Below are 115,343 nucleotides of genomic sequence, written 5' to 3' on the forward strand. Positions count from 1 at the left end.
GGTCGGGCTACGCCCTCCCTACGCCGCGCGCAGCGCAAGGAAGCCCGTCACATCAACGCTCCGCCATCCTGACAGGGGGTCCCTTTTGCGCGCCGATAAGGGGTCCCGTTTGCACGCCGATTGACAATTATGGCCGTGGGCGCACTGCTGCTTGCTCTGGCAATGATCTATATCGATAGCCATTTCGGCAGCGAATGGATGGACGGGCTGCTTTGGCTCTACGCCGCCCGGCCCGATGGCGCGCGTAGCCTGCTCTCGTCGATCGGCGGTTCGATGATCGGTGTTGCTGGCACCACTTTCTCGGTGACGATCGCGGCGGTCGTCTACGCCTCGGGGCAATATGGACCGCGCCTGCTCAGCAACTTTATGTCCGATCGCGGTAACCAAGTGACGCTCGGCACCTTCATCGCGACGTTCGTCTATTCCATGATCGTCCTGCGCACGATCCGATCGCCAGGCGAAAGCGGCGTCGACACCTTGGCGTTCGTGCCGCAACTGGCGGTGCTGGTTGCTATGGTCCTGGTGCTCTGCTCGATCGCTGTGCTGATTTTCTTCATCCACCATGTCCCCATGCGCATTCACATCAACAGCGTGATCGAACAGGTCGGGGAACGCCTGATCGTCGAGATCGACAATCGCTTTCCTGTCTTCGTCGGCGAACCTCGGGAGGAGGCACATGACGATCCGCGCATCCCGCCCGCCTTCCGCCTCGATGCGCCTATCGAAGCCTATGAGCGACGGGCGGTCGTGCGGTCCAAAGACACCGGCTACATTCAGCTGATCGACGAGGACCGTTTGATCCAGACGGCGGCAAAGCATGATCTGGTCGTGCGGCTGCAATATCAGTCCGGCGACTTCGCTCATCATGGCAGTGTGCTGGCCGAGGCGTGGCCCGCCGATCAGGTGGACGAGGATGTGGTAAAGGCGTTGCGCGGTGCATTCGCCCTGGGGTCTCGCCGCACGGCTCTGCAGGATATGCGCTTCCTCATAGACGAATTGGTCGAGATCGCCGCGCGAGCGCTATCGCCGGGGGTCAATGACCCCTTCACCGCGAACAGCTGTCTCGACTGGCTGGGTGCTGCCCTTTCCGATCTTGCGCGCCGGGATTTGCCTTCGCGCCTTCGCGCGGACGAAGACGATGCTCTTCGCGTGATCGCCTATCCGATAAGCTTTGCGGGCTTTGTCGATCGGGCATTCGGCGCGCTCGCCCAATATGCCAGTGCCGACATGATCGCGGGCAAGCGCTTCCTCGATGCCATTGGCGATGTGGCACTGAGCTGCGACGACCCGGACCGGATTGCTACGTTGCGCCTCCAGGTCGAGGCGTTCAAGGAACTGGCCGGTGGTTCGTTGGCGGGCGCCAATCTTCTGGCTGTCCAGGATCGCGCCGACCAGCTGCTGCTGGCGCTCGCCGAACCCGATTATCAACGACGGCTACGTGATAGTCCGGCCTGGCTTGGTGGGACGGCCTGACGGCTGCCAACGCATCTGGCGGGGGTCGATCAATGCCCAGATCGCTGCGGCGAACAGCATGCTTGGCGTACACTAAGGCACCAGGAACAACGACGATATTTCCGGTCAGTGAAGGCTATCCGGTCGTTGCACGCTAGGCCCTCATGGATCGACTGATGCCTGGAACACGGTCAATCCCTACATCCTGACTTGGTTGTCGGTCCGTTGCACGTTGTAGATCCGAACCCGCAGGGCGCTGGAACAACCGCAGTCCGAATTCTGGCATGATGGCAACGAGGTGATCGAAGATATCGGCCTGAATATCTTCATATTGCGCCCATATGACTGTGGAAGCGAAGGCGTAGATTTCCAGCGGCAATCCATCTTCCGTCGGCGCAAGTTGGCGCACCAGCAAGGTCTTGTCCGCCGCAATATCCGGCCGCGCCTTGAGATAGGCAAGAATATAGGCCCGAAAGCTGCCAATGTTGGTAAGGCGGCGGCTATCCAGTATCTGATCATGGGCGTGTTCCCGGTTCCATCGATCGACCTCGTCCCGTTTTGCGTCAAGATGGTCACGCAACAGGCCGAACCGGGACAGGTCCGCCAGTTTCTGGCCGTCCAGAAACCGAATGCTGTTCTGGTCGATCGCCAGGGATCGCATGATCCGCCGACCGCCAGATTCCTGCATCCCGCGCCAGTTGCGAAAACTTTCCGTGATCAGGCGGTAGGTCGGAATGGTCGTGATGGTCTTGTCGAAATTCTGGATCTTGACCGTGTGCAGGGCGATATCGATCACGTCGCCATTGGCGTCGAGTTGCGGCATTTCGATCCAGTCGCCCACACGGACCATGTCGTTGGAACCAATCTGCACCGATGCCACCAGAGACAATATGGTGTCCTTGAAGACCAGCATCAGGACGGCCGCCATCGCGCCAAGCCCCGATAACAACAGCAATGGAGACTGATTCATCAGCGCCGCGATTCCCAATATGGTCGCCGCGGCGTAGATGATCAGCTTGCCGACCTGGACATAGCCTTTGATCGGTCGGTTGGCCGCATCCGGGCGCCGCTGATACAGATCGTTCATCAGACCAAGCCCGCCGCTGAGCGCGATCGCGATGGTCAGGATGATGAAGGCTGCGCACAGGCTCCGGATGAAAAGAGCGATCCAGCCGGGAAGGTGCGGAACGCTCTCGACCCCCAGCTGGATGATCAGCGCCGGCACGATGTTCGAAAGCCGGGCGATAATCGACCCCAGATGCTGGGCCTCCAAAGCGAAAGGCCGATGCTCCAGCAGCTTGACGACCAATGTGAGGACAAGGCGTTTGGCAACCCAGTTCGCTATCCAGGCGATCGATATCAGCAGCATGATCGCCAACATCGCCTGCAACCAGGGTTGATCGAAATGGCCGCCGTTCACGACAGCCACGATATTGTCAGTCATCCATGTCATGTGCCCATCCGATCGGCGAAGACATTTTCATGCAGCGAACGCCCAGCCGTCTCGGGCATGAAGCGAAGCGAGACGAGGCCGACGACGCAGGCTATCATCATGTAGAAAGCGGGCATCAGGTCGTTGCCGGTGGCGCTGATCAGACCGCTGCCGATCGCTGGCGCGGTGCCACCGAACAGCGACGTGGACATATTATAGGCAATCGCGAAGCCTGCGAACCGGACAGGCGTCGGGAACAGCGCGGGGAAGGTCGCGGAAATCGTGGCCAGTTGCGGCACATAAAGCAGGCCGAGCAACGCGAAGCCTATGATCGCGCCGACGAACCCCGTCGCCATGACCATGTAGAGCGGCACTATGCCCAGCAGAAGCCCGATCAACGACAGGCGCCACATCGGTTTGCGCCCAATCCGATCCGACAGATGGCCCGCGAACGGCAGGAAGACCATCATGAAGACCATGCCGATGATCGGCACCATAAGTGCTTCGTCCGGCGACAGGCCGATGCGCCGCTGTAAATAGGTCGGCATGTAGCTGAGCAGCGTATAATTGACGACGTTGAGCGCCACGACCAACCCACTCACGACAAGCATGGGCCGCCAATGGTCGCGCATCAAGATTCTAAGCGGAGGCGATCCGCTGCCTTCGATGGCCTGTTCGCGAAAGACTGGCGTGTCCTCCATCCTTGATCGCAGATACATGCCGACAAGGCCCATGGGCGCTGCGACCAGGAACGGGATGCGCCAGCCCCAATCATGCATCGCCGCGTCTCCCAGCAACAGCGAGAAGCCAAGCATCAGCACCGCACCGAAGGAGAAGCCCGCCAACGTGCCGAACTCCAGGAAACTGCCATAGAAACCGCGCCGGTCGTCGGGCGCATATTCGGCCATGAAGGTCGCCGCACCGCCATATTCGCCGCCGGTAGAAAAGCCCTGCACCATGCGCAGCGCGATCAGCAGCGCAGGAGCGCCCCAACCGATTTGCGCGTAGGACGGGATGAGGCCGACCGCCAGCGTCGCGCCGGACATCAGCAATATGGTGAGCGCCAGCACCGATTTGCGCCCCAGCCGATCGCCCAGCGGTCCCCAGAACAGACCGCCCAATGGCCGCACGAGGAAGGAAATGGCGAAGGTCGCCAGCGCGAACAGCACAGCGTCATCGACGTCGCCCGGGAACAGCGCGGCCGAAATATAGGTGACGCCATAGGCATAGATGCCATAGTCGAACCATTCGGTCGCATTGCCCAGCGCGGAGGCGGCGATGGCCCGGCGTAGTGTGGCGTCATCGACCCTGTCCTGGGTTGGCGACGGGATAGGTGTGGAGGTGGTCATGACATATGTCCATCTGCGGTATTGGGATCGAGCAGGGACGCCATCGGCGTCGTGCGCGGAACGATCTGAAAATCCTGCTGGTCTGGCACGGGCACCGACGGCCTGGCGGTCTGGCGCCACAGGCCGAACGCAAGCGTCGCGCCCGAGCACAGGGCGATGAAAAGAAACAGGCCACCGCCCGGCGCGACGCTCATCAGCATGGCCGCGCCCAGCGGGCCGATAGCGGCGCCAACCGAATAGAGCAGCACCAGCCGCCCGCTCGCCGCTACCCGTTCCGTCGCCAGCAGGCGGTCGTTGCAATGCGCGACGCACAGCGGATAGAGCGCGAAGCTGAGACCACCGAACAAGGCCCCCAAGGCTAAAAGCGATGGCCCGGCGGACACCAGCATCGTCAGCATCAGGCAAACGGCCATGGTGGCCGCAAAGCAGCCCACGATCACGCGCCGCCGATCGAGCCGGTCGGACAGGCGACCGAGCGGCCATTGCAGCGCCACGCCGCCCAGTATCACGATCATCATGAAACTGGCAGTCGCGCCCAGATCCAGCCCCAGCCGCCGCACATGGACAGCCGCCATGCCGTAGAAAGCGCCGAGCATCAGTCCGGTCGTGACAGCACCAAAGGTGCCGAGCGGCGACGCGGCATAGAGGGCGCGGATCGAAAAGGCCTGCGCCTCGACCGGTGCTGGTGCGGCGCTGCGGGTCAGGCAAAGGGGAATGATCGCCAGGGAGATGAGGATGGAGGCCAGTTGGAACGGCACGGCGGGTAGCGCCCCGCTCGCCGCCAGCAACAATTGCCCGACCGCTTGCCCAGAATAGAGCGCGACCATATAAGCGGCGAGTACACTGCCGCGCGTTTCCGCCTCGGCCCGGTCATTGAGCCAGCTTTCCAGGCAGATGAACACGCCAGCGACGCAGATACCGTCGATCAGCCGCAGCGTCGTCCAGAAGAGTGGATAATGCAGCAGGGCGTAAGCGAGCGTGCTGGCTGACAACAGCGAAACGAAGGCGGCGAAGGCGCGGACATGGCCGACCTGCCGCACGATGCGGCCCGCACGCAAAGCGCCCAACACCAGCCCGCCGAAATAGGCGGTGGCGACTGCGCCGATCGCCATGGTGCCAGCCCCCGCCCGCTCCAGCCGAAGACCGATGAGCGTGGACAGGAAGCCGCTGCCCGCCATCAACATGAAGATGGCGAGCAGCAGGCTGCGGACGGGATGAATTGCGGCGAACATGATATCGGACGGGACGCGGGTCAGGCCGCGCGCCGATCGTCCGCCTCGCTTGTTCCATCTTCCACCAGAACATGGTGCAGGGCGCCTACCGCATCATCATAATGATCGACGTCCACCATGAACTGGACATCGACATTGCGGATTTGGTGCTGCATCGCGATGATCGGCACATGCGCGGCGGCCAAGGCCTGCAACGCATCGGTCATCAACCCCGGTCGCGATATGTCGCTGCCGATCACCGACACGATCGCCACCGGCTGGGCCGAGATAGCCGCATCGGGATAACGCGCCTGAAGATCGGCGATCACCCGTTTCACCGTCGCCGCATCCGCCGACAGATAATGGGTGATGGTATTGGCGTTGGACGCCTTGCTGACGATCCAGGCGCCATGTTGGGTTAGCGCTTCGAGGATGGCGGCGTCATACCCCTTCACCCCGACCATATCCTGTTCGAAAAATTGCAGTGCCTGCGCATGGCGCACCCCGGTCACGATCTCGACGCGGGGCATGTCGGAGACATAAGCGCTACAAATGAGCGTCCCGCCATCTTCCCGGTCGAAGGTGTTGCGAACGCGCAGCGGAATATCCGTCTGGCGCAATCCCCGGCCAGCACCGGGATGAATCGCCTCCATGCCCAGATTCGCCAACTGATCCGCCACGTCATAATTCGTGCGACCGATCTTGCGCGCCTTGTGCTTGCCCACCAGCCGTGGGTCCGCGCTGGACAGGTGAAATTCCTTATGGATGATCGCCTCCCGCGCGCCGGTGAGGACAGCAATGCGCGAAAAGGTCATTTCGGAATAGCCGCGGGCATAAAGGCGCACCATGCCTTCGCTGCATCCGGCATAGCCGGTGACGATGGGGAGGGTGGAAGCCAGGTCGATCGGGGCGAAGGCTTCGCTTATCCGCTCATCCAGTTCCCGCATGTCCTGCTGGTCCCACAGAGTCAGGTCAACGAACTGCGCGTTGACGCCGCGATCGCGCAACAACAGCGCCGTCGAATGGGCGCTGTGCGCTTCGCCAAGGCCAGCGAGCAATTCGCGCACCGTCATCAACTGTTCCTTGACGCAGAAACGGCCATGGCTGCGCAGTCGGGACAGATCGTCCAGGCACGCGGCGACAGCGTCGATCCGTATATCGACAAAGGCGTTCGCCTCCGCCAGACGGTCGGCGCGCACGAATAGGGCCGCGTTGCGATCCTGCATGGCGCGGCGCACTCTTTCCATTGCCTGGCGCCAGCCTTGGATATTTTCATCCGCAACGAAGCGCGCATAAACGCCCGGCTCGCCGCTTTTCTTATGCTCCAGCAGCAGGTCGGTCATGCCGGCATAGGCCGACACCACGAAGATGCGGTTATAGAGGTCCGCATCCTTGCGCCCGCCGATCAGTACATTGTCGAACAGGGTGGCGGTGGCGGCCATGGACGTGCCGCCGATTTTCTCGACGCTATGGATATTGCTCATGCCGGCACCTGCGCCATCAATGGCCCGGTGACAGGCGTGATTGCTTTCGGCTCGCCGCGCGCGGCGATGAAGGCGGGACGTGGCGTGTCGACGCCGAAGGGCGCAGTCAGGCGGTTCGACACGGCGTTATAGACCAGGAAGGCATTGGCGCGTGGGAATGGCGTGATGTTGCCGTTGGACCCATGCATGATGTTGCAATCGAAGATCACCACCGATCCGGGCTTGCCGGTTGGTGCGACGATCCCGAATTTATGTGCCAGTTCAGCAAGGCTGTCTTCGTCCGGGACGCCATATTCCTGCTTCTTGAGCGACTGGCGATAGTGATCGTGCGGCGTTTCGCCGACGCAGGTCAAGAACTGGCGGTGCGATCCTGGGATCAGCATCAGCGGGCCGTTATGCGGGGTATTTTCAGCCAGCAGCACCGACATGGACAAGGCCCGCATGCGCGGCATCCCGTCTTCGACATGCCAGGTTTCGAAATCGCTGTGCCAGTAGAATTCCTTGCCCTGGAACCCTGGCTTATAGTTGAGCCGCGACTGGTGCATGTACACATCGTCGCCCAGCAGGAAGCGGGCGACCCCCGACAGGCGCACGTCGGCCGCCAACCGTTCTATCGCCAGACTTTGGGCATGAATGCAGAAAATGGAGCGGACTTCCTTGCTCCCCGGTTCGGTCACCACCGTTTCCGCTTCCAGCGCATCGGGATTGGCCAATAACGCCCCGCCTTCCCGCTGGAGGAAAGCGACTTCGGCGTCGGAGAACATATCCTCCAGCACCAGATAGCCGTCGCGGTCGAACTGTTCGGCCTGGCTGCGGGTAATGGGGGCATCTTCGCTCCAGTCGCTATGGACGACGGGGTCGAGGCGCGGCGAAAACTCCGCCACCTGTGTGTGGCGGGATGGGTAGAGATCTTTCAAGGGACGTGCCCCTTTGCTTGTTCGGGGAATTTAGTCGGTCAGCGCGGGTTCGCGCGTGGCACCATTGTCGGCGCTGGACGTATCGGCGGGATAGGCGCCATTTTCGTCATGCACTTCGCGCCCGCTGACCGGCGGATTGAAGGCGCAGGCGCACAATATCTCCGTTTCCGGGCGCACGATATGCTGGTCGTGGGCATTGAGCGCATACATGACGCCGGGCACCAGTTGATGGGTCACGCCAGTGCCCAGATCCTCGATCGTACCTGTGCCCTTGAGCACCAGCACCGCCTCCAGATGGTTTTGATAGTGCATGTGCAATTCCTCGCCAGCGTACATTTTGGTGACGTGGAAGGAAAAGCCCATATCGTCGTCCTTCAGCAGAAGGCGGGCGCTTTCCCAGCCCTTGGATTTTACATTGCGGTCGGACGTGCGGATATCCTGCAATTTGCGAACGATCATCGGTCGTATCTCCTTATTCTGCGGCGACGCCATAGGTGACGGTCAGGGCGGAACGGACGCTGTCTTCAAGAATGTCGAGACCGGCCGAAAGTACGGCATCCTCGATTGTGAGAGGCGCCAGTATCTTGACGATTTCGTCATGCGCGCCGCTGGTTTCTATGATCAGCCCCTGCGCGAAGCAGGCAGCGGTGATGCTTTGCGCGATGTCGCCAGAGCCGACGTCCAGGCCGCGCATCATGCCGCGACCACGGGTCGACAGCCCATGTTCGGCCGCCATCACGTCCAGCCTGCGTTCCAGCAAGGCGCTCCTGCGGGCAACGTCCCGCTGGAAACTGTCGTTGCTCCAGAAATGGCGCAACGCGGCCGTAGCGGTCACGAAAGCGTGGTTGTTGCCGCGGAAGGTACCATTATGTTCGCCCGGCGACCATTGGTCGAGTTCCGGCCGGAACAGGGTCAGCGCGAACGGCAGACCCATGCCCGACAACGACTTTGCCATGGTGACGATGTCGGGGGTGAACCCCATGCCTTCGAAGCTGAAGAAATTACCGGTCCGGCCACAACCGGCCTGAATATCATCCACGATCATCAGTGCACCGTGGCGCTTGGCAACATCGGAAATCTTGCGGAGCCATGCGGGCGATGCGACATTGAGGCCGCCTTCGCCCTGCACCGTTTCGACGAGAATGGCGGCCGGTGCATCAAGGCCGCTCGACGGATCGGACAAGCGACGTTCCAGCAGTTCGGCGGTGTCGACGTCGGGACCGTGATAGCCGTCATAGGGTTCGTGCGACACATGGCTGAGCGGTACGCCGGCGCCACCGCGCTTGGCAGCATTGCCGGTGCAGGCGAGTGCGCCCAGCGTCATACCATGGAAACCATTGGTGAAGGCGATCACCATTTCGCGACCGGTAATCTTGCGCGCCAGTTTGATCGCGGCTTCGACGGCATTGGTGCCGGTCGGCCCCGTGAACATGGCACGATAGTCGAGACCGCGGGGCTTGAGGATCACATCCTCCAGCGCGGTGAGAAAATCGGCCTTGGCATCGGTGTGGAGATCCAGGCCATGGGTGATGCCGTCGCCTGCGATATAGTCGACGAGCGCGCTTTTGAGCACCGGATGATTATGCCCGTAGTTTAATGTTGAGCAGCCCGACAGGAAGTCGAGATAACGGCCGCCCTGATTGTCGTGCATCCACACGCCCTGCGCGCGGTTAAACTGGCGCGGCATGGCGCGGGCATAGCTGCGCACGATGGATTCGCGTCGTTCGTAGATCGCAGTGTCGGGAATGGCGGCTGTCGGTTTGGGGTGAGTGGTAATAGTCATATATATCTCCTCAAGGGCGTGCCGACTGGGGCAACGGGCCGATCCGCGCCTGCCATTCGGTGGCGTGGGCACCGGCGAAATGGGCATCGCGCTCGAACCGGGCGGCTTTCTCGAAAGGGGCGTTCCAACGCTGTGCCAACCCTTCGAACAAAGCCCAGGATGCGCGATTGTCGTGGGTGATGGTGGTGGTCAGATGCGTGACGCCTGCCTGTTGCGGGCGTGCCAGCAGCGCTTGGATCATCCGTCCAGCGAGGCGCTGGCCTCGTGCGGCGGGCGATACAGCAACCTGCCAGACGAAGAAATCCTCCGGCGCGGCGGGCGGACGATAGCCCGACACCCAGCCGACCAGTGCACCACCGCATTCCGCAACGATGCAGCTGTCGGCAAAGTCGGTGCATTGCAGCAGGTTGCAATAGGCCGAATTGGGATCAAGCGGCGGGCAGGCCGCAATCAATCCGCTGATAGCTGGCCCATCTGTTGCAACAGGCCTGCGAAACATGATGTGCTGCCCCTCGCTCTCTTTGGAGCGCGCAGAAGCCCGTGGCGGCGCGGCGGCCGCTGTAGCTTGGGAATCAAAGATTGTTCATCTCCCGAATTATATTTTAAACGGAACGCAGAGGCGTCCCGGCGAGATGGAGGGTGTATGACGCATTGCAGCATGTATTTCAACCCACATCGGAAAATTATGCTTCAATAGGTGAAGCAATATATCCATCATGAGAAGGAAATTGGCAGCGCGCCGCCTTCCGGCTATGTCGCAAATCTATGGACGCTGAACTTTCAACGCTTACCCTGCGCGCTTTGCGGCGCGTACTGCGCGCCACCGAAATTGGCAGTCGTCAGCTAGCCACGACCACCGGTCTGACACCCTCTCAACTGCTGGTATTGCGCGAGATCGACTTGCGCGGACGAACCACGCCTTCGGCCATCGCGCAGACGCTCCAGTTCAGCCAGGCCACGATTACCGCGATCGTGGATCGCCTCGTGTCCCTTGGCTTTGCACAGCGACAGCGCAGTGAAGCCGACAGACGCCAGTTTCACCTCAGCCTGTTGCCAGAGGGGATGAAGGCGTTGGCCGACGCGCCAGACCCGCTGCAAATGCGTTTTACCAACCGTTTTGAAGCCCTGCCCGTTTGGGAGCAGGCCATGATATTAGCTGCGACCGAACGGCTGGCCATGTTGATGGATGCGCAAAATATTGATGCGGCCCCTTTGCTCGATGGTGGGCAGATCGATCGCGCAGAGCCGCAATGATATCGATTGACGTGCCAAGTTCTGTTTAAGACGCAGAAACCAGTGGACAGATTCTATGACAGGTTGTGAGCTTGATCAAGCGAGCGATGCACGGCCCGAATGAACATCTGACTGCACCGCCACTGACTAACTCGCAAATGTTTATTTGCGATGCCACCCGACGTTCTTATCCTAGCCGCTAAACTGCGTATGTTGATTGACAGAAAGCCGTTTAGACATCTCACTTGTCATTGGGCGGCAACGAGTAGTTAGGAATGGACTGGATGCACGGACAAAGCGCATCCAATTCGATGATGTGGGTTGGCACATGACAGAATGAGGGGAGCGGAGCAGCTCACGCCCTCTCGCCTTCTGGGAGGGAAGTGGGTAGGGAAGGGGAGCGATTAAAGCATTGCTAGGTTGCGATGTTTGGCCGCTGCCTCGGGGTAAAAACTGGGGTAAAATCAAAATGGCGGGATGAAATATCTTTTCTTCTCATTGGATTAACACTTACTGATCGGTTGCTGCCGGGCCCACCAACTTTTCCAATCATGATATCCATTTGTTCTCATGACGTGTTTCGCTGTAGGCATTTCCGTGGTCGCGAGATACGCATTGTCTCATTGATCTGCCCCCACCGCATGGGCTGGCCTTTCATCCGATCAACAGGCGGCATCCGATGGCGCCGATCGTTGCCGGAATCATGACCGCACTCCCTACCTTCAAAAACCGCCAGAAGCCGACATCTTCGCCTTCGCGCCGGATCGCCGATAGCCACAGGATCGTCGCGAGCGAACCCGTGATCGACAGGTTGGGGCCGATGTCCACTCCGATCAGCACGGCATCCACGACTATGCGCGGGGGCTGTGCCGCGCTCAATGTCTGGGCGGCTACCAACCCGGCAGGCAGGTTGTTGACAACATTAGATAGCAGCGCGATCGCCCCGCCTGCGCTGGCCGCCGTGGCGAGCGGAGCGGTCTGTGTCGATATCGCGATCCACTGCGCGATCGCGGCTATCATCCCTGTCGAAGCCAGCGCCTCGACCAGCACGAAAAGTCCCGCGACCAGCGGCAGCACCGACCAGGATATATGTTTGAGCAGCGGCAATGGCGTCTGCCGGGCGCTCGCCTGCACGACGATGGCGGTGGCTATTCCGGCGATGCAGGTGGGCCAGCCAAGCTGCCAGTCACGCGCAGATGCGGTAAGCAGCAGGATCGCCGTGACCACGATCCCGCCCAATGCGAATCTGGCAGCGGATGTCAGTTCCGGCAGTGCGATGTCGGTGGCGCATGCGCCTTTTAACTGGGTGCGCTGGACAAAACGCAACATGGTATAGGTCAATCCGATCGCTACCGCCGATGGCGCTGCAAAGCTACGCAGCCATTCGCCCAGCGGCGGCATATGCCCGCCATAGAGCACCAGGTTCGCTGGGTTGGAAATGGGCAGTACGAAGCTGGCGGCATTGGCGACAAAGGCGCAGGCGAACAACAGGGGCAACGGATCGACCCGCCCACGGCGCGCCGCGGCATAGACCGCAGGTGTCAGCACCACGGCGGTCGCGTCGTTCGACAGGAAGGTTGTCACCACGACCCCTACCGCGAACACCAAAGCGAAGAGCCGGGTAGGAGAGCCATGTGCATGACGGACTGCCCAGGCGGCGGTCCAATCGAACAGGCCGTGGACGCGGGCGGCTTCCGATAACAGCATCATTCCTATCAGGAAGAGATAGACGTCGCCGCCTTCCCCCACCGCATGGATTGCAGCCGTTGGTGGCAGGAGGCCAAGAAGGACGACCAGCAACGCGCCTGTTGTCGCCCATACGGCTTCAGGCAGGCGAAAGGGGCGGATCAGGATGCCAGTCGTCGTCGCAGCGCAGATCGCACCGATCGCCAACGTCGCGGAGGGCTGGATCACGAAGCTTGCTTGGTTTCGGGCATGGCGACCCAATAGGTCACAAATCCGATCGCCGCTATAGCCGCCAGCGTCAGGAACATGACGCTGTAGCCCGCCCACACGATCAGCACGCCCGCAAGGTTGGCGCTGATCGCCGCGCCCAACCCCTGGGTTGTCGCGACCGCGCCCTGGCTGATGTTGAAGCGGCCCGTACTCCTAGTGATGTCGGCGATCACGATCGGGAAGAGTGCGCCGAAAATGCCCGCACCCACGCCGTCGAGCGCCTGCACGCCAAGCAGCCACCATGGGTCGTTCGAAAGCGTATAGAGGACGAAAGGTTCAGCCTTTTGTTTGGACTGACACACCACGAGATGAAGGCATGGCGCGGCGCAGCGTCACTTTTACGGATTTATAGGATGGTGTGCCGCTGTTAACATCGTGATCGTTAAGGGGGATCAGGCAGTTTGCTTCTGGATAATAGGCGGCGAGTGATCCGCGTGCGATGGCATGGGCGATGACGGTATAGCCCGGTAAAGTTCGGCCCGCCCCAGCGTCGACATCAACCTTATCCCCATGCTCCAGACCCAGATCGGCGAGGTCATCGGCATTGGCAAATATGACGTCGCGCCGACCAGTTACACCGCGATAGCGATCGTTCAGGCCATAGATGGTGGTGTTATACTGGTCATGACTACGGATGGTTGTGAGCAGCAGCACGCCATCCTGCCCCGCTTCGCCGGTCAGGGGATGAACAATGAAATGCGCTTTCTTGTCCATAGTATTCCAGACTCGCTGCGACGCGCCGACCGTCAGGCGGAAGCCGCCCTTCTTGCGCACTCGGTGGTTGAAATCGCGAAAGTCGGGGAAGGTCGCTTCGATGCCGTCGCGAATATGGTCATAGTCGGCGATCATCCAGTCCCAATCGATGGCCGTATCGGACAGGGTCGCCTTGGCGATGCCGGCGATGATCGCGGGTTCGGAGCGCAGGTCGGGCGCGGCGGGTTTCAGCCGCCCGCGCGACGCGTGGACCATGGACATGGAATCTTCCACCGTCACCCATTGCGGGCCATCGACCTGAACATCGAGTTCCGTGCGGCCCAGGCAAGGTATGACGATGGTCTCTTTCGCCAGCAGCAGGCAGGTGCGGTTGAATTTTGTCACGATGCTGACCGAAAGGTCGAGATTGCGGAATGCAGCGAAGCTGGCCTGCGGGTCGGGCATTGCGACCGCAAGGTTGCCGCCGAGCGAAATTAGAGCCTTGGAACGTCCCTCCAGCATGGCAGACAGGGCTTCCACTGCGGCATGGCCATGGGCGCGGGGGCTTTTGATGCCATAATGGGCATCGAGCCGCGCGAGCATGTCCTCGCCCGGTATTTCGGTGATTCCCACGGTGCGGTCGCCCTGCACGTTGGAATGGCCGCGCAGGGGGCAGATGCCTGCGCCCGGCTTGCCGATATTGCCGCGCAGCAACATCAGGTTGGCGAGTTGCTGGACATTGTCCGTACCGTTGGCATGCTGGGTGATGCCCATGCCGTAGCAAAGGATCACATGTTCCGCCTGCCAGTATGTGCGCGCCATGCTGGTGATCGCTTCGCGTGACAGGCCTGATCCCTGTATAATGTCGCCCCATCGGGTCGCGGCGATGTCGTCGCGCAGGGCGTCGATGCCGGTCGTATGCTCAGCGATGAAGGCGCGGTCGAGCAGGCCGATGCCGCCGCTGGCCAGATCGTCCGCATCCGCTTCGAACAGCGCCTTCATCATGCCCTTGATCATGGCCCCGTCCCCGCCAACGCGGACCTGATGATAGGCCGAAGCGAGTTGTGTGGCGTGGGGCGAGAGCATTTCGGTGGGATGCTGGGGCGACTTGAACCGTTCGAGGCCGCGCTCTTTCATCGGATTGGCCACGACGATTGGCGCACCGCGTCGCGCTGCGGCGCTCAACGTCGAGAGCATACGCGGATGATTGGTGCCGGGATTATGGCCAACGCAGAAAATGGCATCGGCCAGGTCGAAATCTTCGAGCGTCACCGTGCCTTTGCCGACCCCGATCGATTTGGGCAGGCCAACGCTGGTCGCCTCATGACACATGTTCGAACAGTCGGGGAAATTGTTGGTGCCAAAGGCGCGGGCGAATAGCTGATAGAGGAAGGCGGCTTCGTTGGAAGCGCGTCCCGAGCAATAAAATTCGGCCTGATTGGGATCGGTCAGCGCGCGCAGGCCCGCGCCGGTGCGGGCGAAGGCTTCATCCCATGCGATCGGCACGAAATGATCGGTTTCTGCATCGTAGCGCAACGGCTGCGTCAGGCGGCCCGCATCCTCCAGCGCATGGTCGGACCAGTCGAACAACTCGGTCGCGCTGTGCCGGGCAAAGAAATCGACATCCACGCGCTTGGCTGTCGCTTCCCAAGTAACGGCCTTCGCGCCATTTTCACAAAATTCGAAGGAGGATGTCTTTTGGGGGTCGGGCCACGCGCAGCCGGGGCAATCGAACCCGTCTGGCTGGTTCATCTGAAGCAAGGCGCGAGTGTCGGTCGATGCGCCCATCTGATCGCGCACTGCCATCGCAACAGCCCGCAACGCCCCCCAACCGCCCGCCGGGCCATCATAAGGTTCTATACCGGGGACCGGACGGCGGTCGGTTTCTGGCATCGTCGTGCTATCGTCGCTCATGCTGGTTCCCGCTGTCCGGTCATTATCCATTATCCACGTATATCATGGATGAGGTCCCACCCGTTTTCAAACCCGCATAGCAAAAAGGCGCCGGAACTTGCGTTCCAGCGCCTTCCAATGCGTTCATCCGGCGCGGATCAGACCGCTGCCTTGAGCTTGTCGACCAGATCGGTTTTCTCCCATGGGAAGAAATCGCCGTCGGGCTTGCGGCCGAAATGGCCATAGGCGGCAGTCGGTTGATAGATGGGCTTGTTGAGGCCCAGATGCGTGCGGATGCCGCGCGGGGTCAGGCCGCCAAGATCGGGGATCGCCAGAATCGCCTCTTCGATCTTGTCGTCGCCCACCGTGCCGGTGCCGTGGGTATCGACATAGAGCGAGAGTGGCTGGCTGACACCGATCGCATAGGCGATCTGGATCGTGCAGCGAGTCGCAAGACCGGCGGCGACGACATTCTTGGCCAGATAGCGGGTGATATAGGCGGCCGAACGATCGACCTTGGTCGGATCCTTGCCGCTGAATGCGCCGCCGCCATGGGGGGACGCGCCGCCATAGGTGTCGACGATGATCTTGCGACCCGTCAGGCCCGCGTCGCCGTCCGGGCCACCGATTTCAAAGCTGCCGGTCGGGTTGATGTGATAGACGGTCTCGTCGCTCAGCAGATCGGCGGGCAGGATGTCGGCGATGACCGCCTTTACATAGGCCTTGAGCTGGGCTTCCTTGTCGCCCGCGTCATAGCCCTTGCCATGCTGGGTGGAGACGACGATCGCAGTGGCTGCGACAGGCTTGCCATTATCGAAGCGCAGCGTCACCTGGCTCTTGGCGTCCGGCTCCAGGAAAGGGGCCGCACCGCTGTGGCGATCGGTCGCCATACGGGCCAGGATCTTGTGGCTGTAATAGAGGGTCGCGGGCATGAGATCGGGGGTTTCGTCACAGGCGAAGCCGAACATGATGCCCTGATCGCCAGCGCCTTCATCCTTGTTGCCACTGGCATCGACGCCCTGCGCGATATGCGCGGATTGGGCGTGAAGGTTGTTTTCGAAGCGGAAGCTTTCCCAGTGGAAGCCCTCCTGCTCGTAACCGATACGCTTGACCGTTTCGCGCACGGTGCGCTCGATCTCTGCCTCGACCCCGGCGGCCCAGTTGCCATGTGCGTCCATGATGCCCTTGCCGCGTATCTCACCAGCCAGGACGACCAACTGAGTCGTCGTCAGCGTTTCGCAGGCGATGCGGGCTTCAGGGTCCTTGGTCAGGAACAGATCGACGATAGCGTCGGAAATCTGGTCTGCGACCTTGTCGGGGTGGCCTTCGGATACGGACTCCGAGGTGAAGAGATAAGTGTTACGCATGGAACTCCCGTAAAACGCTGGAGAGGTTTTCGATATAAAGAAATGTTTATGTGGCTATTAGCTTTTGCAGCGGCGCATGGCAATGGCCCCGCCGATCAGCAGCAGCATGAACGCAAAAGCGGCCCAATTGCCAAGCCGTGCGAAGAGCGTGGGGGAGAGCGGGAGGGGTAGGCCGCTGTCGAGAAAACCGGCACGATTGTGGCCGATGGAGCGCAGGATCTGGCCGCGTGCGTCGATGATTGCGGACACGCCGGTTGGCGTGGAACGAATGATCGGCAGCCCTTCCTCCAGCGCGCGCAGGCGGGCTTGTGCCAGATGCTGGACCGGTCCCCAACTACCGAACCAGGCGTCGTTGGATGGGTTGAAGAGAAAGGCGGGGCGGTTGGCCCGATCGACGATCTTGCCGGAAAAGATGATTTCATAGCAGATCTGCACACCCATGCCGATCACAGGGCGACCGATGGTTGCCGGCAGCGGCAAGGTTTTGGGGCCGGAACCGGGCCAGAAATCGGCATCGCCCGGAACGAGGCGCGACAGGCCGATCGGTTCGAGGATCGATCGCAGTGGCAGATATTCGCCATAGGGCACCAGATGTGCCTTATCATAGCGGCCCAGCAGCGTGGCTTGCGGGGTGACGATCCAGACGCTGTTGTTCGCGCCCGCCAGCTTGTCCGTCACGACGCCATTATGTTCGACCGGCTTGAAATAGACCTTGTCGGCGCCTGTCATCAGCAGGTCGCCAGGTCCGAGCAGGCTGGCGAGGCGCGCGCGCCAGGCCGGTTCCATGTCGAGATAGGCTGGGATGGCGGCTTCAGGCCAGAAGATGAGGCGCGGGGCTGGGCGGGGCTGGCCCGAGAGGGTCGCCAGTTTTCGAAAATTGGCGACCTCGTTTTCGGGCGAATATTTCTGGTCCTGGCCGATATTGGGCTGGACGACGCGCACGCGGGGGGCGCCGAGCGGGGTGACGGGTGCGGTGGAGAGGAAGCCCCAGATAGCGAGCATGCAAAGCGGTGCGATGATCGACGCGGTGGGGCGCCAGCGCCGGTCGAGGGCGAGGCGGAGCGACCCGGCGGCGAGGATCGCGAGCGCGCCGAGGCCGTAAGTGCCGATCAGCGTCGCCGCGATGGCTACGCCGGTCGGTAGCCAGATGACGCCGAGCGGGTTCCAGGCAAAGCCGGTGAACAAGGTCGCACGGAGATATTCGGTGGCCAGCCATAGGGTGGCGAAGAGGAGGATGGAGGCGGGGGAGGTGGCAGGGGTGTCACCCTCTCGATGGGGGGACACCCCTCCACCACTGGCTTCGCCAGCGGTCCCCCTCCCCCTGAAAGGGGAGGATCTTACAGTGAGCCACCATGTGCCCAGCGTTGCCAGCCCAGGAAACATCGCGAGATAGAGCGACAGCAGCGCGACTGCGCCATAGCCGAACCAGTGCGGCATGCTGTCCTGAAATGTGAAGGCGTGGGCGATCCAGTTGAGGCCGAGGGTGAAGTGGCCAAGACCGAACAGCCAGCCGCGCAGGAACGCGGCGCGGCGGTCTGGTGCCTGTTCGATCAGCAGGATCAGCGCCGCCAGACTGACGAGCGTTACAGGCCACAGATCGAGCGGCGCGAAGCCAGTGGATGACAGGAGGCCTGCCAGCAGCGCGGCCAGTTGCGGGTGACGGGCGAGGGCGTGCCGCATCGCGGGTGTCAGCGGATGGTTGCCATGGTGGCGTGGCTACACTTGTCGTCCTTACCGCTACCCCCGGTCAGCATCGAAGCCGCGATGAAACCGCCGACGATGAGGACGAGGAAGCCAGCAGACAGCCAGGCAAGATATTTTTCGATGAACGCCTTGATCGGGCGACCGAATTTCCAGAACAAGAAACCGACCAGCATGAACTGGAACGCGCGGCTGACGATCGACGCCCACAGGAAGGTGAAGAGCGAGAGGCCGACGAAGCCTGCGGTGATCGTAATCAGCTTGAACGGGATCGGGGTCGCGCCCTTGATCAGGATGATTTCCGCGCCATAGTCGCGCAGATAGCAAGCAGCGACCGGGAATTTGGCGGACAGGCCGAGTATGGTGAGAATCTGCTGACCGAGCGCTTCATAGAGGAAGTGGCCGATGCCGTAGCCCAGAAGGCCGCCCATTACCGATGCCAGCGTACAGATGAAACCATAGCGCAGGGCGCGTTCCGGGCGAGCCAGGCACATGAGGCCCAGCAGCGGATGCGGCGGGATGGGAAAGAAGCTCGATTCCATGAAAGAGATGGCGAATAGCCAGCGCGTGGCATGGGCATGGGCGGCTTTCGCCAGCGTCCATTGATAGAGCCTGTTGAGCATGGCCGCGACCTAGCCGAGAACGTTTCGCGTCGCCAGCGATTTTGCCGATACGATCAGCGGAAGATGCACGGCGTTGACTGTTCCGCGCCGTCTGGGCATGACCCACTCCTTGCAAAGTCCTGTTGGTCGCCCCGTTTGACATTTTCCCCTATTCCCTGGGCCAAGTTGCGGCAGCGCGCGGGCGGCTTGGCGTTTGCCTTGGTGCTGAACGCCATCCTGCTGCTTGCGCTGTTGACCCTGTCGTATCAGCAGCCCGAGCCGCGCAAGCAGGACGACCGGCTACCGGTGACGTTCGACGTCGAGGCTGGCCCGCAAAAACAGGAAAAGCAGGCGACGGCGGAGAAGGCCGAGCGGCGGGAGCAGGACAAGGCGGCTCCGCAGAAGCAGGCCGATCCGGTCGTGCGGCCGCCCGTCCCGGTGGAGAAGCCTGCGGAACAATTGCCATCGCCCTTCCCGTTCCTGACGCTGAACCGGGAGCAGATGGCTTCGGCGGATATAGGGAATTTGCCCAAGGCGGCGCAGGGGGCGGGATCTTCGGGCAAGGGGGACAGCGCGGCGGTGTCCGGTCCCGGCGAAGGGCCGGGCGGGGTGCAGTTGTTCAATGCCGAATGGTATCGGCGGCCGACCAATGCGGAACTCTCGCCCTTCCTGCCCAACAATGCGCCCGCCGAAGGGTGGGGGCTGGTCGCGTGCAAGACGGTCGATCATTATCATGTCGATAATTGCCAGACGCTGGGCGAATCGCCGCTTGGGTCTGGATTTGCGCGTGCGGTCAGGCTGGCCGCTTGGCAGTTTATGGTGCTGCCGCCGCGCGTAAATGGCAAGCCGCAGGTCGGTAGCTGGGTGCGGATTCGGATCGATTATACGCGGACTAAGGTGGATGCCGGGGGGCAGTAGGGCGTTTTTGGGGTGGGTGATTTCCAGAGTGAGGACCACAGGTTTTGCGTGTTGTGGTCGATAGGATAATGCGAGGCATTAGCGTATTTGGGGGCCAGGGGGTTTAATGCGTCGTGTTCCGGCGAAGGCGGGAAGCCAGCTACTGCGTTGTGATAGAGTGAGGGTGGGAGATGGGGGCCCGCCTTCGCGGAGATGACGGGCGTTGGGGGATGACGAAGGTTGGAGGCGCGTCGTGCGCGCGGCGCTATGGGCTTCTCGACTTCGCTCGAAGCGAGCGGGGGAGGGGTACAAGTCAGGGCAATGGTGGCCTTTCATCACTCCCCACCGCCAGCCCACCCCTTGATAGCCGATCCCTGCCCGCCTACACCTGCGCCCATGACCCATGCAGCTTATCCCGCACTCCGCCTGCGCCGCACGCGTGCTTCGGCCTGGAGCCGGGCGATGTACGCGGAGACCCGCCTGTCGCCCGCCGACTTCCTTTGGCCCCTGTTCGTGACTGAAGGGGAGGGTGTCGCAGAGCCGATCGCCGCTTTGCCCGGCGTGTCGCGATGGTCGGTGGATTTGATGGTCGAGCGGGCGAAGGAAGCGCGCGACGCGGGCATACCCTGTCTGGCCCTGTTCCCCAATACGCAGGCCGACCGGCGCAGCGACGACGGGGTCGAGGCGCTCAATCCCGATAACCTCATGTGCCGGGCGATCCGGGCAATCAAGGACGCGGTGCCGGATATCGGCGTGCTGACCGACGTGGCGCTGGATCCTTATACCGCCCATGGGCAGGACGGGGTGCTGGACGAAAGCGGCTATGTGCTCAATGATGCGACGATCGACATATTGATCGGCCAGTCGCTCAATCAGGCGGCGGCGGGGGCGGACATCATCGCGCCCAGCGACATGATGGACGGGCGGGTCGGCGCGATCCGGTCCGTGCTGGAACAGGGCGGCTTCGCCAATGTGCAGATCATGGCCTATGCCGCCAAATATGCGAGCGCCTTTTACGGTCCGTTCCGCGATGCGGTGGGTTCGCGCGGATTGCTGAAAGGCGACAAGAAAAATTACCAGATGGACCCGGCCAATGGCGAGGAAGCGCTGCGCGAAGTGGCGCTCGATCTGGCCGAAGGGGCCGACAGCGTGATGGTGAAGCCGGGCCTGCCCTATCTGGACATCGTGCGCCGGGTGAAGGAGCGGTTCGAAGTGCCGGTGTTCGCCTATCAGGTGTCGGGCGAATATGCGATGATCGAACATGCCGCCGCGGCGGGCGCGGGGGACCGTGATGCGCTGATTTTGGAGACGTTGATGGCGTTCAAGCGGGCGGGTTGCTGCGGCATATTGACCTATCATGCGCTGGATGCGGCGCGGTTGCTGGCGCGCTGAGATGGCGCACGACCTCTATCCCGATGTGAGCATCATCCCCTTTGGCGGCAAGACGCCGGTCATCCACCCCAGCGCCTTCATCGCGCCGGGATGCCGGATCATCGGCGATGTGGAGATCGGCGCGGATGCGAGCATCTGGTATAATTGCGTGATCCGGGCCGACGTGAACCGCGTGCGGATCGGCGCGCGGACCAATGTGCAGGACGGCACGATCATCCATTGCGACAGCGCAGGCGACCGGGCCGATGGCCGCCCGGCGGACGGATGGCCCACGATCATCGGCGAAGACGTGCTGATCGGCCATATGGCGATGATCCATGGCTGCGTGCTGGAGGACCGGGCGTTCGTTGGACTGGGCGCGATCGTGATGAGCGGATGCACCGTGGAAAGCGATGCGATGCTGGCGGCGGGGGCTTTGCTGTCGCCGGGGAAGCGGGTGGTGCATCGGCAATTATGGGCGGGCCGTCCGGCCAAACATATGCGCGATTTAAGCGACGAAGCGCTGATCGACATGCGTGAGGGCGTGGAACATTATGTGCATAACGCCAAGGCGCATAAGGGGGCTGTGCGGGGGTTGGGGGAGTAGGGCGGGGATTGGCGCGCCGTTGCTGTGCCGCCATCCACGCAAAGGCGGGGATCTATCTGCGGCTTTTCACCTTGCCGAGAGGGTGGGAGATGGGTTCCCGCCTTCGCGGGAATGACGGGTTTGGGTGGGAAGGAGGACGTCCGGTATTGAGCGAAAAATCGGGGTTAACTGCCGTTTGGCCAAATCCAATTTCGGATCGATGCCGACCGCTCCGACACCTTGTCACGGTGGGTGTTCGCTTGCCGCTCTTGAAAACTCGTCTGACCGTAGCCTTTGGCCCAACGATACATTGAGACGAGCATGACGACGAACATGCCGACCCCCCCTAGGACCAAAATGATCGTGGAAGTTGGTCCATTACTAGGCAAGCCGATGATCTCAAGTATCCCAATCAGCGCGATGCTCAACATGACCGGAACGCCCCAAACGAACCGTTGAGCAAACGCAAAGACGGGGTTGTAGCGCCGGACGGCCCAATCTCGATCCATCCATCTGATGATCGACTTCATCATGGCAATCCTTCCAGCCAGCGGCTTAAGGCAAACTTTGGATTTCCGCTAGCGAGCATATGCTATAATTATTAGAATGCCGAAAATTGGTCGTCTCGCGTCATCCTTCCCTGCAAGGGGAGGTGGATGGCCGGAGGCCAGACGGAGGGGTGTAGTCCTCTCGATAGGGCGACACCCCTCCACCACCAGCTCCGCTGGTGGTCCCCTTTGGCAGAGTCACGTGCCTCTGCCGAACCTTAAAGCGGAGGATTTTTCAGGGTTGGCGTAGTTTTGCCTTCATGGCGTCTATGCGGTCGTTTTGTTGGTCTACGCTGGTGAGGGTGGCCGAGCGGGCGGTTTCTATTTCCGTCAGGCCGCCGCGCGCCTTGCCGTCGGCTAAGGCGTTGGTGCGCTGGACGTAGAGGGTGTCGAGGCTGGCCAGCGCCGATACGCTGTCGTTGCGGGCGGCTTCCAGGCTGCTGATCGCGACCTGCGCGGCGACCCAGCTATCGCTCGATACTGCTGCGCCGGATGCTGCGCCCACGGCCTTTTGCGCTTTGGCATAAGCGGCGTCGAAGGCGGTGCGGCCCTTGTCTGCCTGCGCGACATATTTGGCCAGTTCCGCGTTCAGCGCTGCGTCCGCCTCGACGGGGAGAGGCGGCGGGGCGGGTTGGGCTATGGGCGCGCTTTCGACCGGACGCTTGGCCAGCGAGGGATAGGTTTGCGGCTCGCCGGCGCAGCCGGACAGCATCAGGGCGAAAGCGGTGAGATAGCGGCTGGGATTCATGGCGCTGATCTAGGATGGCGGGGCTTGTGGTGCAATGGCGTCATCGGGGCAACGATGCAGCTTCGCGGGCCAACGCTTCGATCTTTTCCGCGTCCACTGGTCCCTTTGGCACGACCCAGCTGCCGCCGACGCATTTGATGAAGGGTTGGGCCAGCCATTCGGGCGCGCTTTTGGCGGTGATGCCGCCGGTGGGGCAGAAGCGGGCGGTGTGCAGCGGCGCGGCGAGGGCTTTCAATGCAGGCAGGCCGCCCGATGTTTCGGCGGGGAAGAATTTGAAATGGGTCAGGCCCATGTCCATGCCGCGCATGATGTCGGCGGCGGTGGCGGTGCCGGGGAGGAAGGGGATTTTGGCGGCGATGGCGGCCTTGCCCAGCGGTTTGGTCAGGCCGGGGCTGACGATGAAGCGCGCGCCTGCCTCCATCGCGGCGTCGAGGTCGGCCGGGTTCAGGACGGTGCCTGCGCCCACGACTGCGCCCTCGACCTTGGCCATTTCGCGGATCACGTCCAGCGCGGCGGGAGTGCGCAGAGTCACTTCCAGCGCGGGCAGGCCACCGGCGACGAGCGCGCGGGCGATGGTCAGCGCGTCCTCGACCCGGTCGATAACCAGCACGGGAATGACGGGCGCGAGTTCCATCACCTGTTCGACGGTCAGTTTGCTCATGGCTTATTTCTCCCTAAAGGCAGCGGCGGCCCCGAACAGGCCGATTTCATCATGGATGGCCATGCGGATCGGTACGCCGGCCATCAGGCTTTCGAACCGGCCCTTGGCCTTGAAACGGGTGTGGAAACCGCTGTGCGGCAGGAAGTCGCGCATCCGCTGCGTCAGGCCGCCCGCCAGCACGACGCCATGGGGACCGTGCGCGAGCGCGAGGTCGCCAGCGACCGATCCGTAGCACAGGCAGAAGCGTTCGAGCGCGGCGCGGGCGAAGGGGTCTGTCCCTTCGAGGGCGGCCTGCCATAATTCGGGGTCTTCCATCAGCATGACGCGGTCATGGCCGATGGTGGCCATCGCCTTGTAGATATAATTGAGGCCGGGGCCGGACACGATCCGCTCTGTCGAGACACGCAGGAATTTGTCGCGCAGATAGGCGAGGATTTTCTCCTCCAACTGGTCGAGCGGGGCGAAGTCGAGATGGCCGCCTTCGGTCGCGATGACGTGGGGATGCCCCTGATCATAGGCGATCATCGCCACGCCAAGCCCGGTGCCGGGGCCAAGGATGGTGACGCCGCCGTCGGTGGGAAAGGGGCGATCTTCGCCAAACAGGAGTGGCAGGTTTTCAGGCGGCAAACGCGAGACGGCATGGGCGACCGCTTCGAAATCATTGACCAGCCGGACGGTGCGTACGCCAAGGTCGGCGGCGAGCGTCTTAGTGTGGATGACCCAGCTACTGTTCGTCAGCTTGATGACGTCGCGTCCGATCGCGGTGGCGAAGGCGATGGAGGCGGCGTCGGGCAAGTCACCAGCGCTGTCTTTGGCCTCGTCCTGCGCGAAAGCGTGCCAGCAGGATTGCAGGCTGGCATAATCGGCGACCTTATATTTGCGCACGGTGCCGAGGGTGGGCACGCCATGGTCGTCGAGCGACGCGCGGGCGAAGCGGGCGTTGGTGCCGCCAATGTCGGCGGCGATGATATTGGTCATCAGGGCATCCCGTTATTCTGTGTGTCATGCCAGCGTAGGCTGGCATCTCTCTTCTTTCCGCGCGAGGTAAGAAGAAGGGAGATCCCAGCCTTCGCTGGGATGACGGAGTGGTTATATTTCTGTTTCCATCGCAGCGAGTAGGGCAGAGGCGCCGCTTTCGGCCAAGTCGCTGTGATGGCGGAACAGGGCGAAGAGTTCGCGGCCTGTGTCGTAGGGGGCCGGGGGCGGGGTGGTCATGGTGCGGGCGTCCCACTCGGTCGCGTCGACCAACGCTTCGACCATGCCGTCCTGCGCGCAGACCCGCACCATGTCGCCATCGCGCAGCTTGCCGATGGGGCCGCCGCCCAGTGCTTCGGGCGAGAGGTGGATGGCGGCAGGCACTTTGCCACTCGCGCCGGACATGCGCCCGTCAGTGAGCAGCGCGACGCGGAAGCCGCGATCCTGCAATACGCCCAGCGCCGGGGTCAGCTTGTGCAGTTCGGGCATGCCGTTGGCCTTTGGCCCCTGGAAGCGGACGACGACCACTACGTCGCGCTCCAGCTCGCCTGCCTTGAACGCGCGCAGCACATCGTCCTGATTGTCGAAGACGGCGGCGGGGGCTTCGATGGTCCAGCGGTCCTGATCGACGGCGCTGACCTTCATCACGCAGCGACCGAGGTTGCCGGTCAGCAGCTTCATGCCGCCATCCGCGCTGAAGGGATTGGAGACCGGGCGCAGCATGTTTTCGTCGCGCGATTCCGGCACGTCGCGCCACGTCAGCGCGTCATTTTCCAGCACCGGTTCCTTGCCATAATCGGTCATGTCGGCGCGCGCGACGGTCATGATGTCGCGGTGGAGCAAGCCGTTGTCGAGCAGTTCGCGGATGATCCACGACATGCCGCCCGCCGCATGGAAATGGTTCACGTCGCCCGATCCGTTGGGATAAACGCGGGCGAGCAGGGGCACGACGTCCGATATTTCGGCAAAGTCGGTCCAGTCGATATGGATGCCCGCCGCGCGGGCGATGGCGGGCAGGTGGATGGCGTGATTGGTCGATCCGCCGGTTGCCATCAGGCCGATGATCGCGTTGACGATCGCCTTTTCATCGACGCAGTGGCCGATGGGCCTATAATCATCGCCGTCCCATCCGATGCTGGCCAGCCGATGCGTGGCGGCGCGGGTCAGTTCGGCGCGCAACTTCGTGCCGGGGTTGACGAAGGAGGCGCAGGGCATGTGCAGGCCCATGACTTCCATCATCATCTGGTTGCTGTTGGCGGTGCCATAGAAAGTGCAGGTGCCAGCGCCATGATAGCTGGCGCTTTCCGATTCCAGCAGTTCGTCGCGGCCCACTTTTCCCTCGGCATAGAGCTGCCGGATGCGAACCTTTTCCTTGTTGGCGAGGCCGGACGGCATGGGGCCAGCGGGGATCAGGATCGTAGGCAGATGGCCAAAGCGCAGCGCGCCCATCAGCAGGCCCGGCACGATCTTGTCGCAGATGCCGAGCATAGCGACGCCCTCGAACATCGCATGGCTGAGCGCCACGGCGGTCGACAGGGCGATGGTGTCGCGGCTGAACAGCGAGAGTTCCATGCCCGACTGCCCCTGCGTCACGCCGTCGCACATGGCGGGGACGCCGCCTGCGACCTGCGCCGTCGCGCCGACTTCGCGGGCGGCGATCTTGATCTGTTCGGGGTAGCGGCCATAGGGCTGATGCGCCGACAGCATGTCGTTATAGGCTGTGACGATGCCGATGTTCATGGCAGCACCGGTTCGGATGACGCCCTTATCCTCGCCACTGGCGGCGAAGGCATGGGCCAGATTGCCGCACGAGAGCTGATCGCGGTTGGTGCCCGCATCGCGGCCCCGTTCGATGAGGTCGAGATATTTCAGACGCGACTTGGCGCTGCGTTGCACGATGCGGTCCGTGACCTTGGCGATTACCGGGTTCAGTTCAGTCATGCCAGCTTGCTCCATCACGTTCGATAAGGGCAATGGCCGACGACGGACCCCAGTTCCCCGAAGAATAGGCGGCAGGCTTCATATTTGCGTCCTTCCACCCGTCGATGATCGAATCGATCCATGTCCATTGCGCCTCCACCTCGTCACGGCGCACGAACAGGGTCTGGTCGCCTGCCAGCAGGTCGAGGATCAGCCGTTCATAGGCGATGCGGCGGCGCTGCCCGGCAAAGGCGGCTGTCAGCGACACGTCGAGCGTCACTTCTTCCAGATGCACCTGTCGCTCCAGCCCCGGCCGCTTGCTCATGATGGTCAGGCGGATATGTTCGTCGGGTTGCAGCCGGATGATGAGCGTATTGGCGTCGAGGCCAGAACCGTGGCCGTCACGACCGAAGATCGAATGGCGCACGGGTTTGAACTGGATCATGATTTCGGACTGGCGCGCGGGCATCCGCTTGCCGGTGCGCAGGTAGAATGGCACGCCCTGCCACCGCCAGTTGTCGATATAGGCTTTGAGCGCGACGAAGGTTTCCGTGCCGGACGGCTGGCCCAGTTCGTCGGCATAGCCAGTGACGATTTCGCCGCCCACGGCACCGGGCGTATATTGACCGCGCACGCTATGCGTCTTGACGGTTTCGGCAGTCATGGGGCGCAGCGAGCGCAGCGCCTTGACCTTTTCATCCCGCACGGCGGTGGGATCCATGCGGGCGGGCGGCTCCATCGCGATGATCGACAGGATCTGGAGCATGTGGTTCTGCACCATGTCGCGCAGCGCGCCGACGCCATCATAATAGGAGACGCGCCCTTCCAGCCCGACAGTTTCGCCCACGGTGATCTGGACATGGTCGATACCCGTCGCGTTCCACAGCGGTTCGAACATCAGATTGCCGAAGCGTAGCGCCAGCAGGTTCTGGACCGTTTCCTTGCCCAGATAATGATCGACGCGGAAAATCTGTTCTTCCGCGAACAGCGCGCCGATGCCGTCGTTGACCTGCTTGGAGGAGGCGAGATCCTTGCCGATCGGCTTTTCCATCGCGATCCGCGTCCTGGGCGTGATGAGACCAGCGGCGGCCAGTCCCTGCGCGGTAGGGGCAAAGAGGGAGGGTGGCGTGGAGAGATAGACCGACAGGCCGCGTTCCAGCCGCCCGTCGATCCGTTCGGCCAGTTTGGCGAACTGGTCGGCATTGCCTGCTTCGACAGGCTGATACTGGATCATCATGCCAAATGTCTTCGCGGTGTCGGCATCATAGAGGTCCGCCGCCAGGAATTTTTGTAGCGCGGCGTCCACATCGGCGCGAAAGGCATCGTCGTCCATTTCGGAACGGCCAGAAGCGACAATGCAGAAGTCGTCAGGCAGCAGGCCGTCGGACAGCAGATTGTAGAGCGAGGGAAATATCATGCGGCGGGCAAGATCGCCGGTAGCACCAAAGAGCAGGAACGTGGCAGACGGTTCGGTCAAAGGATGGTCCTTTTCCGTTAAATGTATCTATATCTGCACGATGACGCCTTATAACGCGCGCGGAACAGAGCGCAAGTGAGGCTATAGGGGCATGCGCACGGACGCAACGCCCCAGACGTGAATAGCGTTCTAAATCAGCGGTCCCCGTGCGTTTTGCCAATGCGATTGCGCCGCCAGTTGAGGATATGGGCGCCGGCCAGAAGGAGGCTGCCCGATACGGTCCATAATGTTTCGGTCAGGGCGGTAGCAGCGAGGAATGCACCGAACGTCATGGCAAGCAGGCCGACCGACCCAAGGCATAGAGGGCGGACGTCGCCATGCCTGCGCCCGCTCTGGATAAGGGCGAACAGGCTGGTTGGGATGGCGAGAGCGAGCATGATGATGTGAAAAGATTCGCCCGGATCAATTTGGTCCGCAAACGCCGGTAATAGGGCGAACAACAGCGGCAGGCCCAGGCAGTGGAGCGTACATAGCGATGAGGCGCATAGGGCAAAGCCGTCGAGCCAGCGGGATTCGCGTTTGTTGCAGGGCGCGACTGCTGCATCGCCACTTAAACCGGCGGCACAGCGCGTTTCATAAGTCATGGATCGTCCAACGAAATTCAATGATATAACATATCCTATTTAGGTGGGGCTGTTGGTTTGTTCAATGGCAGTTCGATGCTTTTCCGCACTCTGTTTCTTTTTCGGCTGGACGGCGGCGACGGATTTTGTCATCTGGCCACTCCCAGCCGTGCGGGCGTGGTGAAACTGGTAGACGCGCCGGACTCAAAATCCGGTTCCGCAAGGAGTGTCGGTTCGATTCCGACCGCCCGCACCATTATTGCTTGGCCTCAAAACGCTGGGCCGTCGTATCCCGGACCCCGGACATTTTCGCATGAACCGGGGCGGCCCATTGGCTTTTTGGCCCCGTGCGGCCCATGGTTACTTACATCTTTGGCTGCGCCTGAAACCAGGGGATCATGCGGGCAATGGCGTCCTCCACCCTGTCGGTGGATACCGCGAAGCTGAAGCGCATGAAGCGGTGGCCGTCGACTGGATCGAAATCTATGCCGGGTGCGGTGGCGACGCCTGTGTCGCGCAATAGCTTTTGGCAGAAGACGAGGCTGTCGTTGGTCAGGTGGCCGATGTCGGCATAGATGTAGAAAGCGCCGTCCGGGGGCGCGATGGTGCCAAGGCCGAGCGCGGGCAGGGCGTCGAGCAGCAACTGGCGATTGCGGCGATAGGTTTCGACATGGCAGTCCAGTTCCGTCGTGCAATCGAACGCGGTCAGGCCCGCCTTTTGCGCAAGGACAGGCGGCGTCAGGAACAGATTGCCCATCCGCGCGCGGGCCGCGTCGATCAGCGCTTCTGGCACGACGATCCAGCCCAGCCGCCATCCGGCCATGCTGAAATATTTGGAGAAGCTGTTCACGATCACTGCGTCGGGCGCAAATTCCAGCATCGAGTGGGCAGGTTCGCCGAACGAGAGGCCGTGATAGATTTCATCCGAGATGATGCGGATGTTTCGCGCGGCGCAGACCTTTGCAATCCTTGCCAGTTCGTCGGCGGGGATGATCGTGCCGGTCGGGTTCGCTGGGCTGGCGAGGATCAGGCCGTCGGGCGCAGGGTCTATAGCGGACAGCGCGTCTGCGCCGATCTGATAACGCTGCGCAGCGCCGCACTCGATTTCCAGCGGTTGGAGATAGAGCGCCTTTAGCGTGTTGCGATAGGCGACATAGCCGGGCCGCGCCGTCGCAACGCGCGCGCCGGGGGCGAACAGGCTGGTCAGGGCCAGGACCAGTGCTGGCGATGCGCCGCAGGTCAGGAAAATCCGCTCCGCGTCTACGGCGACGCGATGACGTTGTTGATAGTGAAGGGCGATCCGGTCCTTGAGCGCCGGGCTTTCCCAATAGCCCATCGGATCGGTGTCGAGGACATGGTGCGCGGTGGCGATCGCGGCGGCGGGTGCGCCGGTCGATGGCTGGCCGAACTCCATGTGCAATATGGACCGACCCTGCGCTTCGAGCGCATGGGCTTCGCGGCTGATGGCGATGGCATGGAAGGGGGCGATGGTGGATATCATGCCGCCTGCCGTAAAGATGGGTGGGGGAGGCTGCAACCTTGGGATGGCGCGCGACGTTGGGGAGCGATGAATGACAGCCTGCTCACTGCCTTGCAATATTATGGCGCCGGTGCTGCGACTCTCGCCGCGCTGGTTGTTTCGTTGAACTTTGGTCGGCGGATCACCGGATGGGCGTTCGTCCTGTTCGTCACCAGTTCGATCGCGCTGATCCTTTGGGGATTTCTGGCGCAGGACAGCGAAGGGATCGGCTGGCAGAATGTCGCGCTGCTGTTCATCAACGCGATCGGCGTGTGGCGCTATCTGTTTTCGAAGCACAAGCCTCAGGAATGATCAGCCGCCGACCTGTGCCTTGCTGACGTCCAGCCGCTTGCCGTTGGTGATGACGACGATATCGCCCAGCTTCGTGGCGGCGAACAGTTTTTTGGCGAAGGGTGTCGGCACGCCGATGCAGCCATGGGTGGCATTGCCCCATTTGACGTTGCTGCCATGGATGGCGACGCCGTCGCTGGTCAGGCGCAGCATATAGGGCATGGGCGCGTCATAGAGGTTGGAGACGTGATCGGCGTCTTTTTGGGTGATGGGAAATGCGCCAAGCGGGCTGGGCTTGTCGGTTGCGCCATAGAGGATGACGGCGGCCCCGATTTCATAGCCTGCGCGGAAGACGGACAGGGTTTGTGCGCGCAGATCGACGGTGATGATGACCGGCCCGGTGGCGGGCGCGCCCTTTTCGTCCCAGGCATAATCGCCGTGGCGGAAGGGACCGTCGATCTTGAGCACGCGCTTGACGGTCAGGGCGCGGGGGTCGAGCGTCATGGGCTGATCGCTGCGGCGTTCGGCGGGCTTGGCGGGGGGCGGCGCGGCTTCAGGGGCGGCGTGCGGGGCAGGCGCGGGCTTGGTTTCCTCCGCTGCCGGGCGGTCGATCCAGCCGGTCACGAGTGCGCCGATCGCGACGAGCGCTGCGCCGATCGCCAGCTTGGGTCCGGCTGTCTTTGCCATCGCTTTCAGCAGTCCCGCCATGTTCGTCCTTTGCGCTACGTCATGTTTGGGGCTGGGCCAGAGACGAAGGCTGTGTCCGTTTCGTTGGGGGACACCCCTCCGTCAGGCTTCGCCTGCCACCTCCCCTTGCAGGGGAGGATCGTTATGGCAGGAAAAGGTTAAGTTTAGGCTTCGCGGGCGACTTCGGCAGCGGCGATGGCAGTGAGGTTTAGAATGCCGCGTGATGTTACGCCGGGGGTGAGGACGTGGATCGGCTGCGACAGGCCCATCAGCATCGGACCGACGGTAGGCGAACTGGACGAGGCGGAGAGCGCGGTAAGGGTGATGTTCGCGGCATCCAGATTGGGCATGACGAGAAGATTGGCCGGTCCTTCGAACCGGGTGTCTGGGATCAGCTTTTCGCGCAGCGCCTGGCTAAGCGCGGCATCGGCGTGCATTTCGCCATCTGCGGCAAGATCAGGCGCGGCCTGGCGCACCAGTTTCATGGCGGTGCGCATCTTGCGCGCGCTGTCGCTGTGCGATGCGCCGAAGTTGGAGTGGGACAGGAGCGCTACGCGCGGGACGAGGCCGAATTGCTTGAGTTCGGTTGCGGCTAGCAGGGTCATTTCGGCGATCTGTTCGGGCGTCGGGTTTGGCACCATATGGGTGTCGGTGATGAACAGCGCGCCTGCGTCGAGGATCAGGCCCGACAGCGCATAGACGCGACTTTGCCCCGGTACACGGTCGATGATGCGCAGGACATGTTCGACCTGGCCCCAATATTCGCTGTTGCCCCCAACCAGCGCAGCATCGACGCGACCGGTGCGCAGCAGCATGGCGGCGGTCACGGTCGGGCGGCGATAGACATGACGGATGATTTCGGCGGCTGGCACGCCCCGGCGCGCGGCGACGGCGCGATAGCCCTCCACCAGTTCGCTCATGACTTCATGATCGGTTTCGGGATCGATCACCTCGACATCGCGGCCCAGCTCGAAACGCAGGCCAAGGTCAGGCAGTTTTCGATCGAGGATGCGGCGACGGCCAACGATGACTGGGCGGACAATGCCTTCGTCCAGTGCGTCCTGTATCGCGCGCAGCACGCGCTCATCCTCGCCCTCGCCATAGGCAATGCGACGCTGGCCGCCGCGTGCGGCTTCGAACACGGGCAGCATCAACTGGCCCGAACGGGCGTTCTGGCGCGTGAGGCTGCGGCGATATTCGTCGAGGTCTAGCGGACGGCGAGCGACGCCGCTGTCCATCGCTGCGCGCGCGACGGCGACGGCGATTTCCCCGATCAGGCGCGGGTCGAACGGGGTGGGGATGATATAGTCCGGGCCGAACACCAGCCTGCGCCCGCCATAGGCCTGCGCCACGCTGTCATGCGCGGGCAGGCGGGCGAGCGCGGCGATGGCTTCGGCGGCGGCGGCCTTCATCGCTTCGTTGATCTGCGTCGCGCCGCAATCGAGTGCTCCACGGAAGATATAGGGGAAGCACAGGACGTTGTTGACTTGGTTCGGATAGTCCGAACGACCCGTGGCGATGATCGCGTCGGGGCGGACTTCGCGCGCGGCTTCGGGCCGGATTTCCGGTTCCGGGTTGGCGAGCGCGAAGATGAGCGGATTAGGCGCCATGAGCGGCAGCCATTCGGGTTTCAGCACGCCCGGCGCGGAGAGGCCCAGAAACAGGTTCGCGCCCGGCAGCACGTCGGGCAGGGTGCGCGCGTTAGTGGTGCGGGCATAGCGCGCCATATTGGGTAGCATGCCTTCGCGGCCCGAATGGATCACGCCATCCTTGTCCGTCATGGTGACGTTTTCGATCGGCAGGCCCATGGAGACGAGCAGATCGACGCAGGCAAGCGCGGCCGCGCCAGCGCCCGATGTCACCAGCTTCGCGTCGGCCAGCGTCTTGCCCTGCAACACCAGCGCGTTGCGCACGGCGGCGGCGACGACGATGGCGGTGCCATGCTGGTCGTCATGAAAGACCGGAATGTTCATCCGCTCCTTCAGGCGCGCTTCGATCGCGAAACACTCAGGTGCCTTGATGTCTTCCAGATTGATGCCGCCGAACGTCGGCTCCATCAAGGCGACGGCTTCCACGAACGCGTCCGGGTCGGTGGTGTCGAGTTCGATGTCGAACACGTCGATGTCGGCGAATTTCTTGAAGAGGACAGCCTTGCCCTCCATCACCGGTTTGGACGCCAGCGCGCCGATCGCGCCGAGGCCCAGAACGGCGGTGCCGTTGGAGATGACTGCGACCAGATTACCGCGCGCGGTATAGTCCAGCGCCTTGTCGGGATCGGCGGCTATTTCCATGCAGGGCGCGGCGACGCCGGGCGAGTAGGCGAGCGCGAGATCGCGCTGGTTCACCATTCTCTTGGTCGGTTCTATCCGCAGCTTTCCCGGTTGCGGGAAGCGGTGATAGTCGAGGGCGGCGCGGCGTGTGTTGTCGTCCATGCGCGCGGCCTTAGAGCCTGTGTTTGCCTAGGGCAACCCAATGCGGTCCCAAGGGGCTGTCGGGACATAAAGCGTAACAAGAAATGCGATGAAGGCGGAGATGGCGGCGGGGGGATTATGCTGCGGCAAATGGATTGCGAACAGGCCGACATCTGCCGACCCTTCGTAATCCGGCAGGATCTGCCGAACATCGCCGCGCGCGAGCGATGCGCTGATATCCCAGAGCGAGCGTAGCGCAATGCCCCCGCCTGCGAGCGTGAGTTCGCGCACCAGTTCGCTGCTGTTGGTGCGGACATGGCTGCGTCCCTCCACCGTGACGGCACGTTTTGGCCCGCCCAGCCGCCAGGGCATTTGTCCGTCGGCAGCGAGCAGGCGATGGTTTTTGAGGTCCGCCACCGTTTTCGGCGTGCCGAAGCGGTCGAGATAGGCGGGCGCCGCGCAGAGGATGCGTCGGTTGGTGGCCAGCCTGAGCGCGGTGAGGCCCGGTCCGGGATCGGCGGTGATGCGGATTGCCAGATCGGTGCGGCTGTCGATCAGGTCGGTGAAATCGTCGGACAGATTAATGCTCAAATCCACCCTGGGATGGGCGTCGATAAAGCGTTGCAGATAGGGCGCGAGGTGGATGCGGCCGAAGGAGGTCGGCGCGGTGACGCGCAGTGCGCCCGACGCGATCGTCGATGTTCCCGACACGCGGCGCTCCGCATCGTCCAGCGCCGCAAGGATGCTGCACAAGTCGGCGTGCAGGCGCTCACCCGCCGGGGTCAGCGCCAGACGACGCGTGGTGCGATGGATGAGGCGCGCGCCCAGTCGCTCCTCCAGCCGGGCGAGGCGTTTGGACATCATGGCAGGCGAGATATGGAGGCGGCGACCGGCTGCTGCGAGGCCGCCTTCATCGACTATGTTGACGAACAGTTCGTGGTCGGGGTCCATCATATTCGTTCACCATAGGAATGACTGTTTTTGTATAATAGCAGATATACGGCATAATGGGAATCGGCTATTTCCATTTCAACATTCGCCTTCCCCGCGCAGGCGGGGATGGTTCGGAGATGGGTTCCCGCCGTAGTTTATCCTGATCGACTGCTGCGAGCAGTCAGTCGAAGGGCGGGAATGACGGAGATAGTGCGGTTGGGAGAAGAGCGATGAGCGAACGGATGATCGACAGGGCAGGACTTCGGGTTGCGCAGTCTTTGGTGGCGTTCGTTGAGGATCGCGCCTTGCCGGGGACCGGGATTGCAACAGACGGTTTCTGGAACGGCGTCGCCTCTCTTTATGCCCGTTTCGCGCCGGAGAATGCTGCGTTGCTGCGCACACGCGATACGCTTCAGGCGCAGATTGATGGCTGGCATGAAGCGCGTAAGAGGAAGCCGCATGACGCGCCCGGCTATCAGGCGTTCCTGCGCGAGATCGGCTATCTGGTCGCCGAACCTGCGCCCTTTACGATCGGTAGCGAGAATGTCGATGATGAGGTTGCGCGATTGGCGGGGCCGCAACTGGTCGTGCCGATCCTGAATGCGCGCTTCCTGCTCAACGCTGCCAATGCGCGGTGGGGCAGCCTGTACGACGCGCTATATGGGACGGATGCGATTCCCGGCGGGGCGACGGGCAAGGGATATGATGCGGCTCGGGGCGGACAGGTCATCGCTTGGGCCAAGGCGTTTCTGGATGAGGCGGTTCCGCTGGCGTCCGGGCGCTGGGCCGATCTGACGAGCGATGCCATCGCTCTGGCCGATCCCGCGCAATATGTCGGGAAGAGCGAGAAGGGGCGACTGTTTCGGCATAATGGGCTGCATATCGAGCTTGTCTTCGATGCCGATCATCCCATCGGCGCAAACGATCCGGCTGGCATAGCCGACGTCATATTGGAGTCGGCGCTGACGGCGATCTGCGATCTGGAGGATTCGGTCGCGGCGGTCGATGCGCAGGATAAGGTTGCGGCCTACGCCAACTGGCTGGGCCTGATGAAGGGGGACCTGACCGAGACGTTCGAAAAGGGCGGCGCGATGATGACGCGGGCGCTGAACCCGGATCGCAGCTATTTTGCGCCGGACGGCCGCAGCTTTACGTTGCCGGGACGCAGCCTGCTGTTCGTGCGCAATGTCGGCCATCTGATGACGACGCCTGCGATCCTGCTGCCCGATGGTGGGGAAGCGCCAGAGGGGATATTGGACGGCATCGTCACCAGCCTGATCGCCATGCATGATTTGCAGCGCGAAGGCGGCAATAGCCGGGCGGGCAGCATCTATATCGTCAAACCCAAGATGCATGGACCGGATGAAGCTGCGTTCACCAACCGGCTGTTCGACGCGATCGAGGATATGCTGGGGATGGCGCGCCATACGATCAAGGTCGGGGTGATGGACGAGGAGCGGCGGACGTCGGCCAATCTGGCCGCCTGCATCCATGCCGTGCGCGACCGGATCGTCTTCATCAACACCGGCTTTCTGGATCGCACGGGTGACGAGATGCACACGTCGATGCAGGCCGGGCCGATGATCCGCAAGGGTGAGATGAAGGCGAGCGACTGGATCGCGGCCTATGAGGATCGCAATGTCCAGATCGGGCTGGCGTGCGGGCTGTCGGGCCGCGCACAGATTGGCAAGGGCATGTGGGCCGCGCCCGATCGCATGGCCGACATGCTGGAGCAGAAGATCGGCCATCCGATGAGCGGCGCGAATACGGCATGGGTGCCTTCGCCCACGGCCGCGACGTTGCACGCGACGCACTATCATCGCGTCGATGTGTTTGCCCGGCAGGCCGAGCGTGCGGCGGAGGACGTTGCTTCGCTCGACCGGTTGCTGGCGATCCCGGTCGCGACGGCACGCAACTGGTCGGAAGAAGAGATCGCGCAGGAACTGGACAATAATGCGCAGGGCATATTGGGCTATGTCGTCCGGTGGATCGATCAGGGTGTCGGCTGTTCCAAGGTGCCCGACATCCATGACGTCGGCCTGATGGAGGATCGCGCGACGCTGCGCATTTCCTCGCAGCATATGGCCAACTGGATGCTGCATGGCGTTTGTTCGGGGGAGCAGATCGACGCGGCGCTGATGCGGATGGCGGCCAAGGTCGATGCGCAGAATGCGGGCGATCCGCTCTATCAACCGATGAGCGGGCGAGAGGCGCAGAGTCTGGCGTTTCAGGCGGCGCGGGCGCTGGTGTTCGAAGGATTGGAGCAGCCGAGCGGTTATACCGAGCCGTTGCTGCATGCGTGGCGCGCGCGCGCGAAGGCGCAGGCGGCTTTGGAGCCTGCCTGAAACAGGCGCGCCGGGACGCAGCTTTTGGCGGCCCGGTGCGTTCTTTCATCGATTTGATGGGAGAGACGATTTTGAAACAGACCCTGCTGCTTGCCGCGCTGCTGTGTTCGGCGTGCGATGTGTCGGTGACGGACGCCAATAGCAGCCAGCCTGCCGGGCAGTCGACACAGCGGGGCCAGCCGGGGAGTGCGCCGCCTGCGGTGTCGCCCACGGTGTCGGACGATCCCTATGCCTTTGCCGTCGTTGCCGAACCGGGCGGGCGGCCGTTCCAGCCCAACTCCATCCTTCAGGCGCAGGTGGCGCTGGACCGGCATGGCTTTACGCCGGGGGTGCTGGATGGCCGCGAAGGCATGTCCTTCGAAGCGGCTCTGCGCGGGTTCCAACAGGCCAATGATTTGCCTGTGACGGGTAAATATGACGAGAAAACATCAGCCGCCCTCATAAAGGGGGAGGCGCTTCCCACCACCTGGCTGGTGCGGATACCCGAAGGCTTCGCGCGCGGGCCGTTCTTTGCGATGCCCAAAGAGATGAGCGAGAAGGCGAAACTCCCTGCGCTGACTTATCGCAACCTGCTCGAAAAGGTGGCGGAGCGGTTTCATACCACGCCCGAGGCGCTGATCGCGCTGAATACGCCCGATACGAAGGTGGGCGCAGGGACGGTGATCCGCGTGCCCGCCATTCCCAACCAGCCGGTGGCGAAGATCGAGGGCGACGAGCGCGGATGGGGCGATACGCTGGCCAGCCTTGGCGTGGCGAAGGATCAGCCGCAGGCGGATCATCTGGTCGTGGACAAATCCGAAGGGCTGCTCAAGGTCTATGGCGCGGACGGCAAGCTGATCGCGCAATTCCCCGCGACCATGGGGTCGCAGCATGATCCGTTGCCGCTGGGCGAATGGACGATCAAGGGGGTGAGCCGTAATCCCGACTATCATTATAATCCATCATTGTTCTGGGACGCGGCGTCCACCGACAAGAAGGCGCTGCTGCGGCCCGGTCCCAACGGCCCGGTTGGCGTGGTGTGGATCGATCTGTCCAAGGATCATTATGGTATTCATGGGACGCCCGAACCGCAGACGATCGGCCGGACCGAAAGCCATGGCTGCATCCGCCTGACCAACTGGGACGCGGCAAGGCTGGCGCAGATGGTCAAGGGCGGGATCAAGGCGAAATTCCAGGAATGAGGACGGCATGAGGCTGTCGGGCCGGGCATGGGGCGGCATCGCTCTGGCATTGGTGGGATGCGTGGCGTTCGCGCATTTCTGCGTGCGCATCGTGCCGGCTGGTGCGCCAGTGACGGCGGATGCGCCGCACGTTGCGTTCGATAGCGGCCCGATGACCATTCCCGTCGAGGGCGTGCCGCCTTCTGCGCTGACTGACACCTTCATGCAGGCGCGGGCGAGCGGCGCGCGGGCGCACGATGCGATCGACATCATGGCGGCGCGGGGCAGGGCGGTGCTGGCGGCGCGCGACGGCAGGATCGAGAAACTGTTCTGGAGCCACGATGGCGGGCGGACCATTTACGAACGGTCGTCGGACGGGCGGGCGATTTTCTATTATGCGCATCTCGACGCTTATGCGCCTGGATTGCATGAAGGGCAGGCCGTGCGGCGGGGCCAGCGGATCGGCAGCGTTGGCAGTACCGGCAATGCCGATCCCATTGCACCCCACCTGCATTTCGCGATCCACGCGATGCGGCCGGGCGAACCATGGCATGGCGGGCGGGCGATCAATCCCTATCCGTTGCTGGCGGAGGGACGGTAAGCCGCCCCCTTGCCCTCATCCCCCTATGGATGTAGAGGCGCTGCCAGCCTTTTGCACAAGAAGGCGCGGCTCTTTTCACCTTAAGCATACAGGCAGGCCTTCCCATGAAGATCAGCGGCGTGGACATTCGTCCCGGCAACAATATCGAATATGAAGGCGGCCTGTGGCGCGCTGTCAAAATTCAGCACACCCAGCCCGGCAAGGGCGGCGCCTATATGCAGGTGGAACTGAAAAACCTGATCGACGGGCGAAAGAACAACGTCCGTTTCCGCTCCGCCGAAAGCGTCGAGCGCATCCGGCTGGACACCAAGGATTTCCAGTATCTGTATGCCGAAGGCGACATGCTGGTGTTCATGGACAATGAAAATTACGAGCAGATCAACCTGCCGTCCGAATTGCTGGGCGATGCCGCCGATTTCCTGCAGGACGGTATGGAAGTGACTCTGGAAATGTACGAGGAACGCCCGATTTCGGTGCAGTTGCCCGACACGATCGAAGCGACGGTGGTCGAGGCCGACGCCGTGGTGAAGGGGCAGACCGCCTCGGCCAGCTACAAGCCCGCGATTCTGGACAATGGCGTGCGGGTCATGGTGCCGCCGCATATCGTCAGCGGCACGCGGATCGTCGTGGACGTATATGCCCGCGAATATGTGAAGCGCGCAGAGTGATGCGGTTCGCGCGCAGCAAGGCGCTGGTCGCCATCCTGGCCGTCGGCATGACGCCGGTCGCGGCCCATGCACAGGCAGCGGCCAAGGGTGCGGCGAAAGCTGCGCCGTCCAAGGCGCAGATCGCCGATGCGGCGGGCGTGCTGCGCGTCATCACCAGCGCATTGCAATCGGACTCGGTCGAACAGCCAGTGAAGAACGCGCTGTTCGAATGCATGTACGCCAATCCGGTATCGAAGATCAGCGAAGCGACCGACAAGGTGATCGCCGCCAATCCGGGCAAGATCGACCGGAAGGATGCGTCGCAGATGCTGGTCGTGATCGCGGGCGTATGCGGCTTTCGGCCTGCTGCGCCGACCGCGCCCGCCCCGAAGAAATAATCAACAGGCCGTCCACCGGGGCGGCGGAGTAAGACCCATGGTATCTCATTCTGGCCTACTTACCGTCATGGAGCGCGCCGCGCGCAAGGCGGGTGGCAAGCTGCGCCGCGATTTCGGCGAGGTCGAGCATTTGCAGGTGTCCCGCAAGGGTCCGGCTGATTTCGTGTCCAAGGCCGACCATCAGGCCGAAAAGACACTGGTCGAGGAATTGCAGCGGGCGCGACCCGACTGGGGTTTCCTGTTGGAAGAAGGCGGTGTGATCGAGGGCGATCCGACCAAGCCGCGCTGGATCATCGATCCGCTCGATGGCACCACCAACTTCCTGCACGGCATCCCGCATTTCGCCATTTCCATCGCGGTGGAGGAGCCGCAATATGGCAGCGGCAAGCGCGAGATTACGACGGGCCTGATCTATCAGCCGTTCACCGACGAAAGCTATTGGGCGGAAAAGAACCGGGGGGCGTGGCGACACGATCAGCGGCTGCGTGTGTCGGCGCGGCGTGACATGGCCGATTGCGTGATCGCGACGGGCATTCCTTTCATGGGTCATGGCGACATTGCGGAGTGGACGCGGATCTTTGGCGCGGTTGCGCCATCAGTTGCGGGTATCCGCCGTTTTGGTGCTGCCTCGCTCGATCTCGCACATGTGGCATCGGGTCGATATGACGGCTATTGGGAAAGCGGGCTTCAGCCATGGGATGTGGCTGCCGGCTTGTTGCTGGTGCGTGAAGCGGGCGGTTTCGTCAGCGATTTCCGGGGCGGCGACAATGTGATCGAACGCAAGGAAGTGGTGGCGGGCAACGACGCCATTCACAGCAAGTTGCACAAGCTTGTTGCCAGCGCATTGCGCTAACGTCTCAAAGGGCCAAGCGCTTCAGGCACCTAACCTTTTTGCGATTCATTCTCACCGGCTTGGCCCCTTGCTTCGCATATGCAGCAGGACTAAAGCGCCCCCAACAACCTTTTCGCCCAGGGGAATCCGTTGGTCGATCTTGCCCAATATCTGCCGATCCTGCTCTTTTTAGGGATTGCCTTGCTGCTGTCCGGGACATTCGTGTTCCTGCCAATGCTGGTGGGGCGCCTGACGGGCGCACATGCGCCAGACCCGGCGAAGCTGTCCGAATATGAATGCGGCTTTCCCGCGTTCGAGGAGCCGCGCAGCCAGTTTGACGTGCGCTTCTATCTGGTCGCCATTCTCTTCATCATCTTCGATCTTGAAGCGGCGTTCCTGTTTCCCTGGGCGGTAAGCCTCGACCAGATCGGCTGGGCCGGCTGGGCGACGATGATGATCTTCATAGCGGAGCTTGTGCTTGGCCTCGTCTATGCGTGGAAGAAGGGAGCGCTCGATTGGGAGTAGAACTCTATAATCCGGCCCCCGGCACATTGCCGCCCGTCGGCACCCAGCCTGATCAGGACTTCTTCAATGCGCTGAACAGCGAAGTCAGCGACAAGGGCTTTCTGGTCACGTCGACCGAAGACCTGTTCACTTGGGCGCGGACCGGATCGCTGTGGTGGATGACGTTTGGCCTCGCCTGCTGCGCGGTCGAGATGATCCACGTCAACATGCCGCGTTACGACATGGAGCGTTTCGGCGCTGCGCCACGCGCGTCCCCGCGTCAGTCCGACGTCATGATCGTTGCCGGTACGCTGTGCAACAAGATGGCCCCCGCGTTGCGCAAGGTTTACGACCAGATGTCCAATCCGAAATATGTGATTTCGATGGGCAGTTGTGCCAATGGCGGCGGCTATTATCACTATAGCTATTCCGTGGTGCGCGGTTGCGACCGGATCGTGCCGGTGGACATTTATGTACCGGGTTGCCCGCCCACTGCCGAAGCGCTGCTCTACGGCGTGATGCAGTTGCAGCGGAAAATCCGCCGGATCGGGACGATAGAGCGTTAATATGGGCCATTCCGCACCCAGAATCGCGACCATCGACGGAATCGCGAAGCAGATCGAAGGAATCCTTGGTTCGATGCTGATCGAGACTGTCGACCATGCCGACGAACTGACTTTCGTCGTGCAGCGCGACAGCATTGCGCAGGCGCTGACGGCCTTGCGTGATGAAGCGCAATATCAGCAGTTGATGGAAATCGCGGGCGTCGATTATCCCGATCGCCCTGAGCGGTTCGAGGTGGTCTATCATCTGTTGTCCGTCACGCGGAACCATCGCGTGCGCGTGAAGCTGTCTACCGACGAAGATACGGCGGTGCCGACCGTCACGCACATCTGGCCGGTCGCTGGCTGGCTGGAACGCGAAGTGTTCGACATGTATGGCGTCGTGTTCGACGGCAATACCGACCTGCGCCGCATCCTGACCGACTATGGTTTTCGCGGGCATCCGCAGCGCAAGGACTTTCCGCTGACCGGCTATGTCGAACTGCGCTATTCCGAAGAGGATAAGCGCGTCGTCTATGAGCCAGTGAAGCTGGCGCAGGATTTCCGCAGCTTCGATTTCATGTCGCCATGGGAAGGTGCGGAATATATCCTGCCCGGCGACGAGAAGGCGAAGGGTGAAGCGCCCGGCGCGCCGACGCCCGCGCCTGCTACCCCGGCCCCGTCCACACCCAAGACGACCGAGAAGAAGGCCGACACCGGCGCTGGTGAAGCGGCGAATAAGGCGGCGGAAACCAAGTCCGCCGATGCGCCCGCCAAGCCTGCCGCCGCGACCGACGAAGGCAAGGGCGCCGCCAAGCCGGAGGACAAGGCATAATGTCCGATTATCTCGAAAAGCTGGATCATCATACCGACGCCGCCGACCCGACCTATGGCGACACGGAAATCCAGAATTATACGATCAACTTCGGTCCCCAGCATCCTGCGGCGCATGGCGTGTTGCGCCTCGTCATGGAGCTGGAGGGCGAAATCGTCGAGCGGTGCGATCCGCATGTCGGCCTGCTCCATCGCGGCACCGAAAAGCTGATCGAATATAAGACCTATTTGCAGGCGCTGCCCTATTTCGACCGGCTCGACTATTGCTCGCCACTGGGCATGGAGCACAGCTATGTGCTGGCGATCGAAAAGCTGCTGAATCTGGAAGTGCCGCTGCGCGCGCAATATCTGCGCGTGTTTTTCGCGGAACTGACCCGCATCTGCAATCATATGCTCAACCTTGGCAGCCATGTGATGGACGTCGGCGCAATGACGCCGAACCTGTGGATGTTCGAAATTCGCGAGGATTGCCTGAACTTCTTCGAGCGGGCTTCGGGCGCGCGTATGCACAGCGCCTATTTCCGTCCCGGCGGCGTACATCAGGATGTGCCGCTCAAGCTGCTGACCGACATCGCCGACTGGCTCGACACGCGCCTGCCGCGCCTGTTCGAGGATGCGATTTCTCTGGTCGCCGACAACCGCATCTTCAAGCAGCGCAATGTCGATATTGCCGTCGTGTCGAAGGAAGACGCGCTGAAATGGGGCTTTTCGGGTCCGATGATCCGGGGCAGCGGGATCCCGTGGGATATCCGCAAGTCGCAGCCTTATGACGTGTATGACCGGATGGACTTCGATGTTCCGGTCGGCACGAATTTCGATTGCTATGACCGGTTCATGGTGCGCGTGGAGGAAGTCCGCCAGTCCGCGCGGATCATGAAACAGTGCCTCAACGAAATGCCCGACGGCCCGATCGCCAGCTTCGATCGCAAGGTCGTGCCGCCCAAGCGCGGCGAAATGAAGCGGTCGATGGAAGCGTTGATCCACCATTTCAAACTCTACACCGAAGGCTTCCATGTGCCTGCGGGCGAAGTCTATGTCGCGACCGAAAGCCCCAAGGGCGAGTTCGGCGTCTATCTGGTCAGCGACGGGTCGAACAAACCCTATCGTTGCAAAATCCGCCCGACGGCGTTCAGCCATTTGCAGGCGATGGATTTCATGATGAAGGGGCATATGCTGGCCGACACCACCGCCGTATTGGGTGCCATGGACATCGTGTTCGGGGAGTGTGATCGCTAATGGCTGATGCAGTGCATATCCCTGATGAGGTTGAGACCCGCGCCCGCTGGGGCAATTTCGAGTGGACGGCGGAAAATGCGGAGCAGGCGAAGGTCGTCATTGCGCGCTATCCCGCCGGTCGCCAGCAGTCCGCGGTCATGCCGCTGCTCGATCTTGCCCAGCGGCAGGTGGGGGCGGAGACGCAGACGCAAGGCTGGCTGCCGGTGCCGGTGATGGAATATATCGGGCGTCAGCTCGATATGCCCTATATGCGCGTCTATGAGGTCGCGACCTTCTACACCATGTACAACCTCGCGCCGGTGGGCCGTTACCATGTGCAGGTGTGCGGGACGACGCCGTGCATGCTGCGTGGCTCCGACGATGTATTCGCGGCGTGCAAGAACAAGGGTCTGGTCAAGGGCGCGACGACGCCCGACGGCCTGTTCACGCTGACCGAAGTCGAGTGTCTGGGCGCATGTGCCAACGCGCCAATGGTGCAGGTCAATGACGATAATTATGAAGATCTGACCTATGACAGCATGAGCGCGATCCTTGAGACGCTGGCCGCCGGTGGCCAGCCCAAGATCGGCCCGCAGATCGACCGTCAGACGAGTGCGCCCGAAGGCGGACCAACGACGCTGAAAGAGATGGTCAGCGAGAATCATGACTATCGGGGGGAGTGGGCGTGAGCGCCCTCATCGCCCTCATCCTTGGCATCATCGTGTTCGTGGTCGCGCTCAAGATCATCGGCGCGGTGCTGGGTCTGGTCATCGGGCTGGCGTTGGCTCTGCTTGCCTATTTCGTGGCTGAAAAACTGATCGGAAAGGGCCGGTAATGGCCGACGACACCGCACCTCCCGCGCCTGCGCCTTTTGTCGGGCCGTTGTCCGACAAGGACCGCATCTTCACGAACGTTCATGGTTTTCAGGATTGGGGCGTGGACGCCGCGATCATGCGTGGCGACTGGGACAATACGAAGGATCTTCTGGCGCTGGGCCAGGACGCGATCATCGACATCATGAAGGCGTCGAACCTGCGCGGCCGTGGCGGCGCGGGCTTCCCGACCGGGATGAAGTGGAGCTTCATGCCCAAGGAAAGCAAGGATGGCCGTCCGAGCTTTCTGGTGATCAACGCCGACGAATCCGAGCCGGGGTCGTGCAAGGACCGGGAGATCATCCGCCACGATCCGCACAAGCTGATCGAAGGTGCGCTGGTCGCTGGTTTTGCGATGCGGGCGCGGGCGGCCTATATCTACATTCGTGGCGAGTTCATCTACGAAGCCAAAGTGCTGTTCGCAGCGGTCGAGCAGGCTTATGCCAAGGGCTTTATCGGCAAGAATGCCTGTGGGTCGGGCTATGATTTCGATGTGTTCGTCCATCGCGGCGCGGGCGCGTACATCTGCGGCGAGGAAACCGCACAGATCGAAAGCCTGGAAGGCAAGAAGGGCCAGCCACGTCTGAAGCCGCCTTTCCCGGCGGGTGCGGGTCTCTATGGTTGCCCGACCACGGTCAACAATGTCGAGAGCATCGCAGTGTCGCCGACGATCCTGCGGCGCGGCGCGGCGTGGTTCAACGGTTTCGGGCGAGAGAATAATCGCGGCACCAAGCTGTTCCAGATCAGCGGTCATGTGAACAAGCCATGCGTGGTCGAAGAAAGCATGTCGATCCCGTTCCGCGAACTGATCGATCGCCATTGCGGCGGCATTCGCGGAGGCTGGGACAATCTGCTGGCGGTCATCCCCGGCGGGTCGTCGGTGCCGCTGGTCCCTGCGCGCGAAATCATGGAAGCGCCGATGGACTTCGACGGGTTGAAAGCTGTCGGTTCGGGTCTTGGCACGGCTGCGGTCATCGTCATGGACAAGTCCACCGACATCGTCCGCGCCATTTCGCGGCTTTCCTATTTCTACAAACATGAGTCATGCGGCCAATGCACGCCATGCCGTGAAGGCACGGGATGGATGTGGCGGGTGATGGAACGGCTGCGCACAGGCGACGCGGACCTGCGCGAGATCGACATGCTGCACGACGTGACCAAGCAGGTCGAAGGCCACACCATCTGCGCACTGGGCGACGCGGCGGCCTGGCCGATTCAGGGGCTGATCAAGCATTTCCGGCCAGAGATCGAGCGTCGGATCACAGAAAACAAGGGTAGCGCCCCAATCATGGAGGCGGCGGAGTAATCATGCCCAAAGTCAAAGTCGATGGCGTAGAACTCGAAGTCCCTGCGGGCGCCACGGTCCTGCAGGCGTGCGAGATGGCGGGGAAGGAAATTCCGCGCTTCTGCTATCATGAGCGGCTGTCCATTGCGGGCAATTGCCGCATGTGTCTGGTCGAAGTGAAGCCCGGACCGCCCAAGCCGCAGGCGTCGTGTGCGCTACCCGCAGCCGAAGGGCAGGACATCCGCACTGACAGCGCGATGGTCAAGAAGGCGCGTGAAGGGGTGATGGAGTTTCTGCTCATCAACCACCCGCTCGATTGTCCGATTTGCGATCAGGGTGGCGAATGCGATTTGCAGGACCAGTCGGTTGCCTATGGTCGCGGCGCGTCGCGCTATGACGAGCATAAGCGGGCTGTCACCGAAAAGAATATGGGGCCGATCGTCAAGACGGTCATGACCCGGTGCATTCAATGCACGCGCTGCGTGCGCTTTGCCGAGGAAGTCGCGGGCGTGCCGGAAATCGGCGCGATCTATCGCGGCGAAAATATGCAGATCACCACCTATCTCGAACATGCCGCCAAGAGCGAATTGTCGGGCAATGTGGTCGATCTTTGCCCGGTCGGCGCGCTGACAAGCAAGCCTTATGCGTTCGAAGCGCGTCCGTGGGAATTGAAGAAGACCCATGCGATCGACGTGATGGATGCGGTCGGCACCAACATCCGGCTCGACAGCCGGGGCCGTCAGGTGCTGCGCGCGGTGCCGCGCATCAATGATGACGTGAACGAGGAGTGGGCGTCAGACAAGACCCGGCACAATGTCGATGGTCTGGTGCGCAAGCGGCTCGACAAGCCCTATGTGAGGCTGGATGGCAAGCTGGTTCCGGCGACCTGGAACGATGCATTTGCGGCAATAGCAGCCGTTCGGCATGGCGGCAGTGTCGCGGGCGTAGCGGGTGATCTGCTCGATTGCGAGACGATGTTTGCAGGGCGCGCGCTGGTTGAGAAGCTGGGTGGCACGATGCTGGAAGGCCGTCAGACCGGCCTTGCCTATGACGTGTCGAGCCTGTCGTCGGTGGTGTTCAACACACCGCTGGCGGATCTGGAAACGGCGGATGTCATCCTGCTGGTCGGCACCAATTTGCGCTGGGAAGCGCCGCTGGTGAACACGCGGTTGCGCAAGGCGATCAAGAAGGGCGCGAAGGTCTTTGGCATCGGGCCGGAGTTCGACCTGACGTACAAGGTCGAGTGGCTGGGCAACGATGCCGGGTTACTGGCTAAACTGCCGGAAGCGGTTGTCGAGATGTTCGGCAAGGCCGCGCGGCCAGCGATGATCGTGGGCGGCGGCGTGCTGGCCAAGGATGGTGCGCATGGCGACACGCTGGCGCTGGTCGAGACGCTGGGCCTCATCAAGGATGCCACTTCGACAGGCTCGGGACAGGGCTGGAACGGCTATAACGTCGTACACTTCGCGGCGGCGCGGATGGGCGGCCTGATGCTCGGCTATGCGACGCAGGGCGGGATCAAGGCGGTGGCTGCGGCCAAGCCCAAGCTGCTCTTCTCGCTGGGCGCGGACGAGGTGGATTATTCGGCGTTCGAAGACAGTTTCAAAGTCTATATCGGCCACCATGGCGACAAGGGTGCGCACGCGGCAGACGTGATCCTGCCGGGCGCGAGCTATGCCGAAAAGGCTGGCACCTATGTCAATCTGGAAGGCCGCGTGCAGCGTGGTGAAAAGGCCGTGTTCGCGCCGGGCGACGCCCGCGAGGACTGGTCGATCCTGCGTGCGCTGTCCGATGTTATGGGCGCGAAACTGCCGTTCGATACGTTCGATGCGCTGCGTGCTCAGATGGTGCAGGCCGTACCTGCGCTGGGCGTCGAAGGGCTTGTTCGTTATGGCTGGTCCTTGCCATCGCTGCCGACCGGCGCAAGCGGTGAACTGGGTTCGCCGATCAAGGATTTCTACCTGACCAACGCCATCTGCCGCGCTAGTCCGACGATGCAGCAATGTTCGGCCGAACTGGTCCATGGGGTTGAATTTGCGGAGGCGGCGGAATGATGCAGCGCATCCGTATCCCCGCGCAGGCGGGAACCCAGTCCCGAAGTCTGAACTGGACTCCCGCCTTCGCGGGAGCACGCTGCTCCGTTAACGCTGGGGGCGCCAAGTGACCGCTTTCTTCCAAAATCTGGGTCTCGGCTTCGACGGAGCATGGTTGCTGTCCACCGTGATCGGCATTTTGCTGATCGCTTTGCCGGTCATGCTGGCCGTCGCGATGATCATCTATGCCGATCGCAAGATCTGGGCGGCGATGGCTTTGCGCCGTGGTCCCAATGTGGTCGGTCCGTTCGGCCTGCTTCAGTCTTTTGCTGATGGTTTGAAGGTTTTCCTTCAGGAAACCATTGTCCCGTCGGCGTCGAACAAGGCGCTGTTCCTGATCGCGCCGATCATCACCTTCACAGTGGCGCTGATGGCGTGGGCGGTCATCCCGTTCCAGGTTGGCGTGGTGTTGGCCAACATCAATGTCGGGTTGCTCTACATCCTCGCGATCAGTTCGCTTGGTGTCTATGGCATTATTTTGGCTGGTTGGGCATCCAACTCCAAATATCCCTTCTATTCGGCGATCCGCGCCAGTGCGCAGATGATCAGTTATGAAGTCTCGATCGGCTTCATCATCATCACCGTCGTGCTGTGGGCCGGGTCGTTCAACCTGACCGCGATCGTGGAAAGCCAGAAGGGCTATTATGGCTTTCTGAACGGCAACGGGTTTAATCCCTTGCTCTTCCCGATGGCAATCATGTTCCTGATCTCGGCACTGGCCGAAACCGCGCGCGCGCCGTTCGACCTGACCGAAGCGGAAAGCGAACTGGTCGCGGGTTATCAGACCGAATATTCGTCCATGGCCTTCGCGCTCTATTGGCTGGGCGAATATGCTAACGTCATCCTGATGTGTGCGCTCAATGCGATCCTGTTCTGGGGTGGCTATCTGCCGCCGGTGGACTGGGCGCCGCTCTATTATGTGCCCGGCATCCTCTGGCTGTTCGCCAAAATCCTGTTCTTCTTCTTCGTCTTTTCCTGGGTGAAGGCGACTGTGCCGCGCTACCGTTATGACCAGTTGATGCGTCTGGGCTGGAAGATATTCCTGCCGACCTCGCTCTTCTTCGTCTTCCTGGTATCGGGCTTCCTCATGCTGACGCGCTATGGAGGCGCACAATGAGCCTCGCTTATTATATCAAGAGCTTCACCCTCTGGGAGTTTGTGAAGGCGCATGCGCTGACCTTGAAATATTTTTTCAAGGCCAAGGCGACGATCAACTACCCCTATGAGAAGAACCCGATCTCGCCGCGTTTTCGTGGGGAACATGCGCTGCGTCGCTATCCCAATGGGGAAGAGCGTTGCATTGCGTGCAAGCTGTGCGAGGCGGTATGTCCGGCGCAGGCGATTACAATCGAGGCACAGCCGCGCGAGGATGGCAGCCGCCGCACGACGCGCTACGACATCGACATGACCAAGTGCATCTATTGCGGTTTCTGTCAGGAAGCCTGCCCGGTGGACGCAGTCGTAGAAGGGCCGAATTTCGAGTTTTCGACCGAAACCCGCGAAGAGCTGATCTACGACAAGGCCAAGCTCCTCGAAAATGGTGACAAGTGGGAACGCGCGATTGCCGCGAACCTTGCCGCCGATGCCCCCTATCGTTAAGCCGCGCGCGTCAAAGGGAATATTGCACCTGTGATTCACGTCCTCGCCTTTTACCTGTTCGCCATTTTGGTGGTGTGCAGCGGCGCGCTCACCATATTGTCGCGCAACCCCGTTCATTCGGTGCTGTGGCTGATCCTCGCCTTCTTCAACGCGGCGGGTCTGATGATCCTGCTGGGGGCAGAGTTTATCGCGATGCTGCTCGTCATCGTCTATGTCGGCGCTGTTGCGGTGTTGTTCCTGTTCGTCGTGATGATGCTGGACATCGACTTTGCCGAATTGCGGGCCGGGTTCGTCAGCTATCTGCCGTTCGGGCTGCTGATCGCGCTGGTGCTGCTTGCGGAGATTATCCTGGGCATCGGCCTTTGGAGCGCGGGTCCGATTGAACTGGCACAACGCGCTGCACCGACTGCGCCTGACGTATCGAACATCAAGGCGATCGGGACGCTGCTTTATACGCGCTACATCTTCCTGTTCGAAGCGGCAGGCATCGTCCTGCTGGTGGCGATGATCGGCGCGATCGTCCTGACCCACCGCGCTCGTGGTGGCGTGAAGGGGCAGAATGTGGGCAAGCAGAACCGCCGCCGTCCGCAGGATGCGGTGCGCAACGTCAATCAGCCCGTCGGGCAGGGGGTGGAGCTGTGATCGGCCTGCAACATTATATGGTAGTCAGCGCCATCCTGTTCGTGATGGGGGTGCTGGGCATCTTCATCAATCGCAAGAATGTGATCATCATTCTGATGGCGATCGAACTGATCCTGCTCAGCGTGAACATCAACTTCGTCGCATTCAGCGCCTTTCTAGGCGATCTGGTGGGGCAAGTTTTTTCGATGTTCGTGCTGACCGTCGCGGCGGGTGAAGCGGCCATCGGGCTTGCCATTCTCGTCATTTACTTCCGTGGTCGCGGCACGATCGCCGTTGACGATGTCAACCGGATGAAGGGCTGAGCCTGACCTCATGATCCAGCTTATCGTTCTTCTTCCGCTGCTCGCGGCAGCCATCGCCGGCCTTGGCAACAAGGCGCTGGGCAAGCTGCCTGCGAAGATCATCACGACCGGGGCGCTCTTTGCTGCTTGTGCAATGAGCTGGCCGATCTTCATCAGCTTCCTGACGGGCAGCGCGCAGGCGCATGTCGTGCCGCTGTTCACCTGGATTCAGTCAGGCAGCTTCGACGCTCAGTGGGCCTTGCGGGTCGATGCCATGACGGCCGTCATGCTGGTGGTCATCACCAGCGTGTCGAGCCTCGTCCACCTGTATAGCTGGGGTTATATGGACGAAGAGCCGGATCAGCCGCGCTTCTTCGCCTATCTCTCGCTCTTCACCTTCGCGATGCTGATGCTCGTGACGGCGAACAACCTGCTGCAGATGTTCTTCGGCTGGGAAGGGGTGGGGCTTGCCTCCTACCTGCTCATCGGTTTCTGGTTCCGCAAGCCCAGCGCCAATGCCGCCGCGATCAAGGCGTTCGTCGTCAATCGCGTCGGCGACCTTGGCTTCATGATGGGGATTTTTGGCACCTATCTGGTGTTCAATACCATCTCGATCCCAGAAATTCTGGCCGCTGCGCCGTCGATGGCGGGTTCGACCATCGGTTTTCTGGGTCACCGCTTCGACACGATGACGGTGCTTTGTTTACTGCTGTTCGTCGGCGCGATGGGCAAGTCGGCGCAGTTGGGCCTGCATACTTGGTTGCCTGACGCGATGGAGGGGCCGACGCCTGTGTCGGCGCTGATCCACGCGGCGACCATGGTGACGGCGGGTGTGTTCATGGTGTGCCGCCTGTCGCCGATGTTCGAAACGTCGGCAACGGCGCTGACAGTCGTCACCTATGTGGGCGCGGCTACCTGCCTGTTCGCAGCGACGGTCGGCACGGTGCAGACGGACATCAAACGCGTCATCGCCTATTCGACCTGTTCGCAGCTGGGCTATATGTTCTTTGCAGCAGGCGTGGGCGCTTACGGTGCGGCGATGTTCCATCTGTTCACGCATGCTTTCTTCAAGGCGCTGTTGTTCCTGGGGGCGGGTTCGGTCATCCATGCGATGCACCATGAGCAGGACATGCGCTATTATGGCGGCCTGCGTAAAAGCATCCCGATCACCTTCTGGACGATGACGCTGGGGACGCTGGCGATCACCGGCGTCGGCCTGCCGATCGTGGGCATTGGCTTTGCCGGTTTCTATTCGAAGGACGGCATCCTGGAGGCGGCCTATGCCGCTGGCGGAGCCGGGACCGGTGCGTTCATCGTCGGCGTCTTCGCCGCGCTGCTGACCAGCTTCTACAGCTGGCGTCTGGTCTTCCTGACCTTTTTCGGCAAGCCCCGCTGGGCCGCGTCGGAGCATATCCAGCATGCGTTGCACGATGCACATGGGCATGACGATCATGCTCATGATACACCGGCGCAGGAAGATGCGGGCCATGAACCGCACGCCCATGCCCATGACGCGCATGGCCATGATGACCATCATCATGCGCCAGCGACCGGCGATGGCGGCTATCATCCACATGAAAGCCCGTGGGTGATGCTGGTCCCGCTGGTGATCCTGAGCCTGGGCGCGGTATTTGCTGGCTTCGTCTTCCACGACCAGTTTATCGGTCCCGAAGGCGGTATTGCATTTTGGAACGGTGCGCTCGCGTTCGACAGCCATCTGATGCATGCTGCGCATGAAGTGCCGACATGGGTCAAGTTCGCGCCGTTCACGGTGATGCTGACCGGGTTGCTGATCGCTTATCTGAGCTATCTCAGAAATACCGACTGGCCGCAGCGGTTCGTGGCGACCTTTGGCGCGCTCTACACCTTCCTGCTCAACAAATGGTATTTCGACGAACTGTATAACGTCCTGTTCGTGAAGCCTGCCTTTGCCATCGGTCGCTTCTTCTGGAAGTTCGGCGATGTCGGCCTGATCGACCGGTTCGGCCCCAACGGGCTGGCAGCGCTGGTCGTGCAGGGCAATAAAGTGACGCGTCGGCTTCAGTCCGGCTACCTCTACACCTACGCGCTGGTGATGCTGATCGGCCTCGCCGCTGCCGCAACCTGGGCGATGACACGATAATGGACGGCTTCCCCATCCTTTCCCTGATGATGGCAGTGCCGATGGCCGGGGCCATCGCCTGTCTGTTTGCGGGCGCGAACAATGCGCGCTGGATCGCGCTGATCGCCACGCTGGTGGATTTCGTTCTGGGCGTCGTCCTGTGGATGAATTTCGACCAGTCCGGCACAGGCGCGCAGTGGCAGTTTCAGGAATATGCGCCGGTGTTCGGTCGCTTCGCCTGGGCGCTGGGTATCGACGGCATCGCGTTGATGCTGATCGTTCTGACCGTGTTCCTGATGCCGATCTGCATTGGTGCCAGCTGGAACGCGATCGAAAAGCGCGTCGGCGAATATATGGCGGCGTTCCTGTTCATGGAGGTGCTGATGATCGGCGTCTTCACCGCGCAGGATCTCTACCTCTTCTACATCATGTTCGAAGCCGGTCTCATCCCGATGTATCTGATCATCGGCATCTGGGGCGGCGCGGATCGCATTTATGCCAGCTATAAATTCTTCCTCTACACATTGTTCGGCTCGGTCCTGATGCTGATCGCGATGATGTGGATGGTGCATGAAGCGGGCACGACGCAGATTCCCGTCTTGATGGCGTATAATTTCCCGCCGCATGCGCAGACATGGCTGTTCCTCGCCTTCTTCGCCAGCTTCGCTGTTAAGATGCCGATGTGGCCGGTCCACACCTGGTTGCCTGACGCGCATGTCCAGGCGCCGACCGCAGGGTCAGTCATTCTTGCGGGCGTGCTGCTTAAAATGGGCGGTTACGGGTTCATCCGCTTTTCGCTGCCAATGTTCCCCGAAGCGTCCGCGCAGCTTGCGCCGCTGGTCTGGGGACTGTCGATGGTCGCGGTCGTCTATACCAGCCTCGTCGCGCTGGTGCAGTCGGACATGAAGAAGCTGATCGCCTATTCGTCCGTCGCGCACATGGCGATCGTCACTATCGGCCTGTTTGCCTTCAACCAGGCGGGTATTGAGGGCGCTATGATGGTCATGCTGGGCCATGGTCTGGTCGCGGGCGCTTTGTTCCTGTGCGTCGGCGTCGTCTATGACCGGCTGCATACGCGTGAGATTGCACGCTATGGTGGCCTGTCGATCAACATGCCCAAATATGCCGTGCTGTTCCTGTTCTTCACCATGGCCGCCGTCGGCCTGCCGGGCACGTCCAATTTCGTGTGTGAGTTCCTCTCGCTTATGGGCGTGTATCAGGCGTCGAGCTGGGTCGCGCTGGTCTGCACTACGGGCATCATCCTGGGCGCGGCCTACATGCTCTACCTCTATCGCCGGATCTGCTATGGTGAGCAGGTCAATGCTGATGCCGCTGCCATGCCAGACCTGTCGATGCGGGAATTCTGGCTGATGGCACCCATCGCGGCGGTGGTACTGTGGATGGGCGTCTATCCCGAAAGTTTCCTGTCGCCGATGCGTCCTGACATTCGCGCGCTTGAAGCGCGCCTCGCGCCCGCTGCACCGGGCGGCGATTCCAAGATTAAAATGGGTGCGCCCAAGCCAGTGAGTGAGGGCCATCATGAAGAAGTTCCGGCGCACGGGGGAGCGCACTGATGATTGAATCCGCTTCCCTCATGGCCGTCCTGCCCGAGCTGGTTCTCACGGCAGGCGGATTGATCCTGATGCTCGTCGCGGCGTTTGGCGGTGATGGTACATCCCGCATGGTCAACTGGCTGGCTGTCCTGACGCTCGGCTTGGCTGGCCTTTCGCTGTCCACCTCGCTGGCTTATGGTCCCGTTGCCTTTGATGGTCTCGTCCGCGCCGATGCTTTCTCGGTTTACGCCAAGGCATTAATTTACGCCGCTGCGGGTGCAGCAATCCTGCTCGCCCCGCGCTTCTTTTCCACAGATGGCGCGGAGCGGCCTGAATATCCGGTTCTGATCCTGTTCAGCAGCATCGGCATGGGCATGATGGTGTCGGCGGGCGACATGCTGACGTTGTATGTCGGGCTGGAGATGCAGAGCCTGGCCGCTTATGTACTGGCCAGCTTCATGCGGCAGGATGGGCGCTCGTCCGAGGCAGGCCTGAAATATTTCGTGCTGGGTTCGCTGGCGAGTGGCATCCTGCTCTACGGCATTTCCCTGCTCTACGGCTTCACCGGCAGCACCGCGTTCGACGGCATCGCCGTGGCGATGGGCGATGGCGTGTCAAAGGGCGAGCTGTTCGGCCTGGTATTTGTGCTGGCGGGCCTTGCTTTCAAGATCAGCGCCGTGCCGTTCCATATGTGGACGCCCGACGTCTATGAAGGCGCGCCAACGCCGGTCGCCACCTTCTTCGGCAGCGCGCCCAAGGTTGCAGCCATGGGCCTGACCGTGCGTGTTGCGATCGAGGCATTGGGGCCAGCGGGTCTGGACTGGCAGCAGATCGTGATCTTCGTGGCGCTTGCCTCGATTATTTTCGGCGCGGTCGCGGCGATCGGCCAGACTAACATCAAGCGCCTGATGGCCTATTCCTCGATCAACAATGTCGGCTTTGCGCTGATCGGCCTCGCCTGCGGCACACCTGCTGGTGTGGCTGCGACGATGAGCTACATGGCGATCTATGTTGTCATGACCATCGGTGCGTTCGCCTGTATCCTGCAAATGCGCGACGCGGACGGTAAGCCAGTCGAGAGCATCGCCAGCCTGGCTGGCCTGTCGCAATCGCGTAAGGGTCTGGCTGCCGGTTTCGCGATCTTCATGTTCTCGATGGCTGGCATCCCGCCGCTGTTCGGCTTCTGGGCCAAGTTCCTAGTGTTCGATGCGGCGGTGGCGTCCGGCCTCACGGCATTGGCAGCGGTGGGTATAGCCGCTTCGGTGATAGGCGCTTTCTATTACCTCAAGATCATCAAGACGATCTACTTCGACGAGCCAACCGCCGCCTATGAGGCGAAAGGCGGGGCTGTGGAAAATATCATCCTGACCGCATGCGCCGTCGTGATCGTGGTGGGTTATCTGCTCAATCCGTTGTTGGACAAGGCCAGCGCCGCCGCTGCGGCGTCGCTCTTCTGACATTGATCCGCTTTGTCGCGGAAACCGGGTCGACCAATGCCGACATGTTGGCGTTGGTGGATCAGGGCGCGCCCGAAGGCTGCTGGTTGCGTGCGGGACGGCAAAGCGGCGGCAGGGGGCGCTTGGGCCGAAGCTGGGACAGCCCGGTCGGCAATCTCTATTGCTCAACCTTCGTGCTGCTGAGTCAGGGCGATCCACTGGCGCATACTCTGGCACTGGTTGCGGCCAATGCTGTCCATGCCCTTGTCGCGCCACTTTGCGCGGGACGAGCGCAGATCAAATGGCCCAATGACATATTGGTCGATGGCGCGAAGATCGCCGGTATCCTGCTGGAGCGGACGGGCAATGCGATCGTCGTGGGGATCGGTATCAACGTGACCGATCATCCGACGGGTCTCGATCGGCCCGTCACCAGCCTCGCCGCTCAGGGGGCGACCAATGCGGAAGCGGGCACGCTGCTGGAGAGACTAGCGCAGCTTTTCGCGCACTGGTTATCGATATGGCGCGCGCAGGGGCTGGACCCGGTACGGACGCACTGGTTGCTGAACGCGCACTCGCCCGGCACAGCGATGCGGGTCGCACAATCCGATGGCGGCGTGGTTGAGGGTGCATTCGATACGCTGGACGCGCAGGGCATGTTGATCCTGCGCTTGGCGAATGGCGACAAGCATGTCATTCACGCCGGCGACATCCACCTGCTCTAACCATTTCGGGGATCGGCCATGCTTCTCGCGATCGACGCGGGCAATACCAATGTGGTTTTCGCGCTGCTGGACGGCCGGGATATCTGTGCGCGCTGGCGCATTGCTACTGACCCGCGCCGCACGGCCGATGAATATGCTGTCTGGCTGAACCAGTTGTTGATGCTTGAAGGCTATAAGATCGCTGACGTCAATGCGGTTATCATCGCGACGGTCGTGCCCCGTGCGCTGCACAATCTGCAGGTGTTGTCCGAGAAATATTTCAAGACGACCCCGCTGGTTGCCGGTCAGGGTAGCGTGGAATGGGGTATCGAACTGGACGTGGCGGAGCCGGGGTCGGTGGGGGCGGATCGGGTTGTAAACGCGATCGCGGCGCACCATCTGTATACCGGCGATTTAATCATCATCGATTTTGGCACTGCGACGACGTTCGACGTTGTCGATTATAGCGGTGCTTACAAGGGCGGGATCATCGCGCCAGGCATCAATCTGTCATTGGACGCTTTGGTTGCGGCGGCGGCGAAATTGCCCAAGATCGCTATTACCGCGCCCGAAACCCGATCGGTCATCGGGCGCACGACCGAAGCACAGATGCACATCGGCGTTTTTTGGGGCTATGTAGCCATGATGGAGGGGCTGGTCGCCCGTATGAGGGCGGAAATCGGCCGACCGACCAGAGTGATTTCGACGGGGGGCTTAGCGGTCCTCTTCAACGACAACAGCGATATTTTCGATGCAATCGCGCCAGACTTGACGGTTCAAGGCCTCGCGCTGCTGCACGAGCGGAGTATGAAGACATAATGAAACCTAAAGATGAGCTGCTCTTCCTGGCCCTTGGTGGGTCGGGGGAGATCGGCATGAATGTCAATCTCTATGGTTGCCAGGGCAAGTGGGTGATGGTCGATCTGGGCCTGACCTTTGCCGATTCCAATTATCCGGGCGTGGAACTGATCCTGCCTGACCTGAGCTTTATCGAGGATCGTCGGGACGATCTGTTGGGTATCGTGCTGACGCACGGGCATGAAGACCATATCGGCGCCATTCCCTATCTGGCCGCCGACCTTGGTGTGCCGCTCTACGCGACGCCTTTCACTGCCGGGTTGATCCGACTGAAGCTGGAAGAGGAGGGGCTGTCGAAGACGGTCAAGCTCCATGTCATCCAGAATGAAGGCAGCTTCAATCTGGGGCCGTTTGGCTTCCGTTACGTGCCGCTGGCGCATTCGATTCCCGAAGGCAATGGGCTGGTCATCGACACGCCGCACGGGCGTATATTCCATACTGGTGACTGGAAGCTGGACGACCAACCCCTACTGGGCAAGCCATCGACGCCTGCGGAACTGACCGCGATCGGTGACGAAGGCGTTCTGGCGCTGGTGTGCGATAGTACCAACGTATTCAACGACAAGGCCAGCGGGTCCGAAGGAGCCGTGCGCGAGGGGTTGATGCAGACCGTCGCAGCAGCGAAAGGCCGCGTGCTGGTCACGACCTTTGCGTCCAACGCGGCGCGCGTTCAGACACTGGGCGAAGTCGCAGCAGCCTGTGGGCGCAAAGTGTGCGTCGCCGGGCGTTCGCTGGATCGCATTATCACGACCGCCAAGGCGGCGGGTTATCTCAAGGACTTTCCGCCAACGGTCGATTGGGACGATGTCATGTCGTTGCCGCGCGACGAGGTGATGATCATCGCCACGGGCGGGCAGGGCGAAGCGCGGGCCGCACTTGCGCGCGTGGCTTTCGACAGTCATCCTATCAAGCTGGCGGAGGGCGACACGGTCGTTTTCTCGTCCAAGCAGATCCCCGGCAATGAAATTGCCATTGGTCGCATCCAGAATGCGCTGGCGATGAAGAACATCCTGATGGTGACCGATCGTCAGGCGGAAGTGCATGTGTCCGGCCATCCGGGGCGGCCCGAACTGGAAGCGATGTATCGCTGGATACGACCTGAAATCCTGCTGCCAGTCCATGGCGAGCGGCGACATATGGCGGAACAGGCGCGACTGGGCATCACCAGCGGTATTCGCCATGCCGTAGTCCAGTCGAACGGTGACCTGCTGCGGTTGGCGCCCGGCGCGCCGCAGATCATCGGCAAGCAGGATGTGGGCAGACTGGTGCTGGATGGCGACGTCATCTTGCCTGCCGACGGCGCCACTATCAACGAGCGGCGCAAGCTGGGCCTGCATGGTCAGATCAGCGTCGCCGTGGCGTTGGACCGCAAGGGCAAGCTGATAGGCTCGCCGACGCTGCGCACGCAGGGCGTTCCAGTCGAGGAAGATAAGGCAGCGTTCCTGAAGGAAGCAGCCGATGAAGTCGCGACCGTCCTGCCCAAGGGATCGCAGGAAGAAGACGCCCTGCGTGAACGCGTTCGCCTGGCCGTGCGCCGTGTCGCGACCCGCTGGACGGGCAAGAAGCCGATAGTGGACGTTCTGCTTATTCGGGCGTAATCTGGGGCTATGAACCTCTACGCGATCTTTGCCATCTATGTGCTGTTCTGGGTGATCAGCGCATTCGTCATGCTGCCCTTCGGCATCCGCACACCCGATGAAACGGGCGAAGTGCTGATCCGGGGGCAGGCGGATAGCGCGCCCAGCAACTTCCGACCGGGCATGGTCGCATTACGCGCTACGCTGATGTCGGCTGTCCTGTTCGGGCTATATTATGCCAATTATGTGCAGGGTTGGGTGACGATAGACATGCTGCCGGGCTTTCATGCAGGGCGGTAAGCGGGGATCAGAGTGATTTAAGCCGGTTTGGATAATGCGCATTCGCAGGGCTTCGATACTGTAGTCGGGCGATCCACTCGCCTGTGACGAGCCGCCGATATTCAGCCGTTGCCTTCGCCCGGTCATGCTTCATGCTGTCGTTGTTCTCAACGAGTGTGAGCCATGGCTGTGTGGGACATATCTGCCGATTATACGGGGGATCATGTTGTCCTGACGAAAGGCACGGCCGAAAGCGATCAGGCATCCACGAGAGTGCGATCGAAAAATAGCCAGCCGGTCAGTTCGCAGGGCACTTCCCAATTGTCGATAGTCTGGGCTGCAAAGGCACGCATATCGACCTATGGCAAGGCTGCGCCAGTTTCCGCTCGTTCCTGTGCGACTATCCGCCTACCGACTCCGCATCGCGGCATAGCCGCGCCGCTTTAGTTCAGCCAACATGGCGGACTTTCCGCCGCCCGAGCAACCGGACAGGATGACGGAATTGTCCTGCTCAATCCAACCCGGCCGCGCCTACTGACGCAGCCGCTCGATCGCCTGTGCCAATGCGACATAGAGTTTGCCCATGTCGGACGACAGGATAGCGACACCCAGTGCGTTGCCGTCCCGCGCCGACAGGATGATCCGTAACATCCCTTCGAAATCATGGATGTAGCGGTTTACATGATCGCGGAACTCCGCATCATTATCATAGTGAAGCGCGATTTCGCGCGACTCGCCCGCGTCCAGCAGTTTCACGGCCCGGCGCGTGAAGACACCCCGATCGCCCTTCAGATAGGCCGACCACGCCGAATCCGTAACATCGTTCGACAGGATTTTGGTGACATCGATGGCGGTGCTGTTGAGGGATTCGATCAACAGAGCGGAGCGGCGGGCAAAATGGTCCCGGTCGCGGGTTTCGGACGCGCGTTCCGCTTCCTCGATCCGCTGTTCCACGCTGGCGCTGGTATCGGCGATCGTCAGCAATTGGCGAGTAAGGCGCTCGGACGCGTGATGCGCGGCCTTCACCGCTTCTTCTGCGACTTGGGCGACATGTTCGATCTGCGCCGTGACGCGCTCGCCTATCACCGTCTCCATGGCCTTGTCGCTGGCAAGAGCCAATGCTTGCGCTGCTTCGGGAATGGCGCGCGCCAGTGCCTGCCGCGCGCGTTCGGCGGCCTGATCGGCGGTATCCTTGACCCGCAGGAGCGCAGTGACGAGCAACGGTCCCGCGCCTTCGGTAATGCGCGTAGCGTCCTGATGCGCGCCATCCAGAGCGGTGCGCAGCCGATCGACCAATGCGCGATTGGCCTCCAGCCCGCCTTGCGTGCTTTCAAGCCATTCGGTCAGGCGGCTTCCCTGTCCGCGTAACAGTTCTTCCGCTTCCTCGGCCCGACCCACCAAGGCCTGAGAAATCGCCTCCAGCCGCTCCATTTCAGGGGTCGCGCCACCCAAAAGCGCGCGGCTCTGTTCCATCCGTGCATCGAATCGATCGAGCGCGCCGGGATAGGTTTCATCCAGTTCGCGCACGCTTGAATCGAGCGCGACGAGCAGCGTTTCGGCGCAGCCAATCAGCTTTTCAGCCGTAATCCCGCCCGCCGAAAGTGCGCTGTCGATACGTTGCGTCTCGTCTGTCAGCCGGACCAGCGCCTGCGCCAGCCTTTCGCTGCGCGCGAGGGCATTATCCTCCAGGGTGGCAAAGCGGCCTTCGGTCGAAGCGATTGTGTCGTTAAGATTGGTGTGCAGGCTGGATAGCAGCGTGCGCTGTCCTTCGACCATATGGTCGATCTGGTGCAGTCGGTTTTCGACATCGCCGATCGTATCGACAAGGCCGGCCACGGTTTCGGACCCGATGGCGTCCAGCGCTGAGCGCGATCGTTCGATCAACGCATCCAGAGTGGCCGACTGGCCCGTCAGCCCGGCATCAGCCAGGGCAAGCGCCTGCTGCGCGCGATCCAGCGCAGCGGCCAATCGACCGCGCAGGTCGCCCTCCATGGCGTCCATGTCCCGCGCGAATGTCGATAGCGTATTTTCACTGGCCCTGCCGATCCCTGCCTGTGCAGCGGCAACCAGTGCTTCAAGCGATTCGGCGCGGCGGTTAAGCCCGTCGTCAGTCGTAGCCAGCGTTGCGCGCACATTGGCCAGCGCACTGTCCAATCGATCGCGTAGAATTGCCTGCGCCGAATCAAGATCGCGCATCAACGTGGTACGCATCGTTTCGCTGGCGGTCGCGATGCCGCCTTCCGCCGCATCGACCAGTGCCGTTAGGGCAGAGGATTGTGCGTCCAGATCCCGCCGGGTGCGATCCATCGCCTGCCGCGCGCCCAGCGTCGTCGCCTCGATCCGGCTTGCGGCCAGATCTGCCAGACCAGTCACTTCCTCGCTCGCGGCCCGTGTGGATTCCTGAAGCTGATTAAGTTGCCCCGACAGGCTCTTGGTAGCCGAAAGCGTGCGTGCGCGTGCATCGTCGGATAATTCGGCCAGCGCATGCAGTCTGGCTTCGAGCGTATCGATCCGTTCGGCAAGAGCGTGGCCGTTATCCATGATCTGCGCCGCCATGCGGCCCGTCTTGTCCTCCAGTTCCGGGATGGATGCGATCAGCATCTCCATCCGCGCAAGCATCGCAGCGCCCGCGCGTTCGGCGGCCTCTGCCCGATCAGACGTCGTCTGAGACCGGGCAGCGATGAGTTCGGCGGATGCTTCCATATTACTGCTGGCTGCCGCGCCATAGCTGTCGAGCAATTCCGCCTGATCGTGCATCGTTTGACGCGCGGCTTCCAACTGGTCGGCAATTCGGCCAAGTCGCCGTTCCAGATGGTCAGCCTCCGTCCGAAGGGCGTGAGCAGTATCGAGATAGCGCCGCGATTCGCTGCGGCTGTTGCGCATGAGCAAAAGATAGGCGACGCCCAACAGTGTCGGCGGAATGGCCAGTGTCGCGAGCGCATTGGCCCACAGGGATGGGGTAGCCAGATCGCCCGATGTGGCGATAGCCCAACCGGCAAAACCGACCCAGGCAACCGCGAGCAGGCCAAGCAGCAGCCTGATGCGTGTGATCCAGCCATCGCCGGTTCCGACATGCGGATCGTCCTCTGGATCGTCACTCATAACTGTGTGATCCAGAAGCAGAATATCATCCGCCTGTGGATCATCATGAGTCGCGATGTCGGTGTTACGCCAAAATTCGGCGATTGTGCTGCCCCCTGTCATGGCGCGCATCCTAGCAGCTTTTGCGCGGGCGGAAATGCCTGTTACGAAAACTTAACGCGTTCCCGATAGCATCTGCCGCTATGTCTTATGATCCTGGCGCTCTCAATTCCGCTCTGGCCGCGGCTGTCGGCGACGATAACGCCCTGATCGCGGACTTGCGGGTGGCGTTCATGGAAAGCGCCGAACGGCAGGTCGATCTGCTCGGGCGTGCGCGCTGCGACGCCAATTGGGCACTGGCCGCATGGCGCCTGAAAGGGCTGGCGGCGAGTTTCGGCATGACGTCCTTGATGGTGCTGGCGGACGAAGCGGCGGAGGCCGCTCCGGGCGATCCGCGCATCTTGCGCCGCTTGCGCGCAACGCTGGCCGCGCTCGCACAAGGCTGACACTCGCTCCAAATTGCGGTTGATCGACGGCTTTGCTTGCGTGAACCGTCTCGTCTTGCGAAAAGGCCGGTTCAACAGCAACAGGATCGTTCAGCGCACCATATGAGTTTTGCCGCTATTCTCAGCGCCAGTAGAGCGTCGGGCGATTCGCCGCCGGGATTGCGGGGCAGTCTGCTGTTCGCCGGCCAGACGCTGGTGGAATATCAGGCGCGGCAGGCGGCGCAGGCCGGGGCCGACCGCATCATGATCCTGGTCAGCGTCATCACGCCCGCCTTGTCCCAGGCGGTGGATCGCTTGAGCGCCGATGGCATCGCGGTGTCGCTGGTCCGCGACATGGTGTCGATGATCCGCGACGTCCCCCGTGACGCCGATATCCTGCTGGTCGCCGATGGCGCGATCGTGGCACAAAGCCATGTTGATGCGATAGGTGGTGCGCAGGGCAATGCGTTGCTGGTCACCGACGATAGCCGCGCCAGCACACCGTTCGAGCGGATCGATGCGGGCCAGCGCTGGGCGGGCTTGGCGCGAATCAGCCCTGCGCTACTGTTTGATACGCTCGACATGATCGGCGACTGGGATTTGTCGCTGACGTTGGTGCGGGCCGCCGTCCAGCATGGCGCACGACGCGTTACCGTGCCGCAGGACGACCTGATGGAAGGGCGGGTCACGCTGGTCGAAACGCAGCAGCAGGCCGATCTGGTCGCGAACGCCGTCACGGCGGCGGGCGCGTCCAACGCGCGCGTGCGTGGCGGCGTCGAACATTATGTCCTTGCGCCAATCGCCCGCGCTATCGGTCCCGCGCTGATGCGGATGCAGGTGCCTGCCATTCAGGTCAGGATAGCCGGGATCGCACTCGCCGGGATCGCGCTGGTGCCGGTGGAACTGACGTGGACGTTGACGGGATTCGCCCTGCTGCTGCTGGCATTGTTGCTGGCGGAGATGGCGGATCGCCTCGACGAACTGGCGTTGCGGGCACCGCCGATGAGCTGGCTGGCTTTCGCCACGCCTTCGCTGGCGCTGCTGGGGATCGTGCGTGGTGGCAGCAGTACGATGGCGCTCGACCTCGCGCTTCTGCTGGGCATCATGCTGGTGGCGGATCGCTGGCGACGCACAGGCAGGGCGCGGCCATGGATGATCGTCACGCCCGGCACGGTGCTGCCCCTGTTGATCGTAGCGGGGCTATTTGGCGTTTTGGCGCAGGGCTTCCGGGTCGCGATGCTGGCGCTCATCGCTTCGGCTGGCGCGATCATCCTGCGCCCGCGCGACTGAAATATTTCGCCGTCAGGGTTTAGTGCATTTTAAGGACGTGGGGCTAAGGTTCCTCGCATGAGCGTCTATTCGTCCCTTCATGGAGCGGCCCTGGCCGACAACTGGCCGATGGCGCAAAGGCTGGCCGGGCTGTCCGCTGTGCCCGTTTCGCATGCCATCGATCTCGCCTTTTTCTTCCCATTGGATGGTCATGCGCGTCATGATGCGTTGATCGCCGAAACGCGGCGGCACCTGGGCGGCTGCCTCAATGCGATCGAACTGGCGTTACGCGCGTCGCTTGATCATGTGCCTGATATCGCTGCGGCATTGGACGCCTCTCCCGATGCGATATGCTGGCCCACTGTGCGCGCGCAGCCGACTTTGCTTGGGTCGGCCCTGTTGGCGCATATGCAGATGCGCGCCGGGGTCAGTTTGATGCTGCGCCAATATGGTCATCCCCATGCGGACAGCGTTGCAGAGGCGGAGCCTGAAGCCTTGCTGCCTGTGGATGATCCCACATTCGGTGGCGCAGCGGCGGCACTGGTTCTGGCGGAGGGGCGATGGGCAGTCGCGGGCGGCGACGATCAGCCGATGCGGCCTGACCTGCCAGCGGAATATTTTGCAGAATTGGTCTGGACCGCCGCTGCCTGTCTGGCAGCCAGAGCGCAGCGGACAATGCCGGATGACGGCGACGCGCTGCTGGCGGCGTTTGAGCGATCCGGGTGGGCTTTGCTTGCCGATCATGATGAGAGCGCCAGCCCAATTGCCGAAGCAGACCGCCTGATACGCCGACTCGGCGAGCTGAGCGATTCGCCTGAGCTTTTGGGTGCGGCGCTTGACCAGCGTCGATTCCTGCTGTTTGCAGCGCTGACTGCTCGCCGTCTGCGCATGACGATGATGCAGGTGACAGAGATATTGACCATGGGACCATTGCCGCACGTTGCGACGCTGTGCCGAGCGTTGGGCGGATCGGATGCGGATTATCGTCACTTGCTGCTGTCCTTGCGTCCGGTTCGGCCATGCCTGACGGATGCGGCGATCGTGACGCTGGCCGACCATTATCAACAACTGAGTGATATTCAGGCGGATTGCGCGATCAGCGGCCTGCGGACACCGGCCGCTTTTCGCGCGAAGCTGGATCATTTGCGCGTTATGACAGGCGAGGCGCGCAAAGCGTGAACATGCCCGCTCATCCCTCGATCATACGCGCAACCCTGTCTGCCGACGGTCGGCTGTTAGCGGCTGATCCGCCGCTGCTGGCGTTGCAGCGGGAGGCCGGGGCCGATCTGGGCATGGGCTTTGCGGTGCCGCAGCTTGCTGCCATCGCGCGGCTGTCCAGGCGGTTAGGGATCACCGTGTCGCGCCCGGTCATGGCGGCGACCGACCGATGCGACATCGACATGTGGGTGCGGGCGCGGCCTGAGGGTGAGGGTGTATCGCTATCGGTGATCGACTGGCATGAACGTCCTGCGGTGGAGGTATCGATCGACGCCGGGCGAAGGGATGCGGATATTGCCGCGCTGGCTGAAGGCTGGACGTGGCAGATCGATCCGCAATTACAGTTTCAGATGGTGTTGGATGGCGTCGATACCCATGGCGTGCTGCCGACCGATCAACCGGTGCCAGGTAGCCGCTTTTCCAGCTATTTCCAGCTTCAGTCTGACGCGGACGGCGACATGGCGATGCTGCGCGGCTTTGCCCAACGGCGGGCCTTTCGCGATCAGGCTGCGACGCTGGCGCGTGATCCCGAGCGGCAGTTTCGCCTGTCGGGCTTTCCGCTGTTCGATCTGAGTGGTCAGTTGATGGGCTATCGCGGAACCGCCTTTCCGGTCGAGCGCGCGGTGTTCGCCCCACTGACGCAGGATGCGTCGGTCACGCTCTATCCGACAGAGTTCGGGCGGCGGCTGGATCGCTCCCTGCGCCAGCCGCTGGGGCGCATTATCGCCAATGCCGACACGATCAGCGCGCAGATGGATGGGGCGCTTCGTCCTGATTATGCGGAATATGCGCAGGACATTGCTTCGGCGGGGCGGCATCTGATGGCGTTAGTCGATGACCTGGCCGATTTACAGGCGATCGACCGGCCCGATTTCAGCGTCATCAGCGAAGAATTGGACCTGGCCGATTTGGGCCGCCGCGCGGCGGGGCTGCTGTCGGTGAAGGCGCTGGACCGGACGATTTCGATCGTCGCGCCAGCCCCCGACGTTTCCACCCCGGCGACCGGAGAGTTTCGCCGGGTGCTGCAAATCCTCGTCAACCTGATCGGCAACGCCGTGCGCTACGCGCCCGAAGGCAGCGAAGTGCGTGTCGTGACCGAGCGGGAGCATGGCCATTGCCGGATCATCGTGATCGATCAGGGGCAGGGTGTCGCTCTGGCCGATCGGGAACGGATTTTCGAAAAGTTCGAACGACTGGGACGCGACGATGCCGGTGGCAGTGGCTTGGGCCTTTATATCTCGCGCCGTCTGGCTCGCGCGATGGGCGGCGATATTCAGATCGGCGGGATGCCGGGACAAGGCGCACGGTTCATCCTGTCGCTGCCAGCGGGATAGCGGCGCGGCGGCCTGAAGCGGTCACAAAAAAACGGCGCCCCGTTCAAGGGCGCCGTTTCCATTCAACCGAACGTCGTCGCTGCGATCAGCGCTTGTCGACAGGCACATAGTCGCGCTGCGTCGGGCCGGTGTAGAGCTGACGCGGGCGGCCGATCTTCTGTGCTGGATCGGAAATCATTTCGTTCCACTGCGCGACCCAGCCGACGGTGCGGGCGAGGGCGAACAGCACGGTGAACATTTCCGTCGGGAAGCCGATCGCCGACAGGATCACGCCCGAATAGAAGTCGACGTTGGGGAACAGCTTCTTCTCAATGAAATAGGGATCATTGAGCGCAAGCCTTTCCAGTTCGCGCGCTACGTCGAACACCGGATCGGTCACGCCCATGGTCTTGAGCACGTCTTCGGCGGTCTTCTGCATCACCGTCGCACGGGGATCGTAATTCTTATAAACGCGATGGCCAAAGCCCATCAGGCGGAACGGATCGTCCTTGTTCTTGGCGCGGGCGATATATTCGGGGATGCGATCGACCGTGCCGATTTCGCGCAGCATGTTGAGCGCCGCTTCGTTCGCGCCGCCATGCGCCGGACCCCACAGGCAAGCGATGCCCGCCGCGATGCAGGCGAAGGGGTTGGCTCCCGATGACCCTGCCAGACGCACGGTCGAGGTCGAGGCGTTTTGCTCGTGGTCGGCATGCAGGATGAAGATCTTGTCCATCGCATCGACGATAACTGGATCGGGCACATAATCTTCTGCGGGGACGGAGAATGTCATGCGCAGGAAGTTGGCGGTGTAGGACAGGTCGTTGCGCGGATAGACGAAGGGCTGGCCCACCGAATATTTATACGCCATTGCCGCGATCGTGGGCATCTTGGCGATCAGGCGGTGGCTGGCGATCCGCCGCTGCACCGGATCGTTTATGTCGGTCGAATCATGGTAAAAGGCGGAAAGCGCGCCGACCACGCCGACCAGGATCGCCATGGGATGGGCATCGCGACGGAAACCACGGAAGAAGGCGCTCAACTGTTCATGCACCATCGTGTGGCGCGTGATCGTGGAGATGAAGTCGTCCAACTCGCTCTTCGACGGCAGTTCGCCGTTCAGCATCAGGTAGCAGACTTCCATGAAGCTGGATTCTTCGGCCAACTGACCGATCGGATAGCCACGATGCAACAGGACGCCTTCATCGCCATCGATGTAGGTCAGACCAGATTCGCAACTGGCGGTCGATGTGAAGCCGGGATCATAGGTGAACATGCCGGTATTGGCGTACAGCTTGCGAACGTCGATGACCTGGGGACCGACAGTGCCGTCCATGACGGCATAATCCTTGGCTTCCCCGCCCAGTGTCAAAGTGGCATTTTTATCCGACATATTGTTCTCCTTGAGTGCCATCAACCGATCGATGCGTGCCCCACATCGTTCAGCCGTTCCAAGCTTTCCTCTTTTCCCAGAAGGAAGAGGACATCGTAAATTCCCGGCGATACGGTTCGCCCGGTCAGCGCCGCCCGCAATGGCTGCGCCACCTTGCCCAATCCCAGGCCAGCATCCTCTGCCACGCGGCGTATCGGTTCCTCGATCGCTTCGACCGTCCAGGACTGGACGGATGAGAGAGCGTCGGCCGCCTTGACGATCAGCGCGCGTGCGGATGCGTCTAGCAGAGTGGATGCCTTTTCGTCAAAATCCAGGGGGCAATTTTTGAACAGAAATTCAGCGCCCTCGGCAATTTCGTTAAGCGTCTTGGCCCGCGGCTTGAGTGAAGGCGTCGCCTGGGTCAGAACGTTCATATTGGTATCGGAAATGGCGATTCCAAGGCGCTGTTCGACCCGCGGCGCGACCAGCGCGGCCAAACGTGCATCGTCCGCCTCACGCAGATAATGGCCGTTCAGATTTTCCAGCTTCTTGATGTCGAAGCGCGATGGCGAACGGCCAACGCCCCCGATGTCGAACAGTTCGATCGCGCGATCGACTGGAATAAATTCCTCGTCGCCATGGCCCCAGCCAAGACGCAGCAGGTAATTGAGCACCGCTTCGGGCAGCATGCCCATGTCGTCCCGATAGGCATCGACGCCCAGCGCGCCATGGCGCTTGGACAGCTTGGCCCCGTCCGATCCGTGGATCAGCGGGATGTGCGCATAGACGGGTTCTTCCCAGCCGCCCTCGATCTCCGCCATCGCCTTGATGATGCCAAGCTGACGAAACGCGTTGTTGAGATGATCGTCGCCGCGAATGACATGGGTGATGCCCATGTCATGATCGTCGACCACGACCGCCAGCATATAAGTGGGCGTGCCATCGGACCGCAGCAGGATCATGTCGTCCAGTTCGGCGTTCTGCACGACGACGCGACCCTGGACAGCGTCCTCGATCACGGTTTCCCCATCTTTCGGGGCTTTCAGGCGAATGACGAAGGGCGCGCCTTCGGGCGCATCCTGCGGCGCGCGGTCGCGCCAGCGTCCATCGTAGCGCATCGGTTGTTTGGCCGCCCGTTGCTGTTCCCGGAGCGTCGCCAGTTCTTCGGGCGTGGCATAGCAGCGATAGGCATGACCGCCGTTCAGCAGCGCATTGGCAACCTCCGCATGGCGCGGGGTACGCTCGAACTGGAAAACGGCAGGTTCGTCTCCGCCCAGGCCCAGCCAGTCCAGACCGTCGAAAATCGCAGCAACGGCTTCGTCGGTCGACCGGGCGCGATCCGTATCCTCGATCCGCAACAGGAACTTGCCGCCATGGTGTCGCGCGAACAGCCAGTTGAACAGAGCGGTGCGTGCGCCGCCGATATGCAGGAATCCGGTCGGGGATGGCGCGAACCGGGTCACGACCGGCTTGTTCATTCCCGTTGCGCTTGCCGTCATATTCCCTGACACTCGTCCTGCTGATCTATGAATGCGACGCCCCCTAGCATGGCTTTTGAGCCACGACAAACCTCGCTTGTGGTCAGGGCCACAGGTGGCGCGCGCGTGCTTTTCGCTCGGGTCGAAAGCTGGATGGAATGGGAGCGCGAACAGGTGCCGCTCTGGGCACCGGTGGGGCTTGGTCTGGGCATAGCCGCCTGGTTCGCCTTGCCAGACCGGATCGGCTGGCTGGGCTTTGGCTGCGCCATGCTGGCTCTTGCCTGCGCTGGCCTGCTTCTGCCCGATGGCACGCGATTGCGGCGCATGATCGTGACGGGCGGCATGCTCGCCTGCATCGGGTGCCTGCTGGTGTGGGGGAAGGCCATGTTGCTGGGTCAACCGCCGCTGGCTCGCGCTACATTCGCGTTGGTGACGGGGGAGGTCGTGTCTGTTCGTCCGGTGCCGGCGCAGCATATGGTCCGCGCGATATTGAAACCCGAAGCCGCGTTGAACCTGCCCGCCATCATCCGCGTGAATATTGCGGAGGAGGACATGCCGGATGGGCTGGGCGAGGGCGCAAAGATTCGCTTTCGCGTCCGCCTGATGCCGCCCGCACCCCCTGCCGTGCCGGGCAGCTATAATTTTGCCGCGCGCGCCTATTTTCAGGGGATCGGCGCCACTGGCAAAGCGCTGCGGCCGATCGAAGTGCTGCGCCCTGCATCCGGTGTGGCGCCGCTGCGCAATCGGCTGTTCGCGCATATATCGTCGCAGATCGACGGCCCGCCACAAGGGATCGCTATCGCGCTCGCCACCGGGGATCAGGGGGCGATCGCGCAGGCCGATGCCGACGCCATGCGCAACAGCGGGCTGGCGCATCTCCTGTCGATCAGTGGCCTGCATGTGACCGCTCTGATCGGCGCCGTCATCTTCCTGTTGATGCGCGTGATGGCGCTCAGCCGTCGGGCGGCGCTCGACTGGCCGTTAATGCTGATCGCAGCGAGTGGCGGGGCGCTGGCAGGTATCGGCTACACGCTGTTGACGGGGGCGGAGGTGCCCACGGTGCGATCGTGCGTTGCGGCATTGCTGGTGCTGGGCGGATTGGCGCTGGGGCGAGACGCGATCACGCTTCGCCTCGTCGCGACGGGCGCGCTGGTCGTGCTGATATTCTGGCCCGAAGCCTTGGTCGGTCCGAGTTTCCAGATGAGTTTCGCCGCCGTCACAGCGCTTGTAGCGCTCAGCGAGCACCACCGCTTTCGTGCCTTTGCGATGGCGCGGGATGAAAGCACCATGCTACGGTTGGGGCGGGCTGTGGTGGCGACGCTGCTGACCGGTATTGTCATCGAACTCGTGCTGATGCCGATTGCCCTTTTTCATTTTCACAAGGCGGGCATGCTCGGTGCGTTCGCCAACATCGTGGCGATCCCGCTCACGACCTTTGTCGTGATGCCACTTGAGGCGCTGGCGCTACTGGGCGATCTGGTCGGGATCGGCGCGCCGTTCTGGTGGCTGACGGGCCAGATGCTTCAACTGCTGCTGTGGGTCGCCCATGGCGTCGCCGCCAATCCGGCCGCGACGATGCTGACGCCGGCGGTGCCGTCCTGGATATTCGCGATGATGTCTGCAGGGATAGTGTGGTCTCTGCTCTGGCGCAGCGGCCTGCGCTGGGTTGGCCTCGCGCCGATTGCAGCCGGGATAGGAATGATATGGAGCCTGTCCCCGGCCGACATATTGGTGACAGGGGACGGCCGCCATGTCGCGCTGCGCACAGCAAAGGGGGGGATGGCGATTCTGCGCGCGGGTGCGGGGGATTATGTGCGGGATACGCTGGCGGAAAGCGTCGGTCATGACGGCGATCTGGAAGATTTGACGCACTTGCCTCAGGCGCGATGTTCGACCGATCTGTGCGCGGTGAACATGACGGCGGCAGGGCGGCGCTGGCGACTGCTTCTGACGCGCAATGATGTTCTGGTCGAGCGCGCCGTCTTTAGCCAGAATTGCGCCGACGCCGACATCGTCGTGTCCGACCGGCGATTGCCACGCTGGTGTCGCCCCCGCTGGCTCAAGATCGACCGGAGCCTGCTGGCGCGTACCGGTGGGATGGCCATCAACCTTACCGATACGACGGTCCAGACAGTGCGCACGCCCGGCGACGCGCATCCATGGATCGTCCGCCCGACATATCGCCGGACGGACAAGACCATGCGCTGGCGACCTTCACCCTAATTATAACGGCGCAAAAGTCCTGCGAGCTTGCCCTGTATCCGCACTTGGCCAGATTCATAGAGTTGCGGTTCATAGGCACTGTTGGCCGGGTCGAGCCGCACCCTTGGCCCTTCGCGGCGGAAATATTTGAGCGTTGCCTCGCTGTCGTCGATCAGGGCGACGACGATCTGCCCTTCGCGTGCGACATCGGTGCGTTGGATGAGGGCAAAGTCGCCATCCAATATGCCCGCTTCCATCATGGAATCGCCCGATACTTCCAGCGCATAATGATCGCCCGCGCCCAACAGGGCAGCAGGCACGGACAGCATAGTCTGACCCTCCATCGCCTCGATCGGGACACCTGCGGCAATGCGGCCATGCATGGGGATTTCGATCACATCGTTTGCGGCGGTCGGCAGCATCGGCGTGCTGGGAAAAGAAGCGGCTGGATTGGTCTCCGCAACCTTCGCAGGAATACGATGCATCGCGTCCGGCAGCTTCAGGACTTCCAGCGCCCGCGCCCGGTTAGGCAGGCGACGGATGAAACCGCGTTCCTCCAGCGCATTGATCAGGCGGTGGATGCCGCTCTTGGACCGCAGGTCCAACGCATCCTTCATTTCCTCGAACGAGGGCGAAACGCCGGCTTCATCCAGGCGCGTCTGAATGAAGCTGAGCAATTCCTGCTGCTTGAGTGTCAACATCGTCACAGTCCTCCATGGAACGTATGAAGAACGCATAGGAAACGAATGGAGGCAAGTCAAGCGGCCAACAGCTCGTCGCATCGGCGGGAACGCAGGCGCGATTCGCTGGTTATGCGTTTGTTCCTTCCGATAGTGAAGGGCGAGGAGAGTGAAGATGCTGAACCTGCATGACCAGTCCGCCCCCCGCCGCAGACAGCATCGCGACGACGCACATGGACAACGCAGCCGCTCCATTCGCCGCTATCAGGCCGAGAGGCAATTTGGCGATGGCGATCATGAAGAATGCGCGCCGGGCGAAGTGCAGCATCGTTGAACCAGTCCATCAGCCGATAGATATGATGGAGACGTTTTCACCGATTTGTGCAGCCTTAGCCCCTGCGGGACGGAATATCAGGCAGTCGGCCATCGCTAATGACGCCGCTGCTGCGCTATCCTGTGATGTGACTGTGACGATTCCCGCTCCATCACGCCGCGCACGCAGATAATCATCACGATTTCCCGTGTCGGGAAGATCGGATGCAAGCACCGCGTTCCTCATCTGGGGCAGGGGATCGGATGCGCCAGACATATGTCGAATCACAGGTATCAGGAACAGGCTGGCAGTGACGAAGGCGGACACCGGATTCCCCGGCAGCCCAATGAACAGGGCGCCATGTATTCGACCAGCCATGAGCGGCTTGCCCGGACGCATCGCGATTTTCCAGAAATCCAGTGTTCCTCCAGCTTTTGTAAAAGCCGGGCGGACCAGATCATGATCGCCAACTGACGCGCCGCCTGTCGAAACGATGATATCGGCATCTGCGGCCTCATCAAAAGCGACAGTCAGCAGATCCAGATTGTCACCGATAATGCCCAGGTCGATGACGTCGCATGGCAATGCAGCGAGCATCGCCGCCAGCATCGGCGCGTTGGAGGACGGCAAACTACCTGGAGGAGTGGGTGCGCCGGGCGGAACCAGTTCATTACCCGTCGAGATAATCGCCACCCGCACTCGCCGACGGACCGGCAGCATGCCATGACCGCCCAGCGCGGCGAGCGCGATCTGCGCCGGGCCGATTTTGCTACCCGCGCGCAGGAGAAGGCTGGCTTGGCCGAAATCGGATGCCGCAGGACGAACATGTTGGCCGCTCGTCAATGCGCCATCGACGGCGCGAAGGATGTCATCCTCTACAGCCGCATTTTCCTGGATCAATATGGCGTCCGCGCCCTCAGGCAATGGCGCGCCAGTGAAGATGCGGCACGCCTCGTCCCGTGGGAGCGCATCAGGCGGCGTTCCCCCCGCACTGCTCGTCGTCGTCACACGCCACGGACCGGGCCATTCGCTCGCCCGCACGGCATAGCCGTCCATCGCCGAAAGAGCGGCCCATGGCTGGTCCCGCAGCGCGACGACATCGCGCGCCAACCAGCGCTCGGTGCAACCCACAAGCGGACAATCCTCGACGGGTAGCGCCTTGGCCAGCGTGAACAGGCGGGATTGCGCCTCGGCAACCGGCAACAGGCTCATGGCGCGCGCCAGTCCCCTGATTTGCCGCCGGTCTTGGCGATCAGGCGGACGCCGCCGATTACCATTGCCTTGTCCAAAGCCTTGGCCATGTCATAGACGGTGAGCAGCGCAACGGTGGCAGCGGTCAGCGCCTCCATCTCCACGCCTGTCACGCCAGCGGTGCGGGCGGTTGCGGTGACGGTAACGCCAGCCTGACCCAGATCGAAGTCCACGCTCACGGCAGACAGGGCGATGGGATGACATAACGGAATGAGGTCTGCCGTCCGTTTGGCGGCCATGATGCCCGCCACGCGTGCGACGGCCAGCACGTCGCCCTTCCTGACCAGACCGTCGGCGATCGCCGCAGCGGCCTGCGCGCTCATGTCGATGCGGCCTGACGCAATGGCTTCGCGCGCCGTCACGGCCTTGGCCGACACATCGACCATATGCGCTGCACCGTCGGCGTCCAGATGGGTCAGACCGCTCATGCCCCCGTCAGCAGGTTGATCGTTGCAGCTTCCACGTCCGCCTGCCGCATGAGTGTTTCGCCGACCAGGAAGCAGCGCACGCCATGGTCCGCCATCGCCACCAGATCGGCATGCGACCCAAGCCCGCTTTCGGCAACGAAGGTGCAGCCTTCCGGCGCTTTGCCGACCAGTTCGTAAGTGCGCGCGAAATCGACCGAGAAATCGCGCAAGTCGCGATTGTTGACCCCGATCAGTCGCGAGCGCAGCTTCAATGCCCGCTCCAGTTCCGCCTCATCATGCACCTCGATCAGTGCGTCCATGCCAAGGCCCAGCGCTGCATCCTCGATTTCGGCCATCTGCCCGTCGTCCAGTGCGGCGACGATAATCAGGATGGCATCCGCGCCCAGCGATCGGCTTTCCAGTATCTGCCACGGATCGACGATGAAATCCTTGCGAAGCACAGGGATGGCGCAGGCGGATCGCGCCGCCATCAGATAATCGTCATGCCCCTGGAAATAGGGTTCGTCGGTCAGCACCGACAGGCAGGCCGCACCGCCAGCCGTATAGGCCTGCGCATGAGCGGGGGGATCGAAATCCGCGCGGATCAGCCCTTTGGAGGGGCTGGCCTTCTTGACCTCCGCAATCAGGCCGAAGCCCGATCGGGCGGCGTCATCCAGAGCTTTGCGAAATCCGCGTGGCGGCGTCTGTTCCGAAGCGCGCGCGTGCAGCGCCGAGACCGTCGTTGCAGAACGACGACGGGCAACCTCCTCCCGCTTGACGTTGCAAATTTCGATCAGCTTGTTTGTCATAGATAGGCAATCCAGCAATTGAGGAGGGCGTTGGCAAGGCCACGGTCGATGGTTTCGGCCGCTTCCTCCACACCTTCACGAAGATCGGCAACGGCATCGGCCACGACAAGGGCCGCAGCGGCGTTGAACAGCACGGCGTCGCGGTAAGCGCCCGGTTCGCCTTGCAACAGCGCGCGCAGGGCAGCTGCATTATGGGCCGCGTCGCCGCCCCGGATCGCCTCGACCCTCTGCGTTGTCAGGCCCAGATCGGCGGCGGCCAACCGACGCATGGCGACGACGCCATCGCCAGTGATTTCCGCCACGTCATTCCCACCTGCCAGCGATAGTTCGTCCAGCCCTTCGTCGCCCGATACGATCATCGCACGATCAACGCCCAGTTCCGCCAGCGCCTGCGCATAAATGGGAACATAGGCCGGCCGTGCGATGCCGACCAGTTGTCGTCGCACGCCTGCAGGATTGGCGAGCGGCCCCATGAGGTTGAAAATGGTGCGTTCGCCGATCGCCTTGCGGATCGGACCCAGCCGTTTGAGCGCAGGGTGATAATTTTGCGCGAACAGGAAACAGATGCCCAGGTCCGCCAGCGTCGCTTCTGCCGTATCGGCAGCGCGGTCGAGGTTCAGGCCAAGTGCTTCGAGCGTATCGGCAGCGCCCGCCTTGGACGATGCGGCGCGGTTGCCATGTTTGGCGACCGGCACACCTGCCGCTGCCACGACGAGCGATACGGCGGTGGAAACGTTGAGCGTATGATGGCCATCGCCCCCGGTGCCGCATACATCGATCGTGCCGACCGGCGCATCGACACAGATCATGCGCGCGCGCATCGCGCGGGCGGCGGCGGCGATTTCCGTCGCGGTTTCGCCACGTCGCGCCATGGCGACGAGAAAGGCGGCAATGTCATTTTCGGGCAGGTCGGCGTCGAACAGCAAGTCGAACGCTTGTGCTGCGGCCTGCGCATCGAGCGGGCTGGAAGGATCGGGAAGCCGGTTCATCCCGCTTGCCTTAGTCGGCAGGGGGAGGAAAAGTCGAGAGGGCGTCAGCGCTTAATGACGCACTTTTTCCGCGATCTCATAAGTTGCCCTTGGCATCAGATGCTCCCACGAAGGCGGGATTCCAGTCCGAACGTCGGAAATTCGCTCCCGCCTTGGTGGGAGCATATAGCCAGTTGGAACCGGCCCGATCAGGCCACTTCGCGTTCCTGAACCGGCATCCCGGCGATCCTCAGGAAATTGGCCAGCATGTCATGCCCATATTGGGTGGCGATGCTTTCGGGATGAAACTGGACCGAATGGATCGGCAGCGTGGCGTGGCGGAATCCCATGACCGACCCATCCTCGCTGGTCGCGTTGACCACCAGATCAGCAGGAATGTCCTCCACGATGAGCGAGTGATAGCGGGTCGCGGTGAAGGGGGAGGGCAGGCCGCCGAACAGGCCGGTGCCGTCATGCGCGACTGGCGATGTCTTGCCGTGCATCAACCCGCCGCGCACCACCTGGCCCCCGAAATGCTGGCCGATCGCCTGATGGCCAAGGCACACGCCCAGCAAGGGCGCGCCCGCATCGGCACAGGCGGCGACCAGATCCAGGCTGACGCCCGCTTCATTGGGGGTGCAGGGGCCGGGGGACAACAGGAACGCCTTCGCGCCACTGGACAAGGCCTGTCCTGCGGAAATGGCGTCGTTACGGACGACTTCGACCTGAGCGCCCAGTTCCATAAGATAATGGACCAGGTTCCAGGTGAAGCTGTCATAATTGTCGATGACGAGGATCATGGTGCAAGGCCTTAGCGTGGGATCGACGCGGGGGGAAGTGGGAGCGAACAGGATGAGCCGTCAGGACCCGAGCCAATTCTGCGCATCCTCCAGCGTCAGGAATACGCGCAATCGCGGATGCACCAGCGTGCGTTCCGCCTGCGCCTTGTTCAACTGACTGCCGACCACCACGGCGGCACGTCCGCCAGTCAAAGTGATGCCGCCGCGCATGATGTTGGCGAGCAGATCGGCGACATCGTTCGCCTGCACCGGGAATGCCAGTGATTCGACCAGCACGTTGAAATCCGTGCGGATTGCCTGTGCCTGACGCGCCTTCGCGCCTACCTCTTTGGCAAATGCCACCACGGTTTCCGGCTTCCAGAACCCTTCGACCTTCAGGATCAGGCAGTTGGCGAGATGGTCATAGTCTACCTGAAACATGCGTCCCCGGTCCAAAAAGGGCGGCCTGCGCCGTTGCGTAACGGCTGATGCCGATTTTCAGTCGGCGCAGCCACCATTTTTGTCGGCGAAGGCGATCGCTATGCCCTCTTCACGCGCGTCCAAGTCCATGGCTTGAAAAACAATTCGCGCCGGGCCATATGGGTTGGTGCCGGGTTCGCCCGGCTATGGTGATAAATGGTGTCGTGTAATAGACGCAGCGGACCCGGGGGCAGTACCCGGCGTCTCCACCACATGTCCCGCCGGACTTAAGGTTCGACGGGATGTCTGACGGGGGCGAACTAGGATCGACGTGTGTTCAAAGGCGATGTTTTTACCCGGCCCGTGTAAGCCGTTAAACTGTGCAAAACTCACAAGTGCCAACGATAACGAAGCACTCGCCATTGCAGCGTAATTGAGGGCCTCACGGCCTGATATTATTCTAAAATAGCGCGGTTGAACCCACCGGGCAACAGAAGGGAATTCAGCGGCCCCCGGAGGCGCCGGGCAACAGAAGCCTCCGGACCTATATCCCCACATCGCTGGATATCACGCCGGGCAATCGCCCGGTCGAAGTGTCGCGTCGGCGCGAATCACTTCCCATAACTGCGACCATATTCAGTTACGCTTTTATGACAATGCGATGAAATAATCGTAAGAGACTGTTATTAAGTCGATAAATCTTCTTTTTCATGGCCCTCCGCCACCTTGCGTGGATGTCATCAAGATGAAATAATCATCGTTATAGTAAGAAGTTTTTTTCGGAGAAATATGATGTCGAAAGCCGCTATTCTCATGGGTGCCGTGCTGGCTCTGGCCGCTCCGATGGCGGCTTGGGCTGCCCCGGACAGTCTGGTTGAAGTCGGCCTGCCAGATGGGCGTCTGGCCGCTGCCGCGCTAGAATCGGGGAATTTTACCAAGGCGCAGCGTAATCTCACCGTCGTTCGCCCGGACGCCGCCAACGATCCTGCGCGCCTCATCAATCTGGGCAATGCCTATGTCGGTATGGGCCGCATGGCTGACGCGCGCACCATCTATGCCCGCGCGCTTTACGCACCCGACGCAATGCTGACCCTGGCCAACGGGACCGAAGAATCTTCCCGTTCCATCGCCCGCCGCGCGCTGGGTCGGGTGGAAAGCAGCTACGCGATGCGGTAAAAGCCGCATTCACATTCAGGACGGACAAAGGGCGCTTGCTATTGGGTGGGCGCCCTTTGTCATGACGTTGTCATCATTGTCGCTAAACAGTCATATAATAGTCGCTGTTTCGTCACCAAATACCAACACCCCTGTCATCCACGCACCCTAGTTGCCCATTCGGAGGGCGACAGGGGGCGTTGTCCGAATCGAAATCCCCTGCGCTCCGCATTTTAACAAACCCGGCGAAATGCCGGAGCGGAGACGACATGGCCAAGTATAACCGTATTCACACGATTTTGATGGCAGGTTGCGCTTGCGCAGCGTTGAGCGCGTGCGGCGCGGACGACATTGCGTCGCCGGGCGAAGGCACGATCGTCATTCCGGCTCCGACGCCGACCCCTACACCTACGCCGACCCCCACACCGACGCCGACCGGCGTTACCCCGGCCGCCAACTGCCCGACCATTGCCGGTACGAACCAGCTGACGGACCTCGGCACCGTTTCCGACGGCGCGAACACATGGCGCAATTGCGGCTTCCCCGCGCGCTTTACCGCGTCGACCGCCATCGCGAAGGTTGCAGGCGTCCTCTATTCGCTGCCCGGCCGTGTTGATGTCGGCACCGATCAGGGCGCTGCCAGCACCAACACCGACGTCACGCTGACGATCGATCCGGGCGTCGTGGTCTTCGCCGCAACCGGTAACAGCTATCTGGCCGTCAACCGCGGTAACAAGATCAACGCCGTTGGCACCGCCACTGCGCCGATCGTCTTCACCAGCCGCGAAAACGTGCTTGGCACCACGACGGATCAGTCGTCGGGTCAGTGGGGCGGCGTCGTGCTGCTCGGACGCGCCAAGATCACCGATTGCGCCGCTCCTGCCGCCGCCGCCGGAACGGTGGCCTGCGAACGTGATACCGAAGGCTCCAGCAACGCTCTCTATGGTGGCGCGAACGATGCCGACAATTCGGGCCGCATGAGCTATGTGCAAATCCGCTATTCCGGCTTCGTGCTGGCAGACGGCAAGGAACTGCAGGGCCTGACCCCTTCGGGCATCGGCACCGGCACGCAGCTTGACCATATCCAGATCCACAACAGCTCGGACGATGGCATCGAAATCTTCGGTGGCGCGGCGAACCTGAAATATCTGGTGTTCACCGGCAACGAAGACGACAATCTGGACACCGACGTCGGCTTCCGTGGCACGGCTCAGTTCATCATCTCGGCCCAGCGCGAAGGTAACAATATCGGCGACACCTTCCTTGAAACCGACTCTAACGGCGGCACCAACAGCAACGCCAGCGAAGACGTAATCCCGCGCCAGTATCTCAAAGTCGCCAACTTCACGCATATCCAGCGTTCCAACACCGGCGACGATGGCGCCGCGATGTTGCTGCGCGGCGGTGCCGATCTGGCGCTGGTCAACGGCATCATCATCAGCCCCAACCAGAGCTGCCTGCGCATCAACGGCGCGGCTGCGGTGCGTGACGCCGACACCGCTTTGCAGGACGCTGGCAAGCCGCGCTACATCTCTGTCGTGATGCAGTGCAACGCCACGCCTTACAAGGGCACCGGCACCGGCGTGACTGCCGATCTGGTCAAGACGATCTTCGAAGCGGGCGCGAACAGCACGATCACCTACACCCCGTCGCTGACGTCGCTGTTCATCAATGGTGCGACCGAAACCGCCCGCGTCGCAGTCGATCCCAAGACGATCGACGCTGCCTTCACCACGACCAACTATATCGGCGCGGTCAAGGACAGCAGCGACACCTGGTATACCGGCTGGACCTGCAACTCGGTGAGCGCCAGCTTCGGCACCACCAGCAAGAATTGCACGGCGATCCCGACGACCTGATCGGACCCACGACCTCAACAGGGGCGGGGGAGCGTTGTACCGGCGCTTCCCCGCCTTCTTTGCGCCCAATGTTTGCACTGACTATTTCCCAAAGGGGGACACCTAGCATGTCGAAGCCGCTCAGCCTGGCGCGCCTGCTCCTGATTTCCACTGCCCTGATCGCACCTGGTGCGATTGCGCAGACCGATAGTGCCGCGCCCGCAGCGGGCGACGCAGGCATGACCTCGACGCCCAGCGCGGCAGACGAAGCGGCGGCCCAGTCGGGCAATGTCGATGTGTCGATCCCTGGCGCGGACATCATCGTCACCGGTCGCCGCACCGCCAATATCTCGCAGAACGCGCCCGAAGTCGTGAACGTCCTGTCGGCCGCCGACATCAAGCGCACGGGCGAGGGCGACATCGCCGGTTCGCTCCAGCGCGTCACTGGCCTGTCGGTCGTGTCGGGCGGCTTCGTCTATGTCCGTGGCCTTGGCGATCGCTATTCGCTTGCGCTGCTCAACGGATCGCCGTTGCCCAGCCCCGAACCCCTGAAGCGCGTCGTGCCGCTCGACCTGTTCCCCACCAGCGTGATCGCATCGACGCTGGTGCAGAAAAGCTATTCCGCCAATTTCCCCGGTGAATTTGGCGGCGGCGTCATCAACCTGACGACCAAGGCGATCCCGACCGAAAGCTATCTGGAAATCGGCCTCGGCAGTTCGGCGAACACCGAAACGTCGGGTCAGCTCGGTTACACCCATTATGGCAGCAAGTCCGACTGGACCGGCTTTGACGACGGATCGCGTGACGTCCCGCCGTTGCTCAAAAGCGCGATCGCCAGCGGCACGCCTTTTGCTGACCAGCCGCGTGCCGACCTGCGCAACATCGCGATGCAGTTCCTGAACGCCGATACGTCGGTGGTACAGAGGACCAACAGCCTGCCGTTCAACTTCTCCGCCTCGCTCAATGCGGGTACGGCGACGGATCTGGGCGGCGACGGGCGCATCGGCGTCGTCGCCAGCGCGTCCTACAGCAACAAGTGGCGCACCCGCGACACGCTGCAACAGGCATCTCTCGATGTCGGGGCCGGGGCTGGAAAATCGGTCCAGCAGGTCAGCACCGACAATGAAATGACCGTCAACGGCCTGATCGGCGTCGGTCTGGAACTGGGCGCACAAAAGCTGCGCTGGACCAACCTTTACATCCGCGACACGTTGAAGCGTAGCGCCCTGTCCATCGGCCAGAATGACGGCCAGATACAGGGTGCCGATTACTTGACGCAAAACACCGCCTGGTACGAACGGCAGTTGATCGACACGCAACTGGCAGGTGAGTTCAAACTGTCGGATGCCCTCAGCCTCGACCTGCGCGGCAGCTACGCCAATTCGCAGCGGGAAGCGCCCTATGAGCGTGAATTTGTCTATGTCCGCTCCAACCGAGAACTGAGCGTCGATCCCGTCGGCGATCGCTTCGTCAACGCGCTCAACCGTCAGCGTGGCGACGCATCGGTCACATTCAGCGACCTGAACGAAAATCTATGGTCGGGTGGCGCTGACCTCAGCTATAAATTCTCGCCGGCGCTCACGGTTACGGCAGGCTATGCCTACACCGATACCAAGCGTCGGTCTTCGCGTTATGAGCTGCATTTCGATGCGACCAACCTGCCGATCCCGGTGCAGCAGCAGCGCCCCGACTATCTGCTGTCGGATGCCACGATCCAGCTGTTCGACATCAGCCTGCTGGAATTTTCCGGCAACTATCCCGTCTATGACGCGGCGCTGCGCGTCCATGCGGGCTATGGTCAGGTGCAGGCGGAACTGTTTCCCGGTCTCAGCTTCAACGCTGGCGTGCGCTATGAAAAGGGCAAGCAGTCGGCCACGGGTGTGGACGTCTACAACACGGGTCTGACCCCGTTCAATGCGCTCAATAACGACTATTGGTTGCCCGCCGTCACGTTGACGTTCGAAGCATCCAAAGGGCTGCAATTCCGGGCCAGCGCATCCAAGACCGTTGCGCGTCCGCAGTTCCGCGAACTGATCGCCCAACCCTATCTGGATACCGAGGCGAACCGTTTCTATCGCGGCAACCCCTTCTTGCAGGATAGCCAGCTGTGGAACGGCGAAGTCCGTGCCGAATGGTATATGGGCAAGGACGAGCGGCTGATCGCGGCGGCCTTCTACAAAAAGATCGACAATCCGATCGAAACCTACACGACCATCACGGACACCTATGCCGTGACGACCAGCTTCGCCAACGCCCCCGAAGCCCAACTCTACGGCTTTGAACTCGAAGCGCAGAAATATATCCCGCTCGATGGCCTGTCCGAAGGCGGTTTCTTCTCCACCCGTCGCGTCGCGCTGATCGGCAACTATACCTACACCCAGTCGAAGCTGAAGGTGAAGGCCGGGGACACGACCATCCCTTATACCTACACCACCGGCGACCTGCCCGCTGCGTCGGACTTCTTCCTGAACGGCGTACCGCTGACCGGACAGTCGGACCATCTGGTCAACCTCCAACTGGGGCTGGAGGATACCGATCGCCTGTCGCAACAGACGTTGCTGCTGACCTATGCCAGCCCGCGCGTCACCAGCCGTGGTCCCAACCTGCAACCCGACATCATCGAAAAGCCCGGCGTGACGCTGGACTTCGTTGCGCGGCAGGGCGTGAAGCTGCCCGGCGGCATCAACAGTGAAGTGAAGTTCGAAGCCCGCAATATCCTGGGCCGCAAGTTCCAGGAATATCAGGAACAGGGCGACAACCGGGTCTATTATAACCGCTACAAGATCGGCACGACTATCGCCGCGTCGCTGACCGTAGCCTTTTGATCCCAAACCTATGAATATGGTGATGGCCGGTCCGCTTTCATGCGGGTCGGCCATCGTCGTTTGAAACTTATGGTCGGTTTCACTTCCGCCTCATGCTATGCCTTCCGCGCAGATGGGGGCATGCGGCTAAGGAGCGGCTCTTGAATCGTGAAATCGAACTGAAACTGGACCTGCCTCATGATGGGGCTGAAGCATTCCTGCAATGGCCCTCGCTGCCGTCGGATCATGACATTGCGGATCTCCACGCCACCTATTTGGACACACCCGATCGCGATCTGGCGCAGCGCGGCGTCAGCCTGCGCATCCGCCGCTCGGGCGACCAATATATCCAGACCGTGAAGGCCGACGGCGACGGCGCGACCGGTCTGTTTTCGCGCAACGAATGGGAAGTTGCCGTCAGTGGCGACACGCCCGTGCTGGACGACAATAATCCGGTCGCCGCGATGCTGGGCGACGCCATCACCACGCTCGTGCCGCTGTTCAAAGTGGATGTAGAGCGGCGCACATGGTCGCTGCGAGAGGGCGATACCGACATCGAACTGGTACTGGACCGGGGTACAGTGACCGCAGGCGACCGTCAGGCATTGGTGTGCGAAATCGAACTGGAACTGAAATCCGGCGATCCCGCCGCACTTTTCGCACTGGCGCAGCGTATCGCCGCCGATCATCCCACCCGGCCCGGCGTGATGACCAAATCGGAACGCGGCCATCGCTTGCGTGAACCGGCGCTGCGTGCGGTGAAGGCGGAGGCTGTGACGCTAGACCCCGCCATGACCGCCGGGACAGCTTTCGCCCGGATCGCCCATGCCTGCCTGCGCCATTATGCCCTGAACGAAGCGCTGCTGCGCGATCATTATGATCCCGCCGCCGTGCATCAGGCGCGCGTCGCCATCCGTCGCCTGCGATCGGCATTCTGGCTGTTCAAGCCGATCCTGCCAGTGCAGGACGTCGATCGCTTTTCGGACGATTTGCGCTGGTGGGCAGCGATATTGGGGGAAGCGCGCGATCTGGACGTTTTGGCAAAGCGGATCGGTGATGACCCCAGCCTGGAATCAGCGCGGACTTCTGCGCATCAAAAGGTCACGCAATGGCTCGCATCGGCACGCGTGCGGCTGTTGACGCTGGACCTGATCGAATGGCTGACGCTGCATATGGGGCAGGGGAAGGGGGCCGATCGACCCGCAACCGAAATCGCGTCCCGTCGCCTGCGAAAATTGCGGCGGCGGATCAGGAAAAATGGCCGCGATATGGCAACGCTCAGCGATGAAGCGCGTCACGCCGTGCGCAAGGACGCCAAGAAACTGCGCTACGCATCGGAATTTCTGGCCGGGTTGTTCGATGGCGGCAAGCAGGTCGCGAGACGGGCGAAATTCATCAAGGCGCTGAGCAAGATGCAGGAGCGTTTGGGCGACCTCAACGATCTGGCGACCATGCCCACCCTGATGGCGCGTCATGGCCTGAAGATCGACGACGCATCATACGCAACGAGCAGGGAGCAACTGCTGCTGGCCGCTGCCAAGGCTCATCATGGCTTTGCCGACCGACGCCGCTTCTGGGCCTGACGCGCCTCAGCCCCAGGGCTTTTCGCGATACCATTTGGTGATGACATGTTTCACCCCGGCCCGCACCTTCATGCCATGGTGCAGGCTGGTGGGGTTGGATATGCCGGGCGACAGGCGATTGTTCCATGCCAGCAGCTTGCCCGTTTCTGGATGCACCGTCTTGCCGATCTTTGGGAAGCGGGTTGCGCCGCCCGCTATCGGCGTGTCGAGATAAACCATCGCCGTCCACGTCCGGTTGCCCGCGACCGAACAATAGGTCGCATAGTCCGCACCCTTGGGATCGAAATAATCGGTATGCGCCTTGAACTCTTGCCCTACATCATAGCGCTGCCCCTGAATCGGTTCGCCATAGGCCGGGTCGATCCCCACGAAATCCGCCAGCATCGCGTCGATACGCGCAACGAAGGGATCGCCATAGTCCAGATCGCATGTTTCGCTGGTGCGAAAATAGCCGTCGCCATTGGCGTCGGCGATGGTGGACGGTCGTCGCCCCGCCTCAATCCGCTCGATCAGCGCCACGCAATCCTCCGCCGATAGAAAGTCGCGTTTGATGAACAGGGTCAATTCCCTGCTCGGAACGCGCTGCACCCGTGGGTGCGCGCCGATCCACGCCGGATCGCCATCGGCGGCCGTGGGGGTGACATTGGTCCTGTCGGTCATCGTCGGTCCCGATCAATGGCATGCCATGCTGGCAAGACGCGGCGTTGCTATCGCGTCACGCTGCAAATGCAAGTGAAGCTGATATATTTCGGTGACTGTCATATAACCGCCATCCCGTTGTCATCGAACCGTAAGAAGACCTGCCTAGCAGACACCCAGAGCTACTGGGGAATGACCAATATCATGCGGGGGCGGTTTACCTTCACATCACGCAAGGGCGGTGCGCCCCGCGCCCGATCCTTGCCGCCGTTCGACTGGCTGCGAGGGTTGGAGATTGGGCTGCTGGCGCTGCTGGCGATCCAGTGCGTCCGGCTGATGTGGGTGGCGGTGACGCCGGTCGGCAGCTTTGGTCCATGGGAAGGGCGGCAGGCGCAAATATTGTCCGCTTCCGCACGAAAATCACTCTTCGCCAGCTTCGATCCCTTCTTTCGCAGCGATGCGCCACAACAGGCGGGTAACGCCGTCGTCACCTCGCTCGCGCTGACCCTCTATGGCATCCGCCTCAATGAAGGCTCAGGCTTGGGTTCGGCGATCATCGCCTCGCCGGACGGGGTGCAGAACAGCTTTGCCGTGGGCGATGAAATCCTGCCCGGCGTCGTGCTGAAGGCGGTTGCCTTCGATCATGTGACGATCGACCGTGGCGGCGCAGCCGAACAGATATTCCTCGACCAATCGACACCCGCGTCGGATGCGCCCGCACCCGCTGGCGAAACCAGCGGATGGCAAAGCGCCGCCCCGCCGCCGCCATCCGCGCCCGGTGCAGGCCCAAGCGCCGATGCCCTGAAACGCGACATCGGGTTCGTCCCACGCATGCAGAATGGCCGGATCACCGGCCTCGCCGTCACCGCCAAGGGACCGACCTTCGCCAGCGCAGGCTTTCGCCCCGGCGACATCGTGACCCAACTGAACGGTCAGCCGATCGGATCGGTTAGTGATCTTCAGGCGCTGCAAAGCCAGATCGCACCCGGCGCGCGCTTGTCCCTGACCGTAGAGCGCGGCGCTGCCGCCGCGTCCATCAACCTGATCGTGCAAGGCCAATGACCAGACATTTTCTCCACTTCTCCGCCGCGCTGGCTTTGGCGCTGGCCGCCCCGGCGCAGGCACAGCAAACACTCAACGTCCGCGATGCTGACATACGCGCCTTCATTCAGGACGCGGCACGGGTGACGGGGCGAACCTTCATCATCGACAATAAGGTGCAGGGCAAGGTGTCGGTCGTAACCGACCGGCCACTGTCCCGGACCGAATATTTCGAGATCGTCCTGTCCACCCTGCGCGCCAATGGCCTAGTGGCGGTCCCCGCTCCTGGCGGTGCCTATCGCATCCAGCCCGCCGATGGCGCGGCGGGCCAGCCCAGCAGCGTAGGCCGCGCCGCCAACCGCAACAGCTTCGTTACCGAAGTCTTCCGCCTGCGCTCGATCGACGCGGCCAGTGCGCTGGAAACGCTGCGCCCACTGGTCAGCAAGGAAGGCTCCGTCACCGCCAACCGCGCGGGCAACAGCGTGGTCGTGGCCGACTATGCCGACAATATCGTGCGCATCCGGCAAGTCATCGCGCGGGTCGATCGCGACACGTCCGCCACGCAGATGGTGATGCTCAAAAATGCAGGCGCGCGCGAAATCGCGACCTCGCTTCAGGCGCTGGTGGCCAGCAGCGGCAGCGGCGAAAACGCCTCGCCGTCCGCTGCCACCGTCGTGCCGATCGACAGCAGCAACGCCGTCGCGATCCGGGGCGATGCCTCCACTGTCGCCCGCCTTGCCGCCATGGCCCGGCAACTGGACCAGCAGGCAGCCAGCGGCACCGAAATCCGCGTCTATTGGCTCGAACATGCCGACGCCGAAAAATTGCTGCCCGTGTTGCAGCAACTGGTGGGGCAATCCACCAGCGGACCCGTATCCGCTGCCGCCCCGTCTGCGAGCGCTGCCCCAGCCGCACAGGCGGCCGCGCCGGTAGCGGCGGCATCCGCTTCCTCCAGCGGCAGCGGCATCTCGACGCGCGGTCCCGCCATCGTCACTCGCTACGAAGGCGCGAATGCCATCATCGTCGCGGCCAACAGCGACGTGCAACGGATGCTGGGCGAAACCATCCGCCAACTCGACACGCGCCGCGAACAGGTGCTGGTGGAAGCGATCATCGTGGAAATCAGCGATACGGCGGCCAAGAAGCTGGGCGTCCAATTCCTGCTGGGCAGCACATCCACCGGCTTTGCCGCCACCAACTATTCCAACGCCTCGCCTAATCTGCTGACGCTGGCGGGTGCCTATGGCGCGACTCAGCTCGGCACGACCAAGACGACAGTGGTGGCTGCGGATGGCAGCACCACGACGACCGAAACGCAGACCAACGGCGATCTGGCCAGCACGCTGCAACAGTCCGCGCTCAGCAGCCTGACCAGTGCCACTGGCATCATCGGTGGCCTTGGTACGCAGATCGGCAAGAACGGCATTTTCGGCGCGATCATCAACGCAGTGAAATCCGACACGGAAAGCAACCTGTTGTCCACGCCGTCGGTCATGACGCTCGACAATCAGAAAGCGTCGATTCTGGTCGGGCAACAGGTGCCGGTGACGACCGGGGAAGCCCTGTCCCAGAATTTCGACAACCAGTTCCGCACCGTCCAGCGGCAGGACGTTGGCATTAAGCTGGAGGTCAAGCCGCAGATCAACACTGGCGGCGCGATCAAGCTGTTCCTGCGACAGGAAGTGTCGAGCGTCGCCGGCCCGGTCAGCAATAGCAGCAGCGACCTCATCATCAACAAGCGCGAGATCGAAACGACTGTCACCGTGGACGACGGCGAGATACTCGCGCTGGGCGGATTGCTCGACGATAACGAACGCAAGACAATCGAGCGTATCCCGTTGCTGTCCGACATTCCGGGGCTGGGCGAACTGTTCAAGTCGCGCAGCAAAAGCCGCGCCAAGACGAACCTGATGGTCTTCATCCGCCCCACGATATTGCGGACTAAGGAGGACGCGCAGCGCCTGACGCAGCAACGCTACGGCTATGTCCGGGGCATGCAGTTGCAGCGCAATCCCGACATGGAACCGACGATCGACGAACTGGTGCGCGACTATATGGGCGCGACCCCGCCGGTCGCCGCGCAGCCCGGCGATGCCGTGGTAGTACCCGACGCGCCGCCCCCCGTGCCGGAAGTGATCCAGCCTACCGTCCGCCAATCAAGCGGCGTCGTGCGCCCGGTCGAAATCCCGGCCAGCGGAGCGCGCAAGTGACTATGCTTCCACTCCCCCCGTTCGCCCTGAGCCTGTCGAAGCCTGTCCTGAGCGACTGCTGTAAGCAGGCAGTCGAAGGGGGTCTTTCTTTTCTTCAAGAAGCAGGGGGCTTCGACCAGCTCAGCCCGAACGGGGTTTGGTATGAATGAGGTCGATTCTCACATCTCATCCACCGCACCCTCGCGCCCCATCGACATCCCCTACGCCTTCGCGCGCAAGAACGGCGTCGTCATCCTGCCGCTGGAAGGCGACCGCCTGACCATCGCTGTGCGCGAAGGCAGCGACCCGCGCGTCCTGCTCGAAGTGCGCCGCCATCTGGCGCGCAGCTTCGACGTCATCTTCGTGGAACCCGCGCAATTCGACCGGCATCTGTCCAACCATTATGCGATGGAGGGCAGCGCCGCCGCCATGGCCGGATCGCTGGAGGTCGGCGCGGACGAACTGGACATATTGGCCGCCGACATCCCCACTGCCGATGACCTGCTCGACAGTGCTGACGATGCACCCGCCATCCGCCTAATCAACGGTATCATCGCCGAAGCCGCGCGGCAGGGTGTGTCCGACATCCATATCGAACCCTATGAAACCGGCCTGATCGTGCGAATGCGCGTGGACGGCGTATTGCGCGAAACGCTGCGCATGCCGCCCCATGTCGCCCCCGTCGTCGTCAGCCGCATCAAGGTTATGGCGCGCCTGGATATCGCCGAACGCCGCGTGCCACAGGATGGGCGCATCGGCCTGACGCTGGGCGGCAAGCTGCTCGACGTGCGCGTCTCCACCTTGCCAAGCCGGGCTGGCGAGCGCGTCGTTCTGCGTATCCTGGACAAGGAAAATGCAGGCATCACGCTTGACCTGCTGGGGATGAATGGCACCCCCGACCGCATCTTCCGCGAAGGATTGAGCGAGCCCAACGGCATCATCCTTGTCACCGGGCCGACCGGATCGGGCAAAACGACCACGCTCTACGCGGGCCTGCGCCAGTTGAACGATGGCACGCGCAATATCCTGACGGTCGAAGACCCGGTCGAATATGCGATGGAGGGCGTCGGCCAGACGCAGGTCAATGCCAAGGTCGGCCTGACCTTCGCCGCTGGCCTGCGCGCCATCCTGCGGCAAGACCCAGACGTGGTGATGATCGGCGAAATTCGCGATCGCGAAACTGCCGAAATCGCCGTGCAGGCGTCGCTGACCGGGCATCTGGTGCTTTCGACCGTCCACACCAACGACGCGGTGGGCGCGATCACCCGGATGCGCGACATGCGCGTCGAACCCTTCCTGCTCGCCTCCACCCTGCGCGCCGTCATCGCCCAGCGTCTCGTCCGCCGCCTTTGCCAAAGTTGCCGCGAACCGGTGCAGGCGGACAAGTCGGCCAGCGCGCTGCTGGGGTTCGATCCGGGCACCATCATCTATCGCGCGCGCGGCTGCGATGCGTGCAGCGGCACCGGCTACAAAGGTCGGATCGGCGTATTCGAAGCCATCCGCGTGGACGACACCATCCGCCGTCTCATCAACGATGGCGGCGACGAATCTCTCATCGCGCGCCATGCTTTCCTCAATGCCCCCAACCTTGGCTCGGCAGCCCGCGCCTTGGTCCGCGATGGCCAGACCACGGCGGAGGAGGCGATCCGCGTGTCACGCCGCGATTCGGTTGAGGCGGAAACCATCGCCGATGGCTGATTATGATTACAGCGCGATCGACACCGGCGGCAAGGAACGCACCGGCAGGATCAAGGCCGCCACGATCGAAGATGCCCGCGTCCGTCTGGATGCGCGCAAGCTGTTTATCGTCCGGCTGGAACAAGGCACGCAAGAGGCCGCCACCAAACGCGCAGGCCTGTCGCTGCGCACGCCGCGCCTGTCGCCCAAGGAACTCACCCTCTTCACCCGTCAACTCGCGACCCTGACACAGGTCAGCCCGCTGGAGGAATCGCTGCGCACTATTGGGCGGCAGAGCGAGCAGGATCATGTCCGCGCCATCGTGGGAAAGGTGCATGGCGGCGTGATGGAGGGGCGTCGGCTGGCTGATGCCTTGGGCGCGGAACCCAAAAGTTTCCCACCCCTCTACCGCGCGATGATCTCTGCCGGGGAAAGCTCCGGCAGCCTGCCCGCCATTATGGAGCGGCTGTCCGACCTGATGGAGCGGCAGGCGCTGATGCGATCGAAGGTGCTGACGGCCATCGCCTATCCCTCCGTCCTGGCGACCTTCGCCGTGTTCGTCGTCGCCGCGCTGATGATCTTCGTCGTGCCAAAGGTGGTGGAGCAATTCGACACGGTCGGGCAGGAACTGCCGCTGCTCACCCGCATGGTGATGGCCATCTCCGCCTTTCTAGCCGGTTACTGGTGGCTGCTGCTGATCCTGATGACGCTGACGGGCATAGGCTTCTGGCGCGCGCTGAAAGTCGATGGCTTTCGCTATCGCTTCGACGCCATGCTGCTGGGTCTGCCGGTGCTGGGCAAGCTGATCCGCGATCTCCACGCCGCGCGCATGGCCCGCACCCTGTCCACCATGGTCGCGAGCCGCCTGCCATTGATGGAGGGTCTGACCCTGACCGCCAACACCGTCCACAACCGCGTCCTGCGCCGTGCCTCGGACGATATTGTCGAAGCGATACGCGGCGGCGGCAGCCTGTCCGCCGCGCTGCGCCGCGCGGGCGTCTTCCCGCCGCTGCTCGTCTATCTCGCCGCCAGCGGCGAAAGCGCTGGAAGGCTGGACACCATGCTGGAACGCGCCGCCGACTATCTGGAACGCGAATTTGACAGCTTCACATCCACCTCGCTCGCCATGCTGGAACCGATCATCATCATACTGATGGGCGGCATCGTCGCCGTCATCATTCTGTCCATCCTGCTGCCGATCCTGCAACTGCAAAGCCTGACCGGGGCTTAGGAGTGAATATGCGTAATTTTTCCGCCATCCGTCATTCCCGCGAAGCCGGGAACCCATCTCCTGATGTTGGATCCAGAAGCGAGAATATCCGCATCCGTCAGGAAGGCGAATATGTGGGGAGGCCGTCCGCCGAACATGGCTTCACCCTCGTCGAACTCATGGTCGTCATCGTCATCATCGGTCTGCTCGCAACGATCGTGGCGATCAACGTCATCCCGGCAACCGACACCGCGCGCGTGGAAAAGGCAAAGGCCGACATCTCCACCATCGAACAGGCGCTGGAACAATATCGCCTCGACAATCTCACCTATCCCGCCGGGTCCGACGGGTTGCAGGCACTGCTCAGTCCACCTGCCTCGCTGGCCCAGCCGCAACGCTACCGTCGCGGCGGCTATATCAAGAAGCTGCCGGAAGACCCATGGGGCCGCGCCTATCTCTACACCGTGCCGGGTCGCAAGGGCGCCTTCGACATCAGTTCGCTGGGCGCAGATGGCCAGCCCGGCGGAGAGAATGAAAATGCGGATATATTCTCCAGCGAACTTTGATCCTGCCGCCGACGCGCGCGGCTTCACGCTGCTCGAACTGATGGTCGTGCTGACGATCATCGGTTTCATATCGGCTGCCGTCGTGATGGCCATCCCCGATCCGCGCGGGCGCGTGGTCGAGGATGCCGACCGCTTTGCCGCACGCGTCGCCGCCGCGCGCGACGAAGCGGTCGTGACATCCGCACCGATGGGCCTGTGGGTCTCTGCATCCGGCTATGGATTCCAGCGCCGCGAAGGCGGGCAATGGACGCCGCTGGAGGACAAGCCCTTCGCCACCGCCAACTGGAAAAGCGGCACCCGCGCTCTGGTGGGCAAGGACGGGCGGCAACAGATCGCTTTCGACGGCACTGGCCTGCCCACCGATCCCCTGACCGTGACTCTGGCGCGCGAAGGCGAGCGCGTCTCGGTCAGCGTCGACATGGCTGGAAAGGTCATGGTCGGTGGGTAGAAAAAACCGTGCTCCCGCGCAGGCGGGAGCAAATGAACATGGCTTTACGCTTTTGGAAATGCTGGTCGCGCTGGCCGTGTTCAGCCTGGCCGCGCTCGCGCTCGTCCGGTTGCAGGGAGTGACGCTGCGCACCGCCGCTGATCTCGACAGCAAGGCGCTGGGCCAGATCGTTGCGCGCAACCTGATGGTCAATGTGCAGACCGATCCACTGCCCCCATCGGCGGGAGAGGCGGAGGGTAATGTCGATAATGGCGGTCGCCGCTGGCACTGGCGACGCACAGTCAAGCCGACCGACGACCAGCGCCTGTTGCAGATCGACCTGACCGTTGATGGTCAGCCCGGCGCATCGCCGGTGGTGCTGAGCTTCATACGGGTGGTCGCATGACGCCCAAACCGATCACACACTCGCCGCTCGTTTCGATCGAATGTGGGGAAAATCCCGCCCAACAGGGCTTTACCCTGATCGAACTGCTCGTCTCGCTCATGATCTTCGCCATGCTGGCCGCTGCCGGCGTCCTGCTGTTGGGTAATAGCGTATCCGCACAGGCGCAGATCAAGGCGCGGCTGGACGATATGGCGGCGGTTCAGCGCACCGGCGGCGCGCTGGCGGGCGACCTGGGACAGGCGGTTCCGCGCATTACCCGCACCGAAACCGGCACGCTCGCCCCCGCTTTCTGGGCCGACCCGCAGGGCGACACACAGCCAGTGATGCAGTTCGTGCGCGGCGGATGGGATAATCTGGGCGATCTGCCGCGTCCTTCGGTGCAAAAGGTCGAATATTGGGTGCGGCAGGGCAGGCTCGAACGGCGTGGCTATGGCCAGCTTGACGGCGCGGCGGGGGATGAGCCCGCAGCGCTGCTCGATCATGTGGATGACGTGACGCTGCGCTTTCGCGACGCGCAGGGCAAATGGCGTGAAGACTGGACCCCGACCCAGCCCGACCTGCTGCCCCGTGCGGTTGAGATGACGATAACACGCACCGGCGAACCGCCCGTGACCTTGCGCTTCCTGGTCGCACCGGGACCGCTTGAAAAGCCAGTGGTGGAGGGGGCATCGGGTGCCTGACCCCGCACGCAAGACCGAAGAAGGCGCAGCGTTGCTCACCGTGCTGCTGCTGGTCGCCGTCATGGCGATCGTCGCCGCAACCGCGCTGGAACGCGTGGCGCTGGCCACACGCATGACCGGCAATGGCGGCGCGATCGATCAGGCCCGCGCCTATGCCGACGCCGGGACGGAAGTCGCCCGCCTGCGCATCGGCGATCTGGTCGCATCCAGCCCGGCGAAAATCACGCTGGCTGGCGGCTGGATGGGCGCGCCGCAAAATATCCCGGTTCCCGGCGGCATTGCTACCGCGCGCGTGACCGACGGCAGCAATTGCTTCAACCTCAACAGCGTGGTCAGCGGCGAAAGCGAAGCCAGCCTGAAGGTCCGGCCGATCGGCGTGTCGCAGTTTCAGGCCTTACTTCAGGCGCTGGGCGTCGATGCGCGCGCGGCGCAGGGGGCCGGGGCTGCGCTGGCCGACTGGATCGACAGTGACGGCGTCCCTCAGCCGGGCGGGGCAGAGGATGAGAGCTACGCGCAGGCGCAGCGCCCCTATCGTGCGGCCAATCGATTGATGGTCGATCCCAGCGAGTTGCGTGCCGTGCATGGCATCACGCCCGGCCTCTACGATCTGGCGCGGCCATGGCTGTGCGCCCTGCCTGTCACTGATTTGTCGCCGATCAATATCAATACGCTGTTGCCCGATCAGGCGCCGTTGTTCGCGATGCTGCTGCCGGGCGAACTCAGCGTCCAGCAGGCGCGGCAATTGCTGGCGCAACGCCCTGCGGATGGCTACGGCAGCGTGAAAGAATTTTGGACCCTGCCATCACTGGTCGGCCTGTCGCCGATGGCCGAGGTGAGCGAACAGGTGAAGATGACGACGGGATTTTTCGGAGTGGACGTGTCAGTGAATGTGGGTGGAACGCAGGTGGTGGAGCGCGCGCTGATCGACGCACGGCAAAGCCCCGCCACGCTGGTGCGGCGTAGCTGGGGGGCGGGCGCATGAGCGCGTCCGACGGCCTCATCCTGTTCCTGGCCGAAGCGGCGGACGGCGATCCGTACTGGATACGCGTGACCGGTGGCGCGCTCGTCCAGTCCGGCACGGGTGCGAACTGGCTGGCGGCGTGCGGAATCGACGCGCTGCCGGATCAGGCGTGCGTGATGCTGGTGCCGCCGCCCGCGCTGGTGGCGTTGCACTGGGTCGTCCATCCCGACCTGCCCGTGCGGCAGGGGGCAGCGGCAGCGCGACTGGCCGCGCTGGTCGGCGGCATCGCGCCGTCCGATCAGTTGCTCGCCGTCACCGACGCCAATAACGATCCGGCGCGTCCGCATATCGTCGCGGTCGTCAGCCGCACGGATATGCAGCACTGGCTGCTCTGGGCGCAGCATCACGGCCTTGCCCCAGACCTGATCGTGCCAGCGCCGCTGTTGCTGCCAGAACCGGACGAAGGCTTCGTGCGCGGCGCGATCGGCGGCGATCTGGTCCTGCGCGGCGTGGACATCGCCCTGACGCAGGACATGGCGCTGCCCGGACTGATCGGCGACGCAGCGATTGTGGACGTGCCGCAGGACATGATCGAAGCGCGCGCCATCGCCGCACTCACCGCGCCGCCGCTCAATCTGCGCCAGGGCGATTTTGCCAAGCGGGTCCGACGCAGCGTCGATCCGCGCGTGGTTGGCCGCATCGCGCTGTGGAGCGGCCTGATCTTCGCCGCCAGCCTGCTGATCGCGCTGGTCGGCATCGCCCGCCAATATCGCGAAGCCAGCCGCCTCGACACGCAAAGCCTCGCCCTCGCGCAGCAGATACTCCCCAACGCAACCGACCCTGCGCAGGCGCTGGTTGAGATGGAGGGGCAACTCGCCGCACGCGGAGCCGGGGCCAGCGCCTTCACCGCGCCCGTCGCTGCCGTCATGGCGGCGATGCAGGATGCGCCCGGCGTGGCGCTAACCAGCCTGTCGCGCGATCCCGACGGCATGGTGCGCGCGACGCTGGCGGCGGCGAAGGCGGATGATATCAACGCGGTGCTGCTCGCGCTTCAGGCGTCGGGCTTCACCATTACGGCGACGCCATCGCAGGATGCGGGCGGGCGCACGCTGGCGGATATTACGGTGCGGTCATGATGGAACGGATGCAAACCCTCTGGGCGGATCGGTCGCCCCGCGAACGATGGATGCTGGGCGTGATGTTCGCGCTGCTGGCCGTGGTGATCCTGTGGTTCGGCGTCGTAACCCCGCTCGACCGCGCCTATCTGTCATCCCGCGACGATCTGCGCGCAGCGACCGATCGCAACGCCGCCATCCGCGCCGCTGTGAAGCAACTGAAATCGCTGCCACGCGCTCCCGCATCGACTGGCCCCGCCGTGCCGATCGACCAGTTCGTCGGCCAAAGCGCGGGCGAAGCCGGGCTGACGCTCGACCGGGCGCAGGCGCAGGGAAGCGACCGGATGGACATCGCCATCGCCTCCGTCCGCCCCATGGCGCTCTTTTCGTGGATCGCCGCGCTGGAGGGGCAGGGCGTGCGCGTGGAAACCATGAGCGTGCGACCGTCGCCCACCGCTGGCAGCCTTTCGGCGCAAGCGATCCTCGTCCGGGGGGAGGGGCAATGATGGGCCTCACACTCTCGCGCCGCACCCGCATAGCGTTGATTTGCGTACTGCTGCTGGCCCTGCTCATCTTCCTCCCCATGCGAGTCGCGCTGGGCCTCGCCGGGCTTGAGCGGCTGGGCGTCGCGGCGCGGGAGGTGCGCGGCACGGTCTGGAGCGGGCGCATCGACCAGTTGATGCTGGGCGACATGCCGATGGGCAGCGTGCGCGCGGGCCTGTCGCCTCTTTCGCTGCTGGCGGGCCGCGCCCGGTTCGACATCGCCCGCAACAACGGCCTGCCCGACGATGTCGCAGGCGCTTTAACAGTCGGCTTCGGCCGCATCGGCATCGACGATGTGACCGGATCGGTGCCGCTGGGCCGCAGCTTCGCGCCCCTGCCGCTCGCCAGCCTGCATCTGGACGACGTCACCGCCTGGTTCGCCAACGACCATTGCGGCCATGCGGAGGGGACAGTGCGCGCGCGTCTGGCCGGGCAATTCCCCGGCCTCAACCTCGCGCAGGGATTGTCGGGCGCGGTCGCGTGCGATGGCGATGCGATCCTCCTGCCGCTGGTCAGCCAGTCGGGCATGGAGAAAATCACCCTGCGTATCTGGCGCTCTGGCCGATACAGCGCGGAAATGCGCGTCGAAACCGCCGACCCGACATTGGGCGCGACCCTGACGCAGGCGGGCTTCGCGGCGGTCGGTAATGCGCAAATCCTGAAGATCGAAGGCACGCTCTGATGGACGTGCTCGGCGCGCTGGCGGGCGGTATCGGCGGCGCGATTATCGGCAGCTTCCTCGCCACGCTGATCCTGCGCTGGCCGCAACGGCGGGGCGTGACGCGCGGGCGATCGGCCTGCGACGGATGCGGGCGCACATTGACCGCGCGCGATCTCGTGCCACTGCTCAGCGCCCTGATCCAGCGCGGCCATTGCCGAACCTGCGGCGCGCGCATTGATCCGCTCCATGGCCGGGTGGAGGCGGGCTGCGCGATCATCGGCGCGCTGGCCATCGGTCTGATGCCGGGACTGGAGGGGATCGGCTGGGCCATGCTCGGCTGGATATTGCTGACCCTCGCCATTCTCGACTGGCGGCACTTCTGGCTGCCCGACGCGCTCACCCTGCCGCTGGCGGGGCTTGGCTTCACGCTGGGGCTATGGACGACGAACGTCATGATGATCGACCGGATCATCGGCGCAGCGGTCGGCTATGGCGCGCTGCTCGCCATTGCACTCGGCTATCGCGCCTTACGCAAGCGGGACGGACTGGGCCTTGGCGACGCCAAACTACTGGGCGCACTGGGCGCATGGCTGGGCTGGCAGGCGCTCCCCTTCGTCCTGTTGATTGCGTCCCTGTCCGGCCTCATCGTCATGCTGGTTTCGGGCCGCGCCAGCGACCGGCTGGCCCGCGCGCCGCTCGGCACTTTCATGGCGATCGCAGCCTTCCCCGCATGGTGTCTTACCCTGTTCCTGTTCTGACCGCTGGCGCTCGCCAGCAATAGAACATATAGTGAACGAATGCGTGATTCGTCTCCTGTTCTTGCCCGCCTGCGGCAAAGCCTGCAACGGCTGGAACCGCGCCGCGAAACCGCCACGACTGCGCTGTTTTCCTGCGGTCATGACGGCGTCGATTCCGCATTGGGCGGCGGCCTTGCACGGGGGCGGCTGCACGAAATCTTCGCGGATGAGGAGGACGCATCCAGCGGCGCGGGCGTCGCAGCGCTGCTGAGTCTGCGCGCAGGAGAGGGCAGGCCATTTCTGTGGCTGCGCACCGAAGCCATGCAGAAACGGGCAGGGCAACTCCATGCGACCGGCCTGCTTGAACTGGGCATAGACCCGGCCAGCCTGTTGCTCGTCATCGCCCCCGATGACGCCGCCCTGCTCCATGCAGCGGGGGAGGCGGCGCGCTGCTCAGGCTTGGGCGCTGTGCTGGTGGAGGGGTGGGGGCCAATGCGCGGACTGGACCTCACCGCCACGCGCCGCCTGATGCTGGCCGCCGAAGCATCGGGCGTCACCCTGTTCCTGCTGCGCATCGCCGCCGATCCTGCGCCCGGCGCTGCCGACACCCGTTGGCGCGTCGCCGCCGCGCCATCCATCGCGCTGGAGGCTGACGCCCCCGGCGCATCCCTGTTTGAAGTCGAATTATTGCGTCGGCGCGCCGGTCCTCCGGCCGGGCCATGGCGCATGGAGTGGGACCGTGACCGATCAAGTTTCAGAGATCCCGGCGCAGGCGCGCAAGGGGTGGGCGCAGCCGTCCCCCAACCGCAAACGCCGCTATCTCGCCCTGTTCTTCCCCTGGTTGCCGGCGGAACGGCTGCGGCTGACCCGACCCCATTTATCCGCCGGACAGGCTGACCGACCGCGCGCTTTCATCGAAAAAATCGGCGGCGCGTTGCGGTTGGTGGCTGTGGACGAATCTGCCGCTGCGCTTGGCCTGACGCCGGGCCTATCGATGGCCGACGCCCGTGCTCGCGTGCCGGATATCGACCTGTTCGATCATCTGCCCCATGCCGATATGGACTGGCTCGAACGGCTGGCGGATGGCTGCACACGCTACACCCCCACCATCATGCTCGATTCGCCCGACGGGCTGATCCTCGACACTGGCGGCTGCGATCATCTGTTCGGGGGCGAAGCGGGACTGGCCGCCGATCTGGAACAGCGCCTCGCGCGTCTGGGCGTCACCATGCGCCATGCCTTTGCCGGGACACCCGATGGCGCACGGGCGCTGGCCCGCTACGTCGCGGGCGCGGCGCATGATGAGGATGGCGCGATCCGCCGCCTGCCTGTCGCGGCGCTGGAACTGAATGAGGATGCGACGCTGGCGCTCCGCCGCGCGGGGTTGAAGACCATCGGCGACATCGCCCGCCGTCCGCTGTCGGGCATCGCCGCACGCTTTGGCGCGGACGCGGTGACGGCGATCCGGCGCATCCTGGGTGACGCCGACAGCCCCCTGACGCCGCGTGTCATGGCCGTACCGCTGCATGTCGAACGGCGCTTTGCCGAACCGATCGCGCGCACTGAAACCGCGCTCGCTATTCTGGCCGAACTGGCGGGGGAGGCGGGCAAGCGGCTGGAGGAAATGCGTCATGGCGGTCGCCGGTTCGAAGCCGTTTTCTTCCGCACCGATGGGATGGTGCGCCGCCTGTCGGTGGAAACCGGCGCGCCGCTGCGCGACGTGCCAGCGCTGATGCGTTTGATGCGCGAACGGATCGATAGCCTGAACGACCCGATCGACCCTGGCTTCGGCTTCGACCTCATCCGCCTGCATGTGCCGCTGACCGAAGCACTGGGCGCATCGCAATTGCGGCTGGAGGGCGGAGCGACCGCGCAGGCCGAAGTGACCGCGCTGGTCGAACGGCTCAGCACCCGTCTTGGCCGGGGTCGTGTGCGCCGCTTCGCCCCGCGCGACACGCATATGCCCGAACAGGCGGAGTTTCTGCTGCCCGCGCTCGACACCCCGCCGCCCGATCCATGGACCATCCCGCAGCAGGGTGAGCCACCCCTGCGTCCCATCCACCTGTTCGACCCGCCCCAGCCGATCGAGGTGCTGGGCGCCGAAGTCCCCGACGGCCCGCCCCGCCGTTTCCGCTGGCGGCGCGCCCTGCATGACGTGTCACGCTTTGAGGGGCCGGAACGGATCGCCGGGGAATGGTGGCGGCGGCGACCCGTCCCGATCGACCGGCCCAAACCCGGCACACCCGACGAAACCGAATTGCGCTATCTGCTGGGCGATGCCGCCGCCCATATGCGCGACTATTATCGTGTGGAGGACCGACGCGGTCGCCGCTTCTGGATTTTCCGCCTGGGTTTCTACGCGATGGAACAGCCTGCCCCGCGCTGGTACATGCACGGCCTGTTCGCATGAGCCGCGGGCGCGATCCGGGGCCGGAGGGCGACGTGCCATCGCCTATCCCGCTAGATACATTGTTGCGCGCCGGTCGCACCGAGCGGCTCTCGTCCACTACACAGCCCGCCTTTGCCGAGCTGGTAGCCGCGACCAACTACAGCTTCCTGCGCGGCGCATCCCATCCGCATGAGATGGTCGCGCAGGCACTGGACCTGCATCATGCCGGGATCGGCATCGCTGATCGCAACACGGTGGCGGGCGTGGTGCGCGCATGGTCCGCGCTCAAACGCATCCGCAAGGAACTGGCGGAGGACAGGGACGACCAGAGCATACGACCGACCGAAACCGCCACGCAGGCGCAGCAGCGGCGAGATGACGCGGCGGCGATATTGCCGCGCGCACTGGCCTTCCGCCTGCTCACCGGTGCGCGGCTCTGCTTTGCCGACGATACGCCCGACATCATCGCCTATCCCGTCAATCGCCATGGCTGGGGCCGACTGACGCGCCTGCTCACCGTCGGCAATCTCAAGGATCATGTGCAAAAGGGTGACTGCGACCTACGCCTGTCCGACCTTGCCGATCATGCGCAGGATATGATCCTGATCGCGATGCCGGGGGAGGGGGATGAAGCATCGCTCGCCACCCTGTCGCGACTCGTCCCCGGCAATCTGTGGATCGGTGTCACCATGCCACGCGCCGGGCCGGATCGCCGCCGCCTCACGCGCATCGCCGCGATGGCCGCGCGCCTTAACCTGCAGCTGCTCGCCACCTGCGACGCGCTTTATGCCATGGCGCAGGATCGCCCGCTGCATGATGTCGTCACCTGCATCCGGCAAGGCGTCACCCTGCGTGCAGCGGGGCGAAAGCTGGAGGCCAATGCCGAACGCTACCTCAAACCCGCCCGCGAAATGGCCCGCCTCTTCCGCGACCAGCCGCAGGCGGCGATGGCGTGGCGCGATGTGATCGACCGCATCGACTTCGATCTGGACCAGCTACGCTACGAATATCCGCATGAACCTGTGCCAGAAGGATGGCAGGCGCAGGACTGGCTGGAGCATGAAACATACAGGCTGGCGGGCGAGAGGTTTCCCGATGGCATCACTCCTGAAATCCGCGCCAAGCTGACCGAAGAATTTACCCTCATCCGAAATCGCAACTACGCCTATTATTTCCTGACCGTCTATGAAGCCGTCAAATTCGCGCGCAGCCTTGATCCCCCAATCCTCTGCCAGGGGCGCGGGTCGGCGGCCAATTCGGCGGTCTGCTATTTCCTCGGCATCACCTCGGTCGACCCCACCAAACACAACCTGCTCTTCTCGCGCTTCATCTCCGACGATCGCGATGAGCCGCCCGACATCGACGTCGATTTCGAACATGAACGGCGCGAGGAAGTGATCCAGCATATCTACCAACGCTATGGCCGCGACCGCGCCGCCATCGCCGCGACCGTCATTCACTACCGCCCGCGCAGCACCGTACGCGAAGTCGGCAAAGTGCTGGGCCTGTCTGAAGATGTGACCGCGCGGATCGGCAGCACCGTGTGGGGCAGCCATGCGGGCGGCATGGAGGAAAAGCGGCTGCGCGACGCTGGTCTCGACATCGCCAATCCCGCCGTCATGCAGTTGAAGGAACTGGTCGACCGCCTGCTGCGCGCGCCGCGTCACCTCTCGCAGCATGTCGGCGGCTTCGTCCTGACGCAGGACCGGCTCGACGAAACCGTGCCGATCCACAAGGCGGCAATGGACGATCGCACCTTCATCGAATGGGACAAGGACGACATCGACGCGCTTGGCCTGATGAAGGTCGATGTGCTGGCGCTGGGCATGCTCACCTGCATCCGCAAAGGCTTCGAACTGATGCGAAGCCACGGACTGGGCGACCTGACGCTGGCCACCGTGCCGCAGGACGTACCCGCCGTTTACGATATGCTGTGCCGTGGCGACAGCGTCGGCGTGTTCCAGGTCGAAAGTCGCGCACAGATCAACATGCTGCCCCGCCTGCGCCCGCGCAAATTCTACGATCTGGCTGTGCAGGTGGCGATCGTGCGGCCCGGCCCGATCGAGGGCGACATGGTCCACCCCTATCTCGCGCGCCGGGCGGAGGAGCGCGACGGCAAGCCCAAAAGCTGGGCCTTCCCCGACCCGGCGCCGCCGCACCCCAAAAACGAACTCCACGCCGTGCTGGGCCACACCTATGGCGTCCCGCTGTTTCAGGAGCAGGCGATGAATCTTGCCATCACCGCCGCCGCCTTCACGCCGGGCGAAGCGAATCAATTGCGCCGTGCCATGGCGACATTTCGCAATGTCGGGACCATTGGCGCGCTGGAGGACAAGATGGTCGGCGGCATGGTCGCGCGCGGTTATGATCGCGCCTTCGCCCAGCGCTGCTATGACCAGATCAAGGGGTTCGGCAGCTATGGCTTCCCCGAAAGCCACGCGATCAGCTTTGCCCTGCTGGTCTATTGCTCCGCCTGGCTCAAATGCTTCCAGCCCGCCGTGTTCGCCGCATCCCTGCTGAACGCACAGCCCATGGGCTTCTACGCCCCGGCCCAGATCGTGCGCGACGCGATCGAACATGGCGTGGTGGTGTACGGCATCGACGTCAACGCCAGCGACTGGGACAATGGACTGGAGCCGCTGGAAGCCGATCCCCTCCGCGCCGCTTCGGGATGGACGCCGGGCAATGCGCGCTGGGGCGACATCGTGCCGCGCCATCGGCGGGATGGCGCTTTTGCCATGCGCCTCGGCTTTCGCCAGATCGACGGCTTTCGGCAGGCCTGGGGCGAGGCGATTGCGCAGGAGCGTCGCAACAACGGCCCATTTACGGATATAGAGGAACTCGCCCGGCGCGTAAAAATGCCACTCGCGCCAGATGCTGCCCCGACTCAGCCCTTGCCCGCACGGGCGCTCCATCTGCTCGCCGATGCCGACGCCTGCCAGTCGATCGGACGCGATCGGCGCGATGCGGCATGGGACGTGCGCCGGATGCCGCCGGGCGAACTCCCGCTCTTCGCCGCCGCCCGTGCGCGCGAACTGGAAGCGGAGGCCGACATGGCGCTGCCACCCATGCCTTTGTCGGAAGAGGTGGCGGCGGATTATCACATGACCCGTATGTCGCTGAAACAACATCCCATGACCTTCCTGCGCCCGGTTTTTCAGGCGGAAGGATTGCTGTCGAGCGCACAGTTTGCCGCCATGAAAAACGGCGCGCGCGCCAAAATCGCCGGCGTGGTGCTGGTGCGCCAGCGTCCGGGCAAGGGCAATGCGATATTCGCCACATTGGAGGATGAGACCGGGATCATGAACATCCTGCTCTGGGCCAGAATGTTCGAACGCTATCGCCGCCCGCTGATGGCGGCGCGGCTGATGGAGGTGCATGGAGTCGTGCAGCGCGTGATGGAGGGGCCAGTGGACGTCGTCCACCTGATGGCCGACCGGATCGTGGATCGCACCGCTGAAATGAATCGCCTGTCGGAAGATCACACCACGACGATCGAAGCGGGCGCGGGGGACAAGGCCGTTCATCCGCATCTGTCGCGTCTGCCCCGCCACGGCCATCCGCGCGATGTGCGCATCCTGCCGGGATCACGGGATTTTCATTGATGTGGGTAAGTGGTCGGGGAGACAGGATTCGAACCTGCGACATCCTGCTCCCAAAGCAGGCGCGCTACCAGACTGCGCTACTCCCCGACTGGAGGGGGCCTTAGCGGGGAAGGGCGCGCGCAGTCAATCGCCGATCAGTGAAAGAAGAACCATAAAAGCAAAATGATTGGAATGGGGACGCCCACGAGCCACAATAACAGGCCTTTTCCCATGATAATCACTCCTTCGCCAAAAAAAAGAAACCATCACCGGGGTCAGGATGTTCCCGCCGCGCACCGTTCCTGTACGCAGCACAAACAAAAAGGGCGGGCCACATAAGCGGCCCGCCCTTCGGAAATCTCGCTAATGCGAAGATTACATCGCGTTCGCAGCAGCGTTGTTCGCTACCATCGCAGCGTTTGCAGCGTTGTCAGCAGCGTTCGCAGCATTTTCAGCAGCGTTGGCGGCGTTTTCGACGACGTTTTCGACGACGGCGTTCGAAGCGTTCGCGGTCTCGTTGGCCGGCTTCTCACCGCAAGCGGCGAGGGCCATCAGGCTGGCCGAAGCGAAAACAGCAGCGATCTTCTTCATTGTGTACGGCTCCCATAGCATTATGCCGCGTCAGGCACGTTACAGATGTGACCCTACGCGAGCGACCCGCATTAACGTGTGCGATGCACAAATCAATGTTTTTCTGTGCCGGTGAAACGAAGGAATCACGCGACGGAATGTTGTCTACGATAAAAGTTCAGTTAATGCCCAATGTTTCTGACGCGTTAGCGACCTGATCCAGTGTTACGGCCCATGCGGCGACATTCTGCTGCAACTGCGCCATATCCACCTTGTCCAGCGTATCGTCGGGCGTGTGATGCAGGTCGAAATAGCGTGTGCCATCTTGTTGCAGGTCGATCACCGGCACGCCTGCCTTTACCAGCGGCGCGATGTCCGCGCCGCCACCAGCCTCCTGCGCGCCCTTGCCCACGCCCAGCGGCGCCAGCGCAGCGGCAATCCGGCCTGCCAGCGCATCATGCCCCTGCGGCAATTTGAAATCGACCCGCCACACGCGATCCGCGCCAAAGTCCGATTCCATGGCCAGCGCATGTTTCTCCGTTCCATGCGCCTTATAATAGGCCCGCGCGCCGTCTCCGCCGACTTCTTCCGCACCAGCCATCAGCACGCGGATCGTGCGCCGGGGCGCGCCAGCCTTGGCAACGTGCAAAGCCGCCGCTGCCGCAATCCCGCATCCGGTCGCGTCGTCGATCGCGCCCGTCCCCTGATCCCAGCTATCGAGATGGCAGGCGGCGACCACCACGCCCGCCGCAGGATCGGTGCCGACTATTTCGCCAATGACATTGCCTGACGGCTGATCCTTTAACATCTTCGACGTCAGCACTAGATGCAGTTTGACCGGCTGTCCCCTCGCGATCATGCGGGCCAGTTGTTCGGCGTCGGGCACCGACAGGGCGGCGGCGGGAATAGGCGTCACACCATCGGCCCACATCTGCACGCCGGTATGGGGCATGCGATGATGATCGGTGCCGATCGACCGGATCAATATGCCGATCGCGCCTTTCCTGGCCGCGATGCTTGGTCCCTGCCGCCGCGCTGCGCCGAAATAACCATAGGATGATCCATCCTGCGTCGCCGCCATGCCATGGCTGACAAAGGCGATCTTGCCTTTCAGACTGTCAGCGGGCGCAGCTTCCAGATCGGCCAGCGTAGGGAAGTAGACGACTTCACCATCTATCCCCTTATCCGGGGTCGATCCGCTATTGCCCAGCGCGGCCAGCACCAGTTTCTGTGGGAAGGGCGACACGATCGTGGCTTCGTCCCGGCCACGCACCCAAACGGGCATGGTGTAAGGCTCCGCCCGTACATTGCTGAACCCCAATGCCTTCAACCGCGCCACGGCCCAATCGCGGGCGCGCGCTTCCTGCGGCGTTCCAGCCGGGCGTGGGCCGACTTCCGTCGTCAGCCCTTCGGTGAAATCCCATACGACCGTATCCTTCAGCGCATCGGCGCGAATCGCGGCGCTGTCCTTGGGCGCAGCGGCAACAGGGATGGGGAGGGCGAAGATGCCGCCGATAAGGAGAGTGGCGAGCGTGACCGGTCTGATTTTCTGCATGGGCCAAGGTTTAGCCAAGCATCACCCATTTGCCAATGCGCCGCGCGTCGGCTAACTCCGCGACAAATTTCCAAACCGCCTTTTCGGAGTTTCCCGAACCATGTCCGCCTCCTCGCAATATGCCTTCGTCATGAAGAGCATGACAAAGACCTTCCCCGGTGCGCCAAAGCCGGTGCTCAGCAATATCAACCTGCAATTTTATCGCGGGTCGAAAATCGGCATCGTCGGGCCGAACGGCGCGGGTAAATCGACGCTGATCAAGATCATGGCCGGTATCGACACGGATTTTTCCGGTGAAGCATGGCCGGGCGAGAATATCTCCGTCGGCTATCTGCCGCAGGAACCGCAGCTTGATCCCAACAAGACGGTGCTGGAAAACGTCAAGGACGGCGCACGCGACATCGCCGACAAGATGGATCGTTTCAACGAAATCAGCAACATCATGGGCGATCCGCCCGAAGACGTCGATTTCGACGCGCTGATGGAGGAAATGGGCACGCTTCAGGAACAGATCGACGCCGTCGATGGCTGGTCGCTCGATAGCCAGCTTGAACTGGCGATGGAAGCGCTGCGCTGCCCGCCGTCCGACTGGTCGGTGGAAAGCCTGTCTGGCGGTGAAAAGCGCCGCATCGCGCTGACCCGCCTGCTTATCCAGAAACCCGACATCCTGCTGCTTGATGAACCGACCAACCATCTCGACGCCGAAAGCGTGACCTGGCTGGAAAATCATCTGAAGGAATATGCGGGCGCGGTGCTGATGATCACCCATGACCGCTACTTCCTCGACAATGTCGTGGGCTGGATTCTCGAACTCGATCGGGGCAAATATTTCCCGTACGAAGGCAATTATTCCACCTATCTGGAAAAAAAGTCCAAGCGTCTGGAACAGGAAGACCGTGAAGCCACGGGCCGCCAGAAGGCGATCAACGACGAACTGGAATGGATTCGGCAAGGCACCAAGGGTCGCCAGACCAAGTCCAAGGCGCGTATCAAGAAGTTCGAGGAACTGGTCGCCGGACAGAATAATCGTTCGCCCGGAAAGGCGCAGATCGTCATTCAGGTGCCCGAACGTCTCGGCGGCAAGGTCATCGAATTTAAGGGCATTACCAAGGCGTTCGGTGACAAGCTGCTGTTCGAGGATCTGTCCTTCCTGCTGCCGCCCGGCGGCATCGTGGGCGTCATCGGTCCGAACGGCGCGGGTAAATCCACGCTGTTCAAGCTGATAACCGGTCAGGAAACCGCAGACTCCGGTGAGATCGACATTGGTTCGACCGTGCGTCTGGGCTTCGTTGACCAGAGCCGTGACCATCTCGACGGCTCGAAGAATGTCTGGGAAGAAGTCTCCGATGGCCTCGACTATGTGAAGGTCAACGGTCACGACATGTCGACCCGCGCCTATGTCGGTGCCTTCAATTTCAAGGGGCAGGACCAGCAGAAAAATGTCGGCAAGCTGTCGGGTGGTGAACGCAACCGCGTCCACATCGCCAAAATGCTGAAAAAGGGCGGCAACGTCCTGCTGCTCGATGAACCGACCAACGATCTCGACGTCGAAACGCTGGGCGCGCTGGAAGAAGCGATCGAAAATTTCGCAGGCTGCGCCGTGGTCATCAGCCATGACCGCTTCTTCCTCGATCGCCTCGCCACGCACATCCTGGCGTTCGAAGGCAACAGCCATGTCGAATGGTTCGAAGGCAATTTCGAAGCCTATGAGGAAGACAAGCGCCGCCGTCTGGGCGATGCAGCCGACCGGCCTACCGCGCTGTCGTACAAGAAACTGACACGTTGAATTAGAGTATGCGAATCCAACCCCATCCGTTCGCTTCGAGCGAAGTCGAGAAGGCGGTTGCATTACGCTTGCCAAACTCATGCGTGAGCGGACCATATTGAAAGACCGGGCGGTTGCAAAAAATGCAACTGTCCGGTCCTATTTTGCAGTCGCCATGATAACGGTAACATTGCATAGAGAAGGTGCCTTTCAGGCATCCTCTCCTAAACTTTAAAGGCCGGCCCCTCGTTGGACCGGCCCTTTTTTTGTCCTTACAATTCGCGGCTTAGGTTATCGCTTTTTTTGCAAAACCTTTGGTCCTCATTCAGGAAATCACCGCACCCGCTTGATCCAGGTCTGGCCGCCTTCGCGCACTTCGGAAATGAAGTTAGGGATCGCCTGCACCAGATCCGACAGCCGTTTATAGCCATAGTTGCGCACGTCGAAACTCGACCGGTTGCCCACCCGCTGCCCGACCGGACCGAGCGCGACAAACCCCCGCTCATCCCGCTTAGCCTCATCATAGGCGTCGATCAGCAGACGCACGACTTCGGGATCGACTGCCTTGCCCTGAACCGGTGCAGCCGGTGCCGCAGCCACCGCCGGAACCGACGAAGTCGCGACGGGCTTGGCCGGGGCAGGGGGCGTCGCGCTGGCTTTGGCGCTGCTACTCGGCGCGGCCTTCCTGACCATCGGCACCTCTGCGGCCCTTAACGCATTGACGTCCAGGAACCGGGTGCAGGCTCGCCGAAATCCCTCGGGCGTATTGGCCGACCCGAAGCCATAGACGGGTATGCCCTGCTGCCGGATGCGAGTCGCCAACGGGGTAAAATCGCTGTCACTGGACATCAGGCCAAAGCCATCGACGCGCCCGCTCGCCATCAAATCCATGGCGTCGATCGTCATCTTCATGTCGGTGGCGTTCTTGCCCTTGGTCAGGTCGAACTGTTGCTGCGGCTCGATCGCATGTGCGACCGACAGCGCTGCCCATGTCTTGAGCGTCGCCTTGCTCCAGTTGCCATAGGCGCGCCGGATGTTGACCGTACCCAGTTCCGCCAGCACCGTCATGACCGGATCGAAATGCGCCGCGGACGCATTGTCGGCATCTATCAGCAGGGCGATGTTGCCGCTGCCGTCGCGGGTCGATGCCATAGTTTTTCCTTTCAGGCGGGCGAGAATGTCCCGCTATCTTCGTCCATGATATGCAACTGGCCATCGGAAATCGCAAAGAACGCGCCGACCAGTTTCAACTCGCCCTTACGCTCCTTCGACCGGACGCAGGGGAAGCTGCGCAGGTTGGCCAGGCTGACCTTTACGCCCTCCTGCTCCATGGCACGTTCGGCGTCCCGGCTGCGATCGTCGCCAAACTGGGCAACCACAGTATCGCGCGCACCATCCAGCAACTCGATCCAGTCAGCGATGAAGCCGCCTTCGCCCGGCGGCGCATCCTTCAATTCCTGGCTCAAAGCAGCCTTGCATCCGCCGCATTTGCCATGACCCATCACGACGATCTCGCCGACCTTTAGCACTTGAACGGCAAACTCCAGCGCAGCGGAAACCCCATGATAACCGGGACTGGTTTCAAACGGCGGCACAAGGGCTGCGACGTTGCGGACGACAAATATCTCGCCGGGGCTGGTATCGAAAATCTGCGCCGGGTCGACTCGGCTGTCGGAGCAGGCGATCACCATGACGCGGGGGCTTTGCCCCTCGCTCAGTTCATCCCATCGCGCGCGCTGCTCTGTCCAGCCGGTGGAACGGAAGCGGTGATAGCCTTCGAGCATTGCTGTAAAATCTGCCATGCGCCGATCTCTGCCGCACAAATAGGGGGCTGGCAAGTATGGCTGCGCATCGCTATCTGGGGCGCATGAACGACATCGCTCCGATCCCTTTGCCCGGCCAGCCAGCCAACAACCCCGATCGCGTCCGCAAGCCCGACTGGATCCGCGTCAAGGCGCCCACCAGCCCCGCTTATCACGAGACTCGCAAGCTGATGCGGGAAAAGGGGCTGAACACGGTCTGCGAAGAAGCGGCATGCCCGAATATTGGCGAATGCTGGACCAAGAAGCATGCGACGGTCATGATCCTGGGCGACGTCTGCACCCGCGCCTGTGCTTTCTGCAACGTCAAGACTGGCATGCCGCGCAAGGTCGACGTCAACGAACCGCAGAATCTGGCCGATGCCGCGGCAGAGATGGGCTTGGAACATATCGTCATCACCTCGGTCGATCGCGACGACCTGCCCGATGGCGGCGCTTCGCAGTTCGTCAAGGTGATTGAGGCTTTGCGCCGCACCACGCCCGGTACGACGATCGAAATCCTGACGCCCGACTTCCGCAACAAGCATGAACGTGCGATCGAAATGATCGTCACGGCGCGGCCGGACGTTTATAATCACAACCTGGAAACCGTACCCCGTCTCTACCCAACCATTCGCCCCGGCGCGCGCTATTATGCGTCGTTGCGCCTGCTCGAATCGGTCAAACGGCTCGACCCTTCGATCTTCACTAAGTCCGGCATTATGCTGGGCTTGGGCGAAGAACGGCTGGAGGTGCATCAGGTCATGGACGACATGCGTTCGGCCGACATCGATTTCCTGACGATGGGCCAGTATCTTCAGCCCACGCCGAAGCATACCAAGGTCATCGAGTTCGTGACCCCCGCCGCCTTCAACGCCTACGCCGGGATCGCGCGGGCCAAGGGCTTCCTGCAGGTCGCCTCCAGCCCGCTCACCCGGTCTAGCTATCATGCGGGACAGGATTTCGCCGAAATGCGCGCTGCGCGTGAAGCGAAACTTGCCAAGGCGGCGGCTAAGGGCTGATTATCTATGCCCCGGCACAACGAAACCCGGCATCTGCCCTACACTCCGACCCAGATGTTCGATCTGGTCACGGACGTGACCGCCTATCCGCAGTTCCTGCCGTGGATCAGCGCGATCCGCGTGCGATCCGATAGTGACAGCGAAATGATCGCGGACATGATCGTTGGGTTCAAGGGTATCAAGGAAAGTTTCACATCCCGCGTCCACAAGCATCGACCCGACCATGTGCGCGTCGATTATCTCGACGGGCCGCTCAAGCATCTGCACAATGCATGGCAGTTTCGCGACGACGGGCAGGGCGGAGTGCTGGTCGATTTCGAGGTAGAGTTCGAGTTCAAGAACCGCCTTTTCGAAATGCTCGCGGGGCAGGTGTTCGACAAGGCGCTGCGCAAGATGATCGGCGCGTTCGAAACCCGCGCTGCCACTCTTTACGCGCCCGGCGATTCCGGCAACATCAGTTCGAGCGCGCACAACGCCGCCTGAAGACGCACGCCACCACGACCATTATTCTCGAAATGCCGCATGTCGGCGACGATCTTATCCGCGCTCGCCCCTCGTTCGGCGCGCGCGAACACCACGGTGCCGACCGGCTTCTGTTCTGACCCGCCACCTGGCCCTGCGATGCCGGTTATTGCCACGGCGACATGCGCATGGCTCTTCTTGAGCGCGCCCTGCGCCATGGCCCAGGCGGTGGCGATGGACACTGCGCCGAATGTTTCCAACACATCCTGCGATACTTTCAGCAGCTCCGACTTCATGTCGTTGGAATAGGTTATGAAGCCCGCTTCGAACACGTCCGACGATCCGGCGATTTCCGTCAGCGCCGCCGACACCAGCCCGCCGGTGCAGCTTTCGGCAACAGCGATGGTGCGGCCCGCCCGGCGATTGGCGATGATGACCCGATCGGCCAGTTCGACGAGTTCGATGGGGAGGATGGTGTCGCGCATGGGATCAGGATAGCGCGGGCAGGGATAGCGTGGCAACCGCCTGCGCAGCGATACCTTCACCTCTTCCGGCAAAGCCCAGCCGCTCGGTCGTGGTCGCTTTTACGCTCACCCGGTCGGTCGGCACCGCCATGATCTGCGCGATCCGCGCGCGCATCGCGTCGCGATGCGGGCCGATCTTGGGCGCTTCGCAGATGATGGTCAGGTCGATATGGTCGATCCGCCCGCCCCGCGCCGACACCCGCTCGCAGGCATAGGCCAGGAACCGATCGGACGACGCGCCGCGCCATTTTGGGTCAGATGGCGGAAAATGGTTGCCTATGTCCCCCTCCGCCAGCGCACCCAGGATCGCATCGACGATGGCGTGCAGTGCCACATCTGCATCGCTATGCCCGACAAGGCCGCGATCATGCGGGATTAACACGCCGCCGAGCCACAATTCTTCCTGCGCAGCCAGCCGATGGACGTCATAGCCCATGCCCACTCGAACCGTGCGTGATGCCGCCCATTGCGCTTCGGCTCGTGCGAAGTCCTGCGGGTAGGTCAATTTTTCCAGCCTTTCGTCGCCAGTCACCAGCGCCACATCCTCACCAAAGCTGCGCAGTATCTGCGCATCATCGGTGGCTTCACGCGAACAATCCCACGCGCGATGCGCGGCGAGCAGCCTGTCGAAATCAAAAGCCTGTGGCGTTTGGACGCGAAACAGGCGGTCGCGCGATACGCCCTGGCCCATCGTTCCCTCGATTCCTCGCACCAGCGTATCGGCAACTGGCAGCACCGGGATCGCGCCCTTTGCCGTTTCCAATGCGGTAAGCAGTCGATCCACAACGCTCGCGGGCAGGAAAGGGCGGGCGGCGTCGTGGACCAATATCCTGTCGCATCCCCCCGCCGCCTCAATTGCCTCCAGCCCCGCTAACACCGATCCTCGACGGGTGTCCGCGCCCTCGACCATCGCACTGATCGGGCGATCGCCGAGCAACGCTTTTGCCTGCGCCTCCTGATTGGATCCCAGCACGACAAAGATCGCATCGACACCCGCATGCGCCGACAATGCGTCGAAGGCATGGGCCAATATTGCCTGGCCACCAACACTGCGGAACTGCTTGGGCAAGCCGGTTCCGGCGCGACTGCCCACACCGGCGGCAACGAGCAGGGCGACGGTTTGACGGGGGCGAACGGCGTTCATGGTGCGCGGCATAGACGCTGATCCTTCCCCCCGCCAGACCCCATCGCTTGCTAGGGTTGTGGTTTTCCGATATGGCCTGCCTGTTTTTTAGGCAGGTTCATTCGCTTCACTATGCGCAGACTATCCCCCATCTCCATCGGCCCAATCGGGATCGACATGCCTGTCGTGCTGGCTCCTATGACGGGAGTGACTGACATGCCATTCCGCACGCTGGTGCGGCGCTATGGCTGCGGTCTCAATGTGACGGAGATGATTGCGTCAGCGGCGATGATCCGGGAAACTCGCCAGTCGCTGCAGAAGGCTGCCTGGCATCCGCTGGAGGAACCGGTGTCGATGCAGTTGGCGGGGTGTTCGCCAGCCGAAATGGCCGACGCCGCCAAATTGAACGCGGATCGCGGCGCGGCGATCATCGACATCAACATGGGCTGTCCTGTGAAAAAGGTCGTCAATGGCGACGCGGGCAGTGCGCTGATGCGCGATCTGCCGCTGGCGGCCGCGTTGATCAAGGCCACGGTCGATGCGGTCGACGTGCCGGTCACGGTAAAGATGCGCATGGGGTGGGATCATGCCAGCCTCAACGCGCCGGAACTGGCCCATATCGCCGAGGATCTGGGCGCGCAGCTGATTACCGTCCATGGCCGCACGCGCTGTCAGATGTATAAAGGGTCAGCCGACTGGGGCTTCATTCGTTCGGTCAAGGATGCGGTCAAGCTGCCCGTCATCGCCAATGGCGACATTTGTTCGATTGAGGATGCCGACATGGCACTGGAGCAGAGTGGCGCGGATGGCGTGATGATCGGTCGCGGCGCTTACGGGCGGCCATGGCTCATCAGCCAGGTCATGGCTTGGCTGACCGACGGAACGCGCGTGTCGGATCCATGCCTGGAAGAACAATATGCTGTGATCGTCGAGCATTATAAGGCGATGCTCGACCATTACGACAATCATACCGGCGTTAACATGGCCCGCAAGCATATCGGCTGGTATACCAAAGGCCTGACCGGATCTGCCGAGTTTCGCAACGCCGTTAATCAGGAACCGGATGCGCAGACCGTGTTGGACATGCTTGCCCGCTTTTACGAACCGCTCATCGCAGGCGGGGTCGAGCCAATGGACGCGCGGCAGGCCGCATGACCATGGTGCTGCCATCCGTTCCGTCAATACGGGTGCAGCAGGACGGGCCTTCTCTGGCTGAACAGATGACCGCTTTGCCAGTCGCCACGCTGGTCGTGCGGCCCGATAACCTGATCGCGGAAGCCAATGTGCGCGCTGAAACGCTGCTCAACATGGCGCGGTCTGCGATCGTTGGCAGCGATGTCGCGCGCACCATTCGCATTGCGGAAGCCGGCGCCCGGTTCGACATCTGGCACAATAACAAACCGATCGCCGCCTATGACATCAAGGTCCATGCTGGGCGCACTGCCGAGATGGAGGTGGACCTCATGATATCACCCATCGTCGATCATGACGGCTGGCGAATCGTATCGCTCCACGCGCAAAGCCAGGCGCGCAAGATCGGCCATCGCAGCACGTCGGGAGGCGCACGGTCGGCGATGGGGGCAGCGGCCATATTGGCGCATGAGATCAAGAACCCCTTGTCCGGCATCCGCGGTGCGGCGCAGTTGCTGGAATCAAGCCAGGGGGGCAAGGACGCGGCATTGACCCAGCTCATCTGCAACGAGGTCGATCGCATCGCGGCCCTGATCGATCGGATGCAGGATTTCAGTACCGATCGCGCTCTGGAATGTGCCCCAGGCAATATCTATCCCCTGATCGATCGGGCATGTGACATAGCGGCGGCTGGCTTTGCCCGACATGTTAAGATCATCAAACGGTATGATCCATCCTTGCCCTTCGCCATCATCAACGACGATGCGCTGGTACAGGTAATGATCAATCTGCTCAAAAATGCGGCCGAAGCGCTGGAGAATGTCTCCAAGCCGCGCATAAGGGTCGAAACCGCCTTTCGTCATGGCGTGTCTGTCATGGTCGGCGGCGGCAAGGGCAGTGCGGTTTTGCCGATAGAGATCGTCGTGGTCGACAACGGGCCTGGGGTGCCGGAACATATTCTGGACCATCTTTTCAACCCCTTCATCACAGGCAAGCGCGACGGGCAGGGCTTAGGCTTGGCGCTGGTCGATAAAATGGTGCGCGATATGAATGGATTCGTACAATATTCCCGCGATGCGGAGGCGGGCGAGTCCACGTTCCGCATCCTGCTGCCGATGGGTATGGGTTGATGCCGACGACGGGTACAGTTCTGGTAGTGGACGACGATCCGGCCATTTGCGTGGTGGTGGGCGAAGCGCTGCGGCGGCAAGGGCATAAGGTCAAGACCGCCGCCTCTATCCGGGAGCGCACCGCGTTGATGGATAGTTTCGCGCCCGACATCCTGATTACCGACGTCATGCTGCCCGATGGCGACGGGCTGGACGGCGTGGCCGACATCATCGCGGCACGGCCCGATGTGAACGTCATCATCATGTCGGCGCAAAATACGCTCAACACTGCGATCCGGGCAACAGAGCGCGGGGCGTTCGAATATTTGCCCAAGCCGTTCGATCTTAACGAACTGACGCGGGCAGTGGCGGATGCGCTGAGCACGCGTCAGAGCGAGCAGGGCGATGTCGATGAGCCGGGCCTGCCGCATGACGGGCTGCCGCTGGTCGGACGTTCGCCCGCGATGCAGGAAGTTTACCGCACGATTGCGCGCGTGCTTTCCAACGACCTGTCGATCCTGGTGCTGGGCGAATCCGGCACAGGCAAGGAATTGGTGGCCGAAGCGATCCACAGCCTGGGACAGCGGCGGACCAAGCCCTTCGTCGCGATCAACATGGCCGCCATTCCGCGCGAACTGATCGAAGCGGAACTGTTCGGCTATGAAAAAGGCGCCTTCACGGGCGCACATGCCAGGACGGCCGGGAAATTCGAGCAGGCGCAGGGCGGCACGCTGTTCCTCGATGAAATTGGCGACATGCCGATGGAGGCGCAAACGCGCCTGTTGCGGGTGCTGCAATCTGGTGAGGTGACGACCGTCGGTGGATCGAAGCCGGTGCGGGTGAATGTCCGCATCATCGCCGCCACGAACAAACATCTGTCGCAACTGATCGAGGATAACCGTTTCCGGCAGGACCTCTATTATCGCCTCAACGTCGTGCCGATCGCTCTCCCTGCGTTGCGGGAAAGGCGCGAGGACGTCGTTCTGCTCGCGCGCCATTTCCTGGAGCGCGCGGC

105 protein-coding genes, 2 tRNA genes and 1 other RNA gene (1 of these 108 running past the window's edge) are annotated in these 115,343 nt (G+C 62.5%); 65 read left to right on the forward strand and 43 right to left on the reverse strand.

Annotation, left to right across the window (positions count from 1 at the left end; genetic code table 11):
- Positions 1-129: 129 nt before the first annotated feature.
- A complete protein-coding gene (locus tag WA070_RS19955; RefSeq protein ID WP_422635770.1) occupies positions 130-1,473 on the forward strand; it encodes a DUF2254 domain-containing protein in 1,344 nt (447 codons plus the stop codon).
- Between the two features lie 133 nt (positions 1,474-1,606).
- Here the strand turns inward: WA070_RS19955 and WA070_RS19960 are convergent, their stop codons facing one another.
- Genes WA070_RS19960 through ectA form a run of 8 tightly spaced genes read right to left on the reverse strand, consistent with a single transcriptional unit; the run spans position 1,607 to position 10,127 of the window.
- Positions 1,607-2,905, reverse strand: coding sequence for a mechanosensitive ion channel family protein (locus WA070_RS19960; RefSeq protein ID WP_422635665.1), 1,299 nt, complete (start codon positions 2,903-2,905; stop codon positions 1,607-1,609).
- Positions 2,902-4,233, reverse strand: coding sequence for an MFS transporter (locus tag WA070_RS19965; protein ID WP_422635666.1), 1,332 nt, complete (start codon positions 4,231-4,233; stop codon positions 2,902-2,904). Before WA070_RS19965 ends, WA070_RS19960 begins: the two co-directional genes overlap by 4 nt.
- The gene (locus WA070_RS19970; RefSeq protein ID WP_422635667.1) at positions 4,230-5,465 is read right to left on the reverse strand and encodes an MFS transporter; all 1,236 of its coding nucleotides are present in this window, start codon (positions 5,463-5,465) and stop codon (positions 4,230-4,232) included. Before WA070_RS19970 ends, WA070_RS19965 begins: the two co-directional genes overlap by 4 nt.
- A gap of 20 nt (positions 5,466-5,485) precedes the next feature.
- A complete protein-coding gene (locus WA070_RS19975; protein ID WP_422635668.1) occupies positions 5,486-6,928 on the reverse strand; it encodes an aspartate kinase in 1,443 nt (480 codons plus the stop codon).
- Positions 6,925-7,845, reverse strand: coding sequence for an ectoine hydroxylase (gene thpD / locus WA070_RS19980; RefSeq protein ID WP_422635669.1), 921 nt, complete (start codon positions 7,843-7,845; stop codon positions 6,925-6,927). Before thpD ends, WA070_RS19975 begins: the two co-directional genes overlap by 4 nt.
- Positions 7,846-7,875: 30 nt before the next feature.
- On the reverse strand, positions 7,876-8,304 hold the full coding sequence (locus tag WA070_RS19985) for an ectoine synthase (protein ID WP_422635670.1): 429 nt from the start codon (positions 8,302-8,304) through the stop codon (positions 7,876-7,878).
- 13 nt (positions 8,305-8,317) lie between these two features.
- Positions 8,318-9,628: a diaminobutyrate--2-oxoglutarate transaminase gene (gene ectB / locus WA070_RS19990; protein WP_422635671.1), complete on the reverse strand. Its 1,311-nt coding sequence runs from the start codon at positions 9,626-9,628 to the stop codon at positions 8,318-8,320.
- Positions 9,629-9,638: 10 nt separating this feature from the next.
- A complete protein-coding gene (ectA, locus tag WA070_RS19995) occupies positions 9,639-10,127 on the reverse strand; it encodes a diaminobutyrate acetyltransferase (protein ID WP_422635672.1) in 489 nt (162 codons plus the stop codon).
- 266 nt (positions 10,128-10,393) lie between these two features.
- Between ectA and WA070_RS20000 the strand changes: the two genes are divergently transcribed.
- Positions 10,394-10,882, forward strand: coding sequence for a MarR family winged helix-turn-helix transcriptional regulator (locus tag WA070_RS20000; protein ID WP_422635673.1), 489 nt, complete (start codon positions 10,394-10,396; stop codon positions 10,880-10,882).
- Positions 10,883-11,515: 633 nt separating this feature from the next.
- Here WA070_RS20000 and WA070_RS20005 read toward each other — a convergent pair.
- The 6 genes from WA070_RS20005 to WA070_RS20030 form a co-directional block, all read right to left on the reverse strand.
- Positions 11,516-12,775: an arsenic transporter gene (locus WA070_RS20005; protein ID WP_422635674.1), complete on the reverse strand. Its 1,260-nt coding sequence runs from the start codon at positions 12,773-12,775 to the stop codon at positions 11,516-11,518.
- Positions 12,772-13,119 (reverse strand): MFS transporter, encoded by a 348-nt coding sequence (locus tag WA070_RS20010; protein ID WP_422635675.1) that lies wholly within the window; start codon positions 13,117-13,119, stop codon positions 12,772-12,774. Before WA070_RS20010 ends, WA070_RS20005 begins: the two co-directional genes overlap by 4 nt.
- Positions 13,094-15,424: an FdhF/YdeP family oxidoreductase gene (locus WA070_RS20015; RefSeq protein ID WP_422635676.1), complete on the reverse strand. Its 2,331-nt coding sequence runs from the start codon at positions 15,422-15,424 to the stop codon at positions 13,094-13,096. The genes WA070_RS20010 and WA070_RS20015 overlap by 26 nt, the downstream gene beginning before the upstream one ends.
- A 137-nt stretch (positions 15,425-15,561) precedes the next feature.
- Complete coding sequence (gene metK / locus WA070_RS20020) at positions 15,562-16,770, reverse strand: methionine adenosyltransferase (RefSeq protein WP_422635677.1); 1,209 nt, start codon at positions 16,768-16,770, stop codon at positions 15,562-15,564.
- Between the two features lie 57 nt (positions 16,771-16,827).
- Positions 16,828-18,450: an apolipoprotein N-acyltransferase gene (gene lnt / locus WA070_RS20025; protein WP_422635678.1), complete on the reverse strand. Its 1,623-nt coding sequence runs from the start codon at positions 18,448-18,450 to the stop codon at positions 16,828-16,830.
- 8 nt (positions 18,451-18,458) lie between these two features.
- Positions 18,459-19,094 (reverse strand): YqaA family protein, encoded by a 636-nt coding sequence (locus WA070_RS20030; protein ID WP_422635679.1) that lies wholly within the window; start codon positions 19,092-19,094, stop codon positions 18,459-18,461.
- A gap of 135 nt (positions 19,095-19,229) precedes the next feature.
- Between WA070_RS20030 and WA070_RS20035 the strand changes: the two genes are divergently transcribed.
- The 3 genes from WA070_RS20035 (at position 19,230) to WA070_RS20045 (ending at position 21,948) form a co-directional block, all read left to right on the forward strand.
- Complete coding sequence (locus WA070_RS20035; protein WP_422635680.1) at positions 19,230-19,991, forward strand: hypothetical protein; 762 nt, start codon at positions 19,230-19,232, stop codon at positions 19,989-19,991.
- A gap of 375 nt (positions 19,992-20,366) precedes the next feature.
- Entirely contained in the window at positions 20,367-21,362 is a 996-nt protein-coding gene (hemB, locus tag WA070_RS20040) for a porphobilinogen synthase (RefSeq protein ID WP_422635681.1), read from the forward strand.
- A 1-nt stretch (position 21,363) separates the two neighbouring features.
- Positions 21,364-21,948: a gamma carbonic anhydrase family protein gene (locus WA070_RS20045; RefSeq protein ID WP_422635682.1), complete on the forward strand. Its 585-nt coding sequence runs from the start codon at positions 21,364-21,366 to the stop codon at positions 21,946-21,948.
- A gap of 164 nt (positions 21,949-22,112) precedes the next feature.
- Here WA070_RS20045 and WA070_RS20050 read toward each other — a convergent pair whose 3' ends face one another.
- The 7 genes from WA070_RS20050 to WA070_RS20080 form a co-directional block, all read right to left on the reverse strand.
- Positions 22,113-22,460 (reverse strand): hypothetical protein, encoded by a 348-nt coding sequence (locus WA070_RS20050; protein WP_422635683.1) that lies wholly within the window; start codon positions 22,458-22,460, stop codon positions 22,113-22,115.
- 250 nt (positions 22,461-22,710) lie between these two features.
- Positions 22,711-23,223 carry a hypothetical protein gene (locus WA070_RS20055; RefSeq protein ID WP_422635684.1) on the reverse strand — a complete coding sequence of 171 codons (513 nt, stop codon included), beginning with the start codon at positions 23,221-23,223 and terminating at the stop codon, positions 22,711-22,713.
- A 40-nt stretch (positions 23,224-23,263) separates the two neighbouring features.
- A complete protein-coding gene (gene eda, locus WA070_RS20060; RefSeq protein WP_422635685.1) occupies positions 23,264-23,884 on the reverse strand; it encodes a bifunctional 4-hydroxy-2-oxoglutarate aldolase/2-dehydro-3-deoxy-phosphogluconate aldolase in 621 nt (206 codons plus the stop codon).
- Between the two features lie 3 nt (positions 23,885-23,887).
- Positions 23,888-24,862: a glucokinase gene (gene glk, locus WA070_RS20065; protein WP_422635686.1), complete on the reverse strand. Its 975-nt coding sequence runs from the start codon at positions 24,860-24,862 to the stop codon at positions 23,888-23,890.
- 111 nt (positions 24,863-24,973) lie between these two features.
- Positions 24,974-26,800, reverse strand: a complete 1,827-nt coding sequence (gene edd, locus WA070_RS20070) for a phosphogluconate dehydratase (RefSeq protein WP_422635687.1) — start codon at positions 26,798-26,800, stop codon at positions 24,974-24,976.
- Positions 26,793-28,256 carry a glucose-6-phosphate dehydrogenase gene (zwf, locus tag WA070_RS20075; RefSeq protein WP_422635688.1) on the reverse strand — a complete coding sequence of 488 codons (1,464 nt, stop codon included), beginning with the start codon at positions 28,254-28,256 and terminating at the stop codon, positions 26,793-26,795. Before zwf ends, edd begins: the two co-directional genes overlap by 8 nt.
- 134 nt (positions 28,257-28,390) lie before the next feature.
- Positions 28,391-28,840 carry a MerC domain-containing protein gene (locus WA070_RS20080; protein WP_422635689.1) on the reverse strand — a complete coding sequence of 150 codons (450 nt, stop codon included), beginning with the start codon at positions 28,838-28,840 and terminating at the stop codon, positions 28,391-28,393.
- Between the two features lie 150 nt (positions 28,841-28,990).
- Between WA070_RS20080 and WA070_RS20085 the strand changes: the two genes are divergently transcribed.
- Positions 28,991-29,075, forward strand: a tRNA-Leu gene (locus tag WA070_RS20085).
- Between the two features lie 108 nt (positions 29,076-29,183).
- Here WA070_RS20085 and WA070_RS20090 read toward each other — a convergent pair.
- On the reverse strand, positions 29,184-30,320 hold the full coding sequence (locus WA070_RS20090) for a pyridoxal phosphate-dependent aminotransferase (RefSeq protein ID WP_422635690.1): 1,137 nt from the start codon (positions 30,318-30,320) through the stop codon (positions 29,184-29,186).
- 66 nt (positions 30,321-30,386) lie between these two features.
- On the opposite strand from WA070_RS20090, the gene WA070_RS20095 reads away from it, so the two are divergent.
- On the forward strand, positions 30,387-30,650 hold the full coding sequence (locus WA070_RS20095; RefSeq protein WP_422635691.1) for a hypothetical protein: 264 nt from the start codon (positions 30,387-30,389) through the stop codon (positions 30,648-30,650).
- Here the strand turns inward: WA070_RS20095 and WA070_RS20100 are convergent, their stop codons facing one another.
- From WA070_RS20100 to WA070_RS20110, 3 genes are all read right to left on the reverse strand, one after another.
- On the reverse strand, positions 30,651-31,337 hold the full coding sequence (locus WA070_RS20100) for a L,D-transpeptidase family protein (protein WP_422635692.1): 687 nt from the start codon (positions 31,335-31,337) through the stop codon (positions 30,651-30,653).
- Positions 31,338-31,480: 143 nt separating this feature from the next.
- Positions 31,481-33,748, reverse strand: coding sequence for an NADP-dependent malic enzyme (locus WA070_RS20105; protein ID WP_422635693.1), 2,268 nt, complete (start codon positions 33,746-33,748; stop codon positions 31,481-31,483).
- 27 nt (positions 33,749-33,775) lie between these two features.
- Complete coding sequence (locus tag WA070_RS20110) at positions 33,776-34,681, reverse strand: LysR family transcriptional regulator (RefSeq protein WP_422635694.1); 906 nt, start codon at positions 34,679-34,681, stop codon at positions 33,776-33,778.
- 209 nt (positions 34,682-34,890) lie between these two features.
- On the opposite strand from WA070_RS20110, the gene WA070_RS20115 reads away from it, so the two are divergent.
- From WA070_RS20115 to WA070_RS20235, 25 genes are all read left to right on the forward strand, one after another.
- A complete protein-coding gene (locus WA070_RS20115) occupies positions 34,891-37,005 on the forward strand; it encodes a malate synthase G (RefSeq protein ID WP_422635695.1) in 2,115 nt (704 codons plus the stop codon).
- Positions 37,006-37,061: 56 nt separating this feature from the next.
- Entirely contained in the window at positions 37,062-38,186 is a 1,125-nt protein-coding gene (locus WA070_RS20120; RefSeq protein WP_422635771.1) for a L,D-transpeptidase family protein, read from the forward strand.
- A 7-nt stretch (positions 38,187-38,193) separates the two neighbouring features.
- Positions 38,194-38,766 (forward strand): M23 family metallopeptidase, encoded by a 573-nt coding sequence (locus tag WA070_RS20125; RefSeq protein WP_422635696.1) that lies wholly within the window; start codon positions 38,194-38,196, stop codon positions 38,764-38,766.
- Positions 38,767-38,870: 104 nt separating this feature from the next.
- On the forward strand, positions 38,871-39,434 hold the full coding sequence (efp, locus tag WA070_RS20130) for an elongation factor P (RefSeq protein ID WP_422635697.1): 564 nt from the start codon (positions 38,871-38,873) through the stop codon (positions 39,432-39,434).
- The gene (locus WA070_RS20135) at positions 39,434-39,811 is read left to right on the forward strand and encodes a hypothetical protein (protein WP_422635698.1); all 378 of its coding nucleotides are present in this window, start codon (positions 39,434-39,436) and stop codon (positions 39,809-39,811) included. Before efp ends, WA070_RS20135 begins: the two co-directional genes overlap by 1 nt.
- Before the next feature lie 37 nt (positions 39,812-39,848).
- On the forward strand, positions 39,849-40,664 hold the full coding sequence (locus WA070_RS20140) for an inositol monophosphatase family protein (protein WP_422635699.1): 816 nt from the start codon (positions 39,849-39,851) through the stop codon (positions 40,662-40,664).
- A gap of 129 nt (positions 40,665-40,793) precedes the next feature.
- The gene (gene ndhC / locus WA070_RS20145) at positions 40,794-41,168 is read left to right on the forward strand and encodes an NADH-quinone oxidoreductase subunit A (RefSeq protein ID WP_422635700.1); all 375 of its coding nucleotides are present in this window, start codon (positions 40,794-40,796) and stop codon (positions 41,166-41,168) included.
- Positions 41,159-41,713 carry a NuoB/complex I 20 kDa subunit family protein gene (locus WA070_RS20150; RefSeq protein ID WP_422635701.1) on the forward strand — a complete coding sequence of 185 codons (555 nt, stop codon included), beginning with the start codon at positions 41,159-41,161 and terminating at the stop codon, positions 41,711-41,713. The genes ndhC and WA070_RS20150 overlap by 10 nt, the downstream gene beginning before the upstream one ends.
- Before the next feature lies 1 nt (position 41,714).
- Positions 41,715-42,524, forward strand: a complete 810-nt coding sequence (locus WA070_RS20155; protein ID WP_422635702.1) for an NADH-quinone oxidoreductase subunit C — start codon at positions 41,715-41,717, stop codon at positions 42,522-42,524.
- A complete protein-coding gene (locus tag WA070_RS20160; protein ID WP_422635703.1) occupies positions 42,524-43,759 on the forward strand; it encodes an NADH-quinone oxidoreductase subunit D in 1,236 nt (411 codons plus the stop codon). Before WA070_RS20155 ends, WA070_RS20160 begins: the two co-directional genes overlap by 1 nt.
- The gene (locus tag WA070_RS20165) at positions 43,759-44,427 is read left to right on the forward strand and encodes a complex I 24 kDa subunit family protein (RefSeq protein WP_422635704.1); all 669 of its coding nucleotides are present in this window, start codon (positions 43,759-43,761) and stop codon (positions 44,425-44,427) included. Before WA070_RS20160 ends, WA070_RS20165 begins: the two co-directional genes overlap by 1 nt.
- A complete protein-coding gene (locus tag WA070_RS20170) occupies positions 44,424-44,573 on the forward strand; it encodes a hypothetical protein (protein WP_422635705.1) in 150 nt (49 codons plus the stop codon). The genes WA070_RS20165 and WA070_RS20170 overlap by 4 nt, the downstream gene beginning before the upstream one ends.
- Positions 44,573-45,916: an NADH-quinone oxidoreductase subunit NuoF gene (gene nuoF, locus WA070_RS20175; protein WP_422635706.1), complete on the forward strand. Its 1,344-nt coding sequence runs from the start codon at positions 44,573-44,575 to the stop codon at positions 45,914-45,916. The genes WA070_RS20170 and nuoF overlap by 1 nt, the downstream gene beginning before the upstream one ends.
- Before the next feature lie 2 nt (positions 45,917-45,918).
- Entirely contained in the window at positions 45,919-47,949 is a 2,031-nt protein-coding gene (nuoG, locus tag WA070_RS20180) for an NADH-quinone oxidoreductase subunit NuoG (protein WP_422635707.1), read from the forward strand.
- Between the two features lie 106 nt (positions 47,950-48,055).
- A complete protein-coding gene (nuoH, locus tag WA070_RS20185; protein ID WP_422635708.1) occupies positions 48,056-49,105 on the forward strand; it encodes an NADH-quinone oxidoreductase subunit NuoH in 1,050 nt (349 codons plus the stop codon).
- On the forward strand, positions 49,102-49,587 hold the full coding sequence (nuoI, locus tag WA070_RS20190) for an NADH-quinone oxidoreductase subunit NuoI (protein WP_422635709.1): 486 nt from the start codon (positions 49,102-49,104) through the stop codon (positions 49,585-49,587). The genes nuoH and nuoI overlap by 4 nt, the downstream gene beginning before the upstream one ends.
- A 30-nt stretch (positions 49,588-49,617) precedes the next feature.
- A complete protein-coding gene (locus WA070_RS20195) occupies positions 49,618-50,229 on the forward strand; it encodes an NADH-quinone oxidoreductase subunit J (RefSeq protein ID WP_422635710.1) in 612 nt (203 codons plus the stop codon).
- Positions 50,226-50,531, forward strand: coding sequence for an NADH-quinone oxidoreductase subunit NuoK (nuoK, locus tag WA070_RS20200; RefSeq protein ID WP_021247120.1), 306 nt, complete (start codon positions 50,226-50,228; stop codon positions 50,529-50,531). The genes WA070_RS20195 and nuoK overlap by 4 nt, the downstream gene beginning before the upstream one ends.
- A gap of 10 nt (positions 50,532-50,541) precedes the next feature.
- Positions 50,542-52,632, forward strand: coding sequence for an NADH-quinone oxidoreductase subunit L (gene nuoL / locus WA070_RS20205; protein WP_422635711.1), 2,091 nt, complete (start codon positions 50,542-50,544; stop codon positions 52,630-52,632).
- Entirely contained in the window at positions 52,632-54,185 is a 1,554-nt protein-coding gene (locus WA070_RS20210) for an NADH-quinone oxidoreductase subunit M (protein ID WP_422635712.1), read from the forward strand. Before nuoL ends, WA070_RS20210 begins: the two co-directional genes overlap by 1 nt.
- Entirely contained in the window at positions 54,185-55,621 is a 1,437-nt protein-coding gene (gene nuoN, locus WA070_RS20215) for an NADH-quinone oxidoreductase subunit NuoN (RefSeq protein WP_422635713.1), read from the forward strand. Before WA070_RS20210 ends, nuoN begins: the two co-directional genes overlap by 1 nt.
- Before the next feature lie 2 nt (positions 55,622-55,623).
- Positions 55,624-56,325, forward strand: coding sequence for a biotin--[acetyl-CoA-carboxylase] ligase (locus WA070_RS20220; protein WP_422635714.1), 702 nt, complete (start codon positions 55,624-55,626; stop codon positions 56,323-56,325).
- A gap of 18 nt (positions 56,326-56,343) precedes the next feature.
- Positions 56,344-57,123: a type III pantothenate kinase gene (locus WA070_RS20225; RefSeq protein WP_422635715.1), complete on the forward strand. Its 780-nt coding sequence runs from the start codon at positions 56,344-56,346 to the stop codon at positions 57,121-57,123.
- On the forward strand, positions 57,123-58,760 hold the full coding sequence (locus WA070_RS20230; RefSeq protein ID WP_422635716.1) for a ribonuclease J: 1,638 nt from the start codon (positions 57,123-57,125) through the stop codon (positions 58,758-58,760). Before WA070_RS20225 ends, WA070_RS20230 begins: the two co-directional genes overlap by 1 nt.
- Before the next feature lie 9 nt (positions 58,761-58,769).
- The gene (locus WA070_RS20235; RefSeq protein ID WP_422635717.1) at positions 58,770-59,039 is read left to right on the forward strand and encodes a DUF1467 family protein; all 270 of its coding nucleotides are present in this window, start codon (positions 58,770-58,772) and stop codon (positions 59,037-59,039) included.
- A gap of 510 nt (positions 59,040-59,549) precedes the next feature.
- Here the strand turns inward: WA070_RS20235 and WA070_RS20240 are convergent.
- A complete protein-coding gene (locus WA070_RS20240) occupies positions 59,550-62,222 on the reverse strand; it encodes a hypothetical protein (RefSeq protein ID WP_422635718.1) in 2,673 nt (890 codons plus the stop codon).
- An 80-nt stretch (positions 62,223-62,302) separates the two neighbouring features.
- On the opposite strand from WA070_RS20240, the gene WA070_RS20245 reads away from it, so the two are divergent.
- From WA070_RS20245 to WA070_RS20260, 4 genes are all read left to right on the forward strand, one after another.
- Positions 62,303-62,605: an Hpt domain-containing protein gene (locus WA070_RS20245; RefSeq protein ID WP_422635719.1), complete on the forward strand. Its 303-nt coding sequence runs from the start codon at positions 62,303-62,305 to the stop codon at positions 62,603-62,605.
- Positions 62,606-62,707: 102 nt separating this feature from the next.
- Complete coding sequence (locus tag WA070_RS20250; protein ID WP_422635720.1) at positions 62,708-63,874, forward strand: hypothetical protein; 1,167 nt, start codon at positions 62,708-62,710, stop codon at positions 63,872-63,874.
- 57 nt (positions 63,875-63,931) lie between these two features.
- Positions 63,932-65,032 carry a DUF2336 domain-containing protein gene (locus tag WA070_RS20255; protein WP_422635721.1) on the forward strand — a complete coding sequence of 367 codons (1,101 nt, stop codon included), beginning with the start codon at positions 63,932-63,934 and terminating at the stop codon, positions 65,030-65,032.
- On the forward strand, positions 65,029-66,405 hold the full coding sequence (locus WA070_RS20260) for a sensor histidine kinase (RefSeq protein ID WP_422635722.1): 1,377 nt from the start codon (positions 65,029-65,031) through the stop codon (positions 66,403-66,405). Before WA070_RS20255 ends, WA070_RS20260 begins: the two co-directional genes overlap by 4 nt.
- 85 nt (positions 66,406-66,490) lie before the next feature.
- On the opposite strand, the gene gltA is transcribed toward WA070_RS20260, so the two are convergent.
- On the reverse strand, positions 66,491-67,777 hold the full coding sequence (gltA, locus tag WA070_RS20265; RefSeq protein ID WP_422635723.1) for a citrate synthase: 1,287 nt from the start codon (positions 67,775-67,777) through the stop codon (positions 66,491-66,493).
- 20 nt (positions 67,778-67,797) lie between these two features.
- On the reverse strand, positions 67,798-69,234 hold the full coding sequence (gene gltX / locus WA070_RS20270) for a glutamate--tRNA ligase (RefSeq protein WP_422635724.1): 1,437 nt from the start codon (positions 69,232-69,234) through the stop codon (positions 67,798-67,800).
- A gap of 69 nt (positions 69,235-69,303) precedes the next feature.
- Here gltX and WA070_RS20275 point away from each other — a divergent pair, with 69 nt between their 5' ends.
- Complete coding sequence (locus WA070_RS20275; protein WP_422635725.1) at positions 69,304-71,457, forward strand: ComEC/Rec2 family competence protein; 2,154 nt, start codon at positions 69,304-69,306, stop codon at positions 71,455-71,457.
- Here the strand turns inward: WA070_RS20275 and lexA are convergent.
- The gene (gene lexA / locus WA070_RS20280) at positions 71,454-72,137 is read right to left on the reverse strand and encodes a transcriptional repressor LexA (protein ID WP_422635772.1); all 684 of its coding nucleotides are present in this window, start codon (positions 72,135-72,137) and stop codon (positions 71,454-71,456) included. The two genes, WA070_RS20275 and lexA, sit on opposite strands and share 4 nt — an antisense overlap.
- 154 nt (positions 72,138-72,291) lie before the next feature.
- Here lexA and WA070_RS20285 point away from each other — a divergent pair, with 154 nt between their 5' ends.
- Complete coding sequence (locus WA070_RS20285) at positions 72,292-72,450, forward strand: hypothetical protein (RefSeq protein WP_422635726.1); 159 nt, start codon at positions 72,292-72,294, stop codon at positions 72,448-72,450.
- Positions 72,451-72,459: 9 nt separating this feature from the next.
- Here WA070_RS20285 and WA070_RS20290 read toward each other — a convergent pair whose 3' ends face one another.
- The 6 genes from WA070_RS20290 to WA070_RS20315 form a co-directional block, all read right to left on the reverse strand.
- Entirely contained in the window at positions 72,460-73,641 is a 1,182-nt protein-coding gene (locus WA070_RS20290; protein ID WP_422635727.1) for a molybdopterin molybdotransferase MoeA, read from the reverse strand.
- The gene (moaC, locus tag WA070_RS20295; protein ID WP_422635728.1) at positions 73,638-74,108 is read right to left on the reverse strand and encodes a cyclic pyranopterin monophosphate synthase MoaC; all 471 of its coding nucleotides are present in this window, start codon (positions 74,106-74,108) and stop codon (positions 73,638-73,640) included. The genes WA070_RS20290 and moaC overlap by 4 nt, the downstream gene beginning before the upstream one ends.
- Entirely contained in the window at positions 74,105-74,896 is a 792-nt protein-coding gene (trpC, locus tag WA070_RS20300; RefSeq protein ID WP_422635729.1) for an indole-3-glycerol phosphate synthase TrpC, read from the reverse strand. Before trpC ends, moaC begins: the two co-directional genes overlap by 4 nt.
- Positions 74,893-75,885 (reverse strand): anthranilate phosphoribosyltransferase, encoded by a 993-nt coding sequence (gene trpD / locus WA070_RS20305; protein ID WP_422635730.1) that lies wholly within the window; start codon positions 75,883-75,885, stop codon positions 74,893-74,895. Before trpD ends, trpC begins: the two co-directional genes overlap by 4 nt.
- Positions 75,886-76,073: 188 nt before the next feature.
- The gene (locus WA070_RS20310) at positions 76,074-76,664 is read right to left on the reverse strand and encodes an anthranilate synthase component II (protein WP_422635731.1); all 591 of its coding nucleotides are present in this window, start codon (positions 76,662-76,664) and stop codon (positions 76,074-76,076) included.
- A 60-nt stretch (positions 76,665-76,724) separates the two neighbouring features.
- Positions 76,725-77,084, reverse strand: coding sequence for a hypothetical protein (locus WA070_RS20315; protein ID WP_422635732.1), 360 nt, complete (start codon positions 77,082-77,084; stop codon positions 76,725-76,727).
- Positions 77,085-77,212: 128 nt separating this feature from the next.
- On the opposite strand from WA070_RS20315, the gene ssrA reads away from it, so the two are divergent.
- The 5 genes from ssrA to WA070_RS20340 all read left to right on the forward strand — a co-directional run bounded on the left by ssrA (position 77,213) and on the right by WA070_RS20340 (position 84,443).
- Positions 77,213-77,568: a transfer-messenger RNA gene (gene ssrA / locus WA070_RS20320) on the forward strand.
- A gap of 284 nt (positions 77,569-77,852) precedes the next feature.
- Complete coding sequence (locus tag WA070_RS20325) at positions 77,853-78,239, forward strand: tetratricopeptide repeat protein (RefSeq protein WP_422635733.1); 387 nt, start codon at positions 77,853-77,855, stop codon at positions 78,237-78,239.
- A gap of 248 nt (positions 78,240-78,487) precedes the next feature.
- Complete coding sequence (locus tag WA070_RS20330; RefSeq protein ID WP_422635734.1) at positions 78,488-80,077, forward strand: hypothetical protein; 1,590 nt, start codon at positions 78,488-78,490, stop codon at positions 80,075-80,077.
- A gap of 107 nt (positions 80,078-80,184) precedes the next feature.
- Positions 80,185-82,881 carry a TonB-dependent receptor domain-containing protein gene (locus WA070_RS20335; protein ID WP_422635735.1) on the forward strand — a complete coding sequence of 899 codons (2,697 nt, stop codon included), beginning with the start codon at positions 80,185-80,187 and terminating at the stop codon, positions 82,879-82,881.
- 140 nt (positions 82,882-83,021) lie between these two features.
- Positions 83,022-84,443: a CHAD domain-containing protein gene (locus tag WA070_RS20340; RefSeq protein ID WP_422635736.1), complete on the forward strand. Its 1,422-nt coding sequence runs from the start codon at positions 83,022-83,024 to the stop codon at positions 84,441-84,443.
- A 6-nt stretch (positions 84,444-84,449) separates the two neighbouring features.
- Here WA070_RS20340 and WA070_RS20345 read toward each other — a convergent pair whose 3' ends face one another.
- Complete coding sequence (locus WA070_RS20345) at positions 84,450-85,103, reverse strand: prolyl hydroxylase family protein (RefSeq protein WP_422635737.1); 654 nt, start codon at positions 85,101-85,103, stop codon at positions 84,450-84,452.
- 183 nt (positions 85,104-85,286) lie between these two features.
- Here WA070_RS20345 and WA070_RS20350 point away from each other — a divergent pair, with 183 nt between their 5' ends.
- From WA070_RS20350 to WA070_RS20425, 16 genes are all read left to right on the forward strand, one after another.
- Positions 85,287-86,144, forward strand: coding sequence for a type II secretion system protein N (locus tag WA070_RS20350; protein ID WP_422635738.1), 858 nt, complete (start codon positions 85,287-85,289; stop codon positions 86,142-86,144).
- On the forward strand, positions 86,141-88,333 hold the full coding sequence (gene gspD, locus WA070_RS20355; protein ID WP_422635739.1) for a type II secretion system secretin GspD: 2,193 nt from the start codon (positions 86,141-86,143) through the stop codon (positions 88,331-88,333). Before WA070_RS20350 ends, gspD begins: the two co-directional genes overlap by 4 nt.
- 141 nt (positions 88,334-88,474) lie before the next feature.
- Positions 88,475-90,010 (forward strand): type II secretion system ATPase GspE, encoded by a 1,536-nt coding sequence (gene gspE / locus WA070_RS20360; protein WP_422635740.1) that lies wholly within the window; start codon positions 88,475-88,477, stop codon positions 90,008-90,010.
- Positions 90,003-91,220: a type II secretion system inner membrane protein GspF gene (gspF, locus tag WA070_RS20365; RefSeq protein WP_422635741.1), complete on the forward strand. Its 1,218-nt coding sequence runs from the start codon at positions 90,003-90,005 to the stop codon at positions 91,218-91,220. The genes gspE and gspF overlap by 8 nt, the downstream gene beginning before the upstream one ends.
- Positions 91,221-91,228: 8 nt before the next feature.
- Complete coding sequence (gene gspG / locus WA070_RS20370) at positions 91,229-91,765, forward strand: type II secretion system major pseudopilin GspG (protein WP_422635742.1); 537 nt, start codon at positions 91,229-91,231, stop codon at positions 91,763-91,765.
- Positions 91,737-92,213 (forward strand): GspH/FimT family pseudopilin, encoded by a 477-nt coding sequence (locus WA070_RS20375; RefSeq protein WP_422635743.1) that lies wholly within the window; start codon positions 91,737-91,739, stop codon positions 92,211-92,213. The genes gspG and WA070_RS20375 overlap by 29 nt, the downstream gene beginning before the upstream one ends.
- A complete protein-coding gene (gene gspI, locus WA070_RS20380; protein ID WP_422635744.1) occupies positions 92,206-92,598 on the forward strand; it encodes a type II secretion system minor pseudopilin GspI in 393 nt (130 codons plus the stop codon). Before WA070_RS20375 ends, gspI begins: the two co-directional genes overlap by 8 nt.
- Positions 92,595-93,278, forward strand: coding sequence for a type II secretion system minor pseudopilin GspJ (gene gspJ, locus WA070_RS20385; protein ID WP_422635745.1), 684 nt, complete (start codon positions 92,595-92,597; stop codon positions 93,276-93,278). The genes gspI and gspJ overlap by 4 nt, the downstream gene beginning before the upstream one ends.
- Positions 93,271-94,260: a type II secretion system minor pseudopilin GspK gene (gene gspK / locus WA070_RS20390; RefSeq protein WP_422635746.1), complete on the forward strand. Its 990-nt coding sequence runs from the start codon at positions 93,271-93,273 to the stop codon at positions 94,258-94,260. The genes gspJ and gspK overlap by 8 nt, the downstream gene beginning before the upstream one ends.
- A complete protein-coding gene (gene gspL / locus WA070_RS20395; protein ID WP_422635747.1) occupies positions 94,257-95,375 on the forward strand; it encodes a type II secretion system protein GspL in 1,119 nt (372 codons plus the stop codon). Before gspK ends, gspL begins: the two co-directional genes overlap by 4 nt.
- Positions 95,372-95,860 (forward strand): type II secretion system protein GspM, encoded by a 489-nt coding sequence (gene gspM / locus WA070_RS20400; protein WP_422635748.1) that lies wholly within the window; start codon positions 95,372-95,374, stop codon positions 95,858-95,860. Before gspL ends, gspM begins: the two co-directional genes overlap by 4 nt.
- Complete coding sequence (gspN, locus tag WA070_RS20405; protein WP_422635749.1) at positions 95,857-96,579, forward strand: type II secretion system protein N; 723 nt, start codon at positions 95,857-95,859, stop codon at positions 96,577-96,579. Before gspM ends, gspN begins: the two co-directional genes overlap by 4 nt.
- Positions 96,576-97,316 (forward strand): prepilin peptidase, encoded by a 741-nt coding sequence (locus WA070_RS20410; protein WP_422635773.1) that lies wholly within the window; start codon positions 96,576-96,578, stop codon positions 97,314-97,316. The genes gspN and WA070_RS20410 overlap by 4 nt, the downstream gene beginning before the upstream one ends.
- Positions 97,317-97,355: 39 nt before the next feature.
- A complete protein-coding gene (locus WA070_RS20415) occupies positions 97,356-98,192 on the forward strand; it encodes an ImuA family protein (RefSeq protein WP_422635750.1) in 837 nt (278 codons plus the stop codon).
- Positions 98,152-99,705 carry a Y-family DNA polymerase gene (locus WA070_RS20420; RefSeq protein ID WP_422635774.1) on the forward strand — a complete coding sequence of 518 codons (1,554 nt, stop codon included), beginning with the start codon at positions 98,152-98,154 and terminating at the stop codon, positions 99,703-99,705. The genes WA070_RS20415 and WA070_RS20420 overlap by 41 nt, the downstream gene beginning before the upstream one ends.
- Complete coding sequence (locus WA070_RS20425; RefSeq protein WP_422635751.1) at positions 99,702-103,289, forward strand: error-prone DNA polymerase; 3,588 nt, start codon at positions 99,702-99,704, stop codon at positions 103,287-103,289. Before WA070_RS20420 ends, WA070_RS20425 begins: the two co-directional genes overlap by 4 nt.
- Positions 103,290-103,299: 10 nt before the next feature.
- Here WA070_RS20425 and WA070_RS20430 read toward each other — a convergent pair.
- The 3 genes from WA070_RS20430 to WA070_RS20440 form a co-directional block, all read right to left on the reverse strand.
- Positions 103,300-103,376 (reverse strand) — tRNA-Pro (locus WA070_RS20430).
- Between the two features lie 267 nt (positions 103,377-103,643).
- Entirely contained in the window at positions 103,644-103,859 is a 216-nt protein-coding gene (locus tag WA070_RS20435; RefSeq protein ID WP_422635752.1) for a hypothetical protein, read from the reverse strand.
- 157 nt (positions 103,860-104,016) lie between these two features.
- Complete coding sequence (locus WA070_RS20440) at positions 104,017-105,393, reverse strand: M28 family peptidase (RefSeq protein ID WP_422635753.1); 1,377 nt, start codon at positions 105,391-105,393, stop codon at positions 104,017-104,019.
- Between the two features lie 100 nt (positions 105,394-105,493).
- Here WA070_RS20440 and ettA point away from each other — a divergent pair, with 100 nt between their 5' ends.
- A complete protein-coding gene (ettA, locus tag WA070_RS20445) occupies positions 105,494-107,179 on the forward strand; it encodes an energy-dependent translational throttle protein EttA (protein WP_422635754.1) in 1,686 nt (561 codons plus the stop codon).
- 312 nt (positions 107,180-107,491) lie between these two features.
- Here the strand turns inward: ettA and WA070_RS20450 are convergent, their stop codons facing one another.
- Complete coding sequence (locus WA070_RS20450; protein ID WP_422635755.1) at positions 107,492-108,310, reverse strand: NYN domain-containing protein; 819 nt, start codon at positions 108,308-108,310, stop codon at positions 107,492-107,494.
- A gap of 11 nt (positions 108,311-108,321) precedes the next feature.
- Positions 108,322-108,960 carry a carbonic anhydrase gene (locus WA070_RS20455; RefSeq protein WP_422635756.1) on the reverse strand — a complete coding sequence of 213 codons (639 nt, stop codon included), beginning with the start codon at positions 108,958-108,960 and terminating at the stop codon, positions 108,322-108,324.
- A 38-nt stretch (positions 108,961-108,998) separates the two neighbouring features.
- Here WA070_RS20455 and lipA point away from each other — a divergent pair, with 38 nt between their 5' ends.
- Positions 108,999-109,979: a lipoyl synthase gene (gene lipA, locus WA070_RS20460; RefSeq protein ID WP_422635757.1), complete on the forward strand. Its 981-nt coding sequence runs from the start codon at positions 108,999-109,001 to the stop codon at positions 109,977-109,979.
- Positions 109,980-109,985: 6 nt separating this feature from the next.
- Positions 109,986-110,462 carry a type II toxin-antitoxin system RatA family toxin gene (locus WA070_RS20465; protein ID WP_422635758.1) on the forward strand — a complete coding sequence of 159 codons (477 nt, stop codon included), beginning with the start codon at positions 109,986-109,988 and terminating at the stop codon, positions 110,460-110,462.
- Here WA070_RS20465 and WA070_RS20470 read toward each other — a convergent pair.
- Positions 110,408-110,926, reverse strand: a complete 519-nt coding sequence (locus WA070_RS20470) for a CinA family protein (protein WP_422635759.1) — start codon at positions 110,924-110,926, stop codon at positions 110,408-110,410. The genes WA070_RS20465 and WA070_RS20470 overlap by 55 nt on opposite strands.
- 4 nt (positions 110,927-110,930) lie before the next feature.
- Entirely contained in the window at positions 110,931-112,121 is a 1,191-nt protein-coding gene (locus WA070_RS20475; protein WP_422635760.1) for a bifunctional 2-C-methyl-D-erythritol 4-phosphate cytidylyltransferase/2-C-methyl-D-erythritol 2,4-cyclodiphosphate synthase, read from the reverse strand.
- Between the two features lie 99 nt (positions 112,122-112,220).
- Between WA070_RS20475 and dusB the strand changes: the two genes are divergently transcribed.
- The 3 genes in view from dusB to ntrC are tightly spaced (each overlapping or abutting the next) and all read left to right on the forward strand, a layout consistent with a single transcriptional unit that may run on beyond the window.
- Positions 112,221-113,243 carry a tRNA dihydrouridine synthase DusB gene (dusB, locus tag WA070_RS20480; RefSeq protein WP_422635761.1) on the forward strand — a complete coding sequence of 341 codons (1,023 nt, stop codon included), beginning with the start codon at positions 112,221-112,223 and terminating at the stop codon, positions 113,241-113,243.
- Positions 113,240-114,349, forward strand: coding sequence for a two-component system sensor histidine kinase NtrB (locus WA070_RS20485; protein WP_422635762.1), 1,110 nt, complete (start codon positions 113,240-113,242; stop codon positions 114,347-114,349). Before dusB ends, WA070_RS20485 begins: the two co-directional genes overlap by 4 nt.
- Positions 114,349-115,343: the 5' portion of a nitrogen regulation protein NR(I) gene (gene ntrC / locus WA070_RS20490; protein WP_422635763.1), read on the forward strand. It continues 451 nt past the right edge of the window; only the first 995 of its 1,446 coding nucleotides appear in the window; the start codon lies at positions 114,349-114,351; its stop codon lies beyond the right edge, outside the window. Before WA070_RS20485 ends, ntrC begins: the two co-directional genes overlap by 1 nt.

The organism is Sphingobium sp. (genome assembly GCF_049304695.1).
Classification (GTDB): Bacteria; Pseudomonadota; Alphaproteobacteria; order Sphingomonadales; family Sphingomonadaceae; genus Sphingobium.

Coding starts and splice junctions, on each gene's coding strand:
- WA070_RS19955 (WP_422635770.1), top strand. CDS start 130: ATGGCCGTGGGCGCACTGCTGCTTGCTCTGGCAATGATCTATATCGAT.
- WA070_RS19960 (WP_422635665.1), bottom strand. CDS start 2,905: ATGACATGGATGACTGACAATATCGTGGCTGTCGTGAACGGCGGCCAT.
- WA070_RS19965 (WP_422635666.1), bottom strand. CDS start 4,233: ATGACCACCTCCACACCTATCCCGTCGCCAACCCAGGACAGGGTCGAT.
- WA070_RS19970 (WP_422635667.1), bottom strand. CDS start 5,465: ATGTTCGCCGCAATTCATCCCGTCCGCAGCCTGCTGCTCGCCATCTTC.
- WA070_RS19975 (WP_422635668.1), bottom strand. CDS start 6,928: ATGAGCAATATCCATAGCGTCGAGAAAATCGGCGGCACGTCCATGGCC.
- WA070_RS19985 (WP_422635670.1), bottom strand. CDS start 8,304: ATGATCGTTCGCAAATTGCAGGATATCCGCACGTCCGACCGCAATGTA.
- ectB (WP_422635671.1), bottom strand. CDS start 9,628: ATGACTATTACCACTCACCCCAAACCGACAGCCGCCATTCCCGACACT.
- ectA (WP_422635672.1), bottom strand. CDS start 10,127: ATGTTTCGCAGGCCTGTTGCAACAGATGGGCCAGCTATCAGCGGATTG.
- WA070_RS20000 (WP_422635673.1), top strand. CDS start 10,394: ATGGACGCTGAACTTTCAACGCTTACCCTGCGCGCTTTGCGGCGCGTA.
- WA070_RS20015 (WP_422635676.1), bottom strand. CDS start 15,424: ATGAGCGACGATAGCACGACGATGCCAGAAACCGACCGCCGTCCGGTC.
- metK (WP_422635677.1), bottom strand. CDS start 16,770: ATGCGTAACACTTATCTCTTCACCTCGGAGTCCGTATCCGAAGGCCAC.
- lnt (WP_422635678.1), bottom strand. CDS start 18,450: ATGCGGCACGCCCTCGCCCGTCACCCGCAACTGGCCGCGCTGCTGGCA.
- WA070_RS20030 (WP_422635679.1), bottom strand. CDS start 19,094: ATGCTCAACAGGCTCTATCAATGGACGCTGGCGAAAGCCGCCCATGCC.
- hemB (WP_422635681.1), top strand. CDS start 20,367: ATGACCCATGCAGCTTATCCCGCACTCCGCCTGCGCCGCACGCGTGCT.
- WA070_RS20045 (WP_422635682.1), top strand. CDS start 21,364: ATGGCGCACGACCTCTATCCCGATGTGAGCATCATCCCCTTTGGCGGC.
- WA070_RS20050 (WP_422635683.1), bottom strand. CDS start 22,460: ATGATGAAGTCGATCATCAGATGGATGGATCGAGATTGGGCCGTCCGG.
- WA070_RS20055 (WP_422635684.1), bottom strand. CDS start 23,223: ATGAATCCCAGCCGCTATCTCACCGCTTTCGCCCTGATGCTGTCCGGC.
- eda (WP_422635685.1), bottom strand. CDS start 23,884: ATGAGCAAACTGACCGTCGAACAGGTGATGGAACTCGCGCCCGTCATT.
- glk (WP_422635686.1), bottom strand. CDS start 24,862: ATGACCAATATCATCGCCGCCGACATTGGCGGCACCAACGCCCGCTTC.
- edd (WP_422635687.1), bottom strand. CDS start 26,800: ATGACTGAACTGAACCCGGTAATCGCCAAGGTCACGGACCGCATCGTG.
- WA070_RS20080 (WP_422635689.1), bottom strand. CDS start 28,840: ATGACTTATGAAACGCGCTGTGCCGCCGGTTTAAGTGGCGATGCAGCA.
- WA070_RS20090 (WP_422635690.1), bottom strand. CDS start 30,320: ATGATATCCACCATCGCCCCCTTCCATGCCATCGCCATCAGCCGCGAA.
- WA070_RS20095 (WP_422635691.1), top strand. CDS start 30,387: ATGAATGACAGCCTGCTCACTGCCTTGCAATATTATGGCGCCGGTGCT.
- WA070_RS20100 (WP_422635692.1), bottom strand. CDS start 31,337: ATGGCGGGACTGCTGAAAGCGATGGCAAAGACAGCCGGACCCAAGCTG.
- WA070_RS20105 (WP_422635693.1), bottom strand. CDS start 33,748: ATGGACGACAACACACGCCGCGCCGCCCTCGACTATCACCGCTTCCCG.
- WA070_RS20110 (WP_422635694.1), bottom strand. CDS start 34,681: ATGATGGACCCCGACCACGAACTGTTCGTCAACATAGTCGATGAAGGC.
- WA070_RS20115 (WP_422635695.1), top strand. CDS start 34,891: ATGAGCGAACGGATGATCGACAGGGCAGGACTTCGGGTTGCGCAGTCT.
- WA070_RS20120 (WP_422635771.1), top strand. CDS start 37,062: ATGGGAGAGACGATTTTGAAACAGACCCTGCTGCTTGCCGCGCTGCTG.
- WA070_RS20125 (WP_422635696.1), top strand. CDS start 38,194: ATGAGGCTGTCGGGCCGGGCATGGGGCGGCATCGCTCTGGCATTGGTG.
- efp (WP_422635697.1), top strand. CDS start 38,871: ATGAAGATCAGCGGCGTGGACATTCGTCCCGGCAACAATATCGAATAT.
- WA070_RS20135 (WP_422635698.1), top strand. CDS start 39,434: ATGCGGTTCGCGCGCAGCAAGGCGCTGGTCGCCATCCTGGCCGTCGGC.
- WA070_RS20140 (WP_422635699.1), top strand. CDS start 39,849: ATGGTATCTCATTCTGGCCTACTTACCGTCATGGAGCGCGCCGCGCGC.
- WA070_RS20155 (WP_422635702.1), top strand. CDS start 41,715: ATGGGCCATTCCGCACCCAGAATCGCGACCATCGACGGAATCGCGAAG.
- WA070_RS20160 (WP_422635703.1), top strand. CDS start 42,524: ATGTCCGATTATCTCGAAAAGCTGGATCATCATACCGACGCCGCCGAC.
- WA070_RS20165 (WP_422635704.1), top strand. CDS start 43,759: ATGGCTGATGCAGTGCATATCCCTGATGAGGTTGAGACCCGCGCCCGC.
- nuoF (WP_422635706.1), top strand. CDS start 44,573: ATGGCCGACGACACCGCACCTCCCGCGCCTGCGCCTTTTGTCGGGCCG.
- nuoG (WP_422635707.1), top strand. CDS start 45,919: ATGCCCAAAGTCAAAGTCGATGGCGTAGAACTCGAAGTCCCTGCGGGC.
- nuoI (WP_422635709.1), top strand. CDS start 49,102: ATGAGCCTCGCTTATTATATCAAGAGCTTCACCCTCTGGGAGTTTGTG.
- nuoL (WP_422635711.1), top strand. CDS start 50,542: ATGATCCAGCTTATCGTTCTTCTTCCGCTGCTCGCGGCAGCCATCGCC.
- WA070_RS20210 (WP_422635712.1), top strand. CDS start 52,632: ATGGACGGCTTCCCCATCCTTTCCCTGATGATGGCAGTGCCGATGGCC.
- nuoN (WP_422635713.1), top strand. CDS start 54,185: ATGATTGAATCCGCTTCCCTCATGGCCGTCCTGCCCGAGCTGGTTCTC.
- WA070_RS20225 (WP_422635715.1), top strand. CDS start 56,344: ATGCTTCTCGCGATCGACGCGGGCAATACCAATGTGGTTTTCGCGCTG.
- WA070_RS20230 (WP_422635716.1), top strand. CDS start 57,123: ATGAAACCTAAAGATGAGCTGCTCTTCCTGGCCCTTGGTGGGTCGGGG.
- WA070_RS20235 (WP_422635717.1), top strand. CDS start 58,770: ATGAACCTCTACGCGATCTTTGCCATCTATGTGCTGTTCTGGGTGATC.
- WA070_RS20240 (WP_422635718.1), bottom strand. CDS start 62,222: ATGACAGGGGGCAGCACAATCGCCGAATTTTGGCGTAACACCGACATC.
- WA070_RS20245 (WP_422635719.1), top strand. CDS start 62,303: ATGTCTTATGATCCTGGCGCTCTCAATTCCGCTCTGGCCGCGGCTGTC.
- WA070_RS20250 (WP_422635720.1), top strand. CDS start 62,708: ATGAGTTTTGCCGCTATTCTCAGCGCCAGTAGAGCGTCGGGCGATTCG.
- WA070_RS20255 (WP_422635721.1), top strand. CDS start 63,932: ATGAGCGTCTATTCGTCCCTTCATGGAGCGGCCCTGGCCGACAACTGG.
- gltA (WP_422635723.1), bottom strand. CDS start 67,777: ATGTCGGATAAAAATGCCACTTTGACACTGGGCGGGGAAGCCAAGGAT.
- gltX (WP_422635724.1), bottom strand. CDS start 69,234: ATGAACAAGCCGGTCGTGACCCGGTTCGCGCCATCCCCGACCGGATTC.
- WA070_RS20275 (WP_422635725.1), top strand. CDS start 69,304: ATGGCTTTTGAGCCACGACAAACCTCGCTTGTGGTCAGGGCCACAGGT.
- lexA (WP_422635772.1), bottom strand. CDS start 72,137: ATGTTGACACTCAAGCAGCAGGAATTGCTCAGCTTCATTCAGACGCGC.
- WA070_RS20285 (WP_422635726.1), top strand. CDS start 72,292: ATGCTGAACCTGCATGACCAGTCCGCCCCCCGCCGCAGACAGCATCGC.
- WA070_RS20290 (WP_422635727.1), bottom strand. CDS start 73,641: ATGAGCCTGTTGCCGGTTGCCGAGGCGCAATCCCGCCTGTTCACGCTG.
- moaC (WP_422635728.1), bottom strand. CDS start 74,108: ATGAGCGGTCTGACCCATCTGGACGCCGACGGTGCAGCGCATATGGTC.
- trpC (WP_422635729.1), bottom strand. CDS start 74,896: ATGACAAACAAGCTGATCGAAATTTGCAACGTCAAGCGGGAGGAGGTT.
- trpD (WP_422635730.1), bottom strand. CDS start 75,885: ATGAACCGGCTTCCCGATCCTTCCAGCCCGCTCGATGCGCAGGCCGCA.
- WA070_RS20310 (WP_422635731.1), bottom strand. CDS start 76,664: ATGATCCTCGTCATCGACAATTATGACAGCTTCACCTGGAACCTGGTC.
- WA070_RS20315 (WP_422635732.1), bottom strand. CDS start 77,084: ATGTTTCAGGTAGACTATGACCATCTCGCCAACTGCCTGATCCTGAAG.
- WA070_RS20325 (WP_422635733.1), top strand. CDS start 77,853: ATGATGTCGAAAGCCGCTATTCTCATGGGTGCCGTGCTGGCTCTGGCC.
- WA070_RS20330 (WP_422635734.1), top strand. CDS start 78,488: ATGGCCAAGTATAACCGTATTCACACGATTTTGATGGCAGGTTGCGCT.
- WA070_RS20335 (WP_422635735.1), top strand. CDS start 80,185: ATGTCGAAGCCGCTCAGCCTGGCGCGCCTGCTCCTGATTTCCACTGCC.
- WA070_RS20345 (WP_422635737.1), bottom strand. CDS start 85,103: ATGACCGACAGGACCAATGTCACCCCCACGGCCGCCGATGGCGATCCG.
- WA070_RS20350 (WP_422635738.1), top strand. CDS start 85,287: ATGCGGGGGCGGTTTACCTTCACATCACGCAAGGGCGGTGCGCCCCGC.
- gspD (WP_422635739.1), top strand. CDS start 86,141: ATGACCAGACATTTTCTCCACTTCTCCGCCGCGCTGGCTTTGGCGCTG.
- gspE (WP_422635740.1), top strand. CDS start 88,475: ATGAATGAGGTCGATTCTCACATCTCATCCACCGCACCCTCGCGCCCC.
- gspF (WP_422635741.1), top strand. CDS start 90,003: ATGGCTGATTATGATTACAGCGCGATCGACACCGGCGGCAAGGAACGC.
- gspG (WP_422635742.1), top strand. CDS start 91,229: ATGCGTAATTTTTCCGCCATCCGTCATTCCCGCGAAGCCGGGAACCCA.
- WA070_RS20375 (WP_422635743.1), top strand. CDS start 91,737: ATGCGGATATATTCTCCAGCGAACTTTGATCCTGCCGCCGACGCGCGC.
- gspJ (WP_422635745.1), top strand. CDS start 92,595: ATGACGCCCAAACCGATCACACACTCGCCGCTCGTTTCGATCGAATGT.
- gspL (WP_422635747.1), top strand. CDS start 94,257: ATGAGCGCGTCCGACGGCCTCATCCTGTTCCTGGCCGAAGCGGCGGAC.
- gspM (WP_422635748.1), top strand. CDS start 95,372: ATGATGGAACGGATGCAAACCCTCTGGGCGGATCGGTCGCCCCGCGAA.
- gspN (WP_422635749.1), top strand. CDS start 95,857: ATGATGGGCCTCACACTCTCGCGCCGCACCCGCATAGCGTTGATTTGC.
- WA070_RS20415 (WP_422635750.1), top strand. CDS start 97,356: ATGCGTGATTCGTCTCCTGTTCTTGCCCGCCTGCGGCAAAGCCTGCAA.
- WA070_RS20425 (WP_422635751.1), top strand. CDS start 99,702: ATGAGCCGCGGGCGCGATCCGGGGCCGGAGGGCGACGTGCCATCGCCT.
- WA070_RS20435 (WP_422635752.1), bottom strand. CDS start 103,859: ATGAAGAAGATCGCTGCTGTTTTCGCTTCGGCCAGCCTGATGGCCCTC.
- WA070_RS20440 (WP_422635753.1), bottom strand. CDS start 105,393: ATGCAGAAAATCAGACCGGTCACGCTCGCCACTCTCCTTATCGGCGGC.
- ettA (WP_422635754.1), top strand. CDS start 105,494: ATGTCCGCCTCCTCGCAATATGCCTTCGTCATGAAGAGCATGACAAAG.
- WA070_RS20450 (WP_422635755.1), bottom strand. CDS start 108,310: ATGGCATCGACCCGCGACGGCAGCGGCAACATCGCCCTGCTGATAGAT.
- WA070_RS20455 (WP_422635756.1), bottom strand. CDS start 108,960: ATGGCAGATTTTACAGCAATGCTCGAAGGCTATCACCGCTTCCGTTCC.
- lipA (WP_422635757.1), top strand. CDS start 108,999: ATGGCTGCGCATCGCTATCTGGGGCGCATGAACGACATCGCTCCGATC.
- WA070_RS20465 (WP_422635758.1), top strand. CDS start 109,986: ATGCCCCGGCACAACGAAACCCGGCATCTGCCCTACACTCCGACCCAG.
- WA070_RS20470 (WP_422635759.1), bottom strand. CDS start 110,926: ATGCGCGACACCATCCTCCCCATCGAACTCGTCGAACTGGCCGATCGG.
- WA070_RS20475 (WP_422635760.1), bottom strand. CDS start 112,121: ATGCCGCGCACCATGAACGCCGTTCGCCCCCGTCAAACCGTCGCCCTG.
- dusB (WP_422635761.1), top strand. CDS start 112,221: ATGCGCAGACTATCCCCCATCTCCATCGGCCCAATCGGGATCGACATG.
- WA070_RS20485 (WP_422635762.1), top strand. CDS start 113,240: ATGACCATGGTGCTGCCATCCGTTCCGTCAATACGGGTGCAGCAGGAC.